At 65.7% G+C, this 115343-nt stretch carries 66 protein-coding genes, 2 tRNA genes and 1 pseudogene (1 of these 69 running past the window's edge); 34 read left to right on the top strand and 35 right to left on the bottom strand.

Annotated elements, in window-relative coordinates; all coding sequences use genetic code 11:
- The 3 genes from C1Y63_RS01150 to C1Y63_RS01140 all read right to left on the bottom strand — a co-directional run.
- Positions 1-936, bottom strand: partial view of a 3'-5' exonuclease gene (locus C1Y63_RS01150; protein WP_106014631.1) — the 5' portion only. The gene continues 1419 nt to the left of window position 1, outside the view; 936 of the gene's 2355 nt are visible here — the first part of the coding sequence; the start codon lies at positions 934-936; its stop codon lies off the left edge, out of view.
- A gap of 14 nt (positions 937-950) precedes the next feature.
- Positions 951-7682, bottom strand: coding sequence for a DEAD/DEAH box helicase (locus C1Y63_RS01145; protein WP_158256051.1), 6732 nt, complete (start codon positions 7680-7682; stop codon positions 951-953).
- Between the two features lie 351 nt (positions 7683-8033).
- Entirely contained in the window at positions 8034-9113 is a 1080-nt protein-coding gene (locus C1Y63_RS01140; RefSeq protein WP_106014629.1) for a site-specific integrase, read from the bottom strand.
- A 157-nt stretch (positions 9114-9270) separates the two neighbouring features.
- Here C1Y63_RS01140 and C1Y63_RS12460 point away from each other — a divergent pair, with 157 nt between their 5' ends.
- Positions 9271-10587 carry a type II restriction endonuclease subunit M gene (locus C1Y63_RS12460; protein ID WP_146128820.1) on the top strand — a complete coding sequence of 439 codons (1317 nt, stop codon included), beginning with the start codon at positions 9271-9273 and terminating at the stop codon, positions 10585-10587.
- On the opposite strand, the gene C1Y63_RS01130 is transcribed toward C1Y63_RS12460, so the two are convergent.
- From C1Y63_RS01130 to C1Y63_RS12630, 4 genes are all read right to left on the bottom strand, one after another.
- Complete coding sequence (locus C1Y63_RS01130) at positions 10584-15218, bottom strand: restriction endonuclease subunit M (protein WP_106014627.1); 4635 nt, start codon at positions 15216-15218, stop codon at positions 10584-10586. The two genes, C1Y63_RS12460 and C1Y63_RS01130, sit on opposite strands and share 4 nt — an antisense overlap.
- A gap of 5 nt (positions 15219-15223) precedes the next feature.
- Positions 15224-18289, bottom strand: coding sequence for a DEAD/DEAH box helicase (locus C1Y63_RS01125; RefSeq protein WP_233195511.1), 3066 nt, complete (start codon positions 18287-18289; stop codon positions 15224-15226).
- 657 nt (positions 18290-18946) lie between these two features.
- Positions 18947-19771 (bottom strand): hypothetical protein, encoded by an 825-nt coding sequence (locus C1Y63_RS01120; RefSeq protein WP_146128819.1) that lies wholly within the window; start codon positions 19769-19771, stop codon positions 18947-18949.
- Positions 19772-20056: 285 nt separating this feature from the next.
- A complete protein-coding gene (locus tag C1Y63_RS12630) occupies positions 20057-21400 on the bottom strand; it encodes a hypothetical protein (RefSeq protein WP_106014625.1) in 1344 nt (447 codons plus the stop codon).
- Between the two features lie 1268 nt (positions 21401-22668).
- Between C1Y63_RS12630 and C1Y63_RS01110 the strand changes: the two genes are divergently transcribed.
- From C1Y63_RS01110 to C1Y63_RS01095, 4 genes are all read left to right on the top strand, one after another.
- A complete protein-coding gene (locus tag C1Y63_RS01110) occupies positions 22669-23424 on the top strand; it encodes a hypothetical protein (RefSeq protein WP_106014624.1) in 756 nt (251 codons plus the stop codon).
- A complete protein-coding gene (locus tag C1Y63_RS01105) occupies positions 23421-24185 on the top strand; it encodes a hypothetical protein (protein ID WP_106014623.1) in 765 nt (254 codons plus the stop codon). The genes C1Y63_RS01110 and C1Y63_RS01105 overlap by 4 nt, the downstream gene beginning before the upstream one ends.
- 228 nt (positions 24186-24413) lie before the next feature.
- Positions 24414-26348, top strand: coding sequence for a hypothetical protein (locus C1Y63_RS01100; RefSeq protein WP_106014622.1), 1935 nt, complete (start codon positions 24414-24416; stop codon positions 26346-26348).
- Positions 26349-26742: 394 nt separating this feature from the next.
- Positions 26743-26922, top strand: coding sequence for a hypothetical protein (locus C1Y63_RS01095; protein WP_106014621.1), 180 nt, complete (start codon positions 26743-26745; stop codon positions 26920-26922).
- A 974-nt stretch (positions 26923-27896) separates the two neighbouring features.
- Here C1Y63_RS01095 and C1Y63_RS01090 read toward each other — a convergent pair.
- The 4 genes from C1Y63_RS01090 to C1Y63_RS01075 form a co-directional block, all read right to left on the bottom strand.
- Complete coding sequence (locus C1Y63_RS01090; protein ID WP_106014620.1) at positions 27897-28619, bottom strand: hypothetical protein; 723 nt, start codon at positions 28617-28619, stop codon at positions 27897-27899.
- 642 nt (positions 28620-29261) lie between these two features.
- The gene (locus C1Y63_RS01085) at positions 29262-30239 is read right to left on the bottom strand and encodes a ribose-phosphate diphosphokinase (RefSeq protein ID WP_106014619.1); all 978 of its coding nucleotides are present in this window, start codon (positions 30237-30239) and stop codon (positions 29262-29264) included.
- Between the two features lie 572 nt (positions 30240-30811).
- On the bottom strand, positions 30812-32299 hold the full coding sequence (glmU, locus tag C1Y63_RS01080; protein WP_106014618.1) for a bifunctional UDP-N-acetylglucosamine diphosphorylase/glucosamine-1-phosphate N-acetyltransferase GlmU: 1488 nt from the start codon (positions 32297-32299) through the stop codon (positions 30812-30814).
- A 388-nt stretch (positions 32300-32687) separates the two neighbouring features.
- A tRNA-Gln gene (locus C1Y63_RS01075) sits at positions 32688-32759 on the bottom strand.
- A gap of 115 nt (positions 32760-32874) precedes the next feature.
- On the opposite strand from C1Y63_RS01075, the gene C1Y63_RS01070 reads away from it, so the two are divergent.
- The 4 genes and pseudogenes from C1Y63_RS01070 to C1Y63_RS12625 all read left to right on the top strand — a co-directional run bounded on the left by C1Y63_RS01070 (position 32875) and on the right by C1Y63_RS12625 (position 42105).
- Positions 32875-33609, top strand: a complete 735-nt coding sequence (locus C1Y63_RS01070; RefSeq protein ID WP_106014617.1) for a TetR/AcrR family transcriptional regulator — start codon at positions 32875-32877, stop codon at positions 33607-33609.
- A gap of 537 nt (positions 33610-34146) precedes the next feature.
- A pseudogene (gene mfd / locus C1Y63_RS01065) lies at positions 34147-37806 on the top strand (transcription-repair coupling factor); the annotation flags it as partial.
- Positions 37807-38315: 509 nt separating this feature from the next.
- Positions 38316-39995, top strand: a complete 1680-nt coding sequence (locus C1Y63_RS01060) for a hypothetical protein (RefSeq protein WP_106014615.1) — start codon at positions 38316-38318, stop codon at positions 39993-39995.
- Positions 39996-40038: 43 nt separating this feature from the next.
- Positions 40039-42105 carry a hypothetical protein gene (locus tag C1Y63_RS12625; RefSeq protein WP_158256050.1) on the top strand — a complete coding sequence of 689 codons (2067 nt, stop codon included), beginning with the start codon at positions 40039-40041 and terminating at the stop codon, positions 42103-42105.
- 34 nt (positions 42106-42139) lie between these two features.
- On the opposite strand, the gene C1Y63_RS01050 is transcribed toward C1Y63_RS12625, so the two are convergent.
- From C1Y63_RS01050 to efeU, 4 genes are all read right to left on the bottom strand, one after another.
- Positions 42140-43069, bottom strand: coding sequence for a hypothetical protein (locus C1Y63_RS01050; protein ID WP_146128818.1), 930 nt, complete (start codon positions 43067-43069; stop codon positions 42140-42142).
- A gap of 352 nt (positions 43070-43421) precedes the next feature.
- Positions 43422-44708 carry an iron uptake transporter deferrochelatase/peroxidase subunit gene (efeB, locus tag C1Y63_RS01045; protein ID WP_106014613.1) on the bottom strand — a complete coding sequence of 429 codons (1287 nt, stop codon included), beginning with the start codon at positions 44706-44708 and terminating at the stop codon, positions 43422-43424.
- Between the two features lie 3 nt (positions 44709-44711).
- On the bottom strand, positions 44712-45854 hold the full coding sequence (gene efeO / locus C1Y63_RS01040) for an iron uptake system protein EfeO (protein WP_106014612.1): 1143 nt from the start codon (positions 45852-45854) through the stop codon (positions 44712-44714).
- Positions 45855-46096: 242 nt separating this feature from the next.
- Positions 46097-46936: an iron uptake transporter permease EfeU gene (gene efeU, locus C1Y63_RS01035; RefSeq protein WP_106014611.1), complete on the bottom strand. Its 840-nt coding sequence runs from the start codon at positions 46934-46936 to the stop codon at positions 46097-46099.
- Positions 46937-47418: 482 nt separating this feature from the next.
- Here efeU and C1Y63_RS01030 point away from each other — a divergent pair, with 482 nt between their 5' ends.
- Positions 47419-48240, top strand: a complete 822-nt coding sequence (locus C1Y63_RS01030) for a MazG nucleotide pyrophosphohydrolase domain-containing protein (protein ID WP_106014685.1) — start codon at positions 47419-47421, stop codon at positions 48238-48240.
- A gap of 188 nt (positions 48241-48428) precedes the next feature.
- Here C1Y63_RS01030 and C1Y63_RS01025 read toward each other — a convergent pair whose 3' ends face one another.
- Positions 48429-48863, bottom strand: a complete 435-nt coding sequence (locus tag C1Y63_RS01025; RefSeq protein WP_106014610.1) for a hypothetical protein — start codon at positions 48861-48863, stop codon at positions 48429-48431.
- 1005 nt (positions 48864-49868) lie between these two features.
- Between C1Y63_RS01025 and C1Y63_RS01020 the strand changes: the two genes are divergently transcribed.
- The 6 genes from C1Y63_RS01020 (at position 49869) to C1Y63_RS00995 (ending at position 55409) form a co-directional block, all read left to right on the top strand.
- Positions 49869-50654: a lytic transglycosylase domain-containing protein gene (locus C1Y63_RS01020; RefSeq protein ID WP_106014609.1), complete on the top strand. Its 786-nt coding sequence runs from the start codon at positions 49869-49871 to the stop codon at positions 50652-50654.
- 502 nt (positions 50655-51156) lie between these two features.
- Positions 51157-52440, top strand: coding sequence for a phosphopyruvate hydratase (gene eno, locus C1Y63_RS01015; protein WP_106014608.1), 1284 nt, complete (start codon positions 51157-51159; stop codon positions 52438-52440).
- Positions 52441-52777: 337 nt separating this feature from the next.
- Positions 52778-53509, top strand: a complete 732-nt coding sequence (locus C1Y63_RS01010; RefSeq protein ID WP_106014607.1) for a septum formation initiator family protein — start codon at positions 52778-52780, stop codon at positions 53507-53509.
- A 168-nt stretch (positions 53510-53677) separates the two neighbouring features.
- Entirely contained in the window at positions 53678-54235 is a 558-nt protein-coding gene (locus C1Y63_RS01005) for a DUF501 domain-containing protein (RefSeq protein ID WP_106014606.1), read from the top strand.
- 2 nt (positions 54236-54237) lie between these two features.
- The gene (locus C1Y63_RS01000; RefSeq protein ID WP_106014605.1) at positions 54238-55260 is read left to right on the top strand and encodes a Ppx/GppA phosphatase family protein; all 1023 of its coding nucleotides are present in this window, start codon (positions 54238-54240) and stop codon (positions 55258-55260) included.
- Between the two features lie 75 nt (positions 55261-55335).
- Positions 55336-55409, top strand: a tRNA-Leu gene (locus C1Y63_RS00995).
- A gap of 97 nt (positions 55410-55506) precedes the next feature.
- On the opposite strand, the gene C1Y63_RS12455 is transcribed toward C1Y63_RS00995, so the two are convergent.
- The gene (locus C1Y63_RS12455) at positions 55507-55692 is read right to left on the bottom strand and encodes a hypothetical protein (protein WP_146128817.1); all 186 of its coding nucleotides are present in this window, start codon (positions 55690-55692) and stop codon (positions 55507-55509) included.
- A 37-nt stretch (positions 55693-55729) separates the two neighbouring features.
- Here C1Y63_RS12455 and C1Y63_RS00990 point away from each other — a divergent pair, with 37 nt between their 5' ends.
- Together C1Y63_RS00990 and C1Y63_RS00985 are read left to right on the top strand one after the other, a co-directional pair.
- A complete protein-coding gene (locus tag C1Y63_RS00990) occupies positions 55730-55918 on the top strand; it encodes a hypothetical protein (protein WP_106014604.1) in 189 nt (62 codons plus the stop codon).
- A 409-nt stretch (positions 55919-56327) separates the two neighbouring features.
- A complete protein-coding gene (locus C1Y63_RS00985) occupies positions 56328-57152 on the top strand; it encodes a Bax inhibitor-1/YccA family protein (protein ID WP_106014603.1) in 825 nt (274 codons plus the stop codon).
- Between the two features lie 491 nt (positions 57153-57643).
- On the opposite strand, the gene C1Y63_RS00980 is transcribed toward C1Y63_RS00985, so the two are convergent.
- From C1Y63_RS00980 to C1Y63_RS00970, 3 genes are all read right to left on the bottom strand, one after another.
- The gene (locus C1Y63_RS00980) at positions 57644-58108 is read right to left on the bottom strand and encodes a hypothetical protein (RefSeq protein ID WP_106014602.1); all 465 of its coding nucleotides are present in this window, start codon (positions 58106-58108) and stop codon (positions 57644-57646) included.
- Between the two features lie 121 nt (positions 58109-58229).
- Positions 58230-58754, bottom strand: a complete 525-nt coding sequence (greA, locus tag C1Y63_RS00975) for a transcription elongation factor GreA (RefSeq protein WP_106014601.1) — start codon at positions 58752-58754, stop codon at positions 58230-58232.
- A 412-nt stretch (positions 58755-59166) separates the two neighbouring features.
- Positions 59167-59604 carry a DUF4307 domain-containing protein gene (locus C1Y63_RS00970; protein WP_106014600.1) on the bottom strand — a complete coding sequence of 146 codons (438 nt, stop codon included), beginning with the start codon at positions 59602-59604 and terminating at the stop codon, positions 59167-59169.
- Between the two features lie 448 nt (positions 59605-60052).
- On the opposite strand from C1Y63_RS00970, the gene mca reads away from it, so the two are divergent.
- The 3 genes from mca to C1Y63_RS00955 all read left to right on the top strand — a co-directional run bounded on the left by mca (position 60053) and on the right by C1Y63_RS00955 (position 62425).
- Entirely contained in the window at positions 60053-60931 is an 879-nt protein-coding gene (mca, locus tag C1Y63_RS00965; RefSeq protein ID WP_106014599.1) for a mycothiol conjugate amidase Mca, read from the top strand.
- Between the two features lie 195 nt (positions 60932-61126).
- Positions 61127-61396: a hypothetical protein gene (locus C1Y63_RS00960; protein ID WP_106014598.1), complete on the top strand. Its 270-nt coding sequence runs from the start codon at positions 61127-61129 to the stop codon at positions 61394-61396.
- 258 nt (positions 61397-61654) lie between these two features.
- Positions 61655-62425 carry an isoprenyl transferase gene (locus C1Y63_RS00955; RefSeq protein WP_106014597.1) on the top strand — a complete coding sequence of 257 codons (771 nt, stop codon included), beginning with the start codon at positions 61655-61657 and terminating at the stop codon, positions 62423-62425.
- Between the two features lie 82 nt (positions 62426-62507).
- Here C1Y63_RS00955 and coaA read toward each other — a convergent pair whose 3' ends face one another.
- Positions 62508-63434 (bottom strand): type I pantothenate kinase, encoded by a 927-nt coding sequence (gene coaA / locus C1Y63_RS00950; RefSeq protein ID WP_106014596.1) that lies wholly within the window; start codon positions 63432-63434, stop codon positions 62508-62510.
- A gap of 219 nt (positions 63435-63653) precedes the next feature.
- On the opposite strand from coaA, the gene glyA reads away from it, so the two are divergent.
- Positions 63654-64955, top strand: a complete 1302-nt coding sequence (gene glyA, locus C1Y63_RS00945) for a serine hydroxymethyltransferase (RefSeq protein WP_106014595.1) — start codon at positions 63654-63656, stop codon at positions 64953-64955.
- A 230-nt stretch (positions 64956-65185) separates the two neighbouring features.
- On the opposite strand, the gene pcaD is transcribed toward glyA, so the two are convergent.
- Positions 65186-65974, bottom strand: a complete 789-nt coding sequence (pcaD, locus tag C1Y63_RS00940; RefSeq protein WP_106014594.1) for a 3-oxoadipate enol-lactonase — start codon at positions 65972-65974, stop codon at positions 65186-65188.
- An 83-nt stretch (positions 65975-66057) separates the two neighbouring features.
- Positions 66058-66426, bottom strand: coding sequence for a DUF5997 family protein (locus tag C1Y63_RS00935; protein WP_233195515.1), 369 nt, complete (start codon positions 66424-66426; stop codon positions 66058-66060).
- Between the two features lie 168 nt (positions 66427-66594).
- Here C1Y63_RS00935 and C1Y63_RS00930 point away from each other — a divergent pair, with 168 nt between their 5' ends.
- The 3 genes from C1Y63_RS00930 to C1Y63_RS00920 all read left to right on the top strand — a co-directional run bounded on the left by C1Y63_RS00930 (position 66595) and on the right by C1Y63_RS00920 (position 69314).
- Positions 66595-67392 (top strand): LysR family transcriptional regulator, encoded by a 798-nt coding sequence (locus C1Y63_RS00930; RefSeq protein ID WP_146128816.1) that lies wholly within the window; start codon positions 66595-66597, stop codon positions 67390-67392.
- Between the two features lie 403 nt (positions 67393-67795).
- Positions 67796-68497, top strand: coding sequence for an LGFP repeat-containing protein (locus tag C1Y63_RS00925; RefSeq protein WP_146128815.1), 702 nt, complete (start codon positions 67796-67798; stop codon positions 68495-68497).
- 259 nt (positions 68498-68756) lie between these two features.
- Positions 68757-69314: a GNAT family N-acetyltransferase gene (locus tag C1Y63_RS00920; protein WP_106014684.1), complete on the top strand. Its 558-nt coding sequence runs from the start codon at positions 68757-68759 to the stop codon at positions 69312-69314.
- Positions 69315-69525: 211 nt separating this feature from the next.
- Here C1Y63_RS00920 and C1Y63_RS00915 read toward each other — a convergent pair whose 3' ends face one another.
- The 3 genes from C1Y63_RS00915 to C1Y63_RS00905 all read right to left on the bottom strand — a co-directional run bounded on the left by C1Y63_RS00915 (position 69526) and on the right by C1Y63_RS00905 (position 73908).
- Positions 69526-71274, bottom strand: a complete 1749-nt coding sequence (locus C1Y63_RS00915) for an MDR family MFS transporter (protein ID WP_106014590.1) — start codon at positions 71272-71274, stop codon at positions 69526-69528.
- Positions 71275-71432: 158 nt separating this feature from the next.
- Positions 71433-72983 (bottom strand): MDR family MFS transporter, encoded by a 1551-nt coding sequence (locus C1Y63_RS00910; RefSeq protein WP_106014683.1) that lies wholly within the window; start codon positions 72981-72983, stop codon positions 71433-71435.
- A gap of 280 nt (positions 72984-73263) precedes the next feature.
- On the bottom strand, positions 73264-73908 hold the full coding sequence (locus C1Y63_RS00905) for a TetR family transcriptional regulator (protein WP_158256049.1): 645 nt from the start codon (positions 73906-73908) through the stop codon (positions 73264-73266).
- A gap of 552 nt (positions 73909-74460) precedes the next feature.
- On the opposite strand from C1Y63_RS00905, the gene C1Y63_RS00900 reads away from it, so the two are divergent.
- Positions 74461-74733 (top strand): hypothetical protein, encoded by a 273-nt coding sequence (locus tag C1Y63_RS00900; protein WP_106014588.1) that lies wholly within the window; start codon positions 74461-74463, stop codon positions 74731-74733.
- Positions 74734-74893: 160 nt separating this feature from the next.
- Here C1Y63_RS00900 and C1Y63_RS00895 read toward each other — a convergent pair whose 3' ends face one another.
- From C1Y63_RS00895 to C1Y63_RS00865, 7 genes are all read right to left on the bottom strand, one after another.
- A complete protein-coding gene (locus C1Y63_RS00895; protein WP_106014587.1) occupies positions 74894-78883 on the bottom strand; it encodes an AMP-binding protein in 3990 nt (1329 codons plus the stop codon).
- Positions 78883-79101, bottom strand: a complete 219-nt coding sequence (locus C1Y63_RS00890; RefSeq protein WP_106014586.1) for a phosphopantetheine-binding protein — start codon at positions 79099-79101, stop codon at positions 78883-78885. The genes C1Y63_RS00895 and C1Y63_RS00890 overlap by 1 nt, the downstream gene beginning before the upstream one ends.
- A gap of 285 nt (positions 79102-79386) precedes the next feature.
- Positions 79387-81099 (bottom strand): (2,3-dihydroxybenzoyl)adenylate synthase, encoded by a 1713-nt coding sequence (locus C1Y63_RS00885; RefSeq protein WP_106014585.1) that lies wholly within the window; start codon positions 81097-81099, stop codon positions 79387-79389.
- 75 nt (positions 81100-81174) lie between these two features.
- Positions 81175-82437 (bottom strand): isochorismate synthase MenF, encoded by a 1263-nt coding sequence (locus tag C1Y63_RS00880; RefSeq protein WP_158256048.1) that lies wholly within the window; start codon positions 82435-82437, stop codon positions 81175-81177.
- Positions 82427-83260 (bottom strand): SDR family oxidoreductase, encoded by an 834-nt coding sequence (locus tag C1Y63_RS00875; RefSeq protein WP_106014583.1) that lies wholly within the window; start codon positions 83258-83260, stop codon positions 82427-82429. Before C1Y63_RS00875 ends, C1Y63_RS00880 begins: the two co-directional genes overlap by 11 nt.
- Positions 83261-83270: 10 nt before the next feature.
- A complete protein-coding gene (locus C1Y63_RS00870; RefSeq protein ID WP_106014582.1) occupies positions 83271-83894 on the bottom strand; it encodes an isochorismatase family protein in 624 nt (207 codons plus the stop codon).
- A gap of 444 nt (positions 83895-84338) precedes the next feature.
- On the bottom strand, positions 84339-85736 hold the full coding sequence (locus tag C1Y63_RS00865; RefSeq protein WP_106014581.1) for a class II fumarate hydratase: 1398 nt from the start codon (positions 85734-85736) through the stop codon (positions 84339-84341).
- Between the two features lie 451 nt (positions 85737-86187).
- On the opposite strand from C1Y63_RS00865, the gene C1Y63_RS00860 reads away from it, so the two are divergent.
- Complete coding sequence (locus C1Y63_RS00860) at positions 86188-87717, top strand: YeeE/YedE thiosulfate transporter family protein (protein WP_106014580.1); 1530 nt, start codon at positions 86188-86190, stop codon at positions 87715-87717.
- Positions 87718-87721: 4 nt separating this feature from the next.
- Here the strand turns inward: C1Y63_RS00860 and C1Y63_RS00855 are convergent, their stop codons facing one another.
- Positions 87722-88798, bottom strand: a complete 1077-nt coding sequence (locus C1Y63_RS00855) for an FAD-dependent oxidoreductase (protein ID WP_106014579.1) — start codon at positions 88796-88798, stop codon at positions 87722-87724.
- Positions 88799-88866: 68 nt separating this feature from the next.
- The gene (locus tag C1Y63_RS00850; RefSeq protein ID WP_106014578.1) at positions 88867-95022 is read right to left on the bottom strand and encodes a non-ribosomal peptide synthetase; all 6156 of its coding nucleotides are present in this window, start codon (positions 95020-95022) and stop codon (positions 88867-88869) included.
- A gap of 96 nt (positions 95023-95118) precedes the next feature.
- Here C1Y63_RS00850 and C1Y63_RS00845 point away from each other — a divergent pair, with 96 nt between their 5' ends.
- From C1Y63_RS00845 to C1Y63_RS00815, 7 genes are all read left to right on the top strand, one after another.
- Positions 95119-96951 carry an ABC transporter ATP-binding protein gene (locus C1Y63_RS00845; RefSeq protein ID WP_158256047.1) on the top strand — a complete coding sequence of 611 codons (1833 nt, stop codon included), beginning with the start codon at positions 95119-95121 and terminating at the stop codon, positions 96949-96951.
- Entirely contained in the window at positions 96951-98786 is a 1836-nt protein-coding gene (locus C1Y63_RS00840; RefSeq protein ID WP_106014576.1) for an ABC transporter ATP-binding protein, read from the top strand. Before C1Y63_RS00845 ends, C1Y63_RS00840 begins: the two co-directional genes overlap by 1 nt.
- 3 nt (positions 98787-98789) lie before the next feature.
- Positions 98790-100016, top strand: coding sequence for a class I SAM-dependent methyltransferase (locus C1Y63_RS00835; RefSeq protein WP_106014575.1), 1227 nt, complete (start codon positions 98790-98792; stop codon positions 100014-100016).
- Between the two features lie 69 nt (positions 100017-100085).
- Entirely contained in the window at positions 100086-109274 is a 9189-nt protein-coding gene (locus C1Y63_RS00830) for a type I polyketide synthase (RefSeq protein ID WP_106014574.1), read from the top strand.
- Positions 109275-109415: 141 nt separating this feature from the next.
- Positions 109416-110969, top strand: coding sequence for an ABC transporter substrate-binding protein (locus tag C1Y63_RS00825; RefSeq protein WP_106014573.1), 1554 nt, complete (start codon positions 109416-109418; stop codon positions 110967-110969).
- Positions 110970-111231: 262 nt separating this feature from the next.
- Positions 111232-112119 (top strand): ABC transporter permease, encoded by an 888-nt coding sequence (locus C1Y63_RS00820; protein ID WP_158256045.1) that lies wholly within the window; start codon positions 111232-111234, stop codon positions 112117-112119.
- Complete coding sequence (locus C1Y63_RS00815) at positions 112116-114470, top strand: ATP-binding cassette domain-containing protein (RefSeq protein ID WP_106014571.1); 2355 nt, start codon at positions 112116-112118, stop codon at positions 114468-114470. The genes C1Y63_RS00820 and C1Y63_RS00815 overlap by 4 nt, the downstream gene beginning before the upstream one ends.
- The last annotated feature ends 873 nt before the right edge of the window (positions 114471-115343 follow it).

Raw genomic sequence — 115343 nt, 5'->3', positions numbered from 1 at the left:
CACACGGGAAGAACCGGAGAAGTACTTGGTTGCCTGTTCGTGCTGGGAGGGGTGGAGGAACGTACGCCATGCCTCAAAATTGGACGATTCGATGGCGTCCCGCAGATCGGCAGCGTCGCTGGTGTAGCGGAACTGCATCTGGGTTGCCGGCTGCGCGATGGCGTGCTCGATCTTTTCTTGCTCAGTGACGGAGTCATCGAGCGCGGTGCCGAGTCCGAGGTCTTCGCGGATCTGGTCGACGGGTTGCCCCACGGACAGCGAGCGGAATGCTTCCTGCTGCCATGCGGGTGCGTAGCGGAGGACATCCATGAACTGGATGTTGGTGGATGTCCGCATGACCGCCGCGCTGAGCTCGCGGGGAAGACCGAGTTCCTCGAAGAGGCTGTCGGGGGTGTGGCCGTCGGCGACGAGGCGAGTGCCGGTGTTGGACCGTGCGGCCTTGGCCCCAACTTCCGGGACGTTGTCCTTGTCCGCCGCGTGCCGTGCCGGGCCAGTGGTGGTCGTGACGGGCTGCTCGGCAGCAGAGGCCTGGTTCGCGTCATCTTCGGCGGCAGCTGCGGAGTCTGCGGCACCGGTTGCCTTCGCTGGTGCATCGTGCGCAGTGGTGCTGTCGGCGGGTTCACCGACGCGCACCACTTCCATCACACCGTTGATGGGGTTGATGTTGAGCTTGCTGGTCTGAGCCACGCTGAAGGCTTCATCGGCAGGGTAGGTGCCGATGTAGAAGAAGTAGGCCTGGGTTCCGAAGTCTGCGTGGAACACGACCGCGTGGTGGCTGCTGTCGACGGCGACAAGGCGCGCCCGCGGGTCAGCGGCGCCAGAGACAGGGTTGAGGGGTACGTCTTCGCCTGCTTGGAGCCGAGCGAGAACCGCGACGACCTTGGGCTGGAGCTCGCGATCGTGGGAGGGCGCTTTGATGGTGATGACGTCGGCCATGAGGGGATTATCTCCTAGTCTCGCTGCGTGTGGGTGCTGAGCAGGGATGCGAGCTGCTGCGCGATCGCATCATCCGTGCTGTCTTCGTCGGCGGTGATGATGGTCCACCCCGCGTCGATGTAGGTGCTGTAGTCCTCCTCGGGGGTGGTGGTGAAGCCGACCTTGGCGTCGAGCCACGCAAGATCGAGCATCTGGTCGCCGAGGGGCTCTTCGCCTTGCACGGGGACGGGAACCTGCGCAGAGCTGAGCGCACGGAGAATGAACTCCTCTGCCGGGGTGGCGGCAAGCTCTTCCAATTCTTCCCACTGCGGGTCGACATCGGGTGCTGGTGCGGATTCGGTCGCTGCTGCGACCTGCGCGCCAGTGTCGGTGGCAGTGTCGTCGGTCGCCACCGGTGCGGCAGCGTCCGCAGTGACGGAGTCGCTCGTGACCGGGGTGGGTTCCTCCGCAGGCGTGCGCAGCTCATCGAGGAGACCGGTGGCCTTCGGCGCAGCAAGGTTCGTGCTGCGGGTCGTGATATCGGCCGGCAGGCGGCGCAGCGACAACAGGTTGCTCAGGCGCAGCCAGGTGATCCACTGCTCCTTCCAGGAGGGGCGCTCGACGTCGATGGTGAGGGTGAGCGTGGTGCGCAGTTGACGCATCTCGTCCATGGATTCGGGCAGGTTGTCCAGGGTGAGGTTGATGAGCTCCTTGTCCACGGTGCACCGGAGTTGCCCGTTGTCCGTGCTCATGTGGCCGGTGATGAGCGGCAAGCCTTGCATCTTTTCGGCAGCAGCACGCATGGTGTCCCAGCGAGACAGCTGGAACTCCTTCATGAGGTCCACCAAGCAGGAGAGGGAATCGCGGAGGAAGGACCGGATCTGCTTCTCAGAGATGTTGACGACTTGGGTGAGCCGCTTGGCGGCGGCGTCGGTGTAGAACCAGCCTTCGGCCCACAAAGCGGTGTCTTCGAGGGCGAGCTTTTCCCGGAACTCGGTGAGGTCCTGGTTGGTGACAGCCCAGGGGATATACCCGAGATGGCGCAGGGTGTCGCGCTTGGTGGCATCGTCGGCCACGCGGTTGTTGTGGGCAGTCGCGTGGAAGGCGTAGCCGTCGCAGTAGATGGCGAAGCGGGGGCCGCGTTCACCGGCGGTGGTGGACAGCAGGAAGTCCGGGAGGGTGCCTGCTTCATTCACGACGGCTGCTGGCTGGGGTTCGAGCAGCCAGGAGACTTCCTGGTCAGGCAGCGTGAACGTCGTGGTGACGTAGCTGCCCTGAACGTCCTTGGTGACTTTCGCGCCGTGGCTTTCCAGCCGCTCCGTCAGGGCCTTGCGCACCTCGCGCTCGAGGTGAGACTCGGCGGTGTTTTCCCGGGTCGGGGCATAGACAACCTTGTTGGCGTCGAGTGCCGTGATCTCGCGGACACCTGTTGCCCCGTCGGAGGGCAGCGTGTCGCCGGTGAGCAGGCGGTAGAGAATTGCTTCCGCGACATGCCGGTCGGTGTACTGCAGCTGGTGGGGGTCAGCGAAGGGTAGGAGACAGTCGGGGCAGGCACCTCGCTGGCTGTCTTTGCACGTGCAGGTGCGGACGGTCTCGTGGGCGCTCCGCAGCAGTTCCCACACCCGCTGGGGGTCGGTGAATGCGGTGAGGTAGCCGGTGCCGCCGGGGATGTTGTCGTGGATGAGGAGGGCTTCCTCCACGTCGTTGGATCCTTGGACGGGGCTGGGCACGCTGACGACCGACACGTCGAGGTGCTGGGGGTCACCGCCGAGGACTTGCCTGAATCCCATTTTGAGGGCGGCGATGAGGGAGGGCAGCGCGTAGCTGTCGAAGTTGAAGACGTCGCTCGGCAGGTACATCAGCACACCCTGGGTGGTCAGCGTGCGGCCGATCGCCAGGATGAGGTTGTCTTGCTCGCTTTCATCCTTGTTGGGGCACCAGCCTCGGTGGTCGCTGGCGTCGTTTTTGCCGGCGTTGTTATCGACTTGCCCACACTGCCGGCACACCGTGAACAGGGGCGCGTGGATGGATTGGCCGTGGATGATGCGCTCGGTTCCTTGGCCGGTGCCAAGGTTCATCCATTTCAGGGTGACGTTGGGCAGGCCTGAGACGCCGAAGTCACTATCGGCGAAGAACCAGGTCGTGCGCTCTTTCTTCTCCGGCAGCTGGACGGACAGGGAGGTGGTGTAATGCTGGCGTTCGCGCCGCTCGCGGGCACCGTCGATGATGTCGCGTTCCAGGCGTACCTGGGCGGAGACTTTCTGCATGGGCAACACGTCGATCACGGCCTCCAGGCCGGCGAACGCAGTGGCCCCGCATTCGGGGCAGGCAGCCCGATCGTAGTCGGCGACAGTGCTGTCGCTTGCGCTTGTGCGTTGCGTGTTGGTTGCGCCGTAGACCGCAGTGAAGCTGCACATCGGGCAGGTGCGCCACTTTTCGACGCGGTTGGCGTTTTCTCCGAGTTCGACGGCGTCGATGCGGATGCGCAAACCTTCGGCGTAGAAGTGGTTGCCGGGCGCTAGTTCCGTGAGCGCGGAGGAAAGGGCGCGGCTGTACGCCTTGTGCTTGGGCAGGAATTCGATGGTGCCGTCGGAGCCGCGCTGCACGCCCGACACTTGCAGCTCGACGGAGTCGTCGAGAAGCGTGTAGTTCGGCAGTTGCCCGAAGCGTTCCAAGCTGGAGATCCAGTACTCGGTTTCCAGCAACTTCAGGGTTGCTGCGGCGCGGCGAATCGCAGAGGTGGTGAGCTTGGCGTCTTCGCGCATCTGCTCGGTGGCAGCTGGCGCGAGAGCCTTATCGGTGAGCTCTTTTTCCTTCTCGGCAAGCTTCTGCTTGAGGTAGATGAGCTCTTTGCGCTCGGCCTGCCACGTATCACCGGCCAGGGCGAGGGTCTGGCGCATGTCCCAGGTGCGGACGAAGTCCTTGACGCCGCCATCCAGGAGGTCGCCGAAGGACTCCAGGAAGCGGTCGCGGGCAGCGGCGATGATCTCGGGTGCGACTTCGTCGATACGGACTTTCAGCCCGCTCGTGGGGCTGAAGACATCGCGGGCGTCTTTGAGGTTGCTGAGCTTTCCTCGCGCGGACAGATCATCAACGACAGCGGCAAATGCTTGGCGTTGGACGATTTCGCGGGCGTTGAGGAACACCGCAGGGGGCTGAACATCGCCATCGATCATCGACAGGGGATTGTTCACCTGGGGGAGGTGCTGGCCGCGGCCCTGAACGATGGCAATGATGAGGGCATTGCCGGTCAAGCGGCCCGCGCGGCCGACACGTTGGACATAGTTGGCGACGGACCTCGGCATGGAGGACAAGAACACGGTCGACAGGTCACCAATGTCGATACCCATCTCCAGGGTGGGGGTCGCAACAAGCACATTGACGGCGTCCGGGGCGTCCACATCTCCCGCACCCCTGAAGGTGCGCTCCAGGCGGGCACGCTTCTCCTTCTCGAGGAGCGACGTGTGCTCGCGCGCGATGATGGAGCGGCGCGTCGCCGCCCGGTACATGTCGCGGTAATAGTTGGGGCGGACTGCGAAGGGGACAAGGTGCCCTTCGCAGTCGTTGTTGTAGCAGCGCGCCCCCAGGATCTGTTGCAGCGTCTCCGCGGAACATGCGGTGAGGCTGTGGCAGACGTTGCACTCCGCAATCTTCGGGCCCGCGAAATCCGGGTCCGTGAAGTTACGGTCAGCCAGCTGCGCATCGCTCATCTTACGAACGAGGACCTTGTCGTGGGGAATGGCAAAGACACGGCCGGTTGTCGAGTTCGATGAGCTTTCAACGCTGAGCAAAATACCCGCGTGTTCTGCGTGCTCGAGGAAGGCGTAGACCAGGTGCGCCGCGTCTTCGGTCGACATGCCGAGCTGGCGGGCGGTCCACCGGGCGTACCAGCCCTTCACATGGGCTGCGGCATCAATACCCTGCTTCCACTTGGTTTCCTTGACGGCCTTGCCGAGGCGCGGGAAGTGGGGGACTGAGGTGTGGTGGAAGCTTTGAATGGCGACGCCGCGGTTTTGGGCCCGGGTGATCTGGTAGTAGTTGCCGTCGTTGGCCATGTAGTCGCGCAGCCACTCGTGGTGGACGCCACCACGGCTGCGGATGCGTTCCAGGATGCTGCGCGCCCACGCGAGCAGCTGGGCATCGCGGGCGGCGTCGTTGAGCCCACGAGCCTCATCGAGGGCAGAATCCATGCCGTCCAGGCGCTGCTGCGCGTGCTCATTGAAGGTCGCGAACGCCGCCTTTGCGCAGCGGAGGAGGTCCTCAGGCGTCCCGGCATCGACGTGGGCGTCAGCAGTGCCAGTCAGCATCAAGGTGCGGCCCAGGTTGGAGCGGAGTCCGAACTCAAGACAAATGTCGAACAGGATGCGGTCTTTCATCATCCGCCGCGCTCTCTTGGCGGCGGCCGAGTTGGGGTCCTGGTCGTAGCTGGGGTCCCACAGGGCCTCGAGTTCCTTCGACTGCGACAGATCCGGGGGCAGCAGCTGGAAACGCTTGACCGGTGTGTCGGAGTTGGACTCAAACAGCTGCTCAGCGACCTGGGAAAGGGGCAGGTACTCGTCTTCGCTGAGGGCGCACGCAATCTTGGTGCGCAGCCCAAAGGCGTGAGAACGGTGCTCCACGAAGCCGGCGCGGTGGGCCGCGTCCTGCACAGAGTCGGTGAAGATGAGTGCTTTCTTTTCCGCATCGTCAACGTCAGGCAAACCGAAAAGGTTCGACACGGCGACGGACAGCAGCGTTGCGACGGCAGAACCGATGTAGCGGATGCCGTCATCCTGGCCGCATGCAGGGCAGGTCTCGTTGACAGCGGCTTCGGCACCGCCAGTCGAACTGAACGTCAGCACCTGCAGCAGGCGGCCTCCAGCGACAGACTCTGCACGCTCCTCACTCAAATGGCCTTCGTCGGAGCCGGCGGCGGTGAGCTCTTCAGCGGTGACAGGATCGAGTTTCTGCTTGGCGATGTCGAGCCAATACAGCTGACTCGTGGCCTCCGGGGTGCGGGTGTCGCTCTGGGCGAGGATCAGCGGCCGGGTGCGCGCCTTGTCCTCGCGACTGACGGACATGGAACGAATCCGGGACGCAGCAAACGTCAGATCGTCGTAGCCGCCGCTCGGCCCCAGAGCAGTCATCCAACCAGAACGTGAACAGTGGCGGCAGTAAATTGCAGGCAGCCAGACGTGTGCTTCCTCATCCTCGCCAAAGGCTAGGTGGGTGCGTTGCGCCGCCGCGTGGTCGTCAGACCAGCGGAAGCTGATCTCGGGGCTGGCAGAGCGGTCAATGCGGGATAGCTCCCGCACCCACACGTGCACGTCCACGCTGGGCAAGGTGCGTCCCAACTGTGCCCGCAGGAAAGACAACTCTGCGACCAGGTTCGCCATGAATTCCACGGCAGAATCCGGGGCTGCGGTCGACAGGCCAAAGAATTCGCGAGCCAGCACGTCGAGGGCCTTCGGTTGCTGAGTCAGGTACAAAAGGCGCAGCAGCCACGGGTCCCTCATCACCCTAATCTTTAGGCGTGAGGCGGCCGCCGCAGACAGCTCAAACGGGGATGTGGCAGCATCGATGCGCTCATCAATATCGGCGTAGATGCCATGGGCGTTTGCCGCATACGATGCAGAATCCAGATCGCGGGCGTCGGAAAAGCTGTCATACGCAGCGTGAATCTTCGCACCAGAGTTCTCGGGCTTGAAGCCTGCGATGGCGGCGTTGAAGTCTTCTACCTGGTCCTTGACCTCGTGCCATTGGAAGTGCGCGGCGCCTTCGTAATCTTGCGGGTCGATACGGCCCGCCCAGTCCGCGACAGACTGCCTGGTCTCACGCACGACGGACTCGTCAGTGAACTCCCGACCAAAAATGGCGCGAGCGAACGACAACAACTCACTCATATCGGACTGGTCACCGATCGTGGCCGACGTTGCCACCGGGGTGACCTTGCCCAAGGGGCGGGGATCAGTGCTTCCGGAGAAGTGCTTCAGCTTCAGCCCCATGCGACGAAGCAGCATCGCCACATCCGTGCCCTGCGCACCGTCGTACGTGTGCGCCTCGTCCAGCACAACGTACTGCAGCGAGTCAGCGGAGATCTCCCACAACACCTGGTCCGCTTCGCGCAGCAGCAGCTGATCGAGCATCTTGTAGTTCGTCAGGAGGATGTCCGGAGGATTCTTGCGGATGTCGTGGCGACTCGTCATCAACACGCCGTTGTCATCATCAGCGTCAGCTTCACCGGTGTACAGACCAGCGGTGACGCCTTCCAAGCGGGAATCCTCACTCAGCAGCTTCGCCAGGCGGACAGCTTGGTCGTTCGCAAGGGCGTTCATCGGGTACAAAATGAGCGCCTTGACACCGCGGGCGTCCCGCGGTTCTTGGGCGTTCCGTCGGACCCGAACCACGTGATCGATGATCGGGTGCAGGAATGCTTCCGTCTTACCGGAGCCCGTACCCGTCACGATCACAGTGGGCTCCGGCTCGTGCGCACCACCGTGTTCACCCGGAACCCAGGAGCGCAAGCGCTGATATGCCTGCTGCTGGTGCGTGTATGGGGTGAATCCCGGGGGAGTCCACCCCAAATACTCCACGTCGACCTGGGCGGACACGAAAGGCATCCGGGTGCGGACGTAGGGGCCGTGGAACATCGAAGATGCTTCAGACTTCACAAACGACTCGAAGGCCGCTGCAGCCGATGCGTCGGCGAGAGCCACCGTAGTGGTGAGGTATTCGGTGATCCCGTCGACGATGCTGGTGACGGCCTTAGACGGCAGAAGCTGAGACATGCCCAATATTCTGGCATGAAGGGGCGATGTCATGCAGGGAGAATCGGCGCCACGACACATCCACGACGAAAAGGAAGCTGCAGCTCTACCGCAGAAATCGATCCGGTTGTCGTCGAACGGATGTACACAGCCCTACCCCCAAATGTGGGGGACTCGTGCGAACAGCGCCTCGCCCGAGGAGGAATAAGACAGCAACCCGCAGGTGGCGACCGCAGAATTCGCCCCGCAGCACTGGGGGCATTCCACCCAGAGTCCTGGGCGGGCAAACCAGCCCGCCCGGGACGAAGGCAGCGACCTCGACGCTAAAGCCGCAGCGCCAAGCAACGGCACGCGCGGGCGCAGACTGCTGAACTACAAGATCTGCTCCGCCATCAGGTTCAGCGCCTGCGCCACCGAGTCCAGATCATCATCGAAGAGCTCGGCATACGTATCGAGCGTCATGGCCGCCGACGCATGGCCCAACTGCCGCTGGACGACCTTGACATTCGCGCCGGCCGACACCATGAGACCCGCGGCGACATGCCGCAGCCCGTGGATCGTGAGAGTGGGGAAGGAGGGATCTTCCATTTGCGCGCGACGCACAGCATTGCTGAAGAACCCATCCTTACCCGGCAGACGCAACGGGCCGCCCACACGCGACTCCCACAGCCACGCATCCAAGGCCTTGCCCTCGCACACCGGCCGCAGCCCGGCCAGGACACGCCGCGACACCGCGATCGTGCGCTGACTGTGCGTCTTCGGCGTGCCCACCACGATCTGCGAGCCCACCATCACGGCGTTACGACGGACATGAATCCTTGATCGGACGAAGTCGATGTCCTGGACCTGCAGGCCGGTCGCTTCGCCCCACCGCAGGCCCGTGGTGCCCAGCAGCCACAACAGCTCATGGTGCTTCGAACTGTTGGAAATCAGCGTATTCAGCTGCTCCATCGTCAAAAACACCTTCACGCTGGGAGACTTACGGGGCAGGTTGACTCCGCGGGCGGGGTTGCTGGGAATCATCCGGTCCTTGACTGCGAGGTCGAGGATCTGCGCCAAAATGCTGTGGTAGTGCCGGACCGACGACGGCGAGCACTCGAGGCGGGAGATCCAGGACTGGACGTCGCTGTGGCGGATGGCGGAGACCTTCCAGTGCCCCCACTCGGGTAGCACGTGCCGCGACCACTCCTTCTCTTCGACGTACTTACTGGAGGGCTTCAAGTGGGTGCGCGTGGCCAACCACGCCGCGCCCAGTGTAGCTACGGTGGTCGCGCCCGCCTGCGGATCAATCCAGGTCCCCGAGCGAATCGAGGTGAGGTTCTGGGCCGCCCAGGCGGCTGCGGCTGTGCGGGTGAGGAATCCCTGCTTGGTACGCCCCCGCCCGTCGGGGCTGCGGTACTGCACCCTCCAGCGGACGCCCTTCGCAGTGTTGTACTTCTTGATGCTGGCCATGTGTTGCTCCTGTCGTGGCCGGGGATGGGACACGACAGTTCTACGACGGCAAATGAAACCAACAGCGCACCGGTAACCGCGCTCCTGGTTCTTTACGCAGGGTGAGGGGGCTGACAAACCAATTGATAGCTGGTTCAATACCGAACCGAAGCGCGGTGTGAGTGCGCTGATCCACTCCGAGAGCCACTTCACGGAGGCTGGCGCGATCGTACTCCGCAAGAGCGCTTACCAGCGGCTAAAGCGACACTTCCACTTCGTCAACGAGCTCCGACTTTTCGATATTCACAATCTGGTTCCCTACGGCGTGCACGTTTACGGGTCTCCGGACGGTGATTTGCGCTTTCTTAACGCCTCAAATCTTTATCACCCCTCGACGGCCTCGGCGTCTTTCTTCCACGATGGCTCTGGTGATCTGCCCAGCTTCAAGGATGATAACGGGAACTGGGATCTTCGTCCGCACAAAGACCGGATTCAGGTCGTGGACGAAGAAGTAGTTGGCGGTTGGGGGCTAACCCTAAGCGGCCACGAAGAACCCACGTCCTCGTGCATGGTCTACCAAACCACGAGCGCACTGAGTGAAGTCTTGGCTAAGATGGCGCGAACGGAACGCATGGAGTCGCTAGATCTCCACTATTCGACAGGCTGGAACGAGACTAATGACCGTGCCAGAGGCGTGTTCGAAGTCGGTTGGAACCGCCCAGAACGCTGGGAGGACGTGATCCTTCAAGGACCACATATCCTTCCGATGCACCCTTTCGCGCAAGAACCAAATAAGACGCTCAGAAACAATCGGGACTACTCGCCGATGCCTGTCGGTAGATATTTGCAAGGAGATCTCCCTGCCTGCGGATACAAATATCTCCTTTCCGAGAAGTCTAAGATCGCACGATCTAAGCATTTTAGTCGCACATCCTCGACCGGGAAATACAGTGCGTTAGAGTACCGTGTAGCTTGGCGAACCATGGTTTCCAAGAATGGTTTCAGGACGCTGATCAACGGTGTAATTCCTCCGGGGCCAATGCATGTCCACACTCTAACCAGCGCTGGCGCAGGTGCAGGCACTGAAGCCGTCTGGAAAATATTGCTGGTTTCTGGGCTATGCTCGAGCTATCTCGTCGATTTCTTTATTCGCTCGATCGTAAACAAGCATGTGTTGCCGTCCCTCTTTGAGCAAATCCCAATTGGGCGCGATGTCTTTAGCCGTGAAATTGCAATGCGCGCAGCGGCTCTCAACTGTACGACTCTGGCGCACTCCAGCTTGCTAAAGGTGACAGGAGTGGATCCAATCATCGAGCCCGAGGCTCGCAAGCGAGCAATGGCAGAATTGGACGTTCTTGTCGCCCATCGCTTCAATGTCTCTATCGATGAACTCGAGAAAATCTACGATTCCGCATTTCCAGTTCAGCGAAAATATGACCAGAAGGATGGGATCGACTATGCCGGGCTATTGCGTTCAGCCATGGCTAGAATTTAGGCTTTTTCAAGCCGAAGTGTCCACTGATAGGCCTCGGCAAGTTGCGTCGATCTATCAATACCCAACCGGGCGTCCTTCTTTCTCAACACCGGAAAGGCTGACTCGTAGCACTGAATGAGAACCTCGGGCTCGATGTCAAAACGTCTCGCAATCAGGGCATCCAAGCGACACTGCTCCCTCGTGAATTCAGCACGCTCCAGAGCTACGGTAGGAAATTGAGAATTAAGCTCAAGTCGATTTTGGTCAACACTGTTGCTGGTGAAGCTCCGTCCAGATAGTGCGATGACCCGTTCGACAATTTCTTTCGAAAATAGTCGGTTTCCAATCGGTATTTTCCGGAAGGTGCTCGGAAGGATATCGCTACCAATCGTCGAGCGAACGAAAAAGTCGGCGAGAAGTGAAGAAGCCACGCCGAGAACTAGGAGCAATTCCGACATGTCCCCTGCGTTGTGGGCACATGAGACAACCGTATGTACATGCGTGGGACCCGGGGGGATCAAGGCTGGTATAAGTGTCCTATATCCAGTCTTTGAAGCCATTCTTCTCCAGGCTACCCGTGGGTGATTTACCATAGGCTCCCCGTTTGGGAGTCTGGTAAATTTATTTCGATATTGCTCACCGTCCCCCGTAGGGGAATATGCGCATGCTGGAATAAGGTGGCAGCGCTGTTCAGGTGTAAGCAGCTCCCAATCCCGATTGTTTTTTAGGGTCGGTCGAGGCTCTTGAAATGGCATGATCAGGACATCAATGTGTGGCCCTTGAAGGATCACGTCCTCCCAGCGTTCGGGACGGTTCCAACCCACCTCAAATATGCGCCTTTTGCGGTCGGCCGTCTCATGCCATCCCGGACTGTAGTGGAGATCTAGCGACTCCATGCGTTCCGTTCGCGCCATCTTAGCCAAGACTTCACTCAGTGCGCTCGTGGTTTGGTAGACCATGCACGAGGACGTGGGTTCTTCGTGGCCGCTTAGGGTTAGCCCCCAACCGCCAACTACTTCTTCGTCCACGACCTGAATCCGGTCTTTGTGCGGACGAAGATCCCAGTTCCCGTTATCATCCTTGAAGCTGGGCAGATCACCAGAGCCATCGTGGAAGAAAGACGCCGAGGCCGTCGAGGGGTGATAAAGATTCGAAATGTTGACGAATCTAGGTGTAGGGTTCACACGGCCGTAAACATGAATTCCGTAAGCTACGTGATTGTCGATATCAAAGAGCTTAAGCTCGTTGACGAAGTGGAAGTGTCGCTTTAGCCGCTGGTAAGCGCTCTTGCGGAGTGCGATCGCGCCAGCCTCCGTGAAGTGGCTCTCGGTGTGGATCAGCGCACTCACACCGCGCTTCGGTTCGGTATTGAACCAAGTGCGAACCATGAACGCGCGGTAATAGTCGGGTTGGCCGGCAAGTTCTGCGAAGTTCGTTGAGGAGCCTAGCCAGGAGCGTGTGGCTTGGGTCTCAGCAATCCCGTTTGAATAGTAGGCGGCGACGAGCGGATCGGCAGTGGTCGTCGCCAGCCTGGCTTGCTTTTCAGGCTCTGTGGGCTTGTGGCTGAGGATCCACCACGGGTCGTATTCGGCAAGTAGTGCGTCCGCGTCTGTGCTCGGGCGGAACCAAGGTGGGTTTCCGACCTGAAGGTCAAAGCCACCACGGGCAAAAATGTGCGCGAAGTTAAGCTCCCAGTGGAAAAACGCCTGCTTTGCGGCGATTCGTTTGCAAACCTCGATCCAAGGGTGTCGTTGGATTACCGAAGAGACGGGTTGCGCGCCCGAGAAAGCCAGGGCGAGGCGTTCGGCTTCATCGATATCGTTCCAGGTCGGGTCCGTTGTAAAGAGACTGTCCCCACGCGTTTGGTTGCCGAGCAGGAGGAACATGGCTTCGTACCAGTCGGTTCTGCTCGGAGGGGTGACCTTCGTCCCATCAACGACGAGGTCCTGGCCAGCCAAGGGCCAGAAAGCGAAGGAGCACCAGATATCCATCACCAATTGGATGCGGCGAAGTGCCCCTTCCTCGTCGTGTAGGAACGCCTCGATCTGTTCTCGTGTAACGATCTGGTGATCCGGTTGGTCCGCTGTGTTGCCCCAGACATCAATTTGACGCTGCGTCTGCTTTTCTGCAGTTTCAAGGCGCCATTGCACATACTTCCATAGCTCGTCTACCTGAGCGGATAGGTTGACTGCCGCGTCAAAAAGATCGCCCTTGACGCGGATAGCTGCAGGAGTTTTCAGAGGATCGGGGGCGTCGGCCCGCCCCATCTTGGCGAACATAGCATTGCGCCAAGTGCTCAACTCTTGGATTTCGTTGTCGTATAGACCCTTGGCCTCCTCGGCGTCTGCTGCCGTTCCCCAAGTTGGGGCGGGGAGGAGGAACTGGTACGCCTCATCGTCGCGGCGCTTTTCATCACCGCTTAGGGGGATGTGCTTCGGGGGATTCTTGAGGTGCAGGCTGACAGGTGCGGTGAACTTCTCACCCTGCAGGGCAGCCCGTTCCTTCATCTTGTCGAGCTCAGCCTTGCCCGGTCCTTTCACCTGGCGGCGGTTGTAGACGGAGTGCGATGCACCGATGAGGCTGTTGCCGCGCCGGAGGTGGAGCCCGAACCACGGCGCTTTGAGGCCTTTGGTCATGGTGTCGAGCCAGATGGCAATTTCGCCGAGTTCCACAGCGGTGGCGTTGAGGTCCACACCGTAGGTGTTGTGGATGGCGATGTAGGCCTTGACCTTCTGAAGCTCCTGTTGACGGGATTCCGCGGGGATGCCCGGTTGACCCTGTTCGATGGCTTCTTCTTCGGCTTTGTCTAGGTACCATTCGGCCAACTGCCGGATGGCCTCGACTGCGAACGCACCGGATCCCATGGCGGGCTCGCAGATCTTCAAATCGAGGATGTCTGCCGCGGTTTCGCCATGGCCGGCGTTTTTCAGCTCCTCGATTGCCTGGCCAACGGTGAAGCTGGTCAGCACCTTCGGGGTGTAGAAGGACGCGGAGCGTTCGCGGTCGCGCGCAGACTGGCGATAGACGAAGCTGCCCGGCTGGTAGCGAATCGCCTCTGCGATGCCGGTGGTCTCGTTCACCTTGGTGACGAAGTGTTCCTGGCTGTAGGTCTCGGGATCCGCATTTGCGATGGATTCTTCGACGAGCCAGGAGCCCTTGCTGGCGTTGCCATTCTTGGCGACCTCGAGGAGCGTCTCGGTGGCAATGCGGCCCGAGTAAGACATCAGGCCCTCGTAGACCTGGCCGAGTTCGGTGACGCCGAGCGTGGCGTAGGAGATGAAGCCGCGGTCTTTGCCCTTTTGCTCCTTGGACATGAGCAGTCGGGTCAGCACTGTGTGCATAGCGGCGTTCGAGAGCTTGACGTCTTCGATGTAGCGCGCTTTGTCGTACTTGAAGAGGTCCGCTTCGAGGGATTCGAAACGCAGCCCCTCGTCGGTGGTACCGATCTCGGTGGGGTCGTCATCGCTGGTGTCGGCAATGTAGCCGCCATTGACTTGGTCGAACAGGACCTGAAGGCTGTCGTAGAGGTACGTGCCGTTTTGGTCGCGCTGCGTTGCCGGCGGGCGCAGGATCTGGTTGCGCAGGCGAGTGAGGCTGTAGCCCTCGTCGTATTCGGTGACGCCGACGGGCAGGATCTCGAGCTCGGGGGAGGCTTCCGCGAACAGGAGGAACAGGATGCGGTACAAGTACCGCAGGCATTGCTTGGTCAGCTCGGCGACGTCGATGGCATCGACAGCTGCTTGCGCGGCAGCTTTTTGTCCCTGGTAGTCGAGGCCTTCGAGTTGGGCCTTGTGGCGCGCGTTGGCGCGGGTGCGGTCGAGAACATCGTTGGCGATGATCTCGATGGAGTCCCTAATGGCGTGACGTAGGTCCTCACTGACTTTTACGGAGTGATTGCGGGAGTCTTCGATGACCTTGGACCACCACCGTTCGCCTTCTGCGCTACGGCGAATATTCTCGGCGGCGAGGATGCAGGCGACGCGCCGGAGCTCGCCGCTGACCTTGGTGTCGTTGCGCTCGAGGGCGAGCAGCAGATCGACGGCGAGGAAGCGGCCCAGGGGCCAGGTTTCGCGCTCGGCGAGGGCGATGAAGCGGCCGGCCTGGATGACGATGAATTCCGGCTGGTCGTCGGTGAGGAACATTTCTCCAACGACCTTTTGCACCCGCAGATCCTGCCCGGTGACGGGTTTGCCATCGCGGGTGACGGTTCCCCGCACCGGAGTGCGGCGAATGTCTTCGACAGAGTCGGCGACGTCAGCGGTGATAAACAGTGCCTTGTTTTTCAGGCCGCCGTGGTCGATGCTGGCAGCGAATTCGAGAACGAGGTCGCCGTGGTTGTCTTCAAACGTGAGCTCGTGGAGTTTCTCGGAGTAGCCCAGCGCGCGGCGGGTGAGCGAGTAGGTTTCCTCGATCTGTTCCTCACGCCCGGCATCGGCGGCCTCCTGCAGCACGGCTAGTTTGTTCTGCAGCTGTGCTCGGGCGCCGAGGAGGCGTGCGAAGGGCGACTGTGTGCCGTTCTCAGTCTCTTCGTCGTTCCACTGCTTGATCCGCTTGGTGACCTGGGAGAGGAAGGTCTGCTTCTTGTCGTCGCTCGTGAGGTAGTAGTCGGAGACGAACTCGTCGACGTTGGCGATAGCGTGGTACTCAGCCATGGTGGTTAGACCGCCTTCCGGGTGGCGTCGAAGTTGTGCGGAACGAGGAGGACGAGGGGCTTCACACGGGCGCTTTCTGGTTCAATCCGGGTAGCGATATCACGATACTGCTGGACCCGCTTGCGGTGTTCTTTGTATTTGCGCCCCGTGGAGGGAGCCGGGGTCTCGAGCCAGGCGTCGAGGCGAGCCTCCTGGGAGTGCACGTAGGTGGCCGTGTCCTCCTTGGCGCTTTCCATCACGACGGAACTCATGAAGCCGTTGGCTGCGGTGAGCGCGTTCTCCACGCCTGCCTTGAACACGGGGAGGAAGTTGTCCTCGAAAGCGGCATCGTCGATCGGGCGGTTGGACAGGTCCTTGTCGCTCAAGCCCACGGTTTTGAACCAGGTGTGGATATCGGCGATGGTGGGCATGACACCCAGCATATGGGTGACGGCGTCAGCGTCGGTGACACCGCCGGCGCGGATCGTGCCGTCATCAGCGATGGTGTACTGCAGAAACGCGCGGGAAATTGTTTGTCCAAGCTGGTTGGACAAGGTTCCCATGATGAGGATCGTGGGGGCGTTGACGTTGCCGCGAACCACTGGGGTCTCTTGGCGGCGCATGCTGCTGAGCGCGCGGTCGACCGCCCAGTCGGACACCGGGTGAAGCGGGCCGAGGAAGTGCGTGTGGGGCCAGTTGTTCTTAGTGCCCTTACCCTTGCGGGCATCTTCCACGAATTGGCCACCGGCGACAGGGTCGCCGGTCAACTGCAAGCTCTTGAGGATCTCGTTGTCGCTGACGTAGTCGTCGGGGAGGAATTCAAAGCGCCGCTGCAAATCCGGGGGAGGGCACAGCGTGATGGTGGGGGAGCTTTCGACAAGGCTCACGCCGCCGGCCTCGACATCGTTGTGCGGGCGGCTATCGAACGCTTCGTTCAACGCATCGAGGAGGAAGCTACTCTCATTCGGGTACAGCGATGCATGAGCCACGCGACGGGGGGAGGTGCCGGAGGAGTTGCTCGTGCTGTCCGGCTCGGAGGCAGCGCCGGTTGCGGCATCGTCCAAAGGATTACTTCCGCGCAGAAGGGCAAGGAATCCTCCCGCCTGAGCCGAGTCGATGTCGGGCACAGCGTCTTCGAAGGAGGTCTTTCCGGCGAGGACGTCGCGGATGGCGTCCTCTTCGGCCTTCTCGTTGTACTTGCCCATGATGGAGGCGACGTCGCCGAGGCGTTCATTAGCCTCGCGCTCACGCTCCATGAGTCGGGTCAAAATCGACACATCGCCTGCACGTCCCTGGGTGTCCGTGCCTTCGAAGCCACTCGTGGTGTCCAGCAACAGGGTGGCGATTACCGGGTTCTTCCTCTGCTGGTAGCGATCGATCCGGCCGTTGCGCTGCTGAACTCGAATCAGCGACCACGGGATGTCGTAGTGGATCAGATGGTGGCATTCGGCGTGCAAGTTCACGCCCTCACTCGCGATGTCGCCCGTGATGAGGATGCGGGTTTTGCTGTTGCCCTGCTTGAAACGCTCAACTACCTGCATTTGCTCTTCATCGCTGAGCCCACCATGCATCACGTCGATGGCATCTTTGCCCAGGGTGAGCTTCTGCTCCAGGCCAGCCTTGAGCCACTCAATGGACTTGCGTCGCTCAACGAAGATCACGGCTCGGGTGGAGGACCCCTTTTTCACTCCGATCTCGGTGAGGTAGTCGACCAAGGCGGCGAACTTGTTCGACCGGCTGAAGTCGAGAGCCGCGTCCTCTGTGACGCCATCCTCCGTCAACGCATCCGCGCCTTCTGCGTAGGTGAGTTCTGCCGCCAGACGGCGAAGCTCCTCCAGCGCGGCGAGCTCGGCACGGCACTGCTCCGCGTCGACTTTGCTATTCGTCGCGGCATCAGCGATGTTCTGCTGGAGCGTGTGACGGCGGTTGTCGATCGTTTCCAGCAACGCGAGCGGGGAAGACAGAGAAGCCTTAAACAACGACCACGGGAACAGTCGCGAGACACTCGGACTGTTGTCACCCAGCCACACAGCCCGCAACTCGTCAGCAAGGCGCTGTTCCTGCACGGAAGGCTCAACGAGCTTGTTCTCCGGCTCGGCACGCTCCGCCCACTGCTCACCCACGACGGAGGACACCTCGGGGGAGTAGCGGTGACGGCGCACCACCAACCGGTCGATAGCCACCTTCGAGATGGTGTCGTCAGGAGCAACCGCCGCAGGATCCAGCAAACGAATCAACTCAGCGAACGACTCGCTCTTGCCGTTGTGCGGCGTCGCACTCGCCAAGATGAGCGCCTCAGTACGCGGTGCCAGCAGGCGGGCGAGATCGTTGTTCTGAGTGTCTGTGTTGGTGAGGTTGTGCGCCTCGTCGATAACGACGGCATCCCACTGGCTCTTTTCCAGGTAGGAGCGGTACTTCGGCATCTTCAACGTGTCGATCGAGATGATGGCGCGGTTGAAGTAGGAGAAAGGATTACGGGTCGCGGGCAGCTTCTGGCGCACCTTCTGAATGCCCGCCGTATCCAGGCGCACAAAAGGCAGTGCGAAACGATTCCACATTTCCTTCTGCATCTGCTCCAGCACGTGCTTGGGAGACACGATGAGGATGCGGTCGCCGCGCCCTCGTTGCACCAGCTCGGAGAGGATCATCCCGATCTCGATTGTCTTGCCCAAGCCCACCGCATCTGCGAGGAGAATGCGGGGCCGCACGTTTTGAGGCGACAGTGCTTTCTCGACCGCCTGGCGCTGGTAATCCAGGACATCGACGAGCGCGCCCTTGGAGACCGTGAGGTGGTTGTTGAGAATCGACTCAGGAGTCTTGCGCAGATTGGTTTCGATCCACAGTCGTGTGTGCCGGTATCGCGGGGAAGTGTCGAGCTTCAGTGTGACCCCGTCCGCGTCGAGTGGCGTGATGCTGGGGTCTAGCTCGGTGTAGAAAGTAGCGACCTCATCACGAACGAACTCGGATACTCCACGGACCTTGAGCCGCTGCCCACGCCGAGAGGGCTTGGCTTCAGTGATGAGCCACTCTTCGTCGCGGGCTTCAATGATCATGCCGGGGGCAAGTGCGTTGCTGGTGGCGGAAGCGGTCACAAGGGTCCTCAGATGTGGGGGTCTTTTCAGTCTTCGCCGCACTGCGCGATTGCTAGCCAAAACCCACAGTCAACGTCAGCTGGACACATCAACTGAAGGAATGCCGTGCTTGCTCGGCGAAGGAACGTTAGGAAAGAATCTTACCGGAGGGAAGCCTTAACCGGTGCTGAACTCCGACCCGGGGTCGGAGTGGACGAGGCGCCCGGTTTGAGGAACGGGTTAGCGCTTGGAGGGCAACGCTTCAACTCCTGAGCCGAAGGCGATGTCGCCCTGCGGCGACGCGTAGTCCACGTTGCTCTCGAGCTTGCTGGGGACATCGTCTTCGGACCCTGACTGTTTGTGGGTTCCGACGAGGCCGGCCGCCTGTGCTGAAGGGAAAAATTGCCTGAGATGTTCCCGTAAACCCTCGTCACAGACGTAGAAGAACGTTCCACGGATACCCCGTATGTGTTCAGCACAGCGTTGAAGATGTCGGCATCGGTGGCGGGCTTGCCTCTGGCGCCGTTGCGTGCTCCGGTGTCGGAGAAATTCTTCTTCCCGCCGAAGGCTACGTCGCCTGTTTTTGGGGATCTGCAGTGGAAGGGGGAGGCTGTGCTCTGAACGGAGAGGGGAGGAGGCGACTGCTGGTATCACGGCACCGGGATGGCCTTCATCTCCTCAGTCCTTGGGGTTGTGTGGGTTGAACGGAATCGGCTTGATTGGCTTTCTGTTCGCCTGCAGCTTCTTATAGTCCTTTACCGCCTGCGCGAGCTCCTTGAACTCTTGCCTGCGTCGATTGGGCCAGTCTTGGGACCACGACCAAGCCTCCAGGGCGAGGGGATCGATTGATCCATAGTAATCTCGGATCCCCATTAGGGTGCCGACAATGTCTCGTTTTTCGTAGTAGCTGCTGAATGGATTCGCCAGGTTAATCGTCATGGAGAGGCGATCAAGGCGCTCTACGGCTTCGGCCGGAAGCGGGGTGAGGACTTGCGGCGCACCCTTGTTGCCAACGACGTAGGAATTCCGCCAATCGATCGGTTGGCCACCGATCACTGTGGCGCTCGTTCCCACGGCCCAGGGCTGTAGTCCTGATGTGTTGATGGGGTGGCCATCCTCGGGATCCTTCTCGACTCCCCATGGTGTGACGGCCACAGCTGTCGCTCCACGGTGAGGGATGTTGAAGATGTCGTTGCCGTTGACATGTACTGCCAGTACGGCGCCGTGGAAGGAAGATGGGGGATTTTTGAGAAAGGTGTTGACCTTGAACCCTGCTTCGCGTGCTAGATCCTTGTAGAAGCGCTCCTCTCTGACGCTGGCGTCGGCGACGAGGAGAAGCCGTTCCTCACTAGGAAAATTTTTAAGGATCCATTTTGCTGCCTGGAGGGTGGCTTCCTCAAGATGCCCGAATTCGGATCCAGTGATAGCAGTAGCCGGCATCGATGACTTTTCGAATACCGCATGACTGTGGGTTATCTTTGCGCTCATGGTGACAATAATCATTTCTTCGGAGGCCGTTGTCAACATGCGTGCGGGTAGTCGTTATTGAGGGCGGTTGGCAGCGTGTCAAATTTGAGCAATTTCTAGCTCCGCTGGGGGTGTGGACTGCGTTTACCGGACCTGCGCGACACGCTACTGGGCAGTCACCTTGTTGGCCATCAGGGACAAATCGATGTGTAGGTGCGCAAGCGGTCAGGGTTGTCGGGAAATCACGTGCAGCCCACGACCATCCCCGCGTAAGGGGAGGTCGTGGGCTGTGCTGTGCGCGTCAGCGCAGGGGGTGCTGGATTACAGCGGCAGGATCACCAGGCCGCTCTGGGCGAGGAACGCACCCAGTGCGCCCAGGCCTGCGAGCAGTGCGAGGATGACAGCGATGACGCCGCCCTGCGAGCCGTTGCTCGGCGGGGTGGTGGGCTTCTCGGAGGTCTGCATCTCGGAGGTCTTCGTCTCGCTGGGCTTGGCCGGGGTGGTGCTCGGCTTGGCCTGCGTTGCGGTGGGCTTAGCCTGGGTCGGCTTCACCTGGCTCGGCTTGGCCTCGGTGGGCTTTGCCTGGGTCGCCGTCGGCTTTGCCTGGGTGGGCTTCGCCTGCGTAGCGCTCGGCTTCGGCTGTGCCGGCTGCTCCGTGGGCTTCGCCTGGGTGGGCTTGGCCTGGGTAGCAGTGGGCTTCGGCTGTGCCGGCTTCTCCGTGGGCTTCACCTGGGTCGGCTTTGCCTGGGTGGCGGTGGGCTTCGCCTGCGTGGGCGTGGGCTGCGTCGGCTTCGCGGTCGGGGTGGGCTTGGTGGTGGGGGCCTTCGTCGGCTCCGGGGCGGCGGTGGGCTTCGGGGCCGCCGTCGTCGGGTTGAGGTGGTGGGTGGACGTCACCGTCGGCCGGGTGCTGGTACGGCCGCTGGCCGCATCGGTGAGATCCTGGCACTTGATCATGGCTTCCGCGCGGGCGGCGTAGGAGCCTTCGCGGGCGTAGTCGGCGGCCGCGGCGGCGATGCTGCGCTCCGCAGCATCGACGTGGGCGCGGGCCTTTGCGCTCGTGATGGAGTAGATGTCGCTGTAGGGGTGGGCGAGGAAGTGGGCAAACTCGTCCTGGGCTGCCGCCAGCGTCGGCGCGCTGTCGCGCCAGTTGCGTGCCTTGGTGGCGGCGGAGATCTTCTTGGTGAATTCCACCTGCCGGTCGTACAGCTTGTTGTTCACACCGGTGTCGCCGGTGGTGAGCATCAACGCCTCTTCCCGGGTGTAGCCGACGCTGACCAGGTCGTTGATGAGCTGCTGCTCCAGGGCAGCGACCTTCTGCTTGTCTTGCGGAGAGAGGGTGCCCGCGTCGGCAGCCTGGCGGTAGGGGTGGAGCTCCCGGTAGGCGGAGGAGCCTTCCGGGGCGTCGTTCGCGATCGCGACGACGAGTTCCCGGTGGGCGTTCGTCACGGCCTTCTGCCAGTTCGTGCGGGCAGAGTCGTAGGCGCTATCGCCCTTGACGACACAGCTCATGTTTGTCCCGCTGCCGGTGGTGACGGCGGAGAAACCGGCGTGGGCGGTGCCGGAGCCCGCCACCATGCCGGTGGCGGTGGTGACGGCGAGCGCCAGCGCGAGGGAGCGGCGGCGCACCCCAGCAGAGCGGGTCGTGGTGTGGGTAGACGAGTTCATGGCGAGGGTTTTCTCCTTGCATCAGGGAAGCACTCAGTGCGACTGGCAGCCGGGCGGCGCACACGCGACACTCACCACCATGGTCATCCCGTCCGGCTGGCACCCAGGTGCAGGGCGTCCCATGTGGAGTGCCCCGGGGCTGCCCTGCGGGCGCGGTGCCGCAGGCGGTGCGCCGTGGGCGGTGCGCCGTAAGCGGCGTGCCCTGGGCGCGCCCGGGTGGGGCGCGTGTGCCTCGAGCCCACCGGCCGGCAGCAGGTGCATTCTGCGCCCCTGCCACGGGCACGCGCGGGAGGGGAGAAAAGAAAGCTATGGCTGGCCGATGAGTGGTGGTGAGGGGCCGCAGTGTGCGCGGGCTGTTTCCACTCTAGGTTTGTGCCCCTATCGCCGCAGCCCGTGAATGCCGTGTGGGGGTGGCGCAGAGCCCGGTGTGAGCAGGACTGCACTCCCGCTACCGCGTCGTGGAGGATGTGCGTCCCGCCCCGCTGGGGCGGTGGGTGCCCGACGTGGCACGCGCGAGCTGTCATGGCTATTCGCCCAGTTCATAGACGTGTGTGAGGTCGTGTGCGGCACCGGCAGTGCCGGGGCTGCAGGTGCGCCCTGCGGGGTCGTGCGGCCGCCCGCAGGGCGGGTGGGGGAGTGTGGGAGAAATCTCCCCGGCCAGGGGTAACCGCTCGGCGGGAGGATGCCACAGTGCTTGGGGTGTGGAAGGTGAGTATGACAATTGCTGTCCTGTGCGCAGGCGCTGTCCTCTGCGCTGCCATCCCGTTCGAGGCCTGCGTCGCCTAGTCGCAGGTCTTCGCATGCCCGACGGAGTGTCGCACCCGGTGGAATGCCACTGGGAGTGCCGCTGCGGCACCTCAAGCGGCAGGAATCTCAGGGCGTAGGCGTGGCGGAAGAATCTGGAATTACCCTCCAACGGGGGTGAAACACCTCATTGTCAGCAGAAAACCCTAGACAACACACCCACACGGCCTTTAGGCTGTGTCGCACTCCGCCACCTCAGGTGGCAGGAGACAACCACACTCGGGGCTCGGGCGCATCACCCGTATGCAACGCACACGCACACCGCCAGCCACACCGGCGCCTGTTGGGGCAGTCGCGGGGAGACACCACTGGCACGTGCACCGGCACCAGCCGCTGTGGCGGCATCTGAGGCAGATGTGGGGACTGCACACCCCCACAACGGTGACCTCCCCGGGGGCCACCACACCACGACCACGACCACCACGACGACGACAAAGGACGACAGAAGAAGGGGGAACCCACCCATGACCACATACGGCCACGCGGTGGCCGCCACAGCACTCGCTGCTGTGGCCCTCGGGGGAGTAGCGGGCTGCGCGGCACCACCGCCTCCCGCGCACCACGCCGCCGGGCACGCACAGGCTGACGCCCCGGAGAGAGACGACAACCCTGCGTCCCCTCCCGAGGAGAGCAACCGCGGCGCTGCGTCGCAGGGCCTCCGCCCGGACATCCCCTTCCATGAGCAGGTCGACTACGAGCGTCTGCCTCATGGCTTCAGCAGGTTCGATGAGGGCTTTGAGCTTGTCAATGTGTGCGACGAGGAGATGGTGAAGCACTACGCCGAGATCGGCATGGAGCCCACCCTGTTCGCTCCACTCGCGATGCTGACCTTCGACCAAACATCCTGGAGCTGCTCCCGCCCGGATTCCGGTACACGACCCCGGGATGAAACCGAAGTCTTGGCCGAGGGCATCAACCGCGAAGAAATCGCCACCGTCCTCCCCCAAAACTTCTTTGGGGACGCGGAAGATACCTGGTTGCCCGGGGCGTATTACCTTGACTACGACGCAACGGGAAGGAATCAGAACAATTGTCAGATCGCGATCGACTCCCCGCGGGGTCGCATCGCGGTTACCCACTACGGGGCTCGGCGTGAGGGCCGCGTTCAGGAGCATTGTCAGCTTGCTCGGCAAACCCTGGAAAAGCTGTATCAGGACGAGGTGTTCCTGCGGAAGATTTACGGGGATGACATTCCGCTGAAAGGCGGAGGGACGGCATGAGCGCTCGTATTCTCCCCAGGCACTGGCACCCCGGGGTGGCGGCACTAGTGATGATGGTCGGTGGGCTCTGCGGGGGCTGCGCGCTTAACCCTGAGGGCGGCGGCGATGCCGCCTCAGGCGGGGGCAGTGCCCGGGCTGCCGACTCGGCTCCTGCTGTCGAAGCCGAGGGGGAAGCAAAGCCTGAGGCCGGACACGAGCCCGATCCGGATGTTCCTTTCCACGAGCAAGTCGACTACGGGCGTCTGCCGCAAGGCTTCAACAGGTTTGATGAAGACTTCCAGGTGGTGAACCTCTGTACCGACGACATGGTCGAGCACTACGAGAAGCTTGGTTACAAGATCCGGATGTACCTTCCCTTGCAGATGCACAGTGTGCGCCAAACCTCCTGGAGCTGTTCCCACTTCGATCTCTCCGGGCGGCTCGGCGAGGAAACTGAGATTTTGGCGGAGGGCTACAGCCGCGAAGACATCACCACCGTGCTGCCCCAAAATTTGTTTGGGGATGCAGAAGATACCTGGTTGCCTGGGGCGTATTACCTCGACTACGACGCTCTGGGAGAGCAGGAAGACAACTGCCAAATCGCGATCGACTCTCCGCGGGGCCGCATCGCGGTTACCCACTACGGGGGCGTGCGTGAAGGCCGCGTTCAGGAGCATTGTCAGCTTGCTCGGCAAACCTTGGAAAAGCTGTATCAGGACGAGGTGTTCCTGCGGAAGATCTACGGGGATGACATTCCACTGAAAAATGAGCCACGGGGGTAGCGGTCCACTGTTGCGACTTTCCATTCTGACGTGGGGAAACGGTCCTCATGTCGCTGCTCGGGGGTAGTCGCAGAAAAATTGGGGGCACCACTTTGCGCCTCGGTCGTATCTAGAGCAACTGCAGCGCTCTGCTGTGACCCCGCAGCCAGCGGGGAGGCGGAGTGCCCGGTTCGCCCCAGTTGGGCGAGCCCTGTTCAACCCATTCTCTGACACTCGAAGGAGTAACTCATGGACGGATTCGAGATCGACCTCGACCGACTCCAGACTGCGGAAAACAACGCGGGTGATGCCGTGGGCAAGGCCCTCGGACTGTTTCGGATCCCCGACCGAATGACCTGGGGAAATTCTTTCGATTCGCCGGTCCCCGGATTCGGTGAACTCGTGAGGTCCCACGTTCGTGTTTTGAACGGAGACCTTGGCTCAGCGGTTGAGGTTCTTCGCACCTACGCGGATCAGGTGGATTGGATGCACCGCAACCTCGGTGCCACCAGCAAGAACTTCGCGCTCGCCGACGCTGGTTTCGCCACCGGCCTGGACGACATCCTCAACGGCACGATCAGCAAGATCGCCGACCTCATCGAGTTCCCCACCAGGCCCGATCCCGTCTTCGACGACTTCTCTTTCCCGACGCCCTCGGCTGGCGGCAGCTCCCTCGAAGGGCTGTCTTCGGCGTTCGCTGCCACTAACAGCGGCAGCTTCGGGGTGTTGGCTGATACGTGGCGTTCGCTGGAAACGACGGCCCGTTCGCTCGCCGATGACCTGCACTCGATCAAGAACTACATCGCCGACGACTACGGCGGCGACGTCATTGTCGCCGCCACCAACGCGATCCGAGAGCTGGCCGACGCCAGCGACGCCTTCGCTGATAACGCCAAAGTCATGGCCTACTACGCGGAGAATCTCATCAGCATCCACGCCGCAGGACAGCGTGAAGTCGACGCCCACCTCGCCGAGGTGGCCGCCGTTGAAGACCCCATCGAAGCCCGCGCCCTCGAGAAGGCCCTGCTCTCCGATTTCTTGTCCTACTTCGACGGGGAACTGACCAACGGGGTGCCCAACATCAACAACCTCATGGGCGTCGGCAAAGTCAGCCCCGGCGGTGCCTCCGGCAAGGATCGCGGCCGTGCGCTGGAGAACCGCATCACCGGCAACGGGCGCACCCCGAACTGGGACACCCCGAAGATCAACGGCTCCGGCAACCTCACCAGCGGCGGCGGTGGCCTGCCGAGCATGCAAGGCCTCAGTGGTGGTGCGGGTGCTGCGGGTGCCAGCTTCGCCAACGTCGACGCCTACCTCAACGACCTGAAGAGCATCGGCGCCGGGCAGTCCGCCACCGGATTTGGTGGCCTGGGTGGCGGCGCTACCCCTGGTGGGGTGGGATCCCTCGGTAATGCTCCCGCACCTGGCCTGGCCGGTGGTGCCGGCGGCAGCGGCGCAGGTGGTGTAGGCGGCATCGGCGGCTTGGGCTCCTTGGGTGGAGCAAGCCCGCGTGTGGGCGCGTCCCCGCACGTGACGAGGCCCGTGACACCTTCCGGTCCGCGTCACGACCAGGGAGCCGGTGGAGGTACTGGTGCTGGTACTCCCGGCGTGGGCGCGGGTGTTGTCGGTGGTGTTGGTGCCGCTGGCCCCAGGGCTGGTGGGGTTCCTGGCGTGGGTGGCGTACCGCGCCACCGGCAGGGCGGCTCCGATGGGCTGAACCCAGGGCGTAGAGCCGGTGCCCCTGGCGTGGGGCATGGCGGTCTTGGCCGTGGCGGTATGCCTGGTGGCGTTCCGGGTGGCGTGGGTGCCGGTCGTGGTTCTCGCGGCCTCGGCAGCGGCGGCAATGGTGGCAATGGTGGTGTGGGGAATGGTCTGGAGCGCCCCGGTGGCTCGCGGGGCGGGCATCTGGGTCAGCCGACGCCGTCGCCCTCCCCGGCACCGGGTGGTGGTGAGCCGCATGCCACGGGGCAGGGTTCGCAGGCGAAGCATCCGCCGATGATGGGTGCACCTGTCGGTGCGGGTGCCCGTGGTGGGGCTAAGGACAATGAGAAGAAGGGGCCGCAGACCTTCAACGATTTGGAGCGTGAAGACAACCTGCGGGCATTGTTGGGGGAGCCGATCCCGTGGACAAACCAGCACCTGGATTTCGGTAACCGGCCGGATACGGGCAGCCCCTATAAGTAAGGCCCCAGAGGGCCGTGGCGTGGTGTTCCCGTGGTTCCTCTCCCCGTGGGGGAGGGGTGCTGCGGGCCTGCCACTGTCGGAAGCTCAGCCGCCGGTGGATGCTCTTTGTCCTCGCGTTTTCCGTGCTTGTTGGCAGGTTACTTAAGGGAGCAGCCATGGTCGTGGCGTTGCTCCCTGTGGCGGTGCAGCTGCCGATCGACCGCGCCACGCCAGATCAATTCCCCTGAAATCCTTGCCAAACCCACACTCGACACATATGCTGGGGACACTCCAACGATTTCAGTAACCCAGGGCACTGGGTGAAATCGCCCCACTCACAGCGCGAACATCATCGTTGTCCTGTGGGTGGTCCACCCCCAATCCACCCCCGAGTACCTTCCCAAGGAGGTCCACCATGCACACCTATACCAAGTACGGTTTCTACGCCATCGCAGTCGCAGTCTGTGGGCCGTTGCTCGCGACCATGAGCACCACCCCTGGTCTCGGGATCACGGGCTGGACCACCGCACTCCTGGCCCTGTGGGCGGCGATGTTCCTCTTCATTGCTGGGGCTACCCCGCAGGATCGCAGGTAGTCCTGGTCTTTCCGTCCGGGCCAGTCGCTGAAGCTGCCGTCTGCGGATGATAGAAAGCCCGGTGTCGCCTCTGTGGCGGCACCGGGCTTTCGCGGCTCTTCCGTAGTTTTTGGAGTTGCCTAGCTCACCTCGAACAACGGTTCCCTGCCCCATCGGGCCGCCCACCCCCGGGCGCGTCCACGCATGCACGAAGACCCCGCACAGCACACAATAGATAGAAAGCAAAACAACTACGCGGCTATAACGAGGGGGTCTGAGTCAAATTTTGGCATGGTCTGTTCTGGACAACCAGCCTGACCAGGGACCCGCCAACTAGGTGGCAGCCATCACCGCCTCCTCCCGGCCACTGGAAGACCCCAGCGACGCGATAAACGCCAGCTCAAACTTCGCAGGCGACCGCCCCCCAACGCATCCTGAGGACGCCGGCAGTTGTAGGTATCCAAGATCCACCACCGCCCCCCGGCGCGCCCGCAGTCATCAACGGGGCGGCCCTGATCGACTGCCCCACGTTCCGCACCACGGTGTGCTGCCCGGCCTGCTACGGCACACGTGCCATCAACAGGGCTGGAGTTACACCACCCTAGCCCTCAATACTTGTCACTTAAACCAGGCTCTGACGTTGCCGCCGGGCCGTGGAAAAGCCCGAGACCCTGTGCATGCACAGGGGCTCGGGGGTTGTAGCAGTAGGTGGGCGCGGATGGCAGCCGTGCGGCAGGGCGGTGCAGAGGGCGTTCGCGCCGCACAGCCTGCGCTCACCGCGGGTGAGGCGATGCGGCCAGTGTTGGAGTGTTCGCGGTGCTGAGGGGTCAGTGCCTTACGCTGCGGGCATCGCGTTAAGCAATCGCTGCGCGGGCAAGGCGGTGGTGTAGTCACAGCGAGGGCGACGAGTTGGCCTCACGCCAGACGCTGCTTCCCTCGGCGGGCAGTCGCCTGCCCGCCCCGGCCGGTCTGTCGGGACCACGAGGGTGCGTGTCTTAAAACTCATGAAGCCCGAAGAAGCGGTTCAGGGCGTGGTGGACCCCGTCGGCTTCCTGATCCTCAATGCGCAGATAGCGGCGGGCGAAGTCCGGTGAGGCGCCGATTGCCTTGGCGAGGTCGTCGATGCTCACGCCGTTGTCGTAGGCACTTTTGGCTGCATCGCGGAGTTGGTCCTTCGCGACATCGAGTTGTACTTGGAGGTCGTCGGCCACTGCGTCGGCTGCGCGGACCTGTTCGAGGAAGAGCTCCTTGGGGTTATCGGCGGCCGCAAGGGTGGCGTCGATCGTGTACGAACAGTGACTGTCGGGCAGCGTGGTGGTGTCCTCGACGCGGCCGTAGAGGGATTGCGCCCGCTCGAAGTGGGTGTCGACGATCTTCCGCATGATGGGGAGGCCGACCTTTGGGTCGGGGCGGCAGGCTCGCGCAATGTCGTCGAGCGTGTTGATATCGGTGAGGGTGACCTCGTCCGGAGCGCAGCCGTAGACTGCACAGGCCAGTCCTTTGAGAAGTTCCGGGGTAATCTGGCGTACCTCAAAGGGGGAGTCGGGAAATGAGTCAGGGAAGACGGCCTGCCACTGGTCAGCCCAGTCGATGGGCAGGGGCGCGTCGGGTTGGCGGTGGGCGTGGGCGTAGCAGATGGCGTCGCGGCACGATTCGAGGCTTCCCGTGGAGTAGACACGGCGCTCTCTGTAGTAGTCGTAGGCACGCAAGAGGTACATCGGGTGACCGTCCTTGGGATTTCCAGTTCGGGCGCACTGTGCGCCCTGGGGGCTGTGGTGGTCCGATATGTAGTTATAACCAGTCGCCGGGTGGTTATCGGCGGTGGTGTTGACATCCTATGGGCTTTTCCGGGGCTGCGCCAGGGGAGGGGGCAAAAAGTGATGAAGGGAACAAAAATCGCCCTGACCTGTGTTAATGAGTAGAATGATTCCCCCGATGCAAGGGGATGTTTCCCCATCGCTCTGCGGTCGCGGTCCGTGTTGAGTGCGGTGTGGGCTTGTGTTTGCGGGGAAGTCGCGGCCCGATGTCTCATACCAGTTGCCCTGGCATCTGGGACCACTGCTGGTGGGTGTTGCCGGCGTGCGCCCGCGCAGTGGCTGGCGTGGCACCTGGTCTGTGCATGCTGTGAGCCTTCGTGCCGGGTTGGGCGTAGGGGGCCTGATCGGTGTGGTGTTGCGGCCTGATGTCGGCCCGGCACCATGCAGCCTTGTGTGTGGGGCTGGGGAGGGATGAAAAAAAGGGGCCCACCGTGTCCTTCCGCCATCGGTGATGGGGTTGGGGTGGGACCCTTCTTTGTTGCCGACGCGTTGCGTGGGCGGTGAGGCGTTCAAGCCTCAGCGTTCTCGGGCTTGGTGCAGGCGTTAGGCCTGGCCCTCAAACAGCTGGGTGACGGAGCCGTTTTCGAAGACTTCCTTGATCGTCTTCGCCAGCAGCGGGGCGATCGACAGGACGGTGAGGTTGTCCCAGCCTTCGTGGTCCTGGGGGAGGGTGTCGGTGGTGATGACTTCCTTCGCGCCGCACTGGGAGAGGCGCTCCCGGGCGGGGTCAGAGAACACGCCGTGGGTGCAGGCGATGATGACGTCGGTGGCACCCGCTTCGCGGAGGACACCAACAGCGCCGGCGATGGTGCCGCCGGTGTCAATCATGTCGTCGAGGAGCACACAGGTCTTGCCGGCGACGTCACCGACGACGCGGTTGGCCACGACCTGGTTGGCGACGTCGACGGAGCGGGTCTTGTGCACGAACGCCAGCGGCGCGTCGCCGAGGGTCTTGGCCCACTTCTCCGCGACCTTCACGCGACCGGCATCGGGGGAGACGACAGCAATGTTGTCGAGGCTGTAGTTGTCCTTGATGTAGTCGGTCAGGATCGGCATGGCGTGCATGTGATCGACCGGGCCGTCGAAGAAGCCCTGGATCTGGTCGGTGTGCAGGTCGACGGAGATGATCCGGTCCGCGCCGGCGGTGCGGAGCAGGTCGGCGATGAGGCGGGCGGAGATCGGCTCGCGGCCGCGGTGCTTCTTGTCCTGGCGGGCGTAGGGGTAGAACGGCAGGATCGCGGTGATGCGCTTCGCGGAACCACGCTTGAGCGCATCAATCATGATGAGCTGCTCCATGATCCACTTGTTCAGCGGCTGCGGGTGGGACTGCAGCACGAAGGCATCGCAGCCGCGCACGGACTCTTCGTAGCGGACGAAGATTTCGCCGTTGGCGAAGTCGCGGGCCGTCATCGGGGTGACGTCCACGTCCAGTTCCTTGGCGATCGCCTCGGCAAGTTCGGGGTGGGCGCGCCCGCTGAACAGCATCAGGTTGCGCTTGTTGTCGATCTGGTGAGTAGTCATAGCGGTGGGTGTACCTGCTGACCCTTCCTTGATGTGGGTTGGCCCCGGTATAAGGCTGCGACAAGGCAACAACGAACCCACGCCACGCCCACCAGTGGTGTCCTCCCCGGGGGTGTCGTGCCGGGCACACGGTGCGCGCCGCAGTGGGTGACACGGGGGAGAAGCTCAGTGGTGGGGCGGTGGTTGTGTTTTCGCTGCGCCGCCCCGCGCCCGAGGCTGCGGTGGCACCACAGACACTCGACGGGCATCGGGTGGGGCTGGTGGTGCCGGGTGGCGAAGGAAAAGTGAAAAAGAGAGAAGAAAACTGCACACGCCGCACCCGGTGGTGCGCGCGTCCGCTACCAGTGTAACCGCTGGGGACCACCCCACTGTTGGCGCGCCCCCACGCGTGGCCACACAGCTATGCGTGCCCAGCCGGAAAGCCCACCTGAACAGTGCGGATGTCAGACGCGACCGCGCCCCGCGCGCGGGCGGCACGCAAGGGCGTCCACCCCATCCGGGGGAGAGCGCGGGCACCCGCGCAAGGCTGGCCACCCCGGGCGGCCGCCTGGGGTGGTGCGGCTTACTGGTGGCTAGTCCTGCTCGACGATCGGGGTGCCGGCGGCGTGGGCGCGGGCCGCGGCCTCAGCGGCGGGGGTGCCGGGGCGCTTGTTCTCCACCCAGCCTTCGATGATGCGCTGCGGGCCCCCGGAGACGACCAGTGCGCCGGCGGGCACATCGCCGCGGATGACGGTGCCGGCGCCGGAGTAGGCGCCGTCGCCGACGGTGACGGGGGCGATGAACATGGTGTCGGAGCCGGTGCGGACGTGGGAGCCGATGGTGGTGTGGTGCTTGTTCACGCCGTCGTAGTTGACGAACACACTCGAGGCGCCGATGTTGGACTCTTCGCCGACGGTGGCGTCACCAATGTAGGTGAGGTGGGGCACCTTAGAACCATTGCCAATGGTGGCGTTCTTCGCCTCGACGAAGCCGCCGAGCTTGCCGCGGGCGCCGAGGACGGTGCCGGGGCGCAGGTAGGTGAAGGGGCCGATGGTGGCGTCCTCACCGATGACGGAGAGCGTGGCGTGGGTGCGCACCACGGACGCCCCGCGGTGGACTTCCATGTCGATGAGGGTGGTGTCGGGGCCGATCTCCACACCATCGGCGATGCTCGTCGCCCCCTTGAGCTGCACACCGGGGTGGATGAGCACGTCCTGGCCGATCTCCACATCGACATCAATGAAGGTGCTGTCCGGGTCCTCCAGGGTCGCGCCACCACGCATCGCCTTCTCGCAGAGGCGGCGGTTGAATTCCTTCGCAATCGCGGCGAGCTGCACACGATCGTTCACACCGGCGATGAGCGCGGCGTCGTCGATGCGGTGGGCGCGCACAATCTTGTCCTCTGCGCGGGCAATGCCGATGACGTCGGTGAGGTAGAACTCGCCCTGGGCGTTGTTCGTATCCAGGCGGCCCACCGCGTCCCGCAGCAGTGCCGCATCGAAGGCGTACACACCGGAGTTGATCTCGTCGATGAGCTTCTGCTCCGCGGTGGCGTCCTTTTCCTCCACGATGCCGGTGACCTCACCGTCGGCGGTGCGGATAATGCGCCCGTAGCCGGTGGGGGACTCAATCGTCGCGGTGAGCACCGTGACGGAAGCCTTCGGCGAGGTGGTGTGCTCCTGCAGGAGGTTGGTGAGAGTCTCCGAGTTGAGCATCGGCACGTCGGAGGTCGTCACGAGCACGGTGCCCTCAAATGCGCCGCCGGCCGCAGCATCGAGCTCCGCCAGGCCGCAGGCCACCGCATCGCCGGTGCCGTTCTGCTGCTCCTGCACCGCGATGAGCACCTGCTCCAGCCCGTGGGCGGCGCTCAGCTTCGGGGTTTCCGCCTCAATGGCGGGGATGACCTGGTCGCGGCCGTGGCCGACAACGGCAACAACGTTGCGGTCGGTGACGCCGGCGGCGGCGAACAGGGCGTGGCCCAGCATGCTGCGGCCGCACACGTGGTGCAGCATCTTAGGCCGGGTGGATTTCATGCGGGTGCCCTGGCCGGCGGCCAGGATGATGACGGCAACGTCACTCATGGGGGATCTCCGATCGAGTCAGCTCGGGATGACACTTGTGCTTCCCACTTTCCCACACCCTTTTGCTTTGTGCCCACACCCACCGCCCCGCCCGCGCGCCCCACGGGTACCGCACCCACCCCGCACACCCCGCACACGCGCACCCCCGTACGCCGCACACAGCCCGCGTCAGCCCACGGATGTGCGCTGTTCTCCCCGGGAGACAGATCCACACACAGGAGCGGGGGAGAGCGGCGGTAAGGGAGTGGGAGAGGAGCAGAGAAAGACGAGAAGGGAAGGGAAGGAAGAGAAGAAAGGGAAGCGGGGCATTCCAGGGCGCAGACGCACAAAGAATCGCCCGGGGTACCCCGCACCTGGCGGGTGTGCTCCGAGCGATTCGTTTTGTCGGCTTCCCTGCTAGGACTCGAACCTAGAAAGACGGCACCAAAAACCGTTGTGTTGCCAATTACACCACAGGGAAAAACGGTCAGAAAAACCGCGAACAGAACTCTAGCACAGTGCCTGCGGGCAGGTGCCTGCGGGGCGCCCGGGGTGCGGTGGGGGTGCGCGCATGCTGGTGGCTTAAGCTTGAAGCCATGGTCAGGCAAAGGATGAGCGGTAAGCAGCGCCGGGAACAACTCATTGAGGTCGGCAGGTCGACGTTCGCTGAGCGTGGCTTCGAAGGCACCAGCGTCGAAGAGATCGCGGCGCGCGCCGGGGTGAGCAAGCCGGTGATCTACGAGCACTTCGGCGGCAAGGAAGGCCTCTACGCCGTCGTCGTCGACCGCGAAATGGTGCGCCTCGAAGGGGTGATCACCTCCTCCCTGGAGGCGGGCCGCACCCGCCGCCGCATTGAGCAGGCGGTGCTGGCGCTGCTCACCTACGTGGAGGAGCACACCGACGGCTTCCAGATCCTGGTCCGCGACGTCACCCCCGGTGGGGAGCGCTCCTACTCGACGTTGCTCAACGACGCGGTCGCCCAGGTGTCCCACATCTTGGCTGGCGCCTTTGAGCAGCGTGGCCTCGACCCGGCGATGGCGGTGCTCTACGGGCAGGCGCTCGTCGGCATGGTGAGCATGACGGCCCAGTGGTGGCTGGATGTGCGCAGCCCCGACAAGGAGCAGGTCGCCGCCCACATCGTGAACCTGTGTTGGAATGGCCTGGCCGGCATGGATCCGCACCCGCGTCTGCGGGTGCTGGAGGACCCCAGCGATGGGGGCGTGGCCCCGGCCGCCCTGGGCGACAGCGCTGCCGCCGCCGACGCAGCAGCAGAACCCGGCAGTCCTGCGGCCGAGCTCGGCGAGACGCAACCGGGTCGCCGGCAGGAATAGCACCACGCCAACCTCGGTGGCACCCACACGATCGGCTGTCGCGGTGCGCTTGAGCCCAGTACCCCCAGGCGGACCGCGGGCGCACCTGCTGCAGCGGCCACCTGTGGACAACCGGCCCGGCCTGGCCCCACCTGTGGACATCCCCGGGCGGTGGCCGCCGGCGGTGGTGTCGCCGCCGGGTATCGTGAGGTGGTCGACAGTCCCGGGCCGCGCCTGTCCACGGGCAGCAGATGCTTCTCTGTGGCGGCGGGTGTGCCTGGCGGCTGATTCTCGGGGAACATTCCTCGTGCAGCACCATGACAGCACCGCACGGTGTGCTGTGCCGACAAGGAGCTGGTGCGCTGCTGTGCGCCGGTGTGTGTACTCGGACGTTTTCTTAGCGATCTCTTCTCTCTTCTTCTCGCTTCTCCTGTCTTTTTCTGTATCTTCCTCATCTACGCAATCGCCTCAACAATCCAAGGGTGTGACGAGACACAAGTGTCGAAAGCTCAACGTGTAACCGCAGGCAGCGCCGGCGCACTGGCGGGCGGGGTGCCCATGCTCTCCGGGCTGGCCCGGGTCGCAGCAAGCGACCGCAAGTTCGCCGGCATGCTCTCCCACGTCGGCCAGCCGCTGCACATCACGAGCCTGCCGCAGGTGCGCCCCTGGGCGCTGGCCACCCTCGCGGGCCGCGCCCCGGTGCTTGCGGTGGCGGCCACCTCCCGGGAGGCAGAAGACCTTGCCGCCGAACTGCGAGAAATCCTCGGCGAGCACAAAGTGGCGTTGTTCCCCGCCTGGGAGACGCTGCCCCACGAGCGCCTGTCGCCGGGCAAGGACAGGATTGGCCGCCGCGCGGAGGTGCTCTCCCACGCGGGGGATCTGCAGGTGGTGGTGACCACCGCCCGCGGGGTGTCGCAGCCGGTGCTGGCCCAGGATCCGGGCCGCACCCCGATCGTGCTGGAGGTCGAGCAGGAGCACGACTTCGATGCGCTCGCCGGCGAGCTCGTGCGTTTCGGCTACCAGGCGGTGGACCTGGTGGCCGCCCGCGGCGAGTTCGCGGTGCGCGGCGGCATTATTGATATTTTCCCCACGACGGCGGAGCTGCCGGTGCGTGTGGAGTTCTGGGGCGATGAGGTCTCTGAGATCCGCCCCTTCAGCGTCGCCGACCAGCGCACCCTCGCCGCCGAGGACGTGGAGACGGTCGCCACCTCCGCCCGCACCGGCGGTGCTGGTGCTGCTTGTGCAGGCACCGCGGCGCGGGTGCAGCGGGTGGAGATTTTCCCCGCCCGGGCGATCCTCCTCGACGAGGAGGTCCGGGAACGCGCCCTCGAGCTGGCGGTGCGCTACGCCTCCCACCCCACCCTGGCGGAAATCTTTACCAAGCTTTCCGACGGCATTGCCGTCGACGGCATGGAAGCCCTCCTGCCGGAACTTGTCACCAGCGAGCTGGTGGCGCTGCCGGAGCTTTTGCCGCGCGGCACCCACATGGTGGTGCTCGACCCGATGAAGGTGCGCACCCGCGTGGCGGACCTGCAGTCCACCGACGAGGAGTTCCTCGCCGCCGGCTGGGAGGCCGCCGCCATGGGGGCCACCGGCCCCATCGCGGCCGAAGGACTCGACCTGGATGCCGCGTCCTTCCGTTCCTTCGACTCGCTCATGATTTCTGCCGCGCGGCGGGGCGCGGTGTGGACGATGAGCGCGCCGGGCATGCTTGACGACGGGGTGGCTGAGGATGATGCGCTGCCGCTCGAGTTTGAGGCGGCACCGCAGCCCCGCGGCGACATGAAAGAAATCGCCGCCATGATGGCGATGCTGCAGGCCCACACCCGCGACGGAGGGCGGGCAGCCTTCATCGCGCCCGCGGCCGCGGTGGTTAAGCGGATGGCGGAGCGGTTTAAAGAAAACGGCATCCCCACCAAGGTCGCCACCTCCGGCTGGGAGCCCACCCCCGGGGAGGTGACGCTCTACCAGGCGCTCAGCCACGCGGGCCTGGTGTTCCCGCACCCCTCCCGCTACGGGGAGACCCAGGACCTGCCGCTGGTCGTCATCACCGAAACCGACCTCACGGGCAACCGGGTGGGCGATATTTCCCGGGCGAAGCGGAAGCCCGCCCGCCGCCGCAACCGGGTGGATCCTTTGGCGCTGCACCCGGGCGACATTGTGGTGCACGAAACCCACGGCATTGGGCGTTTCGTGAAGATGACGGAACGCACCATCGACGCCGGTGACGAGACCTCCCGCCGCGAGTACGTGGTGTTGGAGTACGCGCCGAGTAAGCGCGGCCAGCCCGCCGACCAGCTCTACGTGCCGATGGATGCCCTCGACATGCTGAGCCGCTACACCGGTGGCGATGCGCCGAGCCTGTCGAAGATGGGCGGCAGCGACTGGAAGAACACCAAGAAGCGGGCGCGTGCCGCCGTGCGGGAGATCGCCGCCGAGTTGGTGGAGCTCTACGCGAAGCGGACGACGACCCCGGGGCACGCCTTTGCCCCGGATTCCCCGTGGCAGCGGGAGATGGAGGACAACTTCCCCTACACGGAGACGGAGGATCAGCTCACCGCCATTGAGGCGGTGAAGGCCGACATGGAGGCCCCGCGCCCCATGGACCGCGTCATCGTCGGCGATGTGGGCTACGGCAAGACGGAAGTGGCGGTGCGCGCCGCATTCAAGGCCGTCCAGGACGGCAAGCAGGTGGCGGTGCTGGTGCCGACGACGCTGCTCGCGCAGCAGCACCTGGCGACCTTCCAGTCCCGCACCGACGGTTTCCCCATCACCATCCGGGGCCTGTCACGGTTCACCAGCGCCCGGGAGGCGAAGGAGACGCTGGCGGGCCTGGCCGACGGCAGCGTCGACATTGTCATTGGTACGCACCGGTTGCTGCAGACCGGCATCCAGTGGAAGAACTTGGGCCTCATCATCGTCGATGAGGAGCAGCGCTTCGGCGTGGAGCACAAGGAACACATCAAGGCGCTGAAAGCGGCGGTGGATGTGCTCACCATGTCGGCGACCCCGATTCCCCGCACCCTGGAGATGTCGATGACGGGCATCCGGGAAATGTCGACGATTCTCACCCCGCCGGAGGAACGGCAGCCGGTGCTCACCTACGTCGGCGCCCAGGAGGATAAGCAGGTCGCGGCCGCCATCCGCCGGGAATTGCTGCGCGACGGGCAGGTGTTCTACGTCCACAACAAGGTCAAGAGCATCGACAAGCGCGCCCGGGAACTCCGGGAGCTGGTGCCGGAGGCCCGCATCGTCATCGCCCACGGGCAGATGAGCGAGGAGCAGCTGGAGTCCACCGTGCAGGGCTTCTGGAACCGCGACTACGACGTGCTCGTGTGCACCACCATCGTGGAAACCGGCCTGGACATCGCTAACGCCAACACGCTCATCGTGGAAGACGCCCACCACATGGGCCTGTCGCAGCTGCACCAGCTGCGCGGCCGAGTGGGGCGCTCCCGGGAACGCGGCTACGCCTACTTCCTCTACCCGAAGGGCGTGACGCTGACGGAGACGTCCTACGACCGGCTGGCCACCATCGCCAGCAACAACGAGCTGGGTGCCGGTATTGCGGTGGCCCGCAAAGACTTGGAAATGCGCGGCGCCGGCAACATCCTCGGCGCGGAACAATCCGGCCACATCAACGGTGTGGGCATGGACTTGTACATGCGGCTCATCAAAGAAGCAGTGGACGCGTTCCGGGCGCTCGCCAACGGTGAAGTCATCGACGGCAGCGACACCACCCGCAAGGAAATCCGCATCGACCTGCCGGTCGACGCGCACATCCCCACCGATTTCATCGCCAGTGAACGCCTGCGCCTGGAGGTGTACCGCAAGCTCGCGGAAGCCGCCAGCGAAGACGACATCGCCCGCACCGTGGAGGAAGTCACCGACCGCTACGGCGCCCTGCCGCGGGAAGTGCACCGCCTGCTGGCGGTCGCCCGCCTGCGGCTCGTCTGCCGCGCCGCGGGGCTGACGGATATCGGCATGCAGGGCAGCCGGATGAAGATCCACCCCGTCGACCTGCCGGATTCCAAGCAGGTGCGCCTGCGGCGCATGTACCCGGGTGCCGCTTATCGGGCGGCGGCGAAAGCCATCCAGATGCCGATGCCGAAGGCCGGCAGCCGGATCACGGACCCGCAGCTGCGCGACGAGGAGCTCATCCAGTGGTGCGCCGACTTCGTGTCGACCATGTTCGACGTTCCCGGCGTGGAGGTGACGACGGGTGCCGCCCGCGAGGCCACCGCCCCGCGGATCACCGACACCCCGCCCGAGGCCACCCGCGGCGGCCGCACCAGTAGCACCCGGAGTGCGCGGACCGGGCCGCGGACCCCCACCAGTGCGGCGAGTACGGCCGGCGGGTTTTCCTCCCGCTCGTCCGCGCCGCGGCTGGGGCAGTACGACCCGAACCGGGGTGGCACGAGCGATGTGCAGCGCAAGGCCGCGGAGCGCCGCGCCCGCCGCAAGGCCCGCCACGATGACGACGATGGGCCCGTCAGCGGCGTGTTCAGCTTCTCCGGCTAAGCCGCCACGGTGGGTGCCCCTGGTCCCGCACCCACTGCCCCGGGGTAGCCGCCCCGGGGGTGGTGGGGCAGGGGTGCGGCCTACAATGGGGTTTTCTCAGCAGAAGTGCTTCTTCATCGACGCACCCCCACCCCACCGGCCCCATCTTCCACCGCACCGCGCGGTGTGGGGATGGCTCCCGGCCGGTTGCTATCGGAGGCCCCACCATGAGCGATCGTCTGTCGCCCGCACACCCGCCGCAGGGCAGCACCCCGGCACCCGCGCCGCCCACCCCGGCCCCCGCTGGGTCCTCCTCGCGCGCCCTGTGGCTGGCGCTGGCAGTCTTCGTGCTCCTCGTGGTCGGCATGGGGGTTGTCCACGAGCAGGTGCACGACTCTGGCACGGCGATGGAATGGGTGTATCCCGTGATCGCGGGCAGTGTGGCCGGCTGTTCCCTGTTTGGGGTCCTGCGGAAGCTACCCCGCTGGGTGTTGCTCCTCATCGTCTGTGCTGGAGTGGTGCTGTCGGTGGCGGTGCAGTGGGCCTTGTACACGGAAGCAAGCTTGTGGGAGGTCGTCGGCCCGGATCTGCCCGAGTACGACACCGACCTCTTTGAGACCCCGGATACCGGCCCGATCTCCCCGGCGCTGGCGGGCCTGTTGGCGACGCTGTGGCCGCTGCTGCCGGTGTTCCTCGGGTGCGTGTTCGGTGGGGTGGCAGCCGTCGTGTGCGGGCGCCCGCCCGCAGCCGCCCCAGCTGATCTTTCCGCGCACCCGCCTGCCACCGACCAGCGCGCCGTGGCGGCGCGGTTGGAGGAAGAGGGCTACGAGATGCGGGTGCGGCCCGCCCGCCAGGTGCTGCGGGCACCGGGCACCACCTGGCATAAGGGGGCGGTGATCTCCGGGATGGTGGCGGTGGTGCTGTTCTCCATCGCGCAGATGGTGGTGCCGCCACTTCTTGGCGTCTTCGCCATGTTCTTCACCTTCCCGCCGCTGGCGGCACTGGTGGCCTGCGGGCTGCTGTTTGCCTGCGGGCGGTTGGGCTATCGCACGATGACGACGCTGGCGGTGCTGGGTGCGGTGCCGCTGCTCATTCAGCTGGTGGTCTTCGCTGATGGGGCGGTGGGGCCGATCATTTACCTGCCGGGGCTCATCGATGGCGTGTTCATGCTGATGCTGTACGTGGGCCTGCTGGGGTTGCACGTGTTGTTCTGGACGCCGCGCCTGCGGGCCCGGGACGCCGTCCGGGACACTACCCGCGCGGAGTCCCAGGACGCATCCCCCGCAGCAGCCGGCACCACGCCCGCGGCACTGGGCGCACAGCCTTCCGCCCCGCAGGCTGCGGGTGCACGCACCCCCAGTGATCTGCTCACCGGGGATGTGCGGGTGTGGTTCGCCCGCCCGCAGCAGCTGCCGCTGTGGTCGAAGGATTTCTTCCGCCGCGGCGCCCAGGTGCCCGTCGGCCTCGTGGGGGTCTTCAGTTCCCTGGTGCAGGTGTCGCTGCTGTTCATTTTCCTCATGATGCTGCAGCTGCCGCTGGGCGACCCGCTGGTCTTGGCGCCGGCGGTGTTGCTCGCCGGCTGGGCGCTGTGGTCCCAGCCCCGCACTGTCGTCGTGCGCACCACGGTGGTGGCTGGTATCAGCTGGGTGCTGGTGTACGCGCTGCAGCTGGTGTTGTTCTTTACCGACGCGTTGTTCGCCGAGGGTGGGGTGTTCGGTGTGCTCAACCTCGTGGTGTACGTCGGCGCGACGGTGTCGCAGACGCTGCTCCTGGCGGGTGGGGTTGTGTGGTGGAAGCGGTCCCGGGTGCCGGAGTGGGTGTGGGAGGCGCGGGCGTATGCCCAGTACCAGGCTGATGCCCAGCGGCACGCGGCAGGTGGTGCCCGCGCGGGCGCGGCGCGGGGGTAGTGCGCACGCGGGGACGTTTTCCGCCGCAAGGTAGGGTGGCCTCATGCACACCTCTGATACAGCGGATCCTTGTGCCGAATCCGCGCACCCCACGGACGTCGATACTGCCGCGGATACCTCGGGTTCCACGGATATCGCGGATACCTCGGATACCTCGGACACCGCGGATACCCCCGATGCCGCGGCGGAGAATCCCCACACCCCCACCGAGGAGCCACGCCCCTCAGGCCTGGTGATGGCCACCGTGCGGGCGCGGCGGTATCTTGCGACACCGGCGTGTATCGCCGCCGTGGTGTTGGCGTTTCCGCTGTATCTGTTGGTGCTCGGCCCGGGCGGGGACCTGTCGGTGATGGGGATCCCGGGGATGAGCGTGGGCCTGATGTCCGCCGTGGTCGCCGGTGGGGTGCTGGCGGGCCGCACGCGGGCCACGAAGATGCTGGTGTTGCTGGCGGCGGTCATTGCCGCAGTCGTGCTGCAGCTTGTGGTGGGGCAGGTGTTCAGCCCCATAGATGTCGCGTTGTCCCCGGAGGCGTTGTCCTCTTCCGGCACCGAGTTCGCCGTGGCACTCCTGCTGGCGGCGCTGCCCGTGCGGCCGGTGGTGCTCGCGATCGCCGCTGCGAGCTGCGCGGGCCTGCTGGTCCGCGATATCCCCTTCGCGGAGGCCTCCGAGCAGCGGCTGCGCCTGCCGGGCGAGCCGCTCGATGAGGCGACGGTGCAGATTCTGGAATCCCAGGGCTACCAGGTCCAGGCCCGTCCCCCGCGGGCCCGTCTCCAGTACAGTGTGGCGCGCGCCGGCTGGCCGCCGGTGGTCACCGCGGTCATGAGCGTGCTGTTGCTCTCCGTGGTGTTGCTGGCCGGTTCCTTTGTCGCGGCGGTGGGGTTCGTGTGGATGACTCCGCCGGTGGTGTCCGCACTGGTGGCCACCGGTGCGCTGGTGCTGTGTGGGCGCTGCGGGTACCGCAGCATGACAGTCCTCACGGCGTTGGGCGGGCTGCCGCTGCTGCTGCAGCAGGCGATCGTTGTGAGCGACCCGGTGGGCCCGTCGTTCTATCTGCCGATCCTGTTGGATGGCCTGTTCGCCGCATGCTTCTTCCTGGGGCTCATGGGCCTGCACATCCTGTTCTGGTCGGACCGTCTCGCCCCGCCGACGCGGGCGGATGCGCTAGAGGCGAACGACGATGAGATAGCGGATGATGCCGTGGCGGCACCACCCGTGGTGCCGGGTGCCGGGGTGGTGGAGTACCGGGTGTGGAACCCCGCGGGGGAGCAGCATGCCCCGTGGACAAAGGCCTTTTTCCGCCATGGTGTCCAGGTGCCGACCGCGGTGGCGGCCTTCGCGTCGGTGCTGTCCTTCCCGCTGGCTGGCCTGTGGGTGGTGGTGATGCTGCCGTGGCCGCTGCTCACACCGGTGTTGGCGGGCGTGGTGTTCGTCGCCGGGTGGCGGCTGTGGTCGGCGGGAAGAAAAGCCCTGTGGCAGGCAGTGGTCTCGGGAGTGTTGCTGTGGGTGCTGGCCGCGGTGATTCGGCGCAGCTCTTTGGATTTCTCCAGCATGAACAACGATGCGCTCGTCGCCATCACCATGCTGGGCAGTGAGGCGTTGGCGACGCTGAGCGTTGGCCTGACCATCGCTGCCGGGGTGCAGCTGTGGCAGAAGAGCCGGCTGCCGGAGTGGGCGCGCGTGGAAGGCCAGGTCCGGGTGGTGCAGGACGCCCCCGCAGCGGACCTCCCGGGTGAGGATTCCAACCCCGAGCGCGACGACGCTGAACCGACCGACGATGAGGGCACGCCTGCCGCGGGTACGCCCACCGCAGCCGCGCCGACCACCGGTGACGCCAACACCGAAGACGAGACGGTTGATGGTGCTCGCGATGTCGATGCTGACACCGACGACACAGTGGACGCTGAAGGCGACGTCGCCGCTGGCGCCGGCGCCGAGGAGCCTGCGCCTGTCGACACACCTGCCTCAGGGGAGGACGGTGCCACCGAGGTGCCCGTCACCGTGGCGTCCGCACCGACTGCGCCGGCAGGTGGTGCGCCTGCTGGGGCGCGGCCGTATCCGCAGGCGTTGCGGGTGAAGTACCGGAAGAAGCGGCAGCGCAGACTGCGCTGAGGGCCGTGGCTGGGGCCCTGGGGGCTCGTGTGCCCTAGGCCAAAAATTGACGCAGACCCTCGTGCCGATGACGTGAGTCGAGACCAGCTGCGGTGGTCGCAATTGTTTGAGAAATCGTTGGCCCTGCCAGCATCAACCCAACAGCGATCACCTGCAGCCATTCCCCAGGTGCCCACACGGGCGCAGTGGAAACAGCGGATAAATTCGTCTGCGCGCCAGCGAAATTCTCAATACGCCACAGTCCCAACGGAAAGGCGCCCGGGCGGATCATCCCGGCAACCAACAACAGCGCAAGCCCTACCGCCAGGGCACCCCATGCGACACCGTGGCTGTGACGTGCGCGCCGGGCAACGTGGCTCACAGCAAAAACAACACCCGCGATGACCAATGGGACGAACACCTGAACAAGCAGTGGGCCGATGCCGAACACCAGCGGGACACTCGCGCTCAGGGGAGTTGGCGAGTCCACACCCAGTACAGCAACAGCAAGCCCCCCAATCACGGCAGAAAGACTGCACGAGAGTAAAGCCGGGATGACACGCTGCCGTGCCCATACTCCCCACACGATGCCGATACAGGACGAATTCGCCGCCCCATAGAGCAGCCAGTACTCGTGGGTTCCCGCGTATTCGGTCTGATACTCCTCGAATCCGAAGCTGGCAGCCCACCGAACCTGTGCAACGGCGAGCGCGGTGGCTGCAATCCATGCGACCGCACCAACAATTTTTTGTGTCTTAGGATGAGCGTCGTCGGAAAGCCAAAAGGTCCAACGAGCCATGATCCCGGCGATTGCCAAGCCTCCTGCAGCCGACAATCCGTAGGTGCTGACCACATACGAATCTGCCATCGGCAGTGCACCCCACCAGCCTGCCGGCAGCTGCAGTTCGGGAGGGAGTGAGTTGGTGAACATGATGACCACGCCCAGGAGCCCCACCAACCCCACAACGTTGATACGTGCGTACAACGGTGGCTTTGCTGCACGGGATCGGGGCCCCAGCGCACCATCACGCTCACATGCGTTGTCCATCAACAATCCCCTTCATTGGGTGTGTAAGGCCCGTCGGAACCGCATTAGCGAATTCGTTCGTCCAGTTCCAACTTAGTATCGCTTTGGGCGGCCACAGTACGATTGGTCAACGGTGTAAACATCGCCGCATTGGACGTACTGATCCCACCTGTGTGCAGCCACAACCGCCCGCATCCGACTCCTCCTGGCTGCACGGTGGGGTGCAGGCCGGGTCAGAGGGATGCGGGCGGTGGTGTGCTGCCCTTGGGGGCGTGCTGCCCCGGAGCATGGTGCCCCGGGACGGGGCGTGTTAGGCGGTCTGCTCGAAGAGCTTGGAGCCCCAGTAGTCCTTCTCGCCGGTGACGCCGCCGGGGCAGGCGAAGATGGCGGAGGACTCGTAGCGGACGTACTCGTTCATCTTGTCGCCCTTGGCGAGCTTCGACTGGACGGGGATGAAGTCCTTGTCGGGGTCCGCGACGAAGGCGATGAAGAACAGGCCTGCGTCGAGGTGGCCGAAGCCGTCGGAGCCGTCGATGAAGTTGTAGCCGCGGCGCAGCATGCGGGCACCGTTGTTTTCACTGTGGTGCGCCAGCCGGGCGTGTGCGTCCGCGGGGATGACGGGGCCGTCGGTGCCGACGTACTCGTCGAGCGGTAGCTCGTCGAACTCGTGGGTGCGGCCCAGGGGTGCGCCTTCGAGCTTATCGCGGCCGAAGGTTTCCTCCTGGTCTTTGAGCACCTGCCGGTCCCAGTTCTCAATGAGCATTCGGATGCGGCGGGTGATCAGGTAGGAGCCGCCGTCCATCCACTGGCCGGGGGCGTGCACCCACACGTGCTCGTTGACGAGGTTTTCGTCCTCCACTTTGAGGTTGTTGGTGCCGTCCTTGAACCCGAAGAGGTTGCGGGGGGTGGCTTGGGCCTGGGTGGTGGAGGAGGTGCGCCCGAAGCCGAGCTGCGACCAGCGGACGGCGACTTTGCCGGTGCCTTCCTTGATGAGGACGCGCACGGCGTGGACGGCGACCTGGGGGTCGTCGGCGCAGGCCTGCAGGCAGATGTCGCCCCGGCTGATGGCCTCGTTGAGCATGTCGCCGGAGAAGTGCGGCAGGTCGTTGAGCTCGGCGGGCTTTGCGGCGGCCAGGCCGAAGCGCTCGTCGAAGAGGCTGGGGCCGAAACCGATCGTGATGGTGAGGTTCGCGGCCGGCAGGTCGAGTGCCTCGCCGGTGTCGGGGGCGACGGCGTACTGGCCGCCGCCGACGGCACCGTCTTCGACGGCTTCGAGCCCTTGGGTCATGCGCCGCGCCATCGCCGTCCAGGTGCGCAGCATCTCCTGTAGGTCTTCGCGGGTGGTGCCGGCGAGGACGTCGAGGGAGACGAAGTGCATGCGGTCCTGGGCGGCGGTGGTGATGCCTGCCTGGTGGGGGCCGTCGAAGGGGACGATGTGGTTGGGGATGGCGTCCCCGTGGGCGTCGCCTGGGGGCATCGCGGCGAAGCCGGCCACGCCGGCAACACCCAACCCGGCGCCCGTGAGGAATCCTCGGCGGGACAGCGCGGATGCGCCGTCACCGAAGACGCTGCCGTGTGCGTGGTCGGTGTCGCTCATGGGTTAGTTCGCCACGACTTCCTGCACCTTGGCGACGTTCTCCGTGAGGGTGTCCAGGGCGGTGGACAGTTCCTTGCGCTGCTCCTGGGTGACCTCGGCGTAGTTGATGAAGCCGTCGCCGTCACGGTAGCCGTCGAGCAGCTTCTGCACCTTCGCGAAGTCGGCGTTGATGGAGCTGAGCAGGTCCTTGTCGCGGGCGTCGAGGGCCTTCTCCAGGGAGGCGATGGCGGCCTTGGAGCCGTCGAGGTTGGCCTGGAAGTCGTAGAGGTCGGTGCCGGAGAAGACGTCTTCCTCGCCGGTGATCTTGGAGGTGGCGATCTCGTCGAGCAGGCCCTGGGCGCCGGAGGCGATCTGGACGGGGGTGATGGTGTAGTCCTTGGAGTCCACCCCGGCGACGAGTTCGTCGACGTCGGCGACGAGCTGCTTGGCGTCCGCCTTGGTCTCCTCGGTGATCTCGTTGCTCTCGAAGATGGCCTTTTCGATCTTGTGGAAACCGGTCCAGGTGTCGCCCTCCTCCAGGTCGGCTTCACGCAGGTCGATGCGCGGGTCGAGGTCGTCGGGGAAGGACTCGGCGACGGGCTCGATGCGCTCGTAGGGGGTGCGGGCGATGGGGAACAGGGCGCGGGCGGTGGCGATGTCGCCCTCGTCGATGGCGTCGGCGAAGAGCTTGGTCTGCTCCTTCAGGGCCTTCGTCTGGGAGCGGACGTAGGCGATGTAGCCCTCGACGGCTTCCTCGAGGACCTTGTCGCCGTCGGTGGCGGACTTTGCCTCACCGGTGACGGTCAGCTGGGAGGAAATACCCTCGCCCACCATGCCCGGCTTGCAGGTCAGGGTGTACTCGCCCGGGTCGGTGATCTGGACGGTGAGCTTACGGGTCAGGCCCGGGCCAATGTTTTCGACCTCGCCGATGACACGGCCGGCGGTGGTGTAGACGTAGAACTCGTTGACCTTGGAGCCGTTGTTGGTCACCTCGAAGGTGGAGGTGCCGGTGGTGGTCTCCGTGCCGGAGACCGCGCAGGTGGTGTCGTCGGCGGTGACGGTGAAGTTCTGGGCGTTGGCTTCATCGACCTTGTCGGCGCAGGCAACGAGGGTGCCGGGCAGGGCGAGGGACAGCGCTGCCAGGGACACAGTCTTCTTGAGGGTCATGGTGTTACAGGGTTTCTTTCTGTCCGGGGTGCACGAGGCGGTGGCCGCCACAGGCCTGTGGCATCCATCCGACCAGCGTGTGAGGGAGGGGGTGTATGCAGTTTTGGCAGCCACGCCGCCACCCCCACCACGGTCAGTGGTGTGGGGCGGGGCGCCGGGGCGAGCCCGCGGCGGGCGTGGCCGACAAGGGGAAGAAGAGAAAAAGGAGAAACAGAGCAACGCGCAGCGGCGCGTGCGGGCGCCTATGCCGTGGCCTGCGCCGCAGCCGGGGCGGCGGGGGTGGTCTCGCGCTGGGGGCGGAGGAACAGCCACAGGGCGACGACGAGGTAGACCGCCCAGCCGATCATGGAGGCCACGGTCGGTGCGGGCACCAGGTTGAAGATGCCTTCGATGAGGGCTGCGGGCGCGGAGCCCGGCACGAGGATGTGGGAGATGTCGAAGGCGAGGTTGTTCAGGCCCGGCAGCACCCCCGCTTCCTGCAGGTCGGTGATGCCGTAGCGGAGGATGCCGGCGGCCACGACGACGAGGAGGACCCCGGTGATCGTGAAGAACACCTTCAAGTTGATGCGCAGGGCGCCGCGGTACATGAGGACCGCGAGGACGACGGAGGCCAGCATGCCGAGTGCGAGCCCGAGGAAGGGCTTGGCCAGGGCGCCGTTGGTGAAGGAGTCGAAGACGAGCAGGGCGGTTTCGATGCCTTCGCGGACGACCGCGGTGAAGGCCACGACGACGACGGCGAAGGGGCCGACGGCGATGGCGGCCTCCATCTTGCCGCTGAGCTCACGGCTCATGTTTTTCGACGCCCCGCGCATCCACAGCAGCATCCAGGTGACCAGTGCGACGGCGATGAGGGAGGCGATGCCGCCGACGAGTTCCTGACCGGTGGAGGTCAGTGTCTTGGTGCCGAATTGGATGAGGAGGAAGGCGGCGATGGTGGCGGCGAGCGCGGCGGCGACGCCGAGCCACACCCAGCGGAGTTGGTCCCGGCGGTGGCCCTTGACGAGGAAAGCCACCAGGATCATCACGACCATGGAGGCCTCGAGGCCCTCGCGGAGACCGATGAGGAAGTTGGCAAACAGCATGAAAAGTGGTGTGTCTAATGTTCGGTGTCGTGGCGCACGGGCCGCGCGGTGGCGGTGGGGCGTCACGGGGTGGACGACGCGGCCGAGTTCTCGGCACGCGGCGGCCGGGGTGCGGGGTGCGCACGGCGGCAGCACTTTTTAGGCTAGCCCTCACACTGGGCGTGTTGGTAGCCCCCGGGGGAGTACAGGCGAAGAGAACTTGGCTGCGTTTCACCCCAATGGGTGTGAGGTCACACTGCGGTGCCGCCCGCATCACACCCGCCGGTGTGGGCCCGTAACCCCGTCCGACGGGTCCGTGACGAATCATCGTTTGGTGCGCATGCGTGCGTGCCGGGCGGGCTCGTGTTCTCACCCGATTGCTGTGGGTTGCCTGAATGTTGCCTGTGGCCTTGATGTTTGCGCGGGCGAAACCGTGGGGCGGGCGGCGGCGGGGGGAGAATCCTTCTGCGGGGGCGGGGTGCGCGGCGGCTATGATCGCCTACATGTCTGTCGTTCTGCTCGATCCGCGCTTCCCCGATGTGATTCCCGTTGACGCCGTCCCACATCTGCGTGGTGAGATTCGCTACACCGACGAGGTGGGGGTGCATGTGCGGTGGGTTGTCTCCGACATCGCGGCCCGCGCCCAGGGTGCAGACGACGAGGCGCGGGGCGCCCACAGCGCCCGCCCGGAGCCGGTGCTCATGTCGACAGACGCCGAGCACCCGGAGGTGCTCGCCGCGATCAACCGCGGGGAGACCGTCTATGCCAGCGCCTACCGCGGCACCGGCGGGGCGGACGCCCCGCGGGCGGACAGCTCTGCCACCCCGGCGCACCTGCGGGGAATTGAGGAGGCGCTGCAGGTGATGGAGCGCGCACTGACCATCGGCGGCTGGGAGCGGGCGCAGACCCACGAGTCCCTCCTGCCGTACCTGGAGGAGGAATCCGGCGAATTCGCCGAAGCGGTCCGCCAGTACGCCCCCGGGGATACCCGCCCGAGCCTGCAGGGCGCGAAGCAGTTGGAAAAGGAACTGGGGGATGTGTTGCTCCAGGTGCTCTTCCATGCCCAGATCGCCGCCAATCGGGGCGACTTCGATTTCGACGCGGTGGCCCGCTCCTTCGTGGCGAAGATGCGGGCGCGTAGCCCCTACCTCTTCGATGGCACGACCGAGATCGTCGACGAGGAGACGCAGATGCGCCTGTGGGAGGACGCCAAGCAGCAGGAGGACAAGCCTTTCGATCCGCTGACGGCGGACGCCTCCTTGCTGCCGCCCCTGGAGCCCCGGGGCCTATTGGATCTGCCGCCGCTGCCCGGGATGGACGTCTAACCGCCGCACCCAAGGGGTGCCAACACCCCACAGACGACAACACCCCAAGGGGAGTCGGGGAATGACAACGACGACGCGCCCACAGCCAGCAAGGACTTTTTCAAGGTCCCTATGTGAAGACTGTGGGCGCGTCGCTTGGGATGCGGGCAGGCGCGGGGCCGGGTGGGCTTGAGACGCCTGCCGCGGGGTTACTTCTTCGGTGCCAGCGCGAGCAGCGGCTCGATCATGCCGCGCAGGTTGCCGAGCTGCGGCATAGCCTCGGAGGAGCCGAGCTGGCTGGACAGCAGGGCGATCGGGTCCTTCTTGATCAGGCCGCACTCTTCGGCCTTGCCGGAGACATCGTTGCCAACCTTGGCGGCCGCAGCGGCGATGACGGCGTTGTTGCCGGCCAGGTCGGTGGCCTTCGCCTTGATCTTGGTCTCGAGGGTGATGCGGGTGTCCTCAGGGGAGTACAGGCCCAGGGTCTCCAGGCCGGACTTCACGTCCTGGCAGGACAGGTTCTCGGCGGTGTTCGTGCCGAGCAGCAGGCCCAGCAGGTCGAGTTCGCTGGCGTGCGCCGGGGTGGCGAACGCGGTGGCGGCGACCAGGGTCGCGGCGGTGGTGGCAAGAGCCTTCTTCAGCATGGTTGCTCCGATCGGGGGAAGAAAAACAAGGGGAGAACTAAGGAACACAGCGGCGCACGGCGAAGCCGAAGCGGTGACGAGTTCGCAGGTGTGCCGCACTGCCGGTCTTCTTTCGGGGGATCTCCTCCCGGCCCCTTTTGTGTCCCCTGTGTCCCTTGCGTCCCCTGTGTCCGTCACGCGCTCCAGTACTGGCGTGCCCGTGGGGGGCGGGAAGGGGGAGAACTGTAGGCCCGGCCCCGGGGTAGCGCCACGCAGAACGTGGATGTTCCAGGTGAGACGTGTGTGGGACGGTCAGGGGAGAGAGGATAAGGGAAGAGGGGAGGAAGAGACCGAGGTCTCGTGAGAAGACGAGGCAGACTGCGGCGGCTGCGATCGCGCCGGGTGATGGCCTGGCGGGGCGCGTGCTGTCAGCGGTGGTGGGTACTCGGCAGAGCCTTGCGGGCATTCACTCCCGGGGCGGCCTGCGGATACCACACCACTCGTTGTGTGAAAATTGAACACTACTGTTACTGCTGTGGCAATAGTGGCGCGCCTGTGGGGGTGCTCCCCGGGGGTGCCCGACATGTGTCGGGAGGGGTGTGCTGTGCCTGCGGCGGGCGCTCACTGCGGTGCCTGTCGGGGGTGCGGTGTGCGGTGCGTGCCATGTGTCGGGCAATGCAGAGCCACTAAAACGCAGGAAGGCGCACGCCTGCCCCTGTGAATCGTCCGGGACTGTGCTGTCCCGCGGGCAGGCACTGTGCCGCGAGTTCCCATGCCGCTGTCATCGCCGGCTCAGGTGTGGCCCAGCGTTGCGTGCTTGTCACCGGGTGCGGGTGGGTGTGTGCAGCACTTCGCATCAATGAATCCGCCTCTGCCCGTGTGGCGTGGGCTGCCCCGGGCTGTGACGCGCACTGCGCGAGCATGTCTGATGTGGCGTGGCGGGGTGTGTTGCCTGAACGTTTCCTGTCATCACGCAGGTGTGGGCCAAGTCGGAATGCGGCGGGTGGGGAAGTAGGATTGGCGGCCATGACTACAGGCAGAACTGCGCTCCGCGGGTGCATGATTACGAGCGTGCTCGCCCTCGTGCTGGTCGCGATCGCCGTCGCCGGAGCCCTCGTATTGCTGGGCGACCGGGTGGACTTCACCCCCAGCCCGCCCGTCCCCGACGACGTGCCGCCGGCCGCCGCCGCAGCGCCGCCCGCCATCGACATCAGCGCGCCGGGCCGCACCGCCGACAGCCTGGCCGACTGGGCCGCCCCCATCGCGGCCAACACCGGTATTTCCCCGGCGGCGGTGCGGGCCTACGGCAACGCGCAGCTCATTGCCGAACGCACCTGGCCTGACTGCCACCTCAACTGGGGCACCCTCGCCGGCATTGGTTACGTGGAAACCCGCCACGGCACCTACTCCGGCAAGCTCTTTGGCGGCTCCCACCTGGACGAGGCAGGCGTCGCCACGCCCACGATCATTGGTGTGCCGCTCGACGGCTCCCCCGGGTTCGCAGAGATCCTCGATACCGACGGCGGCAAGTGGGACGGCGATACCGAGTATGACCGCGCGGTGGGGCCCATGCAGTTCATCCCGGAGACCTTCCGCACCATCGGCATCGACGCCAACGGTGACAACGAGCCCGACCCGAACCAGATTGACGATGCGGCCGCCTCCGCGGCGGCGCTGCTGTGCATGGGGGAGCGGGACCTGGCCACCCCGCAAGGCTGGACGAAGGCGATCTACGCCTACAACGCCTCGAGTGACTACCTCAACAAGGTGCGCGACGCGGCCGCCCACTACGCCCGCAATGAGCACCCCTAAATACGCCGTACACCTCCCCGCACCGCGCCCCGCGCGCCCAAGAGAAATCTCAGGGCGTGTGGGGCGCGCGGCGTTGCTGGGTGCGTGCGCGGCATCGGACGCAGCGGGGGAGTGGGTATGAGCGGGCATGTGAGAAGTGCGGCGGCGGGAACCTGACCCCCGCCCAGTGGTGCCCGATTTCGGGTTCCGGTTGTGTCCGTTTTTGAGGACTTCGACCCTGATTGTGAGTGCTATCTCTCACACTTCTGTGGCTGTGGCGCAGGTCGTGGGCACCTTGCCCGTTCGGAACCCGTCACGCACACAGAAAAAGTGCAACAATTGAACCACTGGTGTTACCCGCCGAACGGGGCCCGCAACAATGCGCGGGCCGTCACACGTGCAGCCGGGTTGCCGACACTTCATCTGCTCCCCGCGCGACGGGGGCTGGGGTGGTTGGCGACGGCCGCTAGGTGGGTTGTCCAACACCCGATGAACATCATCACCTACTGGCTAGGAGGCCACTGTGGCTGAAATTATGCACATCTTTGCCCGCGAGATTCTGGATTCCCGCGGCAACCCCACTGTCGAGGTTGAGGCCCTGCTGGACGACGGCGCGCACGGCGTTGCCGGTGTCCCCTCCGGCGCTTCCACCGGTATCCACGAGGCTCACGAGCTGCGTGACGGCGGCGACCGCTACATGGGCAAGGGTGTCCTGAAGGCCGTGGAGAACGTCAACGAGACCATCAACGACGAGCTGGTCGGCCTGGAGGCCGACGACCAGCGCATCATCGACCAGGCCATGATCGACCTGGACGGCACCCCGAACAAGTCCAACCTCGGCGCCAACGCCATCCTGGGCGTGTCCATGGCTGTCGCCAAGGCTGCTGCCGAGTCCGCTGGCCTGGAGCTGTTCCGCTACATCGGTGGCCCGAACGCCCACCTCCTGCCGGTTCCGATGATGAACATCGTCAACGGTGGCGCTCACGCCGATTCCGGCGTGGACGTCCAGGAGTTCATGATCGCCCCGATCGGTGCCGAGTCCTTCTCTGAGGCTCTGCGCATGGGTGCCGAGGTGTACCACAACCTCAAGGCCGTCATTAAGGCCAAGGGCCTGTCCACCGGCCTGGGCGACGAGGGTGGCTTCGCCCCCTCCGTCGAGTCCACCAAGGCTGCCCTCGACCTCATCGTCGAGGCCATCACCAAGGCTGGCTTCACCCCGGGTGCCGACATCGCTCTGGCTCTCGACGTTGCGTCCTCCGAGTTCTACGACAAGGATGCCGGCGTCTACAACTTCGAGGGTGGCAAGCACACCGCTGCGGAGATGACCGAGGTCTACAAGAAGTTGATCGAGGAGTACCCGATCGTTTCCATCGAGGACCCGCTGCAGGAAGACGACTGGGAGGGCTACACCCACCTGACCGCCGAGATCGGCGACAAGGTCCAGATCGTCGGCGACGACTTCTTCGTCACCAACCCGGCCCGCCTGGCTGAGGGCATCGCCAAGAAGGCTGCCAACGCCCTGCTGGTCAAAGTCAACCAGATCGGTACCCTCACCGAGACCTTCGACGCTGTCGAGATGGCTCACCGCAACGGCTACCGTTGCATGATGTCCCACCGTTCCGGTGAGACCGAGGACACCACCATCGCTGACCTGGCTGTCGCCCTCAACTGTGGCCAGATCAAGACCGGTGCTCCCGCCCGCTCCGAGCGCGTCGCCAAGTACAACCAGCTGCTCCGCATCGAGCAGATGCTCGGCTCCTCCGCCGTGTACGCTGGCCGCTCCGCGTTTCCGCGCTTCCAGGGCTAATCACCCCCTGATCCCCGCAGGCTCCCCGTGAGCCTGCCCCGGGCGCAGGTCAACCCCGCGCCCGCTATTCCTCCAGTTCTTTGTGTTCGGCACCGCCGTCACCCTCCCACGCGCCTCGTGCGTGGTCGTCGGGTGCGGCGGTGCCGTTCGTTGTGTACCCACAGCCGTCAAAGGGGTGGCTTTCGTACCGGGTCATGCGGTGGTGCGCAGGGTGGCGCCGGCTGACGGCGGGTGATGTCGGGGGGGGAATGCCGTGTGATGTTGGCGGGAGGATGTGCGGTATCGGTGGTGTCTATCCGGTGCTCGTGTGGCGGGTGTGGCTACACTGTGGGGCACTATGGCTAAAGGTGACTCCCCCCGTGCGCGCGGACAGGTGCCGGTATCCCGGCGCGAACTCAACCAGCGGCACAAGCAGGCTGTCGCCACCATCAAGGCCCGCCGCCAACCGATGCGGCCGATCAGCCACGTCGAATTCGCGATCCTCGCCACGGTGCTCGTGGCCGTCATCGTCATCGTCGGCGTGCCGATCCAGAACTATGCCCAGCAGCGCTCCGACATTGCCCGCGTGAAGGCGTCGATTAGCGCCAAACAGCGGCAGAAGGACGAGCTGAGTGCGCAGCTGCAGCAGCTGCAGAACGACGACTACGTCCGGGAGCAGGCCCGCGCCCGCTTCGGCGTGATCGAGCCGGGGGAGACGGCGTTCCGCATCCTGGATCCGGCGTTGGGGGACAACCCCCAGGCCACCAAGCGGGGGGAGCTGGGCCAGCCGACGGGCCCCTGGTATGACGTGCTGTGGTCGAGCATTGCGGTGCCGGCGGACGACGCCACCGAGGTCGTCATCGGTATCGGCCAGCCCGCGGCACCTGAGACCCCGGAGGCGACGAGCCGCCTGCCGATTGAGGGTCAGCCGCTGCCGGCGGCACCTGGCCAGGAGCCCGCGGATGCCGGTGAGATGACCGGTGACGAGGAGGCTGCGATCGGCCAGCCCGCAGAGGCCGGTGTCGAAGGCCCCGCTGGAGTCGACGGCGCGCTCCCGCCCGGGGATGCGCCCGCCCCGGCGGGGAACTAACGACCTTTCCGCGGGGAGCCGGTGGCTGAAGGCCCCGTAGTAGGGGTGGGCTCCTGGCGTGTCGGGTAGGTCTGGTTCCCGGTGCCGCTGCGCGGCAGCGGTGTGCGGGGTGCGCGTGGTGTGCGGGGTGTGGGCACCGTCGGCGGGTTCGTGACAGAATAAACGCCCATGAGCGTTTCCGAGAAAGACATTGCCGCCGTCGCCGAGCAGCTGGGCCGCACCCCGCGCGGCGTGCTGGAGGTCAGCTACCGCTGCCCGGATGGGGCGCCCGGTGTGGTGAAGACCGCGCCGCGGCTGGATGATGGCACCCCGTTCCCGACGCTGTATTACTTGACCGACCCGCGGCTGACGGCCGAGGCGTCCCGGCTGGAGGTCGCCCACGTCATGAAGTGGATGAGCGCCCGCCTTCATGAGGATGCGGACTTGGCGGCGGATTATCGTGCCGCCCACGAGCACTACCTCGCGGAGCGCAACGCTATCGAGGACCTGGGCACGGACTTCTCCGGGGGCGGCATGCCGGACCGGGTGAAGTGCCTCCACGTGCTCATCGCCTACGCGCTCGCGGAGGGGCCGGGGCGTCTGCGTCTCGGCACGGAGGCCGTGGCGTTGGCCGCAGAGCACGCCCACCTGCGTGGCACCGCCATCCCTGCCGACTGGCCCACCTGTGAGGAGCTGGGGATCAGCCTGGAGGATTTTGATTTCTCCAATGCCGGGGTGAACGTCTGATCATGACGCGTTTCGCTGCCGTCGATTGCGGCACCAACTCGATTCGTCTGCTCATCAGCGAGGTGAGCGTGGACCCCGCCGCGGATGCTGCGGGCGCGGCCGCGTGGGGGACGAAGGACATTCTGCGGGAGATGACGATCGTGCGCCTGGGGGAAGGGGTGGATGCGAGCGGCGAGTTCGCGCCCGCCGCCTTAGAGCGCACGAAGGAGGCCCTGGCCCGCTACGTCGACCTCATGCGGGAGCACCGGGTGCGGTTCGTGCGGATGGTGGCGACGTCGGCGACGCGGGACGCGGCGAACCGGGAGGAGTTCTTCGCGATGACCGCGAGCCTGCTCGGGCAGATCACCCCCGGCGCTCGCGCTGAGGTCATCAGCGGCGAGGAGGAAGCCCACCTGTCGTTTACGGGCGCGGTGGCCGATCTGCCCGCAGGGGATGAACCCTTCCTCGTCATCGATCTGGGTGGCGGCTCCACCGAGTTCATCGTCGGCACCCGTGCCGGGGAGATCCTGGGCGCGCACTCCGCCCACATGGGGTGCGTGCGCCTGTCGGAGCGCATCCTGCGCGCCGACCCGCCCACCACCACCGAGATCGACATCGCCCGCGATCTTGTCGCGCAGCGCATGCAGGAGGTGGCCACCATCGTGCCGTTGGGGCAGGCCGCCACCGTGGTGGGCTGCGCCGGCACATTCACGACCCTGTCGGCGTTGGCGCAGGGGCTGGAAACCTACGATGAGGACGCCATCCACGGCTCGGAGCTCAACCTGGAGCCGCTGCGCCACCTCACGGAGCAGTTGCTGCACCAGACGGCCGCGCAGCGCGCCCAGAACCCTGTCATCCACCCCGGCCGTGCCGACGTGTTGGGTGGCGGCTGCATCGTCGTCCAGGGCATCATCGACACCCTGGAATCGGTGGGCATCCGGTCGATCCGCATCAGCGAGAAGGACATCCTCGACGGCATCATTGCCGGCCTGGCGGCCACCCACCTGGGCGATGCCGACGCCGCCGGGGAGCACCCCCACGGCTAGCCCCGCGGGGGTGATGGGGGTGATAGAGTAGCGGCAGCTTTCCCACCATGGATCTTCCACCGCGGTGGGACTGCTGCCCCTATAGCCCAATTGGCAGAGGCAGCGGACTTAAAATCCGTTCAGTGTCGGTTCGAGTCCGACTGGGGGCACGCGAAGCCTTCTAGCAGCATCCCTGCTAGAGGGCTGTTTTCCTTTTTCCTGGTGTGGATTCTCGCACCCCATCCCATGGCATGTCCACGACATGCGTCAGCGGCAGGTCCACCCATTCGCCACAGCATCACGGTCCTCGTCGCACAGGTTGGCTCTGCCCACGTGACACGTGCCGCAGGCGGGGAAGCGAACGGGCTTCTCTTCGACCTCGGGAGAATGCTCCGGCTGTGGGTTCGCCACGGCGAGGGTGTGCGCCCAGGCGGTGCCTACTACAGTGGGCATACCGACCCCTACCCCCAATCACGAGGAGCACTGCATCGTGTCGACGCGGAAGAATTTCACGACGTACACCCCGAGGTACCTCACGGACATCCGTCCAACGCAACTCCCCACGACGCTGGGCCCGGTGCAGTCCCCGGCCGAGCGGGTGCGCGACGTGTGGAATCGCGTGGGAGGGATGCTCCAGCAGTCGATGACGACCTTCGACGAGTTGCACGACCGCCGCTAGAGAGCCCCGGCCCGGCTGCTTATCCAGCAGTGTTTTTCTGGCGGGTGGCGTCCACCGGGGACGAAGGAATGGGCGGCGACGCCGCGCTGCCAGCCGTGCCGCGTGGCCCCGCGCCCATCACTGGCAGCGAACCGGACGCAGCAGCCGGGAACTAAACTGCGGGCTGACGCGTTGTACTGGACGTACATCAACGGACACGGCACGCGCTGTGCCGTGACGAAACAATAAACACAACGACGCCTGCGCTGCCGGGGAGCTTGCCTTCTCGTGCGGCGCGTGGTCGTTCGCCCCGTTCACACCACCGAAGACCCGCCGCCTGCGACGATCGCATGCGTCCCGCACGATCTGTTCCTGCGGGTGCGGCTTTGGGGTGTGACCCTGTGTGAGCAATGGAAAGGACACGCACACCGTGCGCAGCTCTAACCCTGTTTTTAACTCTTTGACGAAGGCCTCCCGCGGCCAGGCGCAGGAGTACGTCCAGGCCGGTTACGGTCAGGCCGAGGCGTTCAACCAGTATGGTGCCGGATATGGCCAGCCGCTCGCCGTGGGTGGCGCCCGCGCGATGACCCACGATGACGTCATCAACAAGACGGCGATCACCGTCGGCATCATTACCGTGCTGGCCGCGATCAACATGGCCCTGTCCGTGGTTGCCCCGGGCCTGTCGATGATCCTTATGATGATCGGCCTCATCGGCGGTCTCATCACCGTCATGGTGGCCAGCTTCCGCCGCCTCTACGCCTCCGCCGCGGTGACCATCACCTACGCCGTGTTTGAGGGTCTTGCCGTGGGCGGCTTGAGCCTGCTGTTTGGTGGTTTGACCGGTAAGACCGGCACCATCGTGGGCCAGGCGGTGCTCGGCACCCTGGGTGTGTTCCTCGGCATGCTGTACGTCTACAAGACTGGCGTTGTCAAGGTCACCCCGAAGTTCAACCGCATCCTTACCGGCGCCCTCATCGGTGTGCTCGTCATGAGCCTCGGCAACGTGCTGCTCATGCTGTTCACCGGCAGCAACCCGCTGACCAATGGTGGCCCGATCGCGATCGTGTTCTCCCTGTTCTGCATCGGCCTGGCGGCCGTGTCCTTCCTGAGCGACTTTGATCAGGCGGATCGTCTGGTGCGCGCTCAGGCTCCGGCGGACATGGCGTGGGGCGTGGCCCTGGGCCTGGCTGTCACGCTGGTGTGGCTGTACACCGAGATCCTGCGTCTGCTGTCGTACTTCAACCGCTCCTAAGCGGTGCCAGGGCCCGCACCCCCTTCCGGGCGGTGTGAGCCAGTAATGGAAGCCCTCCATGGGAATACCCGTGGAGGGCTTCGTCGTGCCCGAGGTACCCCTGACACAGCGGTCACGGGCCGGCACGAGGCTGGGGCGGCGGTACGAGCGCCGGAGTCGCGGGGGCTGGCTGTGGGCGGGCCCGGTCAGCGACACCCCGCAGGGGAAAGGCCGGGCTGCCCGACACAGCGCGAGCATCCCCGGTGCGTCGGACCGGCCCATCGGGATCTCAACCTGTTGCGAGCTGGCGTGCAGCGCGCGTGCTCCCCGGCGGTGGTGGCGGCGATGCCCGTCTGGCTGCTGTGTGCCGGGCGGGCATAGAAAACACCCGCCGGCTCCTCCTCACGCCGGGCTGGTGCCGGGGTGGTGGGGTGCGGGCGGGTGTGTGGGCGCGGGGCGTGAAAGCTCCGCTGTGGGGCCTGCGTGTGGCGGGCCCTGTGGTGATTACTCCCTTAGGGGAGGATGACGACGCCGTCGACGGCGACCTGGGTGAAGGACGCCCCGGAGACAGTGTCGTAGGGGTTGGACAGCACGACCTTGACGTCTTCGGTCTTCTGCAGCTTGCCGTCAGCACAGTTCGGGGTGCAGTCGTTGGTCACGCGGGTGGCGGTACCGGTGGCGTTGGTGGCGGTCCACTCCGTCCAGGTGATGTCGCGCAGGACATCGTTGTTGTCGCCGCAGGCCAGGGAGATCTCGTCGGGGCGCTGCTCCGGGGAGCCGACACAGTTGGTGTAGCCGGGCAGGGCGTCAGCGGCGGCCACGGTGGTGGCAGCTGCGCTGGTGGGTGCCACGGTGGGGGCGGCCACACCAGTGGCGGTGTCGACCCACTTCTCGGAGTCGATCTCGTGGGGCGGGCTGCAGGCGGCCAGGGTGGCGCAGGCGCAGACGGCGAGGGCGGAAGCGAGGCGGGTTTTCATGGGGTCTCCAATGAAAAAGTGGGGTGAGCGGGGGAGAAGCGCACGCGTACCCACCAATCGGGCACGCCCGCCGTGTGCTGTGGGGGCGGTGCCGTCTGCGTGGGGTGCGTGCGGGACGGTCCTAGGACTCGTCGCGGGGGGTGGCGTACTTCTCGGAGTTGTAGGGCTCGGCGGTCACGATGGTGACGGACAGCTGGCGGCCGTTGGGGGCGTAGTACTCGCGGGTCTCGCCTTCCCGGGCGCCGAGGACGGCCTGCCCGAGCGGGGACTGCTCGGAGTAGGTCTCGAGGTTCTTGTTGTCGGAGGCTGCGGCGCGGGTGCCGATGAGGAAGGTTTCCTTCTGCTCCTTGTCGCCGTTGTAGTAGACGTGCACGACGGAACCGACGACAGCGACGCCCTCTTCGATGCCGGAACGCTCGGTGGTGGAGTTCGCCAGGATCTCGGAGATCTGCTTGATGCGGGCCTCTTCCTGGTCCTGCATCTCGCGGGCGGCATCGTAGCCGGCGTTCTCCTTGAGGTCGCCCTCTTCGCGGCGCTCGTTGATTTCGGCGGCGACGACCGGGCGGTGGGCGATCAGCTCGTTCAGCTCGGCTTCGAGCTTGCTCTTGGTTTCCGGAGTGATGTACTGCTTCTGGTTGTCAGCCATGAAAAATGAATGTCCTTGGGAGTTTTTTGGGGCGTGAAAAGCGAGGACCCCGCCACCGGCCGCCGGGGTGCATCACGGGTGGCCTCGGGGTGAAAATATCTCGAGGCTCGATGCGCGCTGGCGTCGGGTGGGCGGGTGTCGCCACTGTCTGGTGGTCCCGAAGCTGCACCCCGCATGGCACCGGCCACGTCCCAGCGTGGTGGGGTGATGCGCCTGCACCGTGTGGGCCGTGGTTGTGGTGGTGGGGTGGGGCGAACGCTTGGGGCCGCGGGTGCCGCCGGTGGAGGCGGCAAACTGCAGCAAATTTTAGCACAGGCCTTAGTACGCCTTTTCGTGGCGTGAGCCCCGCCCGCAGCCTGTGGCGCGGGGTGGTCGCCGTGGCCGGTGCGGCCCGGGGGAGCTGCTGGGGCGTTTACTCGGGTCGGGCGTTGCTGCCCAGGTAGTCCGGCACGCCCTCCGCGCAGCCGTAGACGCGGCCCGCCACCGGCAGGTCGCGGGTGGGGATGTCCACCTGGAAGCGCTGCACCTTCGGTCCGCCGGCGGGGATGACGAACTCGCGGCGGCCGACTTCTTCGACCTGGTAGTTCTGGGCGGTGACGATGCAGTAGGAGTCGACCTCGGGGTTCTTGCGGGTGACATCCACGTTGAGGCGGAGCACGTCGTCGGCGGTGCGCTCGAAGCCGGCGGGGGTGGCGCTGATGGTGACCTGGCTGCGGGACTGGAAGTACTGCCAGATGACGACGACCGCGATGACGGCGGTGATCACGGCGAGGATGGCGATGATCTTGCCGGACAGGTTCGGTGCGGTGGCGTTGTTGTCGTACCGTGCCGTGCGGGTGCGTGCGGCCATGGTGGGGGCACCATCCTTCCAGGGGACTGCGGGGAGTAGGTGGGGAGTAGGCGGGGTGGGCGGGGCGGAGTTGCCCAGGACCCAGGGCCCGGGGTGTGCCCCACTTCTGGGGGCGTTCCTGCCCTCATACCTTAGGCCACCTGGCGGATCCTGTGGCAGGCGGGGGAGGGGCTGCGGTGAACCCACACCTCGTGGCCACCCACACGCCCGGTTGTGGTCGTGTCACTCATCGTGGGATAGTGGCTGCACCCTGCATGAGCGCTGCAGCGGTGCCCGGTAGCTCGCCGTGCTCGCTCATCTGCGCGCGGCACCCCGCCCCAGCGCGACATGCCGCGCGCGACACGCTACGCTCATGCACAGCCCGTGCGTGCCCGCGCGTGCGGTGCGCGCTGCCGCAGGCAGCACCCCTGATAGTCCTGTCCACCCCGCGAAAGGTCGGTACCCCACCGTGTCGGATCTGCGCCTCATGGCCATCCACGCCCACCCCGATGACGAATCCTCCAAGGGAGCCGCAACCATGGCTCGCTACGCCGCCGAAGGCGTGGACGTCATGGTGGTCACCTGCACCGGCGGGGAGCGCGGCGACGTGCTCAACCCGGGGCTCAACCCCCAGGACATCGCCGACATTGGTGCCCTGCGCCGGGAGGAAATGGCCGCCGCGGCGAAGGCCCTGGGGGTGCAGCACCGCTGGCTCGGCTACGTCGACTCCGGCCTGCCGGAGGGGGATCCGTTGCCGCCGCTGCCGGAGGGCTGCTTCGCGCTGGAGGACTCCGACGAGGTCACTGAGAAGCTCGTGGCCTTGATCCGCGAGTTCCGCCCCCAGGTCATCATCACCTACGACGAGAACGGTGGCTACCCGCACCCGGATCACCTCAAGGTGCACGAGGTGAGCATGCTCGCCTGGGAGCGCGCCGGCGATGAGGCCGCCTACCCGGAGGCCGGTGCCCCGTACACGCCGCTGAAGCTGTACTACACCCACGGTTTCATCCGGCAGCGCCTGGAGATCTTCCACCAGGAGTACCTCGACCGGGGTGAGCCCTCGCCCTATGCGGAGTTCCTGGAGCGCTGGAAGACCAACCGGGCGGACATCATGGCCCGGGTGACGACCCAGGTGCAGGCCGCCGACTACTTCGATGCCCGCGACGCGGCGCTCAAGGCGCACGCCACCCAGATCGACCCGGCGGGCACGTTCTTCGCCACCGATCTGGATACCCAGCGTCGCCTGTGGCCGACGGAGGAGTTTGAGCTCGCCGCCACCCGGGTGACCACGAGCATCCCGGAGGATGATCTCTTCGCCGGGATTCGCGGCACGGCCTACGCCCAGTAGACACCGCCGACAACCACGAGGCGCCGGGTGTCCGGGGGAGTGTTCTCCCGGGATTCGCCGTCTGCGCGGGGTGCGGGTGCGATACCCTAGGGCAGTGCGGGTATTACCCACTCCCGCAGTACATCCGGCGGGCGTGCTCGCATCAGGCCCCCTCTTTTTCGACCACGACGACACTTTTGTGAGAAGGATCGACACGTGACCACTTCTTTGCTGGCACAGGCTGAACGCGGCGCCCAGATCGGTAGCGAGTTCGGCAAGGCATCCCCGGTGGGGTTGTTCATCATCGTGCTGCTGCTTGCCGCAGTGCTCTACCTCGGCTGGTCGGTCAACGTCCGCATCAAGGCGATGGCGCGCCGCCGCCAGTTCGCCGAGGATCACGGCCTCGACGTGTTCGACATTGAGGCGATCGATGCGGCCATGAAGGCAGAGGGCGTCGCCCCGCTGAAAAAGCCCCGCATGTTCTAAAGCACGCAACCCCCAAAGGGGGCTCGCATGTGTCCCCCTGTTCTCGTTCGCACCCACCCCGTCACGCGCCCGTACGCACCGGGGTGGGTGCGTCTCTGCGTGAAGGGACTGCGGGGGTGTCCGCGTCAAGGGGGTGGGTGCGTGGCCGTGCGCACCTGAGTCGGATACGGGTGGTGGTCGCCGTGCGGCCCCGGACAGTCACGTGCAGTGGTGCGCGGTGGTGGGCGGTGCCGTGGGGTCCTGGCTAGACTTGGAGTCGTGAAGTTTTTGCCCCAACTGCTCTACCCGGTCTACGAGGCCCGGCTGCGGAAAGAAATCGCAGGCCGCCCCCACCCGGACCACATTGCCATCATGTGCGATGGCAATCGTCGCTGGGCACGGGAAGCGGGCTTCGCCGACGTGTCCCACGGGCACCGGGTGGGTGCCCGCAAGATTGGTGAGATGGTCCGCTGGTGCGCGGAAACTGACGTCAACCTGGTGACCGTCTACTTGCTGTCCACGGAGAACCTGCAGCGCACGAGCGATGAGCTGCAGTTGCTCTTCGACATCATCTGCGACGTCGTGGCAGAGCTGGCCGCCCCGGAAACCAACTGCCGGGTGCGGCTGGTGGGGCACCTGGATTTGCTGCCGGAGTACGTGCGCATGCGCCTGCTGGATGCGGTGCGGGACACGGATGCGAATACGGGCGTGGCCGTCAACGTGGCCGTGGGCTACGGCGGCCGCCAGGAGATTGTCGATGCGGTGCATTCGCTCATCGACGAGTCGATTGAGGCCGGCGAGTCCGTCGAGGAGCTCCGCCAGCGGGTGACGGTGGATTCGGTGTCGAAGCACCTGTACACCTCGGGGCAGCCGGACCCGGATCTCGTGATCCGCACCTCTGGGGAGCAGCGGCTGTCGGGCTTTTTGCTGTGGCAGGCCGCCTATTCGGAAATCTGGTTTACCGACACCTACTGGCCGGCGTTCCGGCGGGTCGATTTCCTCCGCGCGTTGCGCTCCTACGCGAACCGTTCCCGCCGCTTTGGCAAGTAGCCGACGCCCCTTTTCCCAGCCCGTGCGGCGCCCGCGGGGAGCCCGGGCAGGGGCCTCGGCCCCCAGACAATGGGCCCGCCCGCTAGATTTTGCGCAGCCGCAGGCGGTCGACGCGGTGGTCGGAGTCTTTACTCATGACCAGGTTGGCGCGCACCCGGGTGGGCAGGATGTTTTCCACCAGGTTTGGCAGGTTGACTGACTGCCAAATTTCCCGGGCGACGACCACAGCCTCGTGGTCGTCCAAGTCCTTGTAGTGCGCGAAGTGCGCGCCCGGTACGGCGAATGCGGTGGAGCGCAGCTGCAGGAAGCGGTCGATGTACCACTGCTCAATGTCGCGGGTGCGGGCGTCGACGTAGACGGAGAAGTCGAACAGGTCGCTCACCATGAGGGTAGGTCCCGTTTGGAGGACGTTGAGCCCCTCGAGGATGAGGATGTCGGGCTGGTCGACGTCGATGTATTCGTCCGGCACCCGGTCGTAGAGGGTGTGGGAGTACACCGGAGCCAGGCAGTGCCGGTTGCCGGATTTCACGTCGGTGACGAACCGCAGCAGCCCCCGCTGGTCGTAGGACTCGGGGAAGCCTTTGCGGTTCATAATCCCGCGGGCCTGGAGCTCCGCTGTGGGGTAGAGGAACCCGTCGGTGGTGACCAGGTCGACGCGGGGGTGGTTGTCCCAGCGCTGCAACAGTACCTGCAGGAGGCGGGCGGTGGTGGACTTGCCGACCGCGACGGAGCCCGCCACACCAATGATGAAGGGGACGTGGGGCGCCTGGGAGCCGAGGAAGGTGGCGGTCGCCTTGAATAGTTCTTGCCGCGCTTTGACCTGGAGATGGATGAGGCGGGACAGCGGCAGGTAGACCTCGGCGACTTCCTCGAGGTCGATGTTTTCGCCGATGCCGCGCAGGGTGATCACCTCGTCTTCGGTGAGCACCTGGGGCATGGAGTCGCGGAGACGGTGCCAGGAGGCCCTATCGAAGTCGAGATAGGGGCTGAAATCGTGAGGCCGTGACATGGCCCCATTGTGACACGAGTCGCCGCGCGAGGCGGTGCGGCGGGCGCGGCGGCCGCCCGCGGGTGGCGTGTGCGGGTGTCTGCCGTGGGGGTGTCCGGGTGGGGGTAGGTTTCGGCAGTGGGGTGGGGTGTGCGGTTATCATGCAGGGGCATTCTTAATGTTCGTCCACGCGGCGTGGTCTTGCGGCGTGGGCACGACCGGAAGGTTTTTGACGGCCTCATGACCGACGCCTCTGCGGATCTCCGCTACCAGCCCCTGTCCCAGCTCGACCCGGAGGTGGCGGAAGCCATCGGCGGCGAGCTTGCCCGCCAGCGTGACACGCTGGAAATGATCGCGAGTGAGAACTTTGTTCCCCGCGCCGTCCTGCAGGCGCAGGGCAGCATCCTGACCAACAAGTACGCGGAAGGCTACCCGGGTCGCCGCTACTACGGCGGCTGCGAGAACGTCGACGTCATTGAGGATTTGGCGCGTGCCCGCGCCACCGAACTGTTCGGTGCCGAGTTCGCGAACGTGCAGCCGCACGCCGGCGCGCAGGCGAACGCCGCGGTGCTCATGGCCCTGGCGGAGCCGGGGGAGAAGATCATGGGCCTGTCGCTGGCCCACGGTGGTCACCTCACCCACGGCATGAAGCTGAACTTCTCGGGTCGTCTCTACGAGGTGGCGGCCTACGGGGTGGATGAGTCCACCATGCGTATCGACATGGATCAGATCCGCGAGCAGGCGCTCAAGGAGAAGCCGCAGGTCCTCATCGCTGGCTGGTCGGCGTACCCCCGCCACCAGGACTTCGCGGCGTTCCGTGAGATCGCCGACGAGATCGGTGCGAAGCTGTGGGTGGATATGGCGCACTTCGCCGGCCTGGTGGCCGCGGGCCTGCACCCGACGCCGGTGCCGCACGCCGACGTGGTGTCCACCACCGTGCACAAGACGCTGGGCGGCCCGCGCTCCGGGATGATTCTGGCGAAGCAGGAGTGGGCGAAGAAGCTCAACTCTGCGGTGTTCCCCGGCCAGCAGGGCGGCCCGCTCATGCACGCGATCGCGGGGAAGGCTGTGGCGTTGAAGATCGCCGGCACGCCGGAGTTCAAGGAGCGCCAGGAGCGCACCCTGGAGGGCGCCCGCATCCTCGCGGAGCGTCTCACCGCCGCCGATTGCGCGGCCGCGGGCGTGGACGTGCTCACCGGCGGTACCGACGTGCACCTGGTGCTCGTGGATCTGCGCAACTCGCAGATGAACGGCCAGGAGGCTGAGGATCTGCTCCACGCGGTGGGGATTACCGTGAACCGCAACGCGGTGCCCTTCGATCCGCGTCCGCCGATGGTCACCTCGGGTCTGCGTATCGGCACCCCGGCGCTGGCAACCCGCGGTTTCGATGCCGCCGGCTTCACCGAGGTGGCCGACATCATCGGCACCGCCCTGGCGCAGGGCGCCAACGCCGACGTGGAGGCCCTGCGGGCCCGCGTGGCGACGCTGGCGCAGCAGTACCCCCTGTACGAGGGCCTGGAGGAGTGGCGCATCGCCGAGTAGGCGACCAGCTCCAGGGTGGTGCTGTGCGTGAACGAGCGCAGCACCCCACCTCTTGAAACGACGAGCAACGCCCGCCGCACACACCAGATGATGGTTCGTGTGCGGCGGGCGTTGGCGTCGCAGGGGGTAGCCTGCATCCCCCGGGGTGGGCCGGTGGGACGACCGTGGGGCCTGTGCCCACGCACCCCGGGATGGTCTGCTCCCGTTGGGGGCGGCAGGCGTAGGGGCGCTTAGGCCTGGTGCTGGGCGAGGAAGGCGCGCAGGAGGCGGTTGAATTCTTCCTGCTGCTCGATGTTGGCGAGGTGGGCGGCGCCCGCGATGCTGGCCCACTCGGCGCCGGGGATGAGGTCGGCGAGTTCGCGGACGACATCTGCCGGGGTGGAGGAGTCTTCCGCCGCGGAGATCACCAGCACCGGGCGGGTGACAGTGGCGAGCTGTGCGCGGGAGTCGAAGTCCGCGAGGGCGGCCGCCGCGCCGGCGTAGCCGACCCGGTCGGTGTGGCTGATGATGTCCTCGAAGGAGGCGAAGTAGCCGCGCTCACCGAAGCTGGGGGTAAACCACCGGGAGGCGACCTGCTGGGCGACGGCCGCGGTGCCCTCGGCAAGCACGATGCGGACGCGTTCCTCCCAGGCCTCCCGGGTGCCGAACTTGGCCGCGGTGCACGCGAGCACTGCCGCCTGCACCCGGTCCGGGTGCTGCAGCAGCAGGTCCTGCACGAGGGCACCGCCGATGGACAGGCCGACGACGTTCGCAACCCCCACCCCGAGCTCATCGAGGGTGTGCAGCACGTCCTCAGCCATGCCGCTAATCGTGTAGGGGCCGTCCGGCACGGGGGAGGAGCCGTGGCCGAGCAGGTCCATGAAGATGACGTAGTAGTCGTCGGCGAGGACTGCTTGGTCGCGCCACATCGACAGGTTGGCGCCGAGGGAGCCTAAGAACACCAGGGCGGGCTTGTCGGGGGTGCCGAAGGTTTCGACGTGCAGGGTGACGGGGCCGTCGTGGGCGTCGGTGGCGGTCATGGGGCGAACCTCCTGGAAGAAAAGTCACAAAGGTGGCACCCGCGCGTGCGGCGCGGGTGGGGCGGGGAGACGAAAAGCCCCGGCTAGGACTCGTCGCCTGTGGCCGGGGTGCTGGCTTTCGCGGCGCGGGCCTGTGCGGCTTCGCGTTCCTCGGCGAGCTGGGTGCGGGCGGTGCGCAGCCACTCCGGCTGGTCCTCCAGGAGGGCCTTGATCTCCGCGGTGGTCAGCGGGGTGTCCATGTCGTTGCGCTTGAGTGCGGCGATGGTGATGCCCAGCTTCTGCGCGACGACGGGGCGGGGGTGGGGGCCGGTGCGGCGCAGCTCGGCGAGCCACTCCGGCGGGGTGGTCTGCAGGGCGACGAACTCCTCGTGGGTCAGTGCGTTGTCCTGGAATTCCTGCGGGGTGGCTGGCAGGTAGATGCCGAGCTTCTTCGCGGCGGTGGCCGGCTTCATGCGCTGCGCGGACGCCGGGGTCCGCAGGGTGTCGCTGGCGGTGCTCGTCTCGAAAGTCATACCGGTCACGGTATCACTGGCGGTGGGGAAGTCTCTATCCCCGCCAGCCGCCGATCCTTACTGCTCGCGGGTGGGGCGGGTGGGGTGTGCTGCCTATACTTGTGCGTTATGGAATCGCTGACGTTGTTTTTTGCTAAGGGCACGGCCCCGTCCAAGTGGTGCCAGCGCTTTGAGGAGCGCGGCCTGGGGCGCGTGGTGCTCAAGGAGAAAGACGACGCCTTCGCCGCCCTGCGGGTGCACGCCGACACCGCAGGGGACACGGCACCGCCCGCAGCAGCTGACACCGGCAGTACCGCCGCCCTCCCCGAGGTGGCGTTGGTGCGGCTGCCGGACCCCCGTGTGGAGGCCGCCCGTGGTGCCGGGCGGGTGCACGTGGTGCGCCTGTACGAGGAAACCCCGGGGGTGGTGCTGCCGAAGGAGCATGAGCTCACCCTGCTGGAGCGTCTCCACGTCGCCGATCTGGCCGGCGAGATCGTGCACTACACCCCGAGTGAGACCGGCCCGGTGGATGTGCGCGCGGTGCGCGATGCGGTGCTCGTGGTGGCGGCGAACGTGGGCGTGGCCTGTGCGCCGCGGCCGCTGCTGCGGGCGCTGAATAACAAGGACACCGAGAATCGCGACCTGGTGGATGGGGTGTCGACGACGATTGCTGCGGTGTTCGCGGTGGAGGACGACTGCGATCTGGTGCAGGACTTCATCGGCACGACCCGGGGCCGGAAGCCCGAGTCCTCCCGCAATGCGGCGCCTGGAAAGAAGACGGCCCGGGAGAAGGCGCTCGCGAAGCAGGCCCGTGCGGGGAAGTCGGCTGCCGGTGGTTCTTCCCGGGGCGGCAAGGGGGCTGCCCGGGGCGGTGGCGCGGGGCGCGGTGGCCGGGGTGGGCGCAAGCCGGGCGCACGCCGCCGCTGAGTGGGCGCGCGCCCCGGGGTGGTGGGGCCGGGTGAAGCCCGCAGATTCAGTGATATGCAAAGGTATTAATTATTTGCATATGCATGACATCTGTTGGGTTGCGGGCCGCCGTGAAAGTCGCAGTAAGAATGCGTTTTTCGCCCTCGCAGTGGGGTGATTGTTCAAGCCTGTGTAATGCGTAAGATTAATCACAAAATTGCATGGCGCCTGCTATGTGGCAGAAAACTCTGGCATAATGGTTGCCACGGCGAAAAATCGCCACCCCGGCCCTACAATCCCCCAGGCGTGTGAGAGCACATCTTCACCCCCTGGCCCCGCACCCCGATATCGCTCGGGGTGATGCGCGGGGAGTGACTGTGGCGGCTGTGGGTTTGTCGCACATCTTGTAAGGATGGACCGCTTTATGAAGAACACCACCTTCCGCATCACTGCCGCTGCCGCCGCTGTTGCCCTGTCCCTGGGCATGGTTGCGTGCTCCACCGACGAGGTCAAGGACGGCGCCGACAAGGCCGCCTCCTCCGTGTCTGACGCCGCGAAGGCTGGCGCTGACAAGGCCAAGGAGGGCGCCGACAAGGCTGGCGACGTGGCCAAGGATGCTGCCGATAAGGCGAAGGACGGTGCTGACAAGGCCGGCGACGCCGCGAAGGATGCCGCCGACAAGGCCAAGGAGGGCGCTGACAAGGCTGCCGACGCCGCCAAGGAGCAGGCCGACAAGCTGGCCGGCGCACTGTCCAAGGTCACCGACGCGCAGGGCGCTGAGGTCGAGGTGCCTGAGGCCGTCAAGACCGAGTGGGAGAAGTACGGTGCCGCCGACGGTGAGCTCGGCGCCATCACCGACGTCGTGTCCCGCAACGACTCCGATTACGTCGTGAACTTCTCCTCCGGCGACACCATCGTCTACTCCAAGGACTCCGGCGCCGTGCTCATCAAGGGCATGATCGCTGACACCTGGTTCAAGGACGGCGGCTTCGAGAACCCCGTCGGCCTGCCCACCGCCCCTGAGGTGACCAACACCGACGGCTCCGGCTGGACCCAGCAGTTCCAGAACGGCACCATCAACTGGACCAACGCCGAGACCGGCGAGTGGCACGCCGTCGTGTCCTAAACACACAAGGCACGTCGCTCGCCCACGCGGGCGGCCACACACGGGCTTGACGCCCACATCTCACGCACGCCACCAGGCCTGCCGCGAGGAATCCTCGCCGCAGCTGGTGGCGTGCGTGTGTGCATGTTCACGGTGTGCCCACGCCCGCGCTCCCGGCTCACTGCGGGGTGGGTGTGGCGTGGCTCAAGTGCTGGTGGGTGGGTGAAGAATTCTCACAGAACCTTGCACGCACACCATCGAGTCATCAACAATGGCGACCATGTCATCCACCGATGCCCCCACGCCCTTCGTGATCCGCCCCCTGGAGGAATCCGACTACGCCCAGGTGAAGGAGATCTACGAGCACGGACTCGACACCGGCCACGCCACCTTCGAGCGCCACGCCCCCAGCTGGGAGAAGTTCCGCAGCGTGAAGATCATGGACACGGTCTTCGTCGCAGTGGAGGCCCACGACAACACCACGGTGTTGGGATGGGTGTCCGCCGCGCCTGTGAGCCAGCGGGAGGTGTTCCACGGGGTGGTGGAGGACTCCATCTACATTCACCCCTCCGCCCGCGGCCGTGGGGTGGCTGGCGCTCTCCTCGACCGCCTCATTGAGGCCTGCGAGGAGCTCGGCAAGTGGGCCATCCACTCCTGGATCTTCCCCGAAAACGAAGGCTCTGCGGCTCTCCACGCCAGCCGTGGTTTCGAGAAAGTGGGCACCTTCAGCCACATGGCGAAGATGCCCTACGGGGAGTTGGCCGGCCAGTGGCGGGATACGGATGTGTGGGAGAAGCTCCTGCCGAAGCCGGACGGCAAAGGCCCCCACGAGGCCTAAAGACCCCCTCCACGGGCCCGCCCCTGAGCGCACGCCCAATCCTTTGGCACCCCTGTTACTGCCAGATGCGAGAAACGACCCCCTCGCCCACGCACGCCATGTTCTGTGGCGGTGCGTTGCGGCGAGGGGGTCGTGGTGTGCTTCCCCGGGACTGGGTACCTGCAGATGGCGGCTACAGGCGGCGGATGGATGCCCGTGGCCGGGCGCGGCGTTAGTCGCGCGTCTCCGGGGCGGAGGCCTGCGGGGAGGCCGCGGGGCTCGTATCCGCGGTGGCTGCCTCAGCGTGCTGTGCAGCGGTGTCCTCCGCAGTGGTCGGGCTGGGGGCGTGGTCCGCGGCCGCGGCGTGGTCGGCGTCTGCCGCACCTGCTGCGGCGGGCGGGGTGCTCTGCAGCGTCATCGTGCGCAGCGGCTCGTGCTTGATGAGCGCCATGAGGATGAAGGCGATGACGACCATCGGCATGACGTAGAGGAACACCGGGGTGAGCGCGTCATTGTAGGCGCCGATGAAAGCACCACGGATCGGCTCGGGCATCTCTGCGACGAGTGCCGGGGTGACCTGGTTGGGGTCGACCTCACGCCCCGCGAGCTGGGCCTGGGTCTCGGCGGGCAGGCCCGCCATGGCGGACTCGAGGCGCTCCGGCAGGAGGGTGCGCAGGTGGCCGACGAACAAGCCACCCACGAGGGCGGCGCCGAGGGAGGAGCCGATCTGGCGGAAGAAGTTGTTCACGGCGGTGGCGTTACCGACGACCTCCAGGGGCATGGTGTTCTGCACGATGAGCACCAGCACCTGCATGCACAGGCCCAGGCCGACGCCGAGGATGAACAGGTCGCAGCCGATCATCCACAGGGAGGTCTCCGGGGTGAGGCGGTGGAAGAGCACCAGGGAGACGAAGGTGACGACCATGCCGACGAGCGGGTAGGCCCGGTAGGTGCCGGTGCGGGTGATGCGCTTGCCGGAGAAGATGGAGGTGCCCATCATGCCGACCATCATGGGGATCATCATGAAGCCCGCGTCGGTGGCGTCGAGGGAGTGCACCATCTGCAGGTAGGTGGGCAGGTAGCCCAGCACACCGAACATCGTGATGCCGAGCACGAGGCCCGCGGCGGTGGTGAGCAGGAAGTTGCGGTTGGTGAAGAACCCCAGCGGGATGAGCGGGTCGGCGACCCGGGTTTCCACCACCGCGAGGATGACCGCAGTGATGAGGAAGGTGGCGACCAGGCCGAGGATTTCCGGGGAGGTCCAGGCGTAGCGGTTGCCACCCCAGGTGGTGAAGAGGATGAGGGAGGAGGCGGAGATCATCATGAACACGGTGCCGGCGAAGTCCCAGCGCACCGGCTGGCGGCGGGGTGCCAGGTCCAGCTTCCACACAGCGACGGCGATGGCAATCGCGCCGAGCGGGAGGTTCATCCAGAACGCCCACCGCCAGCCGATGGATTCGGTAAACCAGCCGCCGAGCAGCGGGCCCAGCACGCTGGACAGGCCGAACACTCCGCCCATGACGCCCATGTAGCGGCCACGTTCGCGGGCGGGCACGACGTCGGCGATGATCGCCTGTGAGAGGATCATGAGCCCGCCGCCGCCGATGCCCTGGATGGCGCGGCCGGCGATGAGCATGGTCATGGTGTGGGCGAGGCCGCCGACGATGGAGCCGCCGATGAACACCACGAGTGCCCCAAGGAAGAGGGACTTGCGCCCGATGAGGTCGCCGAGTTTGCCGTAGACGGGCAGCATGACGGTTTCCGCCAGCAGGTAGGCGGTGATCACCCACATCATGTGGTCGACGCCACCCAGGTCGCCAACGATGGTGGGCAGAGCGGTGGAGAAAATCATCTGGTCGAGGCTGGCCAGCAGCATCGCCGTCATGAGCGCGCCCATGATCCACCAGATGCGGCGGTTTTCCTCAGGGGTGATGGTGGAGGTGTACGGGGCGGATGGTTCGGTCCGCGTCGCAGCAGTCATAAGTCAGATGTCCTTGCACAAACAATGGGGGAGAAGCAAAAGCGAAGAAGTGAAAAGGTGAAGAAGAAAAGAGGCGAAAGAGAGAGGGAGAGAGAAGAAAGAAAAGCGTGAAAGAAAACCACGCGAAGCATGCGACAGGGGCGCACGCTGCGCGGTCGCTAGTCGACGCTGTCTTTGAGCCGGTCTTCCCTCACGCGGGTGAGGAGTGCGGCCGCCAGCAGGCTCAGCGGCACCAGCATGAGGAACACCGGGGTGAGCGCGTCGTTGTAGGCCACGTCGATGGCGGTGCGCACCGGCTCCGGGAGGTCGGCCACCATGGCGGGCGTGAGTCGGGAGGAACCATCGTGGGCGAACTGCTCCGCCAGCGGCTTGCCCGCCTCACCGAGGGAGGCAATCGCGGCCGGCAGGCTGGCGGCCAGCTTCGGCTGCAGGTTGGCGACGAACACGCCGCCGACGAAGGCGGAGCCGATGGCGGAACCAATCTGGCGGAAGAAGTTGTTCGCCGCGGTGGCGGTGCCGACCATGGTGACGGGGAAGGAGTTCTGCACGATGAGCACCAGGATCTGCATCGCGCAGCCGAGGCCGAAACCGAAGACGAACAGGCACACGCCGACGTGCAGCAGGCTGGAGGTGGCCTGCAGCTGGCTGAGCAGCACCAGGCCGATGGTGACGATGAGAAGGCCGGCGACGGGGAACCACTTGTAGCGCCCGGTGCGGCTGACAATGTTGCCGACGGTGATGGAGGTGCCCATGAGCCCTGCCATCATGGGGATCATCATCAGGCCCGCGGCCGTAGGCGTCAGGGAGTGCACCATCTGCAGGTAGGTCGGCACGTAGGCCAGGGCGCCGAACATGAAGATGCCGAGGCACAGGCCGGCGGTCGTGGTGAGCAGGAAGTTGCGGTTCCTAAACAGCTGGATGGGGATGATGGGGGTGGTGGCGCGGCGCTCGACGGCGATGAACAGCCCGCCGAAGATCACGGCCCCTGCCGCCAGTGCGAGAATGTGGGCGTCGGTCCAGGGGTATTCGTTGCCGCCCCAGGTGATGACCAGGATGAGGCAGCAGGTGGCGATCGCCATGGTGGCCATGCCCCGCCAGTCGGCACGGCCGGCGCGGCTGCGGCGGGGCAGCTTCAGGAAGAAGAAAATGCCGGCCAGGGCCACCGCGCCGAGGGGGATGTTGAGCCACAGGCCCCAGCGCCAGCCCGGACCATCGGTGAACCAGCCGCCGAGCACCGGGCCCAGCACGCTGGAGACGCCGAAGACGGAGCCCATGATGCCCATGTAGCGGCCGCGTTCGCGGGCGGGCACGACGTCGGCGATGATCGCCTGGGAGAGCACCATCATGCCGCCGCCGGCAACACCTTGGACGGCGCGGGCAACGATGAGCCATGCCATGGAGGTCGCTAGCCCGCCCAGCAGGGAGCCGAGCATGAACAGGGCGACGGAGAACATGAACAGGCCTTTGCGGCCCATCATGTCGCCGAGGGAGCCCATGATCGGCAGGGCAATGGTCTGCCCCAGCAGGAACGCGGTGATGACCCACGTCATGTGGTTAACCCCGCCGAGCTCACCGACGATGGTCGGCAGGGCGGTGGCGAAGATCATCTGCCCCAGGGAGCTCATGAGCATGGTCAGGATGAGGGCGGCGAAAATGAGGCGCACGCTGCCCTGCGCGGGGTCGCGCTGTGGGGCGTGCGGCGGCACCATGCCGGTGCGCGCCGCACCCGCGGGTGCGGTGGGGGTGGATTCTGGTGTGGTCATCTAGTCATCCTTGGTCGACTCAAGCGCCGTGTGTGGAAAAAAGCTGCACAGGCCGGCTGTGAATAAGGAGGAAAAAAAGCTCTCTCTTCCGCGCGCCTGCGCACGGGGTTCTCGCGGAAAGAAGGAAGAAAGAGAAGAAAGAAGAACAGAAAAGGCAGAAAGAGGCAGGAAGAAAAGGGGGTGGGAAGAGGAGAAAAGGGGGAGAACGCGGACGGCTGCCTGCGAGCTAGGTGCGGCCGCGGCTGGTGATGGTGTCGAGGTAGCCGAGGCAGGCGTGGCAGGCCCGGCGCAGCGAATCGTCGGATTCGTCCTCGCCCTCCGCCCAGCGGTGCAGTCCGAGCTCCAGGCAGGAGGTCACGAGCATCATGCAGGTGTCGGCCTCGGCACTGGTGGACACATCGGTGAGGAGGCGCTGGTTGGGGTGGGCCTGGAAGTACAGGTCGAGGGCGTGCCGGTAGGCCAAGTGCGCGGAGATGAAGTGCTTCATCCGGGCGGTCGCCAGCTGGGGCACGGAGCTGAGAATCGCTTTGCGGCGTTTCCACACGGTGGTGGAGGTGTTGCCGTGTCCGGCGATGAAGTTGTCCAGCACCAGGTCCACCAGGGATGGCAGGAGCGGGGTGTGGGTGGTGGCGACGAAGGCGGCGGTGCCGTCCTCATCAAGGAGGGTGGGCACGGGGCCGAGGACCGCGGTTTCTTTGTTGTCGACGTAGTTAAAAAACGTGCGCTTGGAGATCCCCGCCGCCGTGCAGATGTCTTCCACGGTCACCGCGTCGAAGCCGTGTTCTTCGACCAGGCGGGTGGCGTGGTCTTCGATCGCGGCGAGGGTGGCGCGGCGCTTGGCTTCGCGCAAGGGGAGTGCATCAGGAGTCACGGTCGGTAAACCTAGTGCAAAAATGCACGGCGCGCAAACTTGCACCTAGTGCATTATCTGTGGTTCTGTCCGATTCTGTGGGCGTGGGGCGATGGCGCCCACAGTGTGGGGCAAAAGTCCCACGAGCAGTTACAACGGCCCGCATTCCAAGAAATTCCACGCATCCACCTGCCCTGCCCGCGCGCCCAGGGATGCGTCACCAATGTCCGCTTCGCGAACTGTCCGGACATAAACACACAGTGGGAATGCGGCGGCGCGTGTGCGCGCGGGCGCGGTGGCCCGCCGCACGCAGTACCCCCACATTCCGCGCCGCGCAGGGCACAAGGGAGGTGTTATCGCACTGCAACCCACCTCACTGCTGCAGGGGTGCCGGGGGAGGATGACAGGGGTAAACCCCGGCGGTGGGCACCGCCGCCGGTCTATGGTGGGGGTACACCCATCGCTTCGAGAGAAAACCACTCGCCCCCTTTTTTTTCGCCCCCGAGGCACGTGCCCCGGGGCCGAGGTGGCCGCGCACCGCGGCCTCTGCGGGGGCAACGATCGGAGGTTGTCATGACCCGCTCCTGGAGTTTCTACGGTGCGCGCACGCCCGCGGGCTGGGTGGCCGCAGCCTGGTTCATCATCCTCGCCCTCCCGAGCATCCTCGTGGTGGATTCCTGGATTGGTGCCCAGGGCACGCTCATCTTCTGGTTCACCACCTGCGGCGGCTTGGGCGTCGTCGCCAGCGCGATCCGGCTGCGCAGCTGGCTGCTGCTCATCCTCGGCGTGTTCGTGCTCGGCACGTACATCTACCTGGCGTTCTTCCTGCTCGGCTTCGCCCCCTAACGCAGCACAGCGCGCCACCGCGTGTACCCCACGCCCAACACCCCCGCCTGCCACAGCAGTGGCGGGTCGGGGGTGGGTGGGATATGCGATCGCGTCCTCCCGTGCGGCACTACCGCGCGCAGAACACCCCGGGTCAGCACCGGGGTGTTTCGCCGGGGTGTTATCCGTCGAGTGCCGGTGCGTCGGTGGTGTTTCCCAGGAGGGAACCGACGAGACGAAACACTTCCGGTGAGACCATACCGGGGTGATCCACCGGCATCGGGTGCACGAGCAGCTCGTCGACGAAGCCCACCCAGGCGTGCGGGTCCATCGCCTGCGGGTTCCGCTCCGCTTGCACCATGTGGGCCGTGATGTCAGCTGGGCGGGTGCGGTGCTCCCGCATGATCTGCGCGTGGTGCCAGATGAGCTCCAAGATCGTGGTGATGCGCTCCGTGGGGAAGGCCGCGAACACGCCCGGCGCCTCGGCGAGCAGCGCCGCAGCCTCGGCGGGGTCTTCGCACTCCTGCTCAATACCCGCCATGGCGAGCACACCCCGGATGAGCTCAGGGCCCTCCGGTGCCGGCACGTCCTCCCACACGGTGGCGGGGTAGGCGTCCAGCAACACCAGAGTGCCGGTGCGCGCCGGGCGGTGGGCGGCCATGTCCTGGGCGATGACACCGCCGACCGACCAGCCGACAATATCGACGGCCGCATCCGCCCCAAAGGTCTCGTCGATGCGCTCCCAGGCGGCGGCCGCCGCGGCGTGGATGCTGGCGGCCGGCGCGGCATCGCCCACCATGCCGGGGGCCTGCAGGGCGAGCACGGCCCGCCCGGCGGGCACGTGCGGCACCAGGCCGGCGTACGCCCAGCCCAGCCCGCCGGCGGGGTAGAGGCACACCACCGGCCGGCCGGTGGGCGGGGTGTCCGCTGCCCGCAGCAGGAGGGTCTCGGCTGCGGCCGTGGACCAGCCGTCGCCGCCGCGCGCGAGGTGCGCCGCGAGGGCGCGGGCGGTGGGGTGGGCGAAGATGTCGGCGGCGGCCACCGTCGTCCCGAGTAGCCGGCTGAGGTCCCCGGCGAGCTGGACTGCGGTGAGCGAGGTACCGCCGGCGTCGAAGAAGTTCGCCTCCGGGGGCATGGTCTCCCGGGCGAGCCTCTGGGCGAGCGCCCCGCAGATGATGGCCAGCTGCGGGGAATCCACCGCCTCCCCAGCATCCGCACGACCGGCAGTACAGGCGCCCGCACCGTCGGCCGCGAAGGCGTCGTCCAGGGGCGGCAACGCTGCCCGGTCGAGTTTGCCGCTGACCGTCAGCGGCACGGAGGCAATGAGATCCACGACGCTGGGCAGCATGTACTCCGGCAGGGTGGCGGCCAGCTGTTCCCGCACCCCCGCCACCAGGCCTCGTGCTGCGTCCGCATCCGCGCAGGCGGAGGTGTCCGTGGGCACGATGTAGGCGCAGATGTGCTGCTGCCCGGCGAAGTCGCGGACGACGACGACGGCGTCGGCGACGCCGCCCGCGGCGCGCGCCTGGGCGGCAATCTCTCCGGTCTCGAGGCGCTGCCCGCGCAGCTTGACCTGCCCGTCGCGGCGGCCGCCGTAGTAGAGCTCCCCGCCGTGCAGGCTGGCCAGGTCACCAGTGTCGTAGAAGCGGCCGCGCGCCCAGGCGGGCGCACCGACGATCGGGTCCTCGCGGAACACCGCGTCGGTGCGGTCGGGGTCGCCCACGTAGCCGCGGGCGACCTGCACCCCGCCGAGGATGAGGCGGCCGAGGCCGCCGGGTGGGGTGAGCCGCCACTCGTCGTCGACGACGAGGGCGCTGGTGCGCCACACGGCCCGCCCGATGGGGACCGCGCCGGTGCTGTCGTCCGCCCAGGCGGCGGTGACGTCGATGGCGGCTTCCGTCGGGCCGTAGAAGTTCAGCGTCCGTGCGCCGAGGATCTCCGCGACAGCATCGACCTGGGCGCGCTCCAGGGCCTCCCCGGAGGTCACGACCGTGCGCAGGCGTGCAGGCGCGTTCTCGCGCCACACGCTCAGCGCGACGCTGAGCGCGCTGGGCACGAAGTGGCACACGGTGACCCCGGCGGCGTCGATGGCGCGGGCAAGTTCCACCGGGTCTTTGTGGGCCTGCGGCGGGGCAATCGCGGTGGGTATCCCCAGCGACGTCGCGGAGAGCAGCTCCCACACGGACACGTCGAACACGCAGGAGGTTTTCTGCATGAGCACTGCCTCCCCGAGCATCTCCGCCTGCCAGGAAATCCGGTTGGCGATTGCTTCCTGGCCGACGCTGACGCCCTTGGGCAGGCCCGTCGACCCGGAGGTAAACAGCACGTAGGCCTCATCATTCGCACCGACCTGCGCGACCGCGGCCGCCAGCAGGTCCGCCCCCGCCGCGGTCGGTGCCGGCAACCCAAGGTCGAAGCTCGACACCCCGACCCGCAGGGCCGGCACGCTTATCCCACAGGTGGTGATGGTGTCACCCGCGTGGGATCCGGAGCCGCCGAAGGCATCCTCTGCCGTACCCGGGGTGTCGCTCGCGGCGAGGATCCACGCCCCGGGCTGGGTCGTGCGCGCCATGTGCTCGATGCGGGCGGCGGGCAACTCCGGGTCGACGGGCACCCAGGCGATGCCGCAGGCGGCGGCCGCCGCCACCGCCAGCATGAGTGCGGGGCTGCGCGGCAGCATCACCGCCACCCGATCCCCGGGGGTCAGGCCCGCGGCCGCGAAGGCGGCGGCGTAGCGCTCCACGAGGTGGGTGGTGTCGCCGCGGCTAATCCAGGTGCCGTCGAAGAACAACAGCGGGTTGTCCTCGAGGGACGCGGCGCGCATCTGCGCCCGCTGTGCGGCGAACATCTGTGGCAGCGTCACACACTCCGGCGCCCGGTCCTCCCCGCAGGTGGCGGCGAGGAGTTCCCGATCGGCACGGGTTGTTGCCTGCAGCAGTTCGGCACCTTCAGCAGCCTGCGCGAGCATCCCCGCCAAGCGGGCAGCATGGGCGTCGAGGAGCTCCTGCCGGGCGGCACGCCCCGCCCGGGTCGTCTGGCTGATGAGGAACAGTTCTTTCTGCCCGCTCGCACCGGTCTGGCAGATGATCTCCACGTCGGCGACGGGCCCCACGGACAGGGTGGCGATGGTGGCGACCCCCAGCCCGGGCAGCGGCACCGTCGGCGGGAACGGCCTGAGGTTCATGCTCGGGCCGGTGAGCGGCTGGGCGGGGGTGCTGCGCGGCAGCTCCGCCCGGAGCTGCTCAATCGGCACCGCGCCCGCGGCCCGCGCCCAGGAGATGGCCTCCTCGTAGTGGCCGGTGGCCTCCGGGGACCAGGGCCCATCGAGGCAGACCACCGGGGCGACCGTGACCTGGGGTGCCGCGACCGGCTTCGTGCCCAGCGGCCGGTTCATCTGCGGCATGCCCAATGCCCAGGCGCCCTCGTGGAGGGTGAAACTGCGGGCGTAGTCGGCGACCACGCCGGCCAGCAGCCCCAGGTCCACCCCGCCGGGCAGCGGGTGGGTGCTGCGCACGCTCACACAGTCGCCGCCCGTGGGGTGCGGCCCCGCCAACACCGGCGGCGCCTGCTCGCCGACGCCGCGCGCGATCCACGCCGCCGCCAGCTCCGAGGGCACGGCCGCCGCCGCAGTGGTGTCGGCCGCAGCGCTGTCGGCAGCGCTGTCGGCACCCGCATCCTCCTCGGGTGCGGCGAAAGGATACGGCGGCAGCGCACCACCTGTTTGCAGGGCGTGAGCTGTGCGCAGCACCCAGCCGATGAACAGGAACATGACGAAACCATCGACCGCGATGTGGTGGGCGCGAATCACCCACACGCCGTCCCCCAGCAGGTGGGCGCACACATCCTCGCCCTGCAGCACCAGGGGCGTCTCAGCGCCTGCGTGGTGGGTGGGGCTGTGCACGAGAAAGTCGTCGATCTCCTCCTCCAACGCGCGACCCGTGCTGGAGGTGGTCGCGAGGTGCAACCACTCGGCGTGGGGCTCACAGCCTGCGGCCGTATACCGCCCGCACAGGGCCGGTACCTGTGCCTGGCAGGTCTCGATGGCCTCCCGCAGGAAGGATTCCTGTAAGCCCTCGGGCAGGGTGACGCGCTCCGCGCAGGCGAACGCCGCACTCGCGGGCTGGAGCGACTGGGCCAGCCAGACAGAGGCCTGGCAGTCGTTGAGCCGCATTAGGACTGACCGCCGCAGATCAGTGCCTCCCAGTCGTTGAGAGTCGGCAAGGACGCAATGGTGAAGAAGTCGACCTCGGTGCCCTGCTCACGCCAGGTTTCCACCAGGGTGATGAGCCGGACGCTGTCGAGCCCCTGGTCGGTGAGCGGGATCGTGGGGTCGATGTCGTCGACGCCGAGGATGGAAGTGACGGAGGAACGCAGTTCGTGGGGAGTCATGGGAGAAACAAAACCCTTCAAGTGGTGGGGAGGGAGAAAACCGGGGAGAAAGCGGCGGGCCGCCGCAAGACAGCGGGCGGCGGGCCACCAGGGGAGGGGGAGGGCACACGCCGGAGGCTGCCGGCACGGGAAAACAACAGGCACAGGGGCCGGCCGGGCGGGGAGCGATCAAACGGCGCCGACCAGCACGCGGGGCTGAGAGCGCTCGCCGGAAGCCAGGGCGTGCAGCTGGCCCCACAGCGCGGGCTTTCAGAGCGCAGGCTGCGTGGGCGCAGTGCCTGCGGATCAGGCCTGTGCGGCGTGCTCCTGTTGCAGCCGCCGCCGCGTGGAGGCGCGCGAGGCTTTGCCTACGGTGGTGGTGGGGAAACTCGTGCGCACGACCACCTGGTCGGGCAGTTTGAACGCGGCCACCCCCTGCTGCTGCAGGAAGTCCCGCACCCCCGCCAGGGTGAACTCCGCCCGCCCCTCGGCGGCCGCAGGATCGGCGGGGATGAGCACCGCACAGGTCTTTTCGCCCAAGTGCTCATCCGGCAGGCCCAGCACCAGGGCATCGGCCACACCACCCATTTGCAGCAGCAGGTCCTCGAGCTCCTCGCAGGAGATCTTTTCGCCCGCCCGGTTGATCTGTTCCTTCGCCCGGCCTTCCACCACCAGGTGCCCGCTGGGCAGCTGGCGCACCAGGTCACCCGTGCAGTAGAAACCCTGCTCGTCGAAGGAGGAGGCGGACACCCCGCCGAGGTAGCCGCGGATGGTGTACGGGCCCCTCGTCCACAGGTTGCCCACCTCGCCGGGGGCGACCGGCTCGCCGGCATCGTCGAGGACCAGCACCTCGTCGTGCTCCGACATGGGGTAGCCCTGGGTGGTGGTGATGAGCTCCTCTGGGTCGTCCAGGCGGGTGTAGTTCACCAGGCCTTCCGCCATGCCGAACACCTGCTGCAGGGTGCAGCCGAGGGTGTCCCGCACCTGGGCGGCCGCCGTGTTGGCGAACTTCGCGCCACCGACCTGCAGCACCTCCAAGGAGCTGAGATCCCGCTCGGTCGAGGTGTTCAGCCACAGCATCGCCAGCGGCGGCACCAGCGCCGCCATGGTGATGCGCTCCTCCTCAATGAGGCGGAACGCGGTGCCCGGGGTGGGGTCGGGGGCACACACGAGGCAGCCGCCGGCGAAGGTGACCCCCAGGATGCCGGGGGAGCTCATCGTGAAGTTGTGCGCCGCCGGCAGCACCACGAGCATGCGGGTGTCCGGGGACAGCTCACACACCTCGACGCTGCGGCGCACGGAGAACAAGTAGTCGGCGTGGCTGCGCCCGATGAGCTTCGGCACGCCCGTCGTGCCCCCGGAGAGCTGCACCAGGCCCAGGCCGTGCGGGTCGACGTCTGCCGGCGGCACGGGTGTGCTGGCCGGGCGGGCGCCGGGCGCGGGCACGAGGAGAACCTGCGGGTCCGCACCCGCCGCGGCGGCGGCCTCGCGGGCGAGTGCCGCGTGCTGGGTGAGCCCGAAGCGCTCCACCGTGAGGATGGCGCGCGCCCCGGCGGCGCTGAGGAAGTGCTCAAGCTCGGTCACCCCGTGCGCGGGCAGCGCGTGCACCGGCACCGCGCCGAGACGCACGACGCCGAAAAAGGCGCCGAAGTACTCGACCGTGTTGGGGCAGAACACCACGACCCGATCGCCGGGCCGCACCCCCTGCTGCACCAGCAGGCAGGCGACCTCCTCCGCGTAGGCATCAAGGTCCGCATAGCTCAGCCGCGCCCACGCCCCCGGGGTGGCGGCGATGGGTGCGACCACGGCGGGGCGCTCCGCGAAGCGGGCGGCAGCCTGGCTGAGGTGCTGGGCGAGGGTGTCATCCGTCCACACCCCACGATCACGCCAGTGCTGGCGCACCGCGGGCGGGTACAGGTCATCCGGGGTGGCCAGCGGCACAGCTACGCCGCCGCCAGCAGGAGGGGTGGAACTCGCGCCGGTGGTGTGCGCGGGGGAGGAAGTGGGGTGGGAAGTCATCGTCTCTTTCGCAAGGGGCGGCGGGGCTGGTCAGGGAGGGACTGGGGAGGCAGCGAGCTGGATGGATGTGAAGGGCTAGTACAGCTCGAGGCCCGGGTTGGGGGCGCTGCGGGCACCGCACAGGGTCTCGTGGTGCGGTCGGCCCATGACCTGCAGGAGGGGGTTGAGGAACGTCGACAGTTTCGTGGTGGTTTCCCGATACTCCTCCTCCGGGGTGGAACCGGCGACGATGCCCGCGCCGGCGAAGGCGTAGGCAGTGCGGTCGTGGGTGATGCCACCGCGCAGAGTCATGGCCCACTCGCAGTCGCCGCCGGCCTCACACCAGCCGACAACACCGGCGAACACCCCACGCGGGGTCGGCTCGAGGCGGCGAATGACCTCCCGGGCGGGGGCCTGCGGCCACCCGGACACCGCCGGGGTGGGGTGGAGTGCGCAGAGCACATCCCAGGAACTCACCCCCGGCTTCAGGGTGCCCCGCATGTGGGTGCCGAGGTGCCAGATCACCGGGGTGGCCAGCACCTCCGGGCCGTCGGGAATGTCCACGTCGGTGCAGAAGCTGCGCAGGACACGCGCGATATCGGCGGTGACGTGGGCGTGCTCCGCGAGGTTTTTGTGCGAGGAGCGGAGGAAGTCGGCGCGCCGGGCGTCTTCCGCCGGGTCCTGGGAGCGGGGGATACTGCCCGCCAGGGGGAAGGTGCTCACGGTGCGGCCGGAGACTTTGAGCACGAGTTCGGGGCTGGCACCCAGCAGGTGCGCGAGGTCCTCTCGGGTGTGCGCCGGGAGGGAGGCGTGGCAGCTGGCGCCTTCCGGGGCACGGGTGGGGGCTTCCACCCCGGCCCGCCCGAGCAGCCAGGGGGCGTCGAGGGCGAGGTCGTAGCCGTAGGCGTAGGGGTTGGCGGCCCAGAGTTTTTCCCGCAGCCGGCCGGTGGGGATGGGGCGCGGCATGGTGCCCACCACCTGCCGGGACAGCACCACCTTGTCGACGTCGCCGGCAGCAATGGCCTCAAGGCCGCGGGCGACGGTGGTGCGGAAGTCGCCGCGCTCGTCGAAGCCGTCGAGGCGGGCCCCGTGCTGCATGGTGGGGGCGTGGGTGGCGGGCGCCAGTGCCGCGCCCTCGTCGTCGAGCTCTGCTCCGGGGCGCTGGAGGCGCTCCCATTCGCGGGGCACGAATAGCCGGGCGGTCGCCTGGGGGGAAAACGGCACCGCGCCGACGACCATGTCGTCGCCCGCGAGCTGCCGCAGCCGGGCCGCATCCCAGGCCTTCGGTGCGATGCGGCGGGCCACCCCGGAGGCGTGCAGCAGGTAGTGGCGGGTGCGGAAGGAGAAATTAGCAGGCACTGGCACCACCATCGACGACGATGTCCTGGGCGGTCATGTGGCCCGCCTGGTCGGAGAGCACAAAGCCCACCGTGTGGGCGATGTCGCGGGGTTCGGCGATCTTGCCGAGCGGGATGCCCGCCTTATAGGTGTCCGGGACTCCGGCGATGAGTACGTCTTCGCTGGCCAGCCCGGTGATCATTTGGGTGCGGGTGGTGCCGGGGCTCACCACATTGCAGCGCACGCCGGCGCGCCCGAGCTCCAGCCCCAGGGAGCGGGTGAGCAGGCTCGCCGCCGTCTTGGAGGCCCCGTAGGCCACCATGTGGGCCCGGGGGATTGCTCCGGAGTTGCTGGCGATCGTGACGATGGAGCCGCCGCCCGCATCGGCCATGTGGCTGCCGAGCCGGGTGGACAGGGCGTAGACGGCGCGGGTGTTGACCGCCCACAGGGCGTCGAAGTCGCCTGCGGTGACGACGTCCGCCGGGCCGCCGAGGAACAGCCCGGCGGCGTTGACCAGGCCGTGGATGGGGCCGGCGGCGGTGAGTTCGTCGACGAAGGCGTTGATGGCGTCCACATCGGCGAGGTCGAGGGCGCGGACGGGGATCTCCCCGCAGGGGGCGGGGTGGGCGTAGCGGTCCGTGGCGATGACCTCCGCGCCGAGGGCGTGGAGGTGACAGGCGACCGCGCAGCCGATACCACCGGCGGCGCCGGTGACCAGGACCCGGGGGTGCGGGGTGCCGTTGATGGTCCAGGTGGTGGTGCCGATGGCGGGGGTGATACTCGGGCGGGGGAGCGCGGGAGAGGTGTCCCGTGCGGCGTCAGAGGCAGGGGTGGTGGGTGACATACGCGGGGACCTAACGGCTCAAGGCGCCCACAACGCGGGCGGTATCGGTGACAACGGCGCACATGCGGGCCGCCTGGTTGAGCGCCAGTTCGTGCATCTCCCGACTGAAATCGGCGCAGGCGTCGGCGACGAGGAAAGGCGCGATGTCCTTCATGAAGGCACTTGTCGCGGTGGTGAGCACCCCAATGTGGGCGTAGATGCCGGCGATGATCAACTGGTCGCGGCCGGCAGCTGCGAGCTGGGCGCGGAAATCAGAGCGCTCGAAGGCGTCGTAGCGCCACTTCGTCAGCACCGTATCGCCGGGCTGCGGCGCAAGCTCGGCGATGATCTCCTCGCCGTCGACAAGGCCGGTGCCCCACAGGTCGGTGAGCAGCCCCCGGTCCTCGGGCTGCTGGTGGGGCGGCTGGGCGGTGTAGAACACCGGCACCCCGTGGGCGCGGGCCACCTCCAGGAGGGTGCGAATGTTGGCGATGGTGCGCTCCATGAGCGCGGAGTCGCCGAAGGGGGCGATGAAGTAGCGCTGCATGTCGTGGATGAGCAGGGCGGCGCGGCTGGGGTCGAGGTCCCAGGTGGCGCGCCCCGGCACACAGTCCTCCACCGTTGGGTGGGGGTAGTGCTCAATCATGGGAATCATGTGGGGGTGCTCCCTAGTGCGGTGAATTCGGGCCGCCCCTTAGGTTAGCTTATCGTTCAGCAAGTGGGTGCAGTCGCACCCTTGCGCACCCTCACCTAGCAGTTGCCGTCCTGCGCGCAGCCAGCTCGGCGTTGCCGCACACCCCCACCCCGGCCACGCTCGCCCCTGGCGTGCCACAGCCCGCGCCGGTGCCGCAGCGCGGGGAATGCGGTGTTGTCACTGGTGGGCGGCGACAACGGGCCTATGCAGGCGTGTTTTTGCTCACCTTTGGCACGTGAGCGCCCCACAGTGCCCCCATTCGGGGGCGCGCATGCGTCAGGCCCCGGGGGCCGCGCCCCGCGCGCGAGTGTCACGCGGGGCGTGCGGCATCCTTCCGGGGCCTTGAGACACACCCATGTGTTCTCCCGCGCGCAGCGGCTGCGGCGCGGGAGAAGAAAAGGGGTGTTACTTGTCGCGGTCCGTGTTGCACATGGCCAGCACGTCGAGGCGGCGGTCCAGCTCTTCCTCGGTGAGCTTCTCGCCATCGACGAAGCCCAGGTCGATGACCGTCTGACGGATGGTCTTGCCTTCCTTCAGGGCGGTCTTGGCCACCTTAGCGGCATTTTCGTAGCCGATGGCGGAGTTCAGCGGGGTCACGATCGAGGGGGAGGACTCGGCGAGAGTCTTCATGCGCTCGGTGTTGGGCTCGATGCCGTCGACGAGGCGCTCGGCAAACACGCGGGAGGTGTTGGCCAGCAGGCGGGCGGACTCGAGGACGTTGCGGGCCATCATCGGGATGAACACGTTGAGCTCGAACGCGCCCTGGGAGCCGGCGAAGGCGACACCGGCGTCGTTGCCGACGATCTGGGCGGCGACCTGGGTGGCGGTCTCACACAGGACGGGGTTGACCTTGCCCGGCATGATGGAGGAACCCGGCTGCAGGTCCGGCAGGTGGATCTCTGCCAGGCCGGTGAGCGGGCCGGAGCCCATCCAGCGGATGTCGTTGGCGATCTTGTTGAGGGAGACAGCCACGGTGCGCATCGCGCCGGAGAACTCGACCAGGCCGTCGCGGGCGGCCTGGGCCTCGAAGTGGTTGACGCACTCGCGCAGTTCCTTGACGCCGGTGAGCTTGACGAGCTCAGCGACGACCTTCGCGCCGAAGTCGGCGGGGGTGTTCAGGCCGGTGCCGACGGCGGTGCCGCCGATGGGCAGCTCGCCGAGGCGGGGGAGGGTGGCCTCGATGCGCTCGATGCCGGCCTCGATCTGGCGGGCGTAGCCGGCGAACTCCTGGCCGAGGGTGACGGGGACGGCGTCCATGAGGTGGGTGCGGCCGGACTTGACGACCTGCTCCCACTCCTTGGCCTTGGCGGCCAGGGAGGCGTGCAGCACCTTCAGACCCGGGATGAGGTCGGTGACGGCAGCTTCGGTGGCGGCGACGTGGGTCGCGGTCGGGAAGGTGTCGTTGGAGGACTGGCCCATGTTGACGTCATCGTTGGGGTGCACCTCCACGCCGGCGGCGGCGCAGAGGGAGGCGATGACCTCGTTGGTGTTCATGTTGGAGGACGTGCCGGAACCGGTCTGGAACACGTCGATGGGGAACTCGGCGTCGTGGCGGCCGTCGGCGACCTCCTTCGCGGCGGCGATGATGGCGTCAGCCTTCTCCGCCGGCAGCAGGCCGCGGTCCTTGTTGACCTGGGCGCAGGCGGCCTTGAGCAGGCCCATGGCGCGGATCTGGGCGGCTTCCAGGCCGCGCCCCGAAATCGGGAAGTTCTCCACGGCGCGCTGGGTCTGGGCCCGCCACAGGGCGTTGACGGGGACCTTCACTTCGCCCATGGTGTCGTGTTCGATGCGGTACTCGGTCATAAAAACCACCTTGTGATTGAGGGGAAAACCCGCGCCACGTCCACCGGCAGACGGGGACAGAAAAAAGGGGTGCGTGTTTTCGGTTCTTTAACTGTGGTGTCCCGCGCGGAGCCGGGTGCGGGGGTGGCCCGCAGGGGCACCAACCGGGCACGCCGTGATGGCGGAGACACCGCGTTTAAGTATGACTGATTTTTCTCTTCGTCGTCGGTGGGTGAGCTGGGGTTCCACCCCGGGGTGGGTGTGAGCTTCGACACTAAAAGACTGCAGGGTCTATTCAAACCGTACCGACTGGTCTAGCGTTGCGTGGTATCGCCCGCCCCGCCGCCGGGCCTGCTGTCCGGTTCGACGCCTGCCACGACGGTGTGCCGCAGCTCGATCAGCGCGGGCGCGCGATGGACACACCACACACAGTCCACACACAAGTCACACACAGAGAAAACACCGACCTCCCATGATCCTCACCGGCCTCATCCTGGGCGTGGTGCTGGGGGCTGTCCTGCAGCGCGGGCGCTTCTGCGTCACCGGCTTCCTGCGGGACATCTACCTCCGCCGCACCTTCGGCCCCTTCGTCGCCCTCCTCATCGTTATTAGTGTTCAGGCCCTCGGCGTGCAGATCCTCAGCGCCGCGGGCATCATCCACCCCGACTACGATCCTTTCGCCCCCTGGGCCGTCATCGGCGGCAGCGTGCTGTTCGGCATCGGCATTGTGCTCGCCGGGGGCTGCGCCTCCGGCACGTGGTACCGGGCCGGCGAGGGGCTCGTCGGCTCCTGGATTGCGCTCGCCGGGTATGCCACCGCGGCCGCCGCCATGAAGACGGGCGCGCTGCGGGGCGTCAACGACTGGGGTCGCAGCGTGACCACCACGCACGTGTCCCCCATCCACGACTTCGGTATCAACCCCTGGTTGCTTAGTTGCGGGCTGGGTGCGGTGACCGCCGTCTGGGCGGCGGTGTACGTGCGCCGCGGCGCCGGCGCCGCGCCCCCTCGCCTGGCCGGGCTGCCCGGTTGGCAGCGGCCGCTGCCGCTGTATGTCGCCGCCGTCGCCGTCGGCCTCATCGGCGTGGCCGCCTGGCCCCTGTCGGCCGCCACGGGCCGCAACGACGGGCTGGGCATCACCACCCCGTCGAAGAACGTGGTGAACTTCCTCGTCACCGGCGAGTCGGAGTTCCTCGACTGGGGCGCGCTGCTGGTCCTCGGCATCCTGCTGGGATCCCTCGTGGCGGCACGTGTCAGCGGCGAGTTTCGGGTGCGGGTGCCGGACGCCCGCACGGCGGTTGCCGCCCTGGCGGGCGGCATCCTCATGGGTGTCGGTGCGAGCTGGGCGGGCGGCTGCACCGTCGGCAACGGCATGGTGCAAACCAGCCTGTTCAGCTACCAGGGCTGGACGGCACTGCTGTTCACCGCCCTGGGCGTATTCCTCGCGGCGAAGTTCTACCTCCTGCGCGGCACCCGTGCCACCGCAGCACAGGCCGCACCCACCCAGGCGCAGGCGCCGGCCCAGTTGGCAGCGGAACACAAGACACCGGGCGCGACCACCGCACCCGAGCAGCAGGCGAGTGCCGCAGGCGCGCGGGCAGAACACGGCCTCGAGTTCGCCGCCCGGATCGCACCCCTGACCCACACCCCAGTGCTTGAGGCCGCCCCACGGCACGCCGCCCCGCAGCGCATCGCCCCGCAGCGCAGGGCGCCCGCGTATGCCCGCGGCGGCGTGGCGCTTGCCGAGGAACCCGTGGCGGAGGAGGACTGGTTTGTGCTCGACACCGTGGGCGATGTGTGCCCCTTCCCCCTGCTGAAGCTGCGGCAGGCCGTCGATGCTCTGCCCGCGGGCGCGTACCTCACCATCACCTTTGACTGCACCCAGGCCACCGAGGCCATCCCCTCCTGGGCCGCCACCGCGGGCCACCGGGTGCACGACTTTCACCGCCTCGGCCCCGCCTCCTGGTCACTCACGCTGCAGGTCGGGGCCGCCGCCGACGACTAGGACCCTATGTCTGCGGGAAGGGCGGGGTGTGCGGGTGGGCAAAAAAGAGATCCTGATCCGCCCACAGCCCCGCCAACTGGCCCTGCGCCTGGGCCTGCGACACGAACGTCATCGCCTGCGGGCGGCCCCGCGGCACAGCCCCATCGCCGGCGGCGAAGACCACCGGATTGCTCGTGCGCTGCTGGTCATCGACGAGGATGCTGGGGCCCTGGGTCTCCAGCCCGAGGGACGTGGCGAGCCCCGCGCCACCCGCCGAGGACTCCGGCACGAAAAACACATGGTCGGCGACGATCCCCTCGTGGCCCTGTGCGTGGACGGTTACCTCATCGCCGTCCCCAGTGATCGCAGTGACCCGGGTCTGGATCACCTCCACAGCCAGTGCCGTGAGCGCCGCCGCCATCTCGTCGCTGGGCTCCTCATCGGTGACGAACACGACGTGCTCGCTCAGCCGCTGCCGCACATAGAGTGCTTGGTAGGCGGCCACCATGCCCGCCCCCGGACGGGCCGGATCCGCCCGATGCACCACCACGATTCGGCCCCCACGCGCCTCAAAACCATGGCAATACGGGCAGTGCAACACCTTCGTGCCCCACAGCTGAGCCACACCATCAATCGCACTGACATGATCGTGCTGGCCGGTCGCCAGAATGAGCCGCGCCGCGCGAATCACCCGACCACTACGGACACGTACCTCAACCGCATCGATTGCGGCACCATGTTCGTCGCGCGCCCGCACCACCTGCGCATCAGTGACGTGGTCGTGGAGCCGCAGCACCGTGTCCACCGCATCCAGGGCGGCACGCCCCCGGCGCACATAGTCCTTCGGTGCGATCCCGTTGGCGGCCGGCAACATGTTGATACCCGGCGAGGGGGCGTTGCGATAATCGCCCGAATCAATCGCGATCACCATGCGCTGCTGGCGGCCCAGCACGAGCGCCGCGCTGAGGCCCGCAGCGCCGCCACCGACGACGATGACCTCAGCATCGAGGGCCGGCAACGTGTGTGCATCGGAATCAGGTGCGGGCTGGGTGCAGGCGGCGGGGCCCGGGCTGGACGGGCGCGGGGGAGGGGTAGATGTCATGGGAAAACTCCTTGGGGTGTGGGGTGATCGTGCGGGGAGACGTCGCGATGACGGTGGCGTCGCCGCAGCTAGCTGGGGGTCGTCCGCCGACGTGCGGCGGCCTGTGCGGTGGCCGCACGGCGGGATCCTCGGGCTCGCCGTTGGGTCGCTCTCGCGGTAGATTCCGGGCTTTGCGCCTGGGGCGACAGGTGTTGCACGGTGCCGGAGAAAGGCGGTGGTGTTTCCACTGGCGGTGGTGACGGCACTACGGCGGAATCCGGCTGACCTGCGGGTGCCGTCGTAGGCGGTGACCCGTGGGCGGCGGCGCGGGCGATGAGCAGGTCGCACAATTGGGTCACAGTGGGGTGTGTGAGCATATCGACGACCGTCACAGCGATGCCCTGCGTAGCGAGGGATTGTTGTCCGGCCACTAGGTCGAGTGAAGATAAGCCTTGATCGAACCACGGCACATCGGGTGCGGCACCGTGCGGATCGTCCGCCCACAGCGCAGCGATGAGCAGGTCCCGCAATTCTGCGCGGGTTCGCCCTTCCAGGGTGGGTGCGTGCACCGGTGGCTCACTGCATTCAACCTCGGTACGGTGTGCGACTGCAGCGACAGGAGCTATGAGCTGCGAGGTGTCCTGGGCGGGCATCTCTAGCTCATCCATGGGTACGAGAAGCGCAGTGAGGAAAGCGCGGAACATCTCGTCGAGCCGAGCTTCGTCGACGATGGTGACATTGGCGTCCCAATTCATGACGAGACGGTCGTGTTGCTCGAAAAGCTGCACGTCGAGAAGCATGCCCGGAGTTTGGGAGATAGCGTAGACGGGGGTGCCCAGGTCGGCGAACAGTTGCGACGCATCGCCGGCGACGCCGGCTGCACTGGACAAAGACACCGTTGGTGTACTGATCCCTGCCTCCCGGAGACGGCGTAGGTCCATATTGGCGTGACGGATTTCAGATGGATCTGCGACGTCGAGACGGCGTCCAATGTCGTCCCAGTAGTCGCGGTGCACGGCGCTGCGTGCAGCCGTGAGACCACGGCTGAGCGGAACTGTCAGCAGCGCGGTGTACGTCAATTCGCCGGCTGTTTCCCCAGGGTGCATCAACGCTGTCGGGTTCGTGGTGACGATGAGTGAACAGTCTTTCCCTGGAGACAGCACGAATGCCAGCGCGCACACAGCCATCTCGGTGATCGTCATTCCTGCCTGCGCCGCGTGTCGGCGCAGCGTCGCACTGTCGCGGGAGTTGAACTCGTGGCGCCAGCGCACGTAGCGGTGGCGTGTTCCTGCAGGATGCTGCGGATCATCAGCGTGCGCGGCGCGGCCGATCTGGCTCAAAGGCAGCGACGGACCTGGTGCCGGGAGAGGACGCGCGTTGTCTTCTTCGCGTCGTCCTTGCGGTTCGGGCTGCTGCGTCTTGTTCTCCAGTGGCAACCGCACCGGCGGCTCGTGAGCCACGGTGCCCGGGGAGACGTATTCGCGCATGACAGCGTCGCAGATCGCCACCGCGCTCGCGGCATCAATGAAGAGCACATCGAGGTCCACTACGAGTCGCCACACTGATTTCGTGCGGTCACCCTCAGCGGCCGAGTGAGGTGTCGTCGCCCGTAGAGTCGTGCGCACGGCGGTGATCCCCACGAGCGGCGCCTGGGTGAGGGGCAACACACGAGTCGATGTTTCCTCACGGAGTCGCCGGAGAAAGCGATCTTGGTGTTCTTCCTGCCAGTCAGAGATATCGATGGTGTGGACCGTGACGCGTGCCCCGGGGTCAGTGATTGTCTGCGCGTTCTCAGTGGCGCGCAGCCTCAGACAGGTGAAGCGCGAGACAGCAGCATCCCAAGCCTGTTGGAAGCGCTGCGGGTCGAAATCGGGGAGTTCCACCTCGCCGTAATAGTGAGCGGCACTGTGGGCACCATAGAAAGGAGTCGCGCGTCCGAAAAAGTATGCCAACTGCATCTCGTTGAGCGGCATGGCGTCGTCATGCTTTTCGTGGGCGGATGCGCGGGCCACTGGTGGGCTCGCATCGGCGTGGGCGTGCGTGGTGCCGTTGTCATCGTTGTGCTTCTTGAGGAGAGACTCAACAGCCTCGAGATGTGAGTCCAGGGCCGCGAGGGCGTCGACGGTGTCCGCGAGCGCGCGAAGACGACCGCCCAGGGCCGCGAGCGTGGTGTCGGGCGAGACCGCGTGTACTTCAGTCGCACCATCGTGAGGCACGCGGAGATCCGGGAAGGCGGCGTCAGTGGGCGCAGGGGAACTTCCCCGATCGAATTCATGGGGAAGCAGACTGTCGGCGCTGCCGTCTGCCGTAGTGTCCTGCGTGCTCTGGATGGGCGGGGCGGGAGTGTCACCACGATACTGAGCGTGGGGCTCAGCGAACCGTGCTGCGTCCACACATGCCGGGGTGTTCGATGCTGCAACCGGAATGAGATCGTCGATGATCGCCTGGGCAGAGGACGCCTGAATCAGGTGCGCGAGGCGTGGTCGGGGGAGACCATGGCGCTCCCAGAGGGTGGCCAACCGCACGAGCCCCAGGCTGTCGAGCCCCAGCTGCAGGAGTGTCGCCGTCCCCCATCGATCAGCCGGCGCGTACTGGGAAAGGAATTCTTCCACTGCGCAGACCAGGTGATGTGGCTGGGGCGGGTCAGCATCCGGGCCGTCAGGTGCAGGTTGCTCGAGGACACCATCGCCAGCCTCCCCGGCCTGTGGAACAGGGGGATGGGATGCTGCTGCAGACGCATTGGCTGTGTCCTGAGTATTACTGGCTACCGTCGAGGCTGGTGCTTCCGTCGACCCGGTCAGTGCAGCAACATCAACTTTGCCATTTGCCGTCAACGGCAGCGCTGGCAGGCCGACGATGCGGTGCGGCACCATGTAGCTCGGGAGCTGTGTTCGTAGTGCGGCAAGCATCGCGGCAGTATCGAATGCGCTGGGATCTTTTCCCTGCTGTTCGGCAGCAGCTAGATCTCGATGAGCGACATAAGCGACCAGTCGGGGCCGGCCGTCGGGGCCGGCGACGGATTGTACGAGTGCCCCTCGTACCCCGGGTAGGCGCTGCAGTGCTGCCTCGATGTCGCCGAGCTCAATCCGGAAGCCATTGATTTTGACTTGACGGTCGTTGCGCCCCAGGAACTCGATCGTCCCGTCGGCACGCCAATGTCCCAGATCGCCCGTGCGGTACAGGCGTTGCTGCAGCGCAGGATGGTGGATAAAACGTTCTGCGGTTTTCTCGTGGGCTCCGAAATACCCGCGTGCGACACCAGCGCCGCCGATATGGAGTTCCCCTGCCACACCCAGACGACACGGCTGGCCGGCGTCGTCGAGGATGAAAAACTGCTGCCCGGTTAAGGCCCGTCCGTAGGGAATGCTTGTCCACGCAGGGTCGACGACAGGGCGGTGCTCTGCCGAAGCATCAACCGCGTTGCCGAGAGGGTAGGTAATCGACCAGATCGCCGCTTCCGTGGCACCGCCGAGGCTATGGACCCGGGTGGTGGGACTGATCTGATGCAACCGGCCGGGGAGCTGAATGGGGATCCAGTCGCCGGAGAGAAACACGTCACGGAGGCTGCTCAGTGGGGTCGGGCTCAGCGGCCACGGCGTGGCGATGGTGGGGTGATCAGCGCTCGATAGTGTTTCGACGCTATCGACGACGAGTTCAAAGGTTGCGGGGGCAGAATTCCACACAGTCGCTTGGTGCGTGTCAACGAGATGCGTGAGGTACAGCGGGTCGATGGCGTGCTGGGGTTCCGGCACGACGAGACAGCCACCGGAACCAAGAACGCCGAAGATATCGAAGACCGATAAGTCAAAGCTCAGCGCGGAAACCCCAACGACCGTGTCGTAAGGGCCGATACTCATCCGGCTAATGATGTCGTCGATGGTGGTCCTGGCTTGACGATGCTCGATCGCCACACCCTTCGGTTCTCCGGTGGAACCCGACGTGAAAATGATGTAGGCCAACTGCTCCGGTAGTGCGTTGGGCAAGGACTCGGCTGCGGCGGGAAGCGAGACGCAGTGGCCATAGGCATCGACTTCACAGACTGTGATTCCTGCTGTGCGGAACACCTCCTGATCACTTCCGGGGGCAACGAGTGCCAGGACTGGCGCTGCTGTGCGGAGAACAGAGGCCACACGGCGGGCCGGCCACGAAGGGTCAACAGGAACGTATGCCGCCCCGCTACGTACGACAGCCAGTGTTGCCACGATCTGCCCAATGCTCTTGGGGAGCGCAATCACCACCAAGGGTTCCGCCTCGGTGTCGCCGCTGGTGCGGCGATGGGCTGCAAGACGGGCAGCAAAATCATCGACGAGTGCGTGCAGCTCCCCGTGCGTCATGCTGTCGACCCCACAGCGTAGGGCGGTGCGCTCGGGGTAGCGCTCCCGTGCCACGAGCCAGGGGTCGTGGATGAGCCCTTGATCTTCCGGCAGCGCAAGATTCGTCGGCTCCTCCATGGGCACATGGAACGGCATCCACCCTAACGTCGGGCCCGTCCACGTCTCTTCAGAAGCGAGTTGCTCCACGCCGCGCAGACACGCGTCTGCGAAGCTGTCCCAATAGCCCTCGGGCCATGCGCCACAACGGACATCCCAGGTGAGGACCAGTTGATTGTCCCGCTCCCACACGAGGTGATCGACCAGCACCTGGGGGGTTTGTGAGAGCCCCGTCAGCTTCGTGCCGAGCCACGCGTCACAGTCTGCGTCGCCGACGCCCAATGTGGAGGTAAACACGATGGGGTCAGAAGCGCGCAAAGGAGATTCGCCGGCGGCCAACTGGCGGCGCTGCCGCTCGCGGGACGCGGGGTACGCCCGATGATCAACGCATTGCCACAGCGTGTGAGTCATGGCGCGGAGGAACTCGAGCATCGGCGCAGAGAAGTCGATCGGTGGTACGTCACAGAGTGCGGTGGTACTGAAATCACCGAGCAGAGGATCCTCTGCTGTGTTGCCGGTGTCCGCGGGCTGGTCGTAGACGGTGAGGTTGATAGAAAAACCCTCGGCGCTGTCGCCGTGCGGCGTCGTAGGAATGTGGTGCGGTGTGGCGGCGTTATCTCGCTGGGCCTGGTCTCGCTCGTGCGGAGCGGTTGCTGACGCGAGGATCCGGAAACGGTCGAGGGTCAACGCATAGACCGCGAGCACGAGTGCGCTGGGGGACACCCCATAGCGTGTGCACAGAGATGTCACCTTCTCCCAGCTCTTGTGGGGGAGCACGCGCTGATATCGCCGCGTCTCCGTCCTTGCGTCTGCGGCAGTCAACGGCAAGGTCGGGGCGGGGTAGAGGGGCTGCTGGCTCCAGAACTGTTGTGCACGTGCCAGCGCAGCCGGGCTGGGCGCCGTGGGGTGAGGAAGGGCATGTCGGGTTTCCTGCTGCTGGAATGGGGTGCGTACCGTGCGACCCCAGATTTCCATCAGGCGCGTCCACGAGCGGAAGTCGAGCAAAATCGCGTCGCAACTGACGTAGAGTCGCACTGCCCCTTCGGGGAGCAGGATCGCAGTCAGTGCAAACAGTGGGAATTTCTGGGGATCGAAGACCAGGTGAGTGAGGGCATGATGTGCGGATTCCAGGGCTGCGAGTGCTTGCGTGGAATCGTGATCGCGGAGATCAATGCGATCGATGCCCACATTCCGGCAGTCGTGGCGCTGGACCTTCAACGTGCCGTCCTCGGTGACTGCGCTGCGGAGGAGCGGGTAGTGCTGGAGAACCATCCGCCATGCGATTTCCAACACGGATAGCGCACGATCGACGTCGGAAGTGTTTGCCGTCGCGTCGACGTATATCGCCAGTGGGGAGCGCAGAATCGCAGCGACATCGAGGACGTAGTCGTTGCACCAGTGGGAACCAACCCCGCCAAGTTCAAACTCCTCACTCCTGCCAATCCAGTATGCGGTCTGCAGATCGCTGAGGGGTTGTCCATCTGGTGATGAAGACCGCTGCGGTTCGGAGGTGTTTGTCACATCAGATGTGCAACTACCCCCGTTGGCTTCCCCTGTATGGGGGTAGCTGAGGCGTGCCAGTTGGGCGATTGTCATGTCGCCCATGAGGTCGGCGAGTGGCAGCGAGATGTCATATTCGACATCGAGGATGCGCTGGAACCTCACTGCATCAAACGAGGTCAGGCCGCAAAGATGGAGCACATCATTCGGGCCGGGGGTGTCTGCTGTAGTGGGGGAGGTGAGCCCCAGGCGTGTGGCGGTAGCGAGGAGTGCAGCCTCAACATGCTGGGCCTCATTGCCATCTCGGAAATTCATAGTTAAATCTATACCGCAAACACTAAAGCTTCGCTAGGCTAAAAGCGCATGAATTTTCAGATGTCTCCACCGGAGCCCACCAGTGAAGGAGTTGTCGTGACTGACACTCACCCCGTCGTCGATTCGACGCCGTCCCCTGCACTCGCAGTGCTATGGCGTCTCGCGGGCCCAGTGCGGGGACAGCTCGCCACGGCCATGGTGTTACAAGCGCTGTCGAGTATCTCCGGAGTGGTGGGTCTTGTCGCGGCAATCGTGGTGGTGCAGCACGCGCTGCGGGCCGGTAGCCAGACGACTGCTCTCACCGATTCTCTTCCTGTGGCCGCGCTGGCTGTCGTCGCGTTGGGCCTGGTTGGGCGGGCAGTGCTGTTGGCTGCTGCCACCACAGTTAGTCATGCTGCAGACACTCGACTCCAGCGCCATCTCCGTGGCCGGGTGGCGGACTATTTGGAATCGCTCCCCATTGAAGAATTTCAAGGTCGAGACTCTGCGTCGGTGAAACGCATGCTCACCGACGATGTTGGTGCTCTCCACAATGTGATGGCCCACGCTGCGATTGATGCGGTGTCTTCTGTTGTGACCCCGATTGCTGCTGTGGCTGCGCTCTGTTGGTTGTCTCCGCAGGCTGGTCTAGTCGGCATCATTCCCGCACTCGTTGGTGCACTGATTCAGCTACGGCATGCCCGATCCTCCGGGAACAAGATGGCGGAGTACTCCGCCCACGTGCAAGCTCTCGACAGTGCCGCAGTTACTGCAGTCGAGGGCGTCGCCATCGCGAAGGTGTTTCTGGCCGCCGATGATGAAGGTCACGGTGCAGACGAGTTTCGTACGGTCGCGCAGAACTATGCCAGGTTTGTCCGCCGGTGGGCCGTGAGCGTGGGGCGCTCCATGGCGGTGGCTGAGGTCTGCCTCGGGGCAATTCTGGCCTGTAGTGCAGCTGTGGGTGCCGGCGTGCTCTTCGGCGCCAGCGTGGTCCAGATTGTCGCCGCGACCTTGTTGGCGCCCGCGGTTGGTGCTGCTGTTCTTCCTTTGGCCTACGCTGTTCAGAGCATCGATGCGGGTGTCGCCGCAGCTCAACGCCTTGATGCGGTGTTCAGTCCGCAGCTGAGTCCCGCGTCATCAGCGTCATGTTCCTCTGCTGTCGGGTTCCCCGATGATTGGCAGCGCATCGAATTCAGTGACGTCACGATCTGTCGTGGTGGACGCGAGATTGTCTCCGGCGTCAACGCCACCTTGGTGCGCGGCCGCAGCATTGCCCTTGTTGGTGGTTCGGGTGCCGGCAAAACAACCCTCGCGTGTGCTCTTGCAGGCTTGTATCGTCTCGACCGGGGAGAGATTCGGATTGTCAGTCCACGCGGCACAGTGTCAATCGCAGAACTCACCATGCCCCAGTTGGGGGAGCACATCGCCTTTGTAGGCCAGCATCCCGGGGTTTTGCACGCGTCTGTCGCCGACAACGTGGCGATGAGCCAGGACGCGGATCTGCAGCGCGTTGCGCAGTGCGTGCGTGACGCAGCGTTGTCTCCTGCCGTCCTGCACCCTGGGGGCGATGGCAGCGCAGAGGGTACGGACGACAGTGCCTGGTTGTCGGCCCGGGTGGGGGACGAACTCGAACTCTCAGGCGGAGAGAAACAAAGGCTGACGCTGGCCCGGGCGCTGTACCGGGACATGTCCCTGCTGGTTCTGGATGAGCCTACGGCTGCGATCGATGTGCTCATCGAGTCGACAATCGACGCCACCCTGCGTCAGCGACACCATGCTGGTGTCACGGTGCTGCGCGTGGACCACCGACTGCACTTCGCTCGCACGGCGAGTGAGGTGTGGGTGATGGACCAGGGCAGGCTTGTGGAAGTGGGGAGCCCAGCCGAGCTTCTCGCGCGCCCGGACAGCGCCTTTTCCGCCCTCGCTGCACACAGTGGGGAGGATTCCTGATGATGGCCCGTACCCATTCGTCGCAGCCCCACCGTTCGCCCGCAGCGGGACTCTGGTCGGCGTTGCACCTGTTGTCGCCCGGCGATGCCCGGAAGGTGCGGCGCGCGAGCGCTCTCGTTGTTGCCAGTACGGCGTGCGAAGTCTTCGCGATCCTCACCCTGGTGACAGTTCTGACGCATCGGGACGATCCTGTCCACGTCGGAAGGCTGGTGGCGTTGGCGGTCGGTGCTACTGCCCTGTGGGCGGGGATGCATATCGCCAGTGTGTTGGCGTCGCGCGATGCCGGTTACTCCCTCGCGGATGGCGTGCTGGAGACGATCCGCACCACCCTCGTGGCATTGCCGCTCAGTTGGTTCCGGCCGTCGCGTCGTGCGGAGGTCGCATCGTTGGCGACGGCAGATGTGATGCAGTTGATGTCCATTCCGGCGCATCTGCTGCCGCGTATCATTCCGGCCGTCGTGGTCCCCGTGGCGTGCGCAGCTCTGGTAGCCTTCCGCGATCCTGTGGTGGGATGTGTGGCCTTCGTCGCCATCGCGTTGTGCTGGCTGGGGGCCTGGTGGGGGCGAGAACTTGTGGCTCGGAGCGATGGTCAACTGCATGCGGCGCAAAAGACAGCGGCGGCCGTCGTCTTAGAGTTCGCGCGCCTGCAGCCAACCCTGCGCCTGTCGCATGCCGAACGGTTCGGACGCGGCCGCATTGATGCTGCCTTGGACCGGGTGCAGCGCGATACGCTGCGCATGATCCGGGTGGTGTTGCCTGGAGTCACGATTTTTGCTGTCGCAGTGCAGTGCGCGCTGGCGGTGCTCATTGTGCTGGCTGCGTGGCGAGACTTTCACTCGCCCGATGGGGTCGATGGCGTTCGTTTAGCCGTGACAGTTTTCCTCATTGTCCGCTGCATTGAGCCGCTGCGGAGCCTCGCGGAACTGGCTGCAGCGACCCGCATGGCACTCAGCGCGGTGGGGCGGCTGCAGGAGATGCTGTCCACACCAGTGCTTCCCGTGATGTCTGCCGCTGAGGCCGCGCAATGTGCGGCAATTACGGAGCCGCCGGAGAGCGATGCTCCGCACGCAGTGTGTGAGTTGCGGCAGGCGAGCATGCGATACCCGGGCAGCGTCGCCGGCGTGGAGGACATCACCATGTGCGTCATGGGGCCTGGCCTGGTGGCTGTGGTGGGTCCCTCCGGGTCGGGGAAATCGACGCTGCTGAAACTGCTGGCGCGGTTCTATGACTGTGACGCGGGCGCAGTGTTGCTCGGTGGGCGCGATGTCCGCACGATGAGCGTGCAGGACGTGGCACGCGAGGTGAGCTTCGTCTTTCAGGACACCTACTTGATGAATCGCAGCTTGCGCGACAACATTCTGGTAGCGAACCCGCAGGCCAGTGAGGAAGAACTTGATGCCTGTGTGCGTGCCTGCGGTGTCGCAGAGATCGCAGAGCGCCTCGGCTCTGGGCTCGATTCCCCGGTGGGGGAAGGCGGGGAGAGACTCTCAGGCGGGGAACGGCAGCGCGTAGCGATCGCTCGGGCTGTGCTGAAGAAAAGCCCGCTGGTCCTCCTCGACGAGGTCACCTCAGCGCTGGATGCCCGCAGCCATGCCGCCATTCAGGCGGCGATCGCACGGCTGCGCACCCAAGCCACCGTCGTCATGGTGGCCCACCGGCTCAACATGGTCACCGGTGCCGACACCATCGTCGTCATGGATTCTGGGCGGGTTGAGGATATGGGGACTCACGAGGAGCTCGTGGAGCGCTGCTCGCTGTACCGCACGATGTGGGAGCGCTACCAGCAGGTGTCACGCCCCGCGCCGGTCGAGTCGTCCCCGTTGGAGGGGGGGTAATTCATGACTGGCCAGCACACGTCTTCGTCCCCCCTCAAGGCTGCGCCTGCTGTCACACCTGCGCAGTGGGATGCTCTGCAGCAGCATCATCATTTGCGGGAAAATGCCACGCTCGCCAGTATCCGTGCCACTCGGGCCCAGCTCGGGCAGGCGGATGCCAGCTCGAGGAATGATGCGCCCCCGCAAATTCCGGCCCATTTGCGTCCCATCTGGTCTCGATGGGGCGAGATTCTCGCAGCTCATCCCACGTCTGACCCGGTGCCGACTCAAAGTGAAGCAGCGCAGCTGTGGCACCGTGTTGTCGAGGTCGGTGCTGGCCTCCTGGCAAAAGCCGGTTGGGACGAGGAGCAGTGCGCGCACGAGCGTGCCCTGGACGAGTTCTTTGCCTCCTGCAGTGACCAGCTTCCGCAACTTCTCAGCGGAGAACACACTGTGCAGCAGCTGCTCTTCGCCCAGGACAGTTTGGACGCAGCTGCAGCCTTGTATGCGACGAACCCTTTGTCTCGCGAGATCAACACGTGGGTGGCCGACCGACTCGCTCAACAGGTTTCGAAGGGACACAGTGGCCGCCCGCTGATTGTTGTAGACATCGGCGCTGGGACAGGGGCGCTGGCGGACCCCATCATGGACGCACTTGGCGACAAAGAGTGCGTCTATCTGTTCAGCGATGTGTCTCGGTGGTTCCTGCATCGGGCCCGCGTGCGCTACTCAGGGCGCGCAGGACTGCACACCGCAGTCATTGATATCAATGCATCCCTCGAGGCGCGAATCTCCCAGGCGCTCGCGGACGCAGGGCTGCCTGGCGGTCAGGTGGACGCGGTGGTCTGCGGCAACGTTCTGCACAACGCCGTGGATGTCGTCGCCGTGCTGCAGGACCTAGGTGCTGTCCTCGCCGAGGACGGCAGGCTCTACGTCGTGGAGACAGGAACAGAACATTTGCCCTTGCAGATCTCTATGCGGTTCCTCATGGCTACTAACCCTGCAGTCTGCTTCCACGATGCGCGCGCGGATAGCGGGCGAATCTTCCTGAGCGCTGAGGAATGGGGCGCAGCAGCGACGGCAGCTGGGCTTGTCGTCTGTGAACACGTACCGACAGCAGATCATCCAGCGGCGTGGGTCGATCAATTCTGTATGGTCTGCGCACCTGATCGTCAGCAGCCCAAGCATCGGGTTCCTCTTCCTTGCGGGGGCCCGAATTCAGCGCCCTCGTACTCGCTTTCCTCTGGATGACCGAGACGAACACCTCTTTGCTCTTTCTTCGTCATCATTTTCCTTCTTCCCGTGGAGCTAGACAGCACAATGACAACATCACCGATGGCACCGACGGCTGAACCGACGTCCACTGTGACTTCAGTATTTCCCTCGGCACCCCGCCCCACGCCACATCCTGAGACCGCTGTGGCAGTCGTCGGCATGAGTTGCCGGTATCCTTCCGCAGCGACCCCTGCTGAGTTGCTACGGCTGCAACTGACGGGGAAGCGCGGATATGGCCCTCGTACCCCGCAGCCAACGAACCCGCTGCGGCATCATCCAGGCTTTGTGCCCACCTCGGGCCCCATCGATGGTATTGATGCTTTCGATGCCGCAGCGCTCGGTATGACGGCTAGCGCAGCCCGTGATACGGATCCGCAGACGCTGCTGATGCTGGAATTGGTCCGGGAGGTCATGGATCACGCGGGCAGTGTAGGGGAAGACTCGTGGGGTACCACGGGAGTTTATGTGGGGGCAGCGCTTCCGATCTTCCTTTTTGACACGATGGCCGATGAATTCAATCCCACAGGAGGTAGTGACCCCGTGCGCAGCCTGGATCTGCACGCACGGGCCGTCGCCGATTATCTTCCACTGCGCATTGCCTACGAGTGGGATTTCACTGGCCCAGCCGTCGCCGTGGGGGCCACGTGTGCGACCTCGCTCGTCGCTGTTCATCAGGGGATCCAAGCACTCCTCCACGATGAAGTGGACGCTGCCATTGTGGGAGGGGTGAGTCTCGTCGATATCGGCACATCACATGACGGCTACGTTGCTGTGCCCGATGGGCCGTTTTCCCTCCAAGGTCTCACCCAGTCCTATGGTGCTGATGCCGATGGGACAGTATTTACCCAAGGTGCGGGGGTTGTGGCGCTCCGGCGTCTGAGTGATGCGCAGCGCGACGGAAACCCTATCCTTGGCATCATTGTCGGCAGTGCGGTCACAAGTGATGGATCGCAGGGGCGCGCGAGTTTTCATGCTCCCTCTGTCGCCGGTCACGCCGCAGCCATCGAGGAAGCGCTCGCCGTCGCTGGACTGCAGCCGGACGACATTGGGCTCCTCCACGGGCACGGCACAGCAACGGTACTTGGTGACGATATCGAAGTCCAGGCGCTAGCAGAGGTATTCGGGCGGCAGCGCCCGGTGCCGTTGACCTCCATCAAGGCGCATATCGGGCACGCGAACAGTGCTGCAGGTATCGCGTCCCTGATTGCGACTGTGCAGGCTGCACGGGAAAAAATCCTGCCGCCCAGTCCAGTGGCGCATAGCCCGCATCCGAGTATCACTGCAGGGCAGGGCCCAACTCTGCTGGACACTGCCGTGCCGTGGAATGCTCAGGTTCGCTGGGCTGGGGTGAGTGCCCTCGGCATTGGGGGCGTCAATTGCCATGTCGTCGTGGGGGCGGATGAGCAACAGATGACCTCAATGACGCCGTTAGCTGCCCAGCATGAAACGGTCACGCCACCGGCGGAGTACTCCTCGCCCATCATTGCGTTGAGCGCGGCGGATGAGACGGCGCTACAACAGCTCGCCCACACCGTGGGGGAGATGCTGCGGGCACCAGGAACATCACCGGGGGACGTCACCTCGCGAGCATGTCATCCGATGAGCGAACCGACGACACGCGCTTCCGAGGTGGCGAGCATGTTCGCCCATCATCGTCGAACCTTCGGGCAACGGTGGGCTGTGACACCGCAGGAAGTGATGTCGTACGCTGCCGACCCGGAGCACGCCGTCACGGCACTTCCGCCGCTGCGCGCAGGGCTTCGACCCGCCGCAGTGTGGGTGTTTTCGGGAGCCGGTCTTACCCTGCGGGGAGCAGCCCGTGACATCTATGCTGAGGGCGCACATGCCGCAGCGAGCAGTCCCGCCGCGGTGTTCCGCGCGTCGGTGGATCAGATGCACGCGCGGTTCGCGGACCTCGCCGGTATCGACTGCCGCAGCATGCTGCTGACTGAGAACATCGACCCTGGTCCCACTGGTCGTGAAGACCCGCTGTTGTTGCTCTGTTCTCTCTTCGTGCTGCAGATGGCTTGTGTCGATGCCGCACACGCGGCAGGTCTCACACCGCAGGCCGTGGTGGGGCATTCGGCTGGTGAATATGCTGCTGCTGTCGTCGCGGGTGTCTTGCAGCGCGACGATGCTTGTCGTCTCGTGGTGGCTCGTGGGCGTGCGATGGCCCAAGCGCCGGTCGGTGCGATGCTGAGTATTGCTGCGACCACAGCGCAGCTACAGCAGGTGTTCGACGCTGTGGCTACTGATGACGCGGACCTCGGTGGGAGTGTCGATGTCGCCGCCTACAACGCTGATGCGGCGCTCGTGGTCAGCGGGACCCCAGCGGCCATTGCTGCCGTGTCCGATGCGTGCGCGGCTGCAGGTCTCCCGACACGAGATGTGGGGATTGCGGCAGCCTCCCACTGTCGACTCATTGACGGTGAACTGGAAGAGTTTGCTGCCACAGCAGCAACTGTGCGTTCACAGTCGGCGAGGATTCCACTGATCAGCTGTGTGGCGACTGCTCCAGAAGCTGGTGATACCGACGACGGGCCGCGCGTGGTTGTGTGCCACCCCGGACAGACGGTGCCCACAGATCACTGGGTCAGGCACATACGGCAGCCTGTCCACTTTGCGGTGGCTCGTGCCACCTGTGCGGAGGTGGTGCACAACGCCGGTTTTGATGGAGTCGTCGCGTTCCATGTCGGGCCCGGACGGGGTGTTGCCGGATTGTTCACGCATGAACCTTCGAGTGCCGCGGTCGTGAGCATGATGCCCCAGCGAGACACCGGTGCGTCTTTCGCGACGCAGCTGCGCGTGTGTGCAGGGGCCCTGTGGGCGGCTGGTCGCGATGAATGGTTGGGTCTGCTGGCGCAGAAACAGCCTTATGATGTGGCGACGTCGGAGGCAGTTCCCTACCCCTGGCAACGCACGACGGCTGTGCGCACACGCACTGAGCGCAGGGGCGCATCTGAGACCCCGCAGCTGCAGGTGCCGCTGTGGGCCCCGGCGCCTGCCGGGGGCACGTGCGCCGCACCCGCGCAGGTCTGGGTGTGGCCTCCACACCAGCAGCCCACGGTCGTGCCGGCAGAGAACGCCATTCCTTTCACCTCGCCTGCTGAGGCTGCGGGGGCCACGGAGATTCTCGTGGTTGATGCCCGTGATTTGGGAACCCAGCACAACACGGCGCGAGGCGTGGAACGCGTGGTGGATGCGGTGCAGTGGTGGCGGGACCTTCACGAGGCATGCGCGCGGCAGCGCCAGACAGGTTCTCTTCCGCAGACTCTCCTCGTGGTGCAGCACACTAGTGCTGTTGTCACTCCGGGGGATCCGCTGGATCCTGTCGCTGCCGCTGTGCAAGCGATGGTTCGCGTGTTTGCCCAGGAACACGCGGGAATGCGCTGGGCGACTCTCGATCTGCCACCTGAGTGCTCCACGGTTCCTGCAGCAGTCCTGCAGTACATCGTCGGGGCGGGGCGCCCCGGAATGCATTACGCACTGCGCGGAGGGATCGTTTTCCAGCGGCTTTGGGCAGATGTGTCGGCCGCGCCGGAGCTAGCCGCCGTGCTCACTCCTGCCTTCGATGACGCGCAGAGCAGAGGCTCTGGGGTCACGTCTGGCTCGCAGCGAGTGGTCGTGTTGGGCGGCACAGGCCGAGTGGGCACCCACATTGCGGTGGATCTCGCACGGCGGGGACACTCAGTGGTGGTGTGTTCACGGTCGCAGCCTACGCACCCCTACCTGTTGGCAGCGCTGCAAGATGAGTCGTTGTCGCTGCGCTGGATTGCCGGTGATGTGACCTCGCAGGACGACATGGCCGCAGTCCTCACCGACGGCACGGGGGAGGACATCGCTTGTGATGCGATTATCTTCGCTCCTGCTGCAGTCGATCTGTTGACGTTCGACGACATGGCTGCGGCGGGACCTGCGGCGCAGGACGAGATCCACGCGCTCGTCGGTGCGAAAGTTGCTGGCATTGATGCCGTACGTCAGATTCTCGACGGTGCCCGCGGGCGCATCCCACGGGTGGTGGTGATGGCCTCTGCAGCGACCACCGTGGGTGGCTTCGGGCTGGCCCCCTATGTGGCGGCCAGTGCCTACCTTGATGCCGTGTGCCACGGTCGTGCCGAGTGGATTGCACTGGACTGGGACCGCTTCCGAGTGGGCAGCACCGAGGAAACTTACGCCGCCTCCGAGGTGTCCCTGCGGCACGCGGTCGCCATCGACGATGCATGCACGCTGATTGCCCACCTGGTGGACGCTCCTCCGTTGCCGTCTGGTGTATGGCAGTGCGCAGTCTCGGCAGCAGAATTGAATTCCCGCTCCCGGCATCTGCAGCTCGACCGCCGAGGCCGGCTATCGCAAGACATCGTCGCGTCCACCGACGACGACACGGCGAAGTTCGCGAACGATCGGCAGCGTCAGGTGGCACGGGTGTGGGCAGAAGTGCTGGGTCGTGATGATGTGGATGCACGTACTGACTTCTTCGCCGCCGGTGGGCACTCGTTGCTGGCGACGCGAGTGCTTGCGTTGTTGGAGGAGCGGTATGGGCTGCATGCGCGCCTGCGTGATTTTCTTGATCATCCCACCGTCGAACAATTCTGTGCGCAATGCTTCCCCGTTGAGGTGGACATGCCGTCGCAGGAGGGTTCCGGCGACGACAGCTGCCTCCATGATGGGCAGGGGGATCTGAGTGGCATTGAAGGGAACAGGGGCGTTGACGAGGACCCTGAAGGGGCAGTCGTCCCCTTCCCCCTCACCCGCATTCAGCATGCCTATTGGGTCGGGCGCAGCGATAGTTACGAACTGGGTGGAGTTGGATGCCAGTTTTACCTTGAATATCGGGCGCGTGATCTCAACATCGCGCGATACCGCGCAGCATGGGACGCCACAGTGGCCAGGCATCCGATGCTGCGGGCAGTCGTCTTAGACAGTGGGGAACAGATCGTTCGCCCTTATGCACCAATGTCTCTGCCCATCCACGATGTGAGGGGCCATGCTGTCGACGAACAGCAACGGTTGCTTCAGCACCACCGCCACCGCGTGTCGACGCGAGTTGCTGATCCGGCGACGGGGCCTGTGGTGCACGTCGAGATCGTCCGGACCGATGCGGGCGATCATGTGTTGATCGCCGTTGACGTGCTCATGGTGGATTCCGCGTCGTGGATGATTGTCGACCGCTGTGTGCGTGCTTTCTACCACGACCCACACGCCACACCTCCACCTCCGGTACTGACTTTCGCGCAGGTCATGCGGCAGCAGGCGGAACTTGTTGACCGCCGCAGTGCGGAGATCGCGCGGGCAGAAGCATTCTGGGAACCGAGAATCGAGGGCTTTCCTCAGGCGCCGGCCATTGCTACCGCACCCGTGCAGCGTGAGGACCAGCGCCCCCGCTTCCGGCGGCTCGATGCTCGGCTGAGCCCTGCTGAAACTGAGGCGCTCAAGGAGTGTGCGGCAGTAGAGCGAGTTTCCCTGTCGACAGTGTTGCTCAGCGCATATGCACAGGTGCTGCATGAGTGGTCAGGGATGAACGACATCGCGATCACCGTGACACAATTTGATCGTTCGTCCCTCGTATCCTCGGAGTGGACGCAGGCCGTCGAGGAGGTTGTTGGAGAGTTTTCGTCCATGCTTCTCGTGTGGGCACGCACCATTGACGAGGACAATCCTCGCTGGGTGTTGCCTGGGCTGAGCGCCTCCGCACTCCAGGCGATGGGGGCGGAGCTTTTCGACGTCCTTGAGCACCGCGCACTTAGCGGCGTGGACATCATGACGCGTTTGTCTCGCGCCCGCGGGAGAATCGTTCATATGCCGGTGGTATTCACCAGCATGGTTGATGTCGATCACGGGCACGATCATGCGTGGTTGGGGGACTACGTCACAGGGGTGAGTCAGACTCCTCAGGTATGGCTCGATCACCAGGCGTTTATCCATCGCCACGAGTTGGTCCTCCAGTGGGATTTCGCTCACGTTGTAGAGCCTGCGGAAGCAGAACGATTTTTCGAACGCTACGTTGCGATGCTGCGGTCGGTCGCCGCAGGGACGGGGACTCGTCTCGCTGTGCCCGCAGTGGAATCATTCACCACAGCCTCGCCGGCAGCAGCTCCCGTCATCTCCGCTCAGGAGACACCGACTGTCGCGGAGAGTGCCCCTGCACAGCATGCGCAGCCGGGTACTGCGGCTGAGACTGAGCGCATCGTGATCCAGGTTTGGGCTGACATGTTGGGAATTTCTCCCGCAGAGATCACCCCGGACATCACGTTGTTGGCGGCAGGCGGAGATTCGCTGCTTGCGGTGCGCTTGGCGAACGCACTGCGGCCCCGCCTCGGATGTGTGCTCCCCGCGCAGATGATGCGCGCCGACATCACCGTACGGGACATTGTGGACATGGTGCACCAGTCCCCGCCAGCAGCGGCTGACATGCCTGGGCTGAACGCACTGGGGGAGGTCGACGCATCGGAGTCGCAGCGTGCCGCGTGGCCTTTGTTGCCTCTGCAGCAGGCGTATCTTGTGGGGCAGACCCAAACATTGGCGTTGTCCTACCCGACGGCACATGTCTACACAGATGTTCCACTGTGGAACATGAAAGAGACAGATCCGACACGGGTGCAGGCGGCCCTTCGAGCTGCATGTGATGCTGTGGCTGGGGCCCATCCAATGCTGCGGGTGCAGGTCACTGCCGATGGAAAGCAAGTATTCCGCCCGGCCTCGCGCGCAGTTCTCGATGAAGCTGTGCAGGTCCTCGTCGTTGACCTGCGGGACTACTCGCCTGAGCACGTCGCAGAGCAACTCAATGCGCATCGGAAACGGCTGTCGACAGTCGGCCCTAATCCGGCTGCTGTGGGCGGTGCTACGTGCATCGTCGGAGTCATCCTGCTCCCCGGCGGTCATGGCCGATTCATGGTGTCTTCCAGCCTGCTGGTGGTTGATGGATGGTCTGCGGCTTTGCTCGACAGATACCTTCTCCATGCGCTCACACATCCTGGGCAGTGTGCGTCCCTGGCGTTGACGTTTGCTGACTACTGTGATGCGGCGTTGGCTTTGGAATCTGGGCAGAAACAGCACCACGCGCAGTGGTGGCAGTCCCGTTTCGCGGAGCTGCCTGCCCCACCGCGGTTGCCGCGGACACAGTCCGCCCCGTGGGACCCGCATCGGGGAATCATGGACATGCTGGAGTGCCGTCTGAGTGCTCTCCAGTGGGAGAAAGTGGTCGCGCAGGCGCGTGCGCACGATGTCACTCCGACAGTGGCGGTATTTACGGCCTTTCTTGTGGCGCTGGCGGAGGTGTCACAGCAACGCGCGAGTTTGGTGACCACACTCCAGCACAACCGGCATCCGGTTCACCCGGATGTGGTGCACATGATCGGTGCGTTCTCGCACACCGCGCTTGTGAGCGTGGATCTCGGTGGAGCCCACCCGGTCGGCAGCCCGCTGACACGCAGCTTTGCCGCGATCGCCCGGGATGTGGCTGCAGCGTCTTCGGAGTGCTTGCAGCATAATCTCGTCAGTGCCGTCGAACTCAGCCGGATGTTGGCGCGGGAGCTAGGAACGGTGCAGGCGATCGCTCCGGTGGTGTTTCAATCCACGCTGGGAATGGATTCGGCGCTCGGCGGTGATCTGGCACGCGATGCCGGCCCTTTGGGCACCATCGACATCAGTGAGTTTTACCAGCAGGTTCGTACTCCGCAAGTCGAGCTCGAGCTGCGTGTCTTTGAACTATACGGCGACTGCGTCCTGTCTTTGGTGGCTGTTCCGGAAGTCTTCGGGGCTGTTCCCGAAAAGATTCTGGAAAGGGTCCACGACATTGTGGCCGGGTTGGCTTGTGAGACGGGCTGGTCAGCAGTTATTGCTCTTCCGACGGCTCGCCCGCTCCTGCTCGAGCAGCTGGCGCCCACACCGGATCATGGTGTGGGGGCTGAGGGCGGTGTGCTACCCGTCGCCAGTCATTGTGCGCAGCCATGGTGGGTGTCTGCTGTCGACGACGCAGTCACCGCCGAGTGGTCGGCGCACTGTGGTGATGACCATGCGGAGAACTTCTTCGAACTCGGCGGTGATTCCCTCACCGCGATTCGCATGATTCAGAAGATCTTGCGACACCTGCACACCCTCCTGCGGACTGAAGACGACGGGGCAAAATCCCACATGGTGGTGGAGATGCCTGCTGTTGCGGACGTGCTGGAAGGTTTCGTCGCCAATCCCACGGCGGCTGGGCTGCGCACCACGATGCTGTCCTTGCTTGGTGGGGCATCCAGCACTCGTGTCCCCCGCCAATGGTCCGAAGATACGGTCGCGGCATGTGCTGATGAGGCGTGTGTGCAGTTGCGGGGCGGGGAGGGGCGTCCTGTGTTCATGATCCATCCCTCGGGAGGGGATGTGCTCTGCTATGTCGACGTGTCGCGCAAGTTGACGACGGAGCGTCCGGTGATCGCCCTCATGGATCCCATGCTTGCGGGCGTGGACGTCGAGCTTCGTCGCGTCGACGACATGGTGGCTTTGTACGTGCAGGTCGTGCGGCATCTGCAGCCCGAAGGACCGTATACCCTCGGCGGCTGGTCGATGGGAGGTACTCTCGCCCACGATATGGCCTGCGCATTGCGCAGAGAGGGGCACCAGGTGGACCTGGTGTGGATGATCGATTCCAATAGTCCGGATCGAATTCAGGACACCCTTGCCATGGATGGGGCGCGTCCAGGTACACAGGATGATGACGAGTGCATGCTTCTTCGTCATTTGCGTTCCATGGAGGCGTACCTCGGCGTTGAGGGAGAGGTCGGTCACGACCCGGCATCCCAGGCTGGTCCTGGTGGCGAGGGGGTTGATGATGCCGCGGCGGACGTGGATGCCCTCAGGCATCGACTGGCAGAGTGCGGTGTCGATACTTCTGTCGAAGCTGTCTCCCAGCGCAGCGCAGTTTTCGCGCGTCACATTCGGTCCCTCTATGCGCACAACGCCCAGGAACTCGACGATAGTGTGCCCGTGTTGCTGTTCCGCGCGGACCAGATCTCGCCCCGCAATAGCGGTGAAGGCATGGGCGTCGACGATTGTGACGATCCATTGCTGGGGTGGCGTCCGTGGGTTTTGGGGCCACTGACTAGCCAGGGCATTGCGGCGCACCACTACTCGATTGTCCGCGCCCCGGCGAGCGACGTGGTGGCCGCCGTGTTGTCGGAGCGGCTCGCCGACGGGGATAGGACGTCCACGGGGGTCTCGGCGCACCCGCAGCCGGTGGTGGACGAACCTCCGTAGTGGGGCCGTATCCCAACCTGACGAGGTTGCTTCGGCAGGAGTCTGTACACCGCTGCCGATGCAGTCCTTCACCTTCTCTTCTCGCACCTGTGTTGTTCGTTGTTCATTGTGTGTTCCCCTGTACTTAGAAAGAGAGTCACCATGACCTCCTCTGCTTCTTTCCGTTTTTCGCGCCGCCGCTTCCTCGCGGTGACTGGTCTCGGCATGGCGGGCGCTGTGCTGGCAGCCTGCAGCAGCGACGACGGCGCATCTGCCCCCGGCGCCTCCACGAAGGATGGTGCGCCCACGGCGACGCTGGCGTTTGCGGCGGTGTCTGCTGCGAACCAGGCGACGCTCGATCCTCACGGCTCGTTGTTCTCCGAGTCGGATTGGTTCCGCCTCAGCTGCATCTACGATCAGTTGCTTCTGGATGACGGCGGGCAGTTGGTGCCGCGCCTGGCCACGCAGTGGTCGGCGAACGCCGACGCGACGCGCTGGACGTTTACCCTGCGCACGGACGCGCAGTTTTCTGACGGCACCCCGGTGACCGCCCGTGATGTGTTCTACAGCTTGGGGCGCATCGACGAGATGAAGGAACTCAACGGGGCACGTCTCGGCACCGTTGATATGGCGGCATCCCGCATCGTCGACGACCACACCATCGAACTGGCCACCAGCATCCCGGATGCGGAATTGCCGCGGATGCTCGCCGGGTTTGTGCTCGTCGTCAAAGATGGCGCCGCTGAGTTCACGGCCCCCGTCGGCTCCGGCCCCTTCGTCCTTGATGCGCTCGATGGCAACAATGCGGTGCTGACGCCCAACCCCCACTGGTGGGGTGACGACCCGAGGGCGCAGCGGCTGGAAATCAATGGCTTCAGTGACCCGCAGGCCATGGCCAACGCGGTGAGCACCGGGGCAGTTGCTGTCGCGTCCTCCCTGCAGCCGGCAGCGGCGAAAACGCTGGAGAAGAACTCCGACTACACCATCCGCCAGCGGCCCGGTTATGAAACGTACCCTCTGCTGCTGCGTGTCGACACCGCACCCTTTGATGACGTGCGGGTCCGCGACGCCGTCAAATGCGCACTCGACCGCCAAGCCATGGTCGACCAGGTCTTCCTCGGCTACGGCACTGTCGGATACGACATGATCAAGGCGGAAGACCCCTCAGTGCCGAAAGACGTGCAGCCCATCCGCCGTGACCTGGACCGGGCGAAGAAGCTGCTTGCCGACGCCGGTTATCCGGATGGTGTGGACGTGGTGCTTCACAGCACCCAGGCCTACCCGGCGATGATGACGACCGCCACGGTCGCCGCCCAGCAACTAGCGGAGGCCGGCATTCGGGTGACGATTCGGGAGCATCCTGCCGACCAGTACTGGACGACGGCCTACACGGTGGAACCCTTCACTGTCGGGATGTACACCAACACCCCCTTCGCGGTCACGGTGCGCCAAACGGTGCTCACCACCTCCTCGTGGTCGGAGACGGGGTTCCGCGACCCCCAGTTTGACGCCGACTTCGCCGCCGCGATGAGTATCCAGGACGATCAGGCCCGCAACCAGGCATTGGGCGAACTGCACAAGGTGATGGCGCGAGACGGTGGTTGGGTGGTGTGGGGATTTGGCTCCGGCCTCGACTGCACCGCCTCAGGCGTCCGGGGATGGCGGACGGGGTCGGCCCGCTACGCCCTCGACGGAGTCACCACCCAGGCCGACTAGCACCGCACAGGTCCCCGTGCTCTCTCCGTTGCTTGTGCCCCAGGCAATCGGGGCGTGAACATCCCCGCACATGCCCCGATGTCGACGGCCACGGGGACGATGTCCCTTCGAAGAAAACGATCCTCTGATGTTTCGAATGCCTCCAGTTCCTACCCGGGTGGTCAGCAATCCCGCCGGCGGTGCATTGCACGGCCCCGCCGTTGTGTCGTCAGCGTGGCGGCACCCCGCGCTGCGGGTGGTGGTGCGCTCGTGTGTCACTCTCGTGCTGATTGTCTCTGGCGTTTTCCTGCTAGCGCTGGCGCTGCCGGGGGATATTGCGACCCAATTGACGGGTGCCGATCACGCTGCCGCAGATGCCCTGCGTGCTCGTTTTCACCTCGATGAGCCGTGGTGGCGCCGGCTGGGGTACTGGTGGTGGGCGGCACTGCAGGGCGATTTGGGCGTCTCGTGGCTGACAGGCACTCCTGTTGCCGTCACTGTGTGGGGGCGGTTGCTTCGCTCCCTCGTCGTGGTGGTCCCTGCGTGGGTGGCGGCCATGATTCTCGGCGTCAGTCTGGCGCTGTACCAGGCGGCCCACCAAGGCCGCCGGCGCGCAGCAGCCGCGAATGCCTTCGCCGCAGTGGTCGCCGCAATCCCGGAGGCGGTCATCGTCGTGCTGCTCATCGTGGTCGTGGCCGTGCGTCTCCAGTGGTTGCCTGCAGTGTCTCTCATTCCGGCGGGCCAGTCTCCCTGGCATTACCCGCGGGCATTGGTGTTGCCGGTGGTGGCTCTCGCACTGCCAGTCAGCGCGTGGGTGTCGCGGATGGTGCGTGGCCCCGCTGAGGAACTGTTCCGCCTGCGGCTGTATACGGCCGCGCGCCGGCGGGGGAGAAGCACACACGATGCGATGCTGCGGATCGTGGTGGTGCGGCTGTTGCCGGTCGTCATTCAGACGGCCGCGATCAGTGGTGTCGGTCTGCTGAGCTCCGGGGTCGTCGTCGAAGCTTTGGTGAACTACCCAGGCCTAGGTGGGTTGCTAGCCCACGCGCTGGGCGCGCGGGATGTGCCCGTCATCCAAGGGATCGCTGTGGTCATTTCCACGGTGGCGATCGCCACCTATGCGCTCGCGGATGTGTCCGCGGGTGCGCTCGCACGGAAGGTGAGTCGATGAGAGTCTTCACAGGTACGGCGACGCGGCGCACGCTTTCCACGTCGTTTGGCACGGCGTGGATGTGGGGTGCGACGGTGCTGCTGGGATGCACGGTGGCGGCGATCCTGTGGGGTGCGTCGGCGGCGGGGGATATCACCACTCCACAGGGGCTCCCCTTCGACCCGGAGGTGGGTGTGTGGGGAACCGACCACGTGGGCCGTGATGTCGTCCGCCGGGTCGCTGCCGGCGGTACCAGCTTGTTGGTGGCGCTGCCGATTGGTGTCGCGACAACGACGTTGGTCACCATGGTGGCGTTCGTGTCGGTGCAGCATCCGCGCTGGACACGGTGGATGTTTCACGCCTCGGCGTCCCTGCTGGCGGTTCCCGCAGCCATCATCGTGCTTACTGCGGCGAGTGTATTTCCCTCCTGGGTGGCCGTGTGCGCAGCCATGGTGGTGCTCGGGGTACCGCAAGGCGCCCGACAGCTGGCGGCAGCGGCAGCACCAGTATGGACGTCGGGTTTTGTTGATGCCGCTCGTGTGCGCGGCGAGTCGACGTGGTCGATTGCCATGCGGGAACTGGGGCCGGCGCTGCTGCCCCTGGTGGCCGCCGATGCGGGGGTGCGTTGTCTGGCGGCCATGCAGCTGCTCATCGGGGTGCACATCTTGGGCTTGGGGCCGGTGGCGCCGGCCGCAGACTGGGCATTAATGATCCGTGAGAATCTTCCCGGGGTGCAGCTCAATGGCGCGGCCGTGGTCGCCCCAACGGGGGCGATCGTTGTTGTCATGGTGGTGGTGTTGATGTTTTTTGACGCCCTTTCCCACACCCTCGCACCACCGCCGGCGCACCGGCGCAGCCTTTCACACCACGAGCGCCGCACGGTGTCTCATGCCGCCTGCGCGGACACTAACCCAGCACCGGGGGCACTGACCACCCACGACCTTATCCTCGAATGCCCGGGCAGCACCCCCATCGTCGTCGGCGACCTTGAGGTGCCCCGCGGCACAGTTCTAGGGATCACAGGCCCGAGCGGATGTGGGAAAACGACCCTGCTTGCCGCCCTCGCCGGCACCCCCACCCCGGACTGCAGAGTCACCGGGCAGGTCTTCTACCCCTGGGGAGACGAGCTGGGTGTTGTGACCACACGCCCCTGGGGGCGCCGTCGACACCGCCGAAACGTTCGCCAGCGCGTAGGAATTGTGGAGCAAGATGCTCAGGCCACACTCGACCCTGCCTGGTCGCGGCGTGCAGCCATCGGCGACGGGCGTCGCCTCACCCGTGAAAGACTCACCCGTGCACGCCAGTTGTGTAGCCAACTGCTGCTCACGGGTAATCTCACGGATTCTGCGCGGGTCTCCGGCGGGCAAGCCACACGTGTGGCACTGGTGCGGGCGCTGCTCGACACACCGGACGTGCTCGTCTGCGACGAGCCCACCAGTGGACTTGACCGCGCTGCCACGGCTGCGGTGGTCGAGGTGCTGCGTGCTGCCGCAGCACAGGGCACCTGCGTTGTCGTCAGCAGTCACGACCCAGAGTTTCTGCACGCGGTGTGCGATCGGCAGGTGCGCCTCGGCGAGCACCAGCGTGGGGAGATCTGCTTCCCTGGTGCAGCGGCCGCCACCACAGCGGCGCACGAGGTCCACCTGCCATCCCCGATGCTGAAGGCCTCCAAGGACAGCTATGTCATCGATTCGGTGGACATTGACGCTGTCGATGGGCGGCCGCTGCTGCGTGGAGTGACGCTCCACGCACGCCCGGGGGACTTTCTCGCGTTGATTGGACCAAGTGGGTGCGGCAAAACCACCTTGCTTCGCGTCCTGTTGGGACTCCACGCCGAGCGCACCCAGTCCCAGTGCGCCCACACCGACTGCGGATACGCAGCCCAGGACGCCTCTCAGGCACTCAACCCGGCGTTGTCTCTTCGCCGCCAGATCAGGCGGGCCGCGCGCTGCAACCAGTCCACCCGCAGCGCCGCACACCAGGCGGCAGACGCCATTGCTGCGGAGGTGGGGATCGCCGAGGTTGTGTCGTCGCGTCCGACTGAGTGCTCAGGGGGCCAGCGACAGCGCGCGAATATTGCCCGTGCCCTCGTCAGCGGCAGAAAGGTCCTTCTCGTGGATGAACCCACGACTGGGCTGGATCAGGCTAACTCTACCGCCATTGTGGACGTACTCCTTCGGCACTGCGCCAACGGGGGCACTGTGCTCGCCGTTACCCACGATCCTCTTGTCATGGCCGCAGCCACCAGGGTGGAAGACCTTTCCCGGTGGCAGGTCAGCGACAGTACACACGACAAACACCAGGCTAGAGAGCTGGCACCACCAGGCGACACACTATCCCCGGCGGGCCGCTCATGCCCGGCTGTGCGGTGAGGACCACATGGAGGGGCACATGCGCGTCGCCGGCCGCACAATAGATGACGTCGGCAGGTGCCCCCTCCTGCACTGCCCCCGGAGGTAGGGAAATCCCCCGGCAATGGCTGGCAACGGTAGGCGAGGGAAGCTCCGAACATCATGCCCCGGGGAAGGAGACGTGCAGAGATGTGAACTGCAGTATGTGTGCAGTCACCGTTGACCCGGGGAGAAAAAGAATTCTCTCAAATATGGCAATGTGGATCTTCCGCTATTTTTGGCCTCGCCTCGCGTTCGTCGAACAGCGGTTCCGCACCCCACCGGGCCATCAACCCCGGGCGCGTCCACGTATGCACGAAGATCCCGTGCAGCACACAGTAGATAGAAAGCAAAACAACTACGCGGCTATAACGAGGTCTCCAAGCATGCATCCTAGCCTTCGACACCCCAGCACCCTTCAACCCGCGGCGATCGACACCTCCATCTGTCTGGCTGACCGCAGTGAAGGGGTCTGCTTCGTTCGTAGGCGCAATCACCTGGGGGCTACTGCTGGGCGACTTGCTGGATCGCCGTAAGTCGTCGGAGCCAGGCAGGACTGGTGTGGTGGAGTGGGAGTTGGGCTCGGGTGAAAGAATCTGTCGCAACCCTGCAGCCGACGCTGACCTGCGTTGATGGAAAATTGTGCAAAAATTTAACGAAAACCCTGGACAGGGCAGCGAAGCCCATGTATCGTCGCGGGAAACCGTACAGTTCTGTCGGGAAAATATAAGGTGGTTTTAATGGCTAAGCGTACAGTGTCGCTGGTTATTGCATCCGTGGTGGCTGCCGCGAGCCTGGCTCCCCAGGTGCAGGGGGCCGAGTTCTACGGCCATGAGGTCAAGGGGCGGATCCTGG

Source organism: Corynebacterium sp. 13CS0277, assembly GCF_002994655.1.
Lineage (GTDB): Bacteria > Actinomycetota > Actinomycetes > Mycobacteriales > Mycobacteriaceae > Corynebacterium.
This window is presented reverse-complemented; position numbering and strand designations above follow the sequence as displayed.

Excerpts from the sequence above, each read along its gene's own strand:
- C1Y63_RS00885 (WP_106014585.1), bottom strand. The coding sequence starts at position 81,099 with ATGACTTCCCACCCCACTTCCTCCCCCGCGCACACCACCGGCGCGAGT.
- C1Y63_RS01025 (WP_106014610.1), bottom strand. The coding sequence starts at position 48,863 with ATGCTGAAGAAGGCTCTTGCCACCACCGCCGCGACCCTGGTCGCCGCC.
- greA (WP_106014601.1), bottom strand. The coding sequence starts at position 58,754 with ATGGCTGACAACCAGAAGCAGTACATCACTCCGGAAACCAAGAGCAAG.
- C1Y63_RS00860 (WP_106014580.1), top strand. The coding sequence starts at position 86,188 with ATGATCCTCACCGGCCTCATCCTGGGCGTGGTGCTGGGGGCTGTCCTG.
- C1Y63_RS00855 (WP_106014579.1), bottom strand. The coding sequence starts at position 88,798 with ATGACATCTACCCCTCCCCCGCGCCCGTCCAGCCCGGGCCCCGCCGCC.
- C1Y63_RS01005 (WP_106014606.1), top strand. The coding sequence starts at position 53,678 with ATGAGCGTTTCCGAGAAAGACATTGCCGCCGTCGCCGAGCAGCTGGGC.
- C1Y63_RS00910 (WP_106014683.1), bottom strand. The coding sequence starts at position 72,983 with ATGGTGCCGCCGCACGCCCCACAGCGCGACCCCGCGCAGGGCAGCGTG.
- C1Y63_RS01030 (WP_106014685.1), top strand. The coding sequence starts at position 47,419 with ATGTCTGTCGTTCTGCTCGATCCGCGCTTCCCCGATGTGATTCCCGTT.
- C1Y63_RS01020 (WP_106014609.1), top strand. The coding sequence starts at position 49,869 with ATGACTACAGGCAGAACTGCGCTCCGCGGGTGCATGATTACGAGCGTG.
- C1Y63_RS01095 (WP_106014621.1), top strand. The coding sequence starts at position 26,743 with ATGCACACCTATACCAAGTACGGTTTCTACGCCATCGCAGTCGCAGTC.
- C1Y63_RS12630 (WP_106014625.1), bottom strand. The coding sequence starts at position 21,400 with ATGAACTCGTCTACCCACACCACGACCCGCTCTGCTGGGGTGCGCCGC.
- coaA (WP_106014596.1), bottom strand. The coding sequence starts at position 63,434 with ATGTCACGGCCTCACGATTTCAGCCCCTATCTCGACTTCGATAGGGCC.
- C1Y63_RS00890 (WP_106014586.1), bottom strand. The coding sequence starts at position 79,101 with ATGACTCCCCACGAACTGCGTTCCTCCGTCACTTCCATCCTCGGCGTC.
- C1Y63_RS01085 (WP_106014619.1), bottom strand. The coding sequence starts at position 30,239 with ATGACTACTCACCAGATCGACAACAAGCGCAACCTGATGCTGTTCAGC.
- C1Y63_RS00900 (WP_106014588.1), top strand. The coding sequence starts at position 74,461 with ATGACCCGCTCCTGGAGTTTCTACGGTGCGCGCACGCCCGCGGGCTGG.
- efeB (WP_106014613.1), bottom strand. The coding sequence starts at position 44,708 with ATGAGCGACACCGACCACGCACACGGCAGCGTCTTCGGTGACGGCGCA.
- pcaD (WP_106014594.1), bottom strand. The coding sequence starts at position 65,974 with ATGACCGCCACCGACGCCCACGACGGCCCCGTCACCCTGCACGTCGAA.
- C1Y63_RS00835 (WP_106014575.1), top strand. The coding sequence starts at position 98,790 with ATGACTGGCCAGCACACGTCTTCGTCCCCCCTCAAGGCTGCGCCTGCT.
- C1Y63_RS00825 (WP_106014573.1), top strand. The coding sequence starts at position 109,416 with ATGACCTCCTCTGCTTCTTTCCGTTTTTCGCGCCGCCGCTTCCTCGCG.
- C1Y63_RS00840 (WP_106014576.1), top strand. The coding sequence starts at position 96,951 with ATGATGGCCCGTACCCATTCGTCGCAGCCCCACCGTTCGCCCGCAGCG.
- C1Y63_RS00850 (WP_106014578.1), bottom strand. The coding sequence starts at position 95,022 with ATGAATTTCCGAGATGGCAATGAGGCCCAGCATGTTGAGGCTGCACTC.
- C1Y63_RS01120 (WP_146128819.1), bottom strand. The coding sequence starts at position 19,771 with ATGATTATTGTCACCATGAGCGCAAAGATAACCCACAGTCATGCGGTA.
- efeO (WP_106014612.1), bottom strand. The coding sequence starts at position 45,854 with ATGACCCTCAAGAAGACTGTGTCCCTGGCAGCGCTGTCCCTCGCCCTG.
- C1Y63_RS01070 (WP_106014617.1), top strand. The coding sequence starts at position 32,875 with ATGGTCAGGCAAAGGATGAGCGGTAAGCAGCGCCGGGAACAACTCATT.
- C1Y63_RS01100 (WP_106014622.1), top strand. The coding sequence starts at position 24,414 with ATGGACGGATTCGAGATCGACCTCGACCGACTCCAGACTGCGGAAAAC.
- glmU (WP_106014618.1), bottom strand. The coding sequence starts at position 32,299 with ATGAGTGACGTTGCCGTCATCATCCTGGCCGCCGGCCAGGGCACCCGC.
- C1Y63_RS00915 (WP_106014590.1), bottom strand. The coding sequence starts at position 71,274 with ATGACTGCTGCGACGCGGACCGAACCATCCGCCCCGTACACCTCCACC.
- C1Y63_RS12625 (WP_158256050.1), top strand. The coding sequence starts at position 40,039 with ATGCACACCTCTGATACAGCGGATCCTTGTGCCGAATCCGCGCACCCC.
- C1Y63_RS00815 (WP_106014571.1), top strand. The coding sequence starts at position 112,116 with ATGAGAGTCTTCACAGGTACGGCGACGCGGCGCACGCTTTCCACGTCG.
- C1Y63_RS00935 (WP_233195515.1), bottom strand. The coding sequence starts at position 66,426 with ATGAAGCCGGCCACCGCCGCGAAGAAGCTCGGCATCTACCTGCCAGCC.
- C1Y63_RS01090 (WP_106014620.1), bottom strand. The coding sequence starts at position 28,619 with ATGTACCTCTTGCGTGCCTACGACTACTACAGAGAGCGCCGTGTCTAC.
- C1Y63_RS00875 (WP_106014583.1), bottom strand. The coding sequence starts at position 83,260 with ATGTCACCCACCACCCCTGCCTCTGACGCCGCACGGGACACCTCTCCC.
- C1Y63_RS00895 (WP_106014587.1), bottom strand. The coding sequence starts at position 78,883 with ATGCGGCTCAACGACTGCCAGGCCTCTGTCTGGCTGGCCCAGTCGCTC.
- C1Y63_RS00830 (WP_106014574.1), top strand. The coding sequence starts at position 100,086 with ATGACAACATCACCGATGGCACCGACGGCTGAACCGACGTCCACTGTG.
- C1Y63_RS01130 (WP_106014627.1), bottom strand. The coding sequence starts at position 15,218 with ATGGCTGAGTACCACGCTATCGCCAACGTCGACGAGTTCGTCTCCGAC.
- C1Y63_RS01145 (WP_158256051.1), bottom strand. The coding sequence starts at position 7,682 with ATGTCTCAGCTTCTGCCGTCTAAGGCCGTCACCAGCATCGTCGACGGG.
- C1Y63_RS00980 (WP_106014602.1), bottom strand. The coding sequence starts at position 58,108 with ATGAAAACCCGCCTCGCTTCCGCCCTCGCCGTCTGCGCCTGCGCCACC.
- C1Y63_RS01010 (WP_106014607.1), top strand. The coding sequence starts at position 52,778 with ATGGCTAAAGGTGACTCCCCCCGTGCGCGCGGACAGGTGCCGGTATCC.
- C1Y63_RS00930 (WP_146128816.1), top strand. The coding sequence starts at position 66,595 with ATGGAATCGCTGACGTTGTTTTTTGCTAAGGGCACGGCCCCGTCCAAG.
- C1Y63_RS00970 (WP_106014600.1), bottom strand. The coding sequence starts at position 59,604 with ATGGCCGCACGCACCCGCACGGCACGGTACGACAACAACGCCACCGCA.
- C1Y63_RS12455 (WP_146128817.1), bottom strand. The coding sequence starts at position 55,692 with ATGCCCACTGTAGTAGGCACCGCCTGGGCGCACACCCTCGCCGTGGCG.
- C1Y63_RS01110 (WP_106014624.1), top strand. The coding sequence starts at position 22,669 with ATGACCACATACGGCCACGCGGTGGCCGCCACAGCACTCGCTGCTGTG.
- C1Y63_RS01140 (WP_106014629.1), bottom strand. The coding sequence starts at position 9,113 with ATGGCCAGCATCAAGAAGTACAACACTGCGAAGGGCGTCCGCTGGAGG.
- glyA (WP_106014595.1), top strand. The coding sequence starts at position 63,654 with ATGACCGACGCCTCTGCGGATCTCCGCTACCAGCCCCTGTCCCAGCTC.
- efeU (WP_106014611.1), bottom strand. The coding sequence starts at position 46,936 with ATGCTGTTTGCCAACTTCCTCATCGGTCTCCGCGAGGGCCTCGAGGCC.
- C1Y63_RS01000 (WP_106014605.1), top strand. The coding sequence starts at position 54,238 with ATGACGCGTTTCGCTGCCGTCGATTGCGGCACCAACTCGATTCGTCTG.
- C1Y63_RS00920 (WP_106014684.1), top strand. The coding sequence starts at position 68,757 with ATGTCATCCACCGATGCCCCCACGCCCTTCGTGATCCGCCCCCTGGAG.
- C1Y63_RS00865 (WP_106014581.1), bottom strand. The coding sequence starts at position 85,736 with ATGACCGAGTACCGCATCGAACACGACACCATGGGCGAAGTGAAGGTC.
- C1Y63_RS00870 (WP_106014582.1), bottom strand. The coding sequence starts at position 83,894 with ATGATTCCCATGATTGAGCACTACCCCCACCCAACGGTGGAGGACTGT.
- C1Y63_RS01105 (WP_106014623.1), top strand. The coding sequence starts at position 23,421 with ATGAGCGCTCGTATTCTCCCCAGGCACTGGCACCCCGGGGTGGCGGCA.
- C1Y63_RS00925 (WP_146128815.1), top strand. The coding sequence starts at position 67,796 with ATGAAGAACACCACCTTCCGCATCACTGCCGCTGCCGCCGCTGTTGCC.
- C1Y63_RS01060 (WP_106014615.1), top strand. The coding sequence starts at position 38,316 with ATGAGCGATCGTCTGTCGCCCGCACACCCGCCGCAGGGCAGCACCCCG.